The organism is Halomonas gemina, assembly GCF_023554995.1.
Classification (GTDB): domain Bacteria; phylum Pseudomonadota; class Gammaproteobacteria; order Pseudomonadales; family Halomonadaceae; genus Halomonas; species Halomonas gemina.
The window spans coordinates 113,061-226,524 of the sequence record NZ_JAMJPK010000003.1; the positions used below are offsets into that span (position 1 = coordinate 113,061).

101 protein-coding genes, 1 tRNA gene and 2 pseudogenes (2 of these 104 only partly in view) are annotated in these 113,464 nt (G+C 68.2%); 22 read left to right on the forward strand and 82 right to left on the reverse strand.

The window, feature by feature from the left end; translation table 11 throughout:
* The 4 genes in view from parC to pgi are tightly spaced (at most 28 nt apart) and all read right to left on the reverse strand, a layout consistent with a single transcriptional unit that may run on beyond the window.
* Positions 1-89, reverse strand: partial view of a DNA topoisomerase IV subunit A gene (gene parC / locus M8009_RS07220; protein ID WP_250060156.1) — the beginning only. Its footprint begins 2,173 nt before the window's first position; only the first 89 of its 2,262 coding nucleotides appear in the window; it begins with the start codon at positions 87-89; the stop codon falls past the left edge of the window.
* 7 nt (positions 90-96) lie between these two features.
* The gene (gene parE, locus M8009_RS07225; RefSeq protein WP_250060157.1) at positions 97-1,977 is read right to left on the reverse strand and encodes a DNA topoisomerase IV subunit B; all 1,881 of its coding nucleotides are present in this window, start codon (positions 1,975-1,977) and stop codon (positions 97-99) included.
* 3 nt (positions 1,978-1,980) lie between these two features.
* Positions 1,981-2,664: a YqiA/YcfP family alpha/beta fold hydrolase gene (locus tag M8009_RS07230; RefSeq protein WP_250060158.1), complete on the reverse strand. Its 684-nt coding sequence runs from the start codon at positions 2,662-2,664 to the stop codon at positions 1,981-1,983.
* A gap of 28 nt (positions 2,665-2,692) precedes the next feature.
* Entirely contained in the window at positions 2,693-4,375 is a 1,683-nt protein-coding gene (gene pgi / locus M8009_RS07235) for a glucose-6-phosphate isomerase (RefSeq protein WP_250060159.1), read from the reverse strand.
* A gap of 85 nt (positions 4,376-4,460) precedes the next feature.
* Between pgi and cmoA the strand changes: the two genes are divergently transcribed.
* Positions 4,461-5,204, forward strand: a complete 744-nt coding sequence (gene cmoA, locus M8009_RS07240) for a carboxy-S-adenosyl-L-methionine synthase CmoA (protein WP_250060160.1) — start codon at positions 4,461-4,463, stop codon at positions 5,202-5,204.
* A 1-nt stretch (position 5,205) separates the two neighbouring features.
* A complete protein-coding gene (gene cmoB, locus M8009_RS07245) occupies positions 5,206-6,198 on the forward strand; it encodes a tRNA 5-methoxyuridine(34)/uridine 5-oxyacetic acid(34) synthase CmoB (protein ID WP_250060161.1) in 993 nt (330 codons plus the stop codon).
* A gap of 32 nt (positions 6,199-6,230) precedes the next feature.
* On the opposite strand, the gene M8009_RS07250 is transcribed toward cmoB, so the two are convergent.
* The 8 genes from M8009_RS07250 to M8009_RS07285 form a co-directional block, all read right to left on the reverse strand.
* Positions 6,231-7,286 (reverse strand): App1 family protein phosphatidate phosphatase, encoded by a 1,056-nt coding sequence (locus tag M8009_RS07250; protein WP_250060550.1) that lies wholly within the window; start codon positions 7,284-7,286, stop codon positions 6,231-6,233.
* Positions 7,287-7,533: 247 nt separating this feature from the next.
* The gene (locus M8009_RS07255) at positions 7,534-8,208 is read right to left on the reverse strand and encodes a zinc metallopeptidase (protein ID WP_250060551.1); all 675 of its coding nucleotides are present in this window, start codon (positions 8,206-8,208) and stop codon (positions 7,534-7,536) included.
* Positions 8,209-8,466: 258 nt separating this feature from the next.
* A complete protein-coding gene (gene cysN, locus M8009_RS07260) occupies positions 8,467-9,903 on the reverse strand; it encodes a sulfate adenylyltransferase subunit CysN (protein ID WP_250060162.1) in 1,437 nt (478 codons plus the stop codon).
* Positions 9,903-10,874 (reverse strand): sulfate adenylyltransferase subunit CysD, encoded by a 972-nt coding sequence (gene cysD, locus M8009_RS07265; protein ID WP_250060163.1) that lies wholly within the window; start codon positions 10,872-10,874, stop codon positions 9,903-9,905. The genes cysN and cysD overlap by 1 nt, the downstream gene beginning before the upstream one ends.
* Positions 10,875-10,994: 120 nt before the next feature.
* Entirely contained in the window at positions 10,995-11,792 is a 798-nt protein-coding gene (locus M8009_RS07270) for a phosphodiesterase (RefSeq protein WP_347709835.1), read from the reverse strand.
* Entirely contained in the window at positions 11,746-12,192 is a 447-nt protein-coding gene (locus M8009_RS07275; protein ID WP_250060164.1) for a DUF1249 domain-containing protein, read from the reverse strand. The genes M8009_RS07270 and M8009_RS07275 overlap by 47 nt, the downstream gene beginning before the upstream one ends.
* 1 nt (position 12,193) lies before the next feature.
* Entirely contained in the window at positions 12,194-12,829 is a 636-nt protein-coding gene (locus tag M8009_RS07280) for an NUDIX domain-containing protein (protein ID WP_250060165.1), read from the reverse strand.
* 79 nt (positions 12,830-12,908) lie between these two features.
* Positions 12,909-13,556, reverse strand: coding sequence for a tetratricopeptide repeat protein (locus M8009_RS07285; protein WP_250060166.1), 648 nt, complete (start codon positions 13,554-13,556; stop codon positions 12,909-12,911).
* 148 nt (positions 13,557-13,704) lie between these two features.
* Here M8009_RS07285 and greB point away from each other — a divergent pair, with 148 nt between their 5' ends.
* Positions 13,705-14,244, forward strand: a complete 540-nt coding sequence (gene greB / locus M8009_RS07290) for a transcription elongation factor GreB (protein ID WP_250060167.1) — start codon at positions 13,705-13,707, stop codon at positions 14,242-14,244.
* Here greB and M8009_RS07295 read toward each other — a convergent pair whose 3' ends face one another.
* Genes M8009_RS07295 through M8009_RS07305 form a run of 3 tightly spaced genes read right to left on the reverse strand, consistent with a single transcriptional unit; the run spans position 14,245 to position 17,623 of the window.
* Positions 14,245-15,249 carry a methyltransferase gene (locus M8009_RS07295; RefSeq protein ID WP_250060168.1) on the reverse strand — a complete coding sequence of 335 codons (1,005 nt, stop codon included), beginning with the start codon at positions 15,247-15,249 and terminating at the stop codon, positions 14,245-14,247.
* Positions 15,246-16,070, reverse strand: coding sequence for a methyltransferase domain-containing protein (locus M8009_RS07300; RefSeq protein ID WP_250060169.1), 825 nt, complete (start codon positions 16,068-16,070; stop codon positions 15,246-15,248). The genes M8009_RS07295 and M8009_RS07300 overlap by 4 nt, the downstream gene beginning before the upstream one ends.
* 32 nt (positions 16,071-16,102) lie before the next feature.
* The gene (locus tag M8009_RS07305; RefSeq protein WP_250060170.1) at positions 16,103-17,623 is read right to left on the reverse strand and encodes an amidase; all 1,521 of its coding nucleotides are present in this window, start codon (positions 17,621-17,623) and stop codon (positions 16,103-16,105) included.
* Positions 17,624-17,752: 129 nt separating this feature from the next.
* Between M8009_RS07305 and M8009_RS07310 the strand changes: the two genes are divergently transcribed.
* Positions 17,753-17,829: transfer RNA gene (locus tag M8009_RS07310), tRNA-Arg, on the forward strand.
* A gap of 171 nt (positions 17,830-18,000) precedes the next feature.
* Here M8009_RS07310 and M8009_RS07315 read toward each other — a convergent pair.
* The 3 genes and pseudogenes from M8009_RS07315 to M8009_RS19310 all read right to left on the reverse strand — a co-directional run.
* The gene (locus M8009_RS07315) at positions 18,001-19,971 is read right to left on the reverse strand and encodes a diguanylate cyclase (RefSeq protein WP_250060171.1); all 1,971 of its coding nucleotides are present in this window, start codon (positions 19,969-19,971) and stop codon (positions 18,001-18,003) included.
* Positions 19,972-20,149: 178 nt separating this feature from the next.
* Complete coding sequence (locus tag M8009_RS07320) at positions 20,150-22,729, reverse strand: bifunctional diguanylate cyclase/phosphodiesterase (RefSeq protein WP_250060172.1); 2,580 nt, start codon at positions 22,727-22,729, stop codon at positions 20,150-20,152.
* Positions 22,730-23,072: 343 nt separating this feature from the next.
* Positions 23,073-23,204, reverse strand: a pseudogene (locus M8009_RS19310) (IS30 family transposase); the annotation flags it as partial.
* An 18-nt stretch (positions 23,205-23,222) separates the two neighbouring features.
* Between M8009_RS19310 and M8009_RS07325 the strand changes: the two are divergent.
* A pseudogene (locus M8009_RS07325) lies at positions 23,223-23,378 on the forward strand (IS630-like element ISHsp2 family transposase); the annotation flags it as partial.
* 183 nt (positions 23,379-23,561) lie between these two features.
* On the opposite strand, the gene M8009_RS07330 reads toward M8009_RS07325, so the two are convergent.
* The 4 genes from M8009_RS07330 to speB all read right to left on the reverse strand — a co-directional run bounded on the left by M8009_RS07330 (position 23,562) and on the right by speB (position 29,095).
* On the reverse strand, positions 23,562-25,022 hold the full coding sequence (locus tag M8009_RS07330) for an aldehyde dehydrogenase family protein (protein WP_250060173.1): 1,461 nt from the start codon (positions 25,020-25,022) through the stop codon (positions 23,562-23,564).
* A gap of 40 nt (positions 25,023-25,062) precedes the next feature.
* Positions 25,063-26,682 carry a 5-guanidino-2-oxopentanoate decarboxylase gene (locus tag M8009_RS07335; protein WP_250060174.1) on the reverse strand — a complete coding sequence of 540 codons (1,620 nt, stop codon included), beginning with the start codon at positions 26,680-26,682 and terminating at the stop codon, positions 25,063-25,065.
* A gap of 11 nt (positions 26,683-26,693) precedes the next feature.
* Positions 26,694-28,079 carry a YjiH family protein gene (locus M8009_RS07340; RefSeq protein ID WP_250060175.1) on the reverse strand — a complete coding sequence of 462 codons (1,386 nt, stop codon included), beginning with the start codon at positions 28,077-28,079 and terminating at the stop codon, positions 26,694-26,696.
* 65 nt (positions 28,080-28,144) lie between these two features.
* Positions 28,145-29,095: an agmatinase gene (speB, locus tag M8009_RS07345; RefSeq protein WP_250060176.1), complete on the reverse strand. Its 951-nt coding sequence runs from the start codon at positions 29,093-29,095 to the stop codon at positions 28,145-28,147.
* Positions 29,096-29,283: 188 nt separating this feature from the next.
* On the opposite strand from speB, the gene M8009_RS07350 reads away from it, so the two are divergent.
* Positions 29,284-30,714, forward strand: a complete 1,431-nt coding sequence (locus M8009_RS07350) for a sigma-54 interaction domain-containing protein (RefSeq protein WP_250060177.1) — start codon at positions 29,284-29,286, stop codon at positions 30,712-30,714.
* 49 nt (positions 30,715-30,763) lie between these two features.
* Here M8009_RS07350 and M8009_RS07355 read toward each other — a convergent pair whose 3' ends face one another.
* Together M8009_RS07355 and fnr are read right to left on the reverse strand one after the other, a co-directional pair.
* Positions 30,764-32,767, reverse strand: a complete 2,004-nt coding sequence (locus M8009_RS07355; RefSeq protein WP_250060178.1) for a TonB-dependent receptor domain-containing protein — start codon at positions 32,765-32,767, stop codon at positions 30,764-30,766.
* Between the two features lie 127 nt (positions 32,768-32,894).
* Positions 32,895-33,644: a fumarate/nitrate reduction transcriptional regulator Fnr gene (gene fnr, locus M8009_RS07360; protein WP_250060179.1), complete on the reverse strand. Its 750-nt coding sequence runs from the start codon at positions 33,642-33,644 to the stop codon at positions 32,895-32,897.
* A gap of 390 nt (positions 33,645-34,034) precedes the next feature.
* Between fnr and M8009_RS07365 the strand changes: the two genes are divergently transcribed.
* The 3 genes from M8009_RS07365 to M8009_RS07375 all read left to right on the forward strand — a co-directional run bounded on the left by M8009_RS07365 (position 34,035) and on the right by M8009_RS07375 (position 37,222).
* Positions 34,035-35,186 carry a DcaP family trimeric outer membrane transporter gene (locus tag M8009_RS07365; RefSeq protein ID WP_250060180.1) on the forward strand — a complete coding sequence of 384 codons (1,152 nt, stop codon included), beginning with the start codon at positions 34,035-34,037 and terminating at the stop codon, positions 35,184-35,186.
* A gap of 384 nt (positions 35,187-35,570) precedes the next feature.
* A complete protein-coding gene (locus M8009_RS07370; RefSeq protein ID WP_250060181.1) occupies positions 35,571-36,743 on the forward strand; it encodes a hypothetical protein in 1,173 nt (390 codons plus the stop codon).
* A gap of 260 nt (positions 36,744-37,003) precedes the next feature.
* Positions 37,004-37,222, forward strand: a complete 219-nt coding sequence (locus M8009_RS07375; protein ID WP_250060182.1) for a hypothetical protein — start codon at positions 37,004-37,006, stop codon at positions 37,220-37,222.
* Positions 37,223-37,313: 91 nt separating this feature from the next.
* On the opposite strand, the gene M8009_RS07380 is transcribed toward M8009_RS07375, so the two are convergent.
* The 8 genes from M8009_RS07380 to M8009_RS07415 all read right to left on the reverse strand — a co-directional run bounded on the left by M8009_RS07380 (position 37,314) and on the right by M8009_RS07415 (position 45,461).
* Positions 37,314-38,354, reverse strand: coding sequence for a hypothetical protein (locus M8009_RS07380; protein WP_250060183.1), 1,041 nt, complete (start codon positions 38,352-38,354; stop codon positions 37,314-37,316).
* 91 nt (positions 38,355-38,445) lie between these two features.
* Positions 38,446-39,561 (reverse strand): porin, encoded by a 1,116-nt coding sequence (locus M8009_RS07385; RefSeq protein WP_250060184.1) that lies wholly within the window; start codon positions 39,559-39,561, stop codon positions 38,446-38,448.
* A 410-nt stretch (positions 39,562-39,971) separates the two neighbouring features.
* Positions 39,972-41,069 (reverse strand): ProQ/FINO family protein, encoded by a 1,098-nt coding sequence (locus M8009_RS07390; RefSeq protein WP_250060185.1) that lies wholly within the window; start codon positions 41,067-41,069, stop codon positions 39,972-39,974.
* 196 nt (positions 41,070-41,265) lie between these two features.
* Complete coding sequence (locus M8009_RS07395; RefSeq protein WP_430886902.1) at positions 41,266-41,784, reverse strand: dihydrofolate reductase; 519 nt, start codon at positions 41,782-41,784, stop codon at positions 41,266-41,268.
* A gap of 14 nt (positions 41,785-41,798) precedes the next feature.
* Positions 41,799-42,572 (reverse strand): thymidylate synthase, encoded by a 774-nt coding sequence (locus M8009_RS07400; RefSeq protein ID WP_250060553.1) that lies wholly within the window; start codon positions 42,570-42,572, stop codon positions 41,799-41,801.
* Between the two features lie 171 nt (positions 42,573-42,743).
* Positions 42,744-43,532: a prolipoprotein diacylglyceryl transferase gene (gene lgt, locus M8009_RS07405; protein ID WP_250060187.1), complete on the reverse strand. Its 789-nt coding sequence runs from the start codon at positions 43,530-43,532 to the stop codon at positions 42,744-42,746.
* A 25-nt stretch (positions 43,533-43,557) separates the two neighbouring features.
* Positions 43,558-44,352, reverse strand: a complete 795-nt coding sequence (locus M8009_RS07410; protein WP_250060188.1) for a sulfite exporter TauE/SafE family protein — start codon at positions 44,350-44,352, stop codon at positions 43,558-43,560.
* Positions 44,349-45,461, reverse strand: coding sequence for a response regulator (locus M8009_RS07415; protein WP_250060189.1), 1,113 nt, complete (start codon positions 45,459-45,461; stop codon positions 44,349-44,351). Before M8009_RS07415 ends, M8009_RS07410 begins: the two co-directional genes overlap by 4 nt.
* A 123-nt stretch (positions 45,462-45,584) precedes the next feature.
* Here M8009_RS07415 and M8009_RS07420 point away from each other — a divergent pair, with 123 nt between their 5' ends.
* The gene (locus tag M8009_RS07420; protein ID WP_250060190.1) at positions 45,585-46,346 is read left to right on the forward strand and encodes an NRDE family protein; all 762 of its coding nucleotides are present in this window, start codon (positions 45,585-45,587) and stop codon (positions 46,344-46,346) included.
* Here M8009_RS07420 and ptsP read toward each other — a convergent pair.
* Positions 46,336-48,597: a phosphoenolpyruvate--protein phosphotransferase gene (gene ptsP / locus M8009_RS07425; protein WP_250060554.1), complete on the reverse strand. Its 2,262-nt coding sequence runs from the start codon at positions 48,595-48,597 to the stop codon at positions 46,336-46,338. The two genes, M8009_RS07420 and ptsP, sit on opposite strands and share 11 nt — an antisense overlap.
* 69 nt (positions 48,598-48,666) lie before the next feature.
* Positions 48,667-49,158, reverse strand: coding sequence for an RNA pyrophosphohydrolase (locus tag M8009_RS07430; RefSeq protein WP_250060191.1), 492 nt, complete (start codon positions 49,156-49,158; stop codon positions 48,667-48,669).
* Between the two features lie 201 nt (positions 49,159-49,359).
* Here M8009_RS07430 and M8009_RS07435 point away from each other — a divergent pair, with 201 nt between their 5' ends.
* On the forward strand, positions 49,360-50,016 hold the full coding sequence (locus M8009_RS07435) for a histidinol-phosphatase (protein ID WP_250060192.1): 657 nt from the start codon (positions 49,360-49,362) through the stop codon (positions 50,014-50,016).
* Positions 50,017-50,242: 226 nt separating this feature from the next.
* Here M8009_RS07435 and M8009_RS07440 read toward each other — a convergent pair whose 3' ends face one another.
* Entirely contained in the window at positions 50,243-51,217 is a 975-nt protein-coding gene (locus tag M8009_RS07440; RefSeq protein WP_250060193.1) for a malate dehydrogenase, read from the reverse strand.
* A gap of 250 nt (positions 51,218-51,467) precedes the next feature.
* Here M8009_RS07440 and M8009_RS07445 point away from each other — a divergent pair, with 250 nt between their 5' ends.
* Entirely contained in the window at positions 51,468-52,586 is a 1,119-nt protein-coding gene (locus M8009_RS07445; RefSeq protein WP_250060194.1) for an efflux RND transporter periplasmic adaptor subunit, read from the forward strand.
* Between the two features lies 1 nt (position 52,587).
* A complete protein-coding gene (locus M8009_RS07450) occupies positions 52,588-55,650 on the forward strand; it encodes an efflux RND transporter permease subunit (RefSeq protein ID WP_250060195.1) in 3,063 nt (1,020 codons plus the stop codon).
* A 124-nt stretch (positions 55,651-55,774) separates the two neighbouring features.
* Here the strand turns inward: M8009_RS07450 and rsd are convergent, their stop codons facing one another.
* The gene (gene rsd, locus M8009_RS07455; RefSeq protein ID WP_250060196.1) at positions 55,775-56,275 is read right to left on the reverse strand and encodes a sigma D regulator; all 501 of its coding nucleotides are present in this window, start codon (positions 56,273-56,275) and stop codon (positions 55,775-55,777) included.
* 326 nt (positions 56,276-56,601) lie between these two features.
* On the opposite strand from rsd, the gene M8009_RS07460 reads away from it, so the two are divergent.
* The 5 genes from M8009_RS07460 to M8009_RS07480 all read left to right on the forward strand — a co-directional run bounded on the left by M8009_RS07460 (position 56,602) and on the right by M8009_RS07480 (position 61,238).
* Positions 56,602-57,744: an ABC transporter substrate-binding protein gene (locus M8009_RS07460; RefSeq protein WP_250060197.1), complete on the forward strand. Its 1,143-nt coding sequence runs from the start codon at positions 56,602-56,604 to the stop codon at positions 57,742-57,744.
* Positions 57,745-57,875: 131 nt separating this feature from the next.
* Positions 57,876-58,796 (forward strand): branched-chain amino acid ABC transporter permease, encoded by a 921-nt coding sequence (locus M8009_RS07465; protein ID WP_250060198.1) that lies wholly within the window; start codon positions 57,876-57,878, stop codon positions 58,794-58,796.
* Complete coding sequence (locus M8009_RS07470) at positions 58,789-59,820, forward strand: branched-chain amino acid ABC transporter permease (RefSeq protein WP_430886896.1); 1,032 nt, start codon at positions 58,789-58,791, stop codon at positions 59,818-59,820. Before M8009_RS07465 ends, M8009_RS07470 begins: the two co-directional genes overlap by 8 nt.
* On the forward strand, positions 59,813-60,556 hold the full coding sequence (locus M8009_RS07475; protein ID WP_250060199.1) for an ABC transporter ATP-binding protein: 744 nt from the start codon (positions 59,813-59,815) through the stop codon (positions 60,554-60,556). The genes M8009_RS07470 and M8009_RS07475 overlap by 8 nt, the downstream gene beginning before the upstream one ends.
* A gap of 1 nt (position 60,557) precedes the next feature.
* The gene (locus M8009_RS07480) at positions 60,558-61,238 is read left to right on the forward strand and encodes an ABC transporter ATP-binding protein (RefSeq protein WP_250060200.1); all 681 of its coding nucleotides are present in this window, start codon (positions 60,558-60,560) and stop codon (positions 61,236-61,238) included.
* A 16-nt stretch (positions 61,239-61,254) separates the two neighbouring features.
* Here M8009_RS07480 and M8009_RS07485 read toward each other — a convergent pair whose 3' ends face one another.
* From M8009_RS07485 to yrfG, 9 genes are all read right to left on the reverse strand, one after another.
* Entirely contained in the window at positions 61,255-62,127 is an 873-nt protein-coding gene (locus M8009_RS07485; RefSeq protein WP_250060201.1) for an alpha/beta hydrolase, read from the reverse strand.
* Positions 62,128-62,135: 8 nt separating this feature from the next.
* Positions 62,136-62,672: a disulfide bond formation protein B gene (locus M8009_RS07490; protein WP_250060202.1), complete on the reverse strand. Its 537-nt coding sequence runs from the start codon at positions 62,670-62,672 to the stop codon at positions 62,136-62,138.
* Complete coding sequence (gene gshA, locus M8009_RS07495; protein WP_430886897.1) at positions 62,669-64,300, reverse strand: glutamate--cysteine ligase; 1,632 nt, start codon at positions 64,298-64,300, stop codon at positions 62,669-62,671. The genes M8009_RS07490 and gshA overlap by 4 nt, the downstream gene beginning before the upstream one ends.
* A gap of 75 nt (positions 64,301-64,375) precedes the next feature.
* On the reverse strand, positions 64,376-66,745 hold the full coding sequence (locus tag M8009_RS07500) for a Tex family protein (RefSeq protein WP_250060204.1): 2,370 nt from the start codon (positions 66,743-66,745) through the stop codon (positions 64,376-64,378).
* A 56-nt stretch (positions 66,746-66,801) separates the two neighbouring features.
* Positions 66,802-67,299, reverse strand: coding sequence for a peptide-methionine (R)-S-oxide reductase MsrB (gene msrB, locus M8009_RS07505; protein ID WP_250060205.1), 498 nt, complete (start codon positions 67,297-67,299; stop codon positions 66,802-66,804).
* 139 nt (positions 67,300-67,438) lie between these two features.
* A complete protein-coding gene (locus tag M8009_RS07510) occupies positions 67,439-69,007 on the reverse strand; it encodes a phosphoenolpyruvate carboxykinase (protein ID WP_250060206.1) in 1,569 nt (522 codons plus the stop codon).
* Positions 69,008-69,276: 269 nt separating this feature from the next.
* Positions 69,277-70,152, reverse strand: a complete 876-nt coding sequence (gene hslO / locus M8009_RS07515; RefSeq protein ID WP_250060207.1) for an Hsp33 family molecular chaperone HslO — start codon at positions 70,150-70,152, stop codon at positions 69,277-69,279.
* Between the two features lie 12 nt (positions 70,153-70,164).
* Positions 70,165-70,551, reverse strand: coding sequence for an RNA-binding S4 domain-containing protein (locus M8009_RS07520; RefSeq protein WP_250060208.1), 387 nt, complete (start codon positions 70,549-70,551; stop codon positions 70,165-70,167).
* Positions 70,544-71,233 (reverse strand): GMP/IMP nucleotidase, encoded by a 690-nt coding sequence (yrfG, locus tag M8009_RS07525; RefSeq protein ID WP_250060209.1) that lies wholly within the window; start codon positions 71,231-71,233, stop codon positions 70,544-70,546. The genes M8009_RS07520 and yrfG overlap by 8 nt, the downstream gene beginning before the upstream one ends.
* 73 nt (positions 71,234-71,306) lie before the next feature.
* Here yrfG and nudE point away from each other — a divergent pair, with 73 nt between their 5' ends.
* Positions 71,307-71,912, forward strand: a complete 606-nt coding sequence (gene nudE, locus M8009_RS07530) for an ADP compounds hydrolase NudE (RefSeq protein ID WP_250060210.1) — start codon at positions 71,307-71,309, stop codon at positions 71,910-71,912.
* A gap of 40 nt (positions 71,913-71,952) precedes the next feature.
* On the opposite strand, the gene M8009_RS07535 is transcribed toward nudE, so the two are convergent.
* The 14 genes from M8009_RS07535 to nrdR form a co-directional block, all read right to left on the reverse strand.
* The gene (locus M8009_RS07535; RefSeq protein WP_250060211.1) at positions 71,953-73,041 is read right to left on the reverse strand and encodes an oxidoreductase; all 1,089 of its coding nucleotides are present in this window, start codon (positions 73,039-73,041) and stop codon (positions 71,953-71,955) included.
* A gap of 82 nt (positions 73,042-73,123) precedes the next feature.
* Positions 73,124-74,968, reverse strand: a complete 1,845-nt coding sequence (gene ilvD / locus M8009_RS07540; protein WP_250060556.1) for a dihydroxy-acid dehydratase — start codon at positions 74,966-74,968, stop codon at positions 73,124-73,126.
* A gap of 117 nt (positions 74,969-75,085) precedes the next feature.
* Positions 75,086-75,739, reverse strand: coding sequence for a thiamine ABC transporter ATP-binding protein (locus M8009_RS07545; protein ID WP_250060212.1), 654 nt, complete (start codon positions 75,737-75,739; stop codon positions 75,086-75,088).
* Positions 75,723-77,426: a thiamine/thiamine pyrophosphate ABC transporter permease gene (thiP, locus tag M8009_RS07550; protein ID WP_250060213.1), complete on the reverse strand. Its 1,704-nt coding sequence runs from the start codon at positions 77,424-77,426 to the stop codon at positions 75,723-75,725. Before thiP ends, M8009_RS07545 begins: the two co-directional genes overlap by 17 nt.
* Positions 77,402-78,397, reverse strand: a complete 996-nt coding sequence (gene thiB / locus M8009_RS07555) for a thiamine ABC transporter substrate binding subunit (RefSeq protein ID WP_250060214.1) — start codon at positions 78,395-78,397, stop codon at positions 77,402-77,404. Before thiB ends, thiP begins: the two co-directional genes overlap by 25 nt.
* Before the next feature lie 100 nt (positions 78,398-78,497).
* Complete coding sequence (gene lon, locus M8009_RS07560; RefSeq protein WP_250060215.1) at positions 78,498-80,930, reverse strand: endopeptidase La; 2,433 nt, start codon at positions 80,928-80,930, stop codon at positions 78,498-78,500.
* 78 nt (positions 80,931-81,008) lie between these two features.
* Complete coding sequence (locus M8009_RS07565) at positions 81,009-82,271, reverse strand: DUF945 family protein (RefSeq protein WP_250060216.1); 1,263 nt, start codon at positions 82,269-82,271, stop codon at positions 81,009-81,011.
* 78 nt (positions 82,272-82,349) lie between these two features.
* The gene (locus tag M8009_RS07570) at positions 82,350-82,823 is read right to left on the reverse strand and encodes a phosphatidylglycerophosphatase A family protein (protein WP_250060217.1); all 474 of its coding nucleotides are present in this window, start codon (positions 82,821-82,823) and stop codon (positions 82,350-82,352) included.
* Positions 82,820-83,779 (reverse strand): thiamine-phosphate kinase, encoded by a 960-nt coding sequence (thiL, locus tag M8009_RS07575; protein WP_250060218.1) that lies wholly within the window; start codon positions 83,777-83,779, stop codon positions 82,820-82,822. Before thiL ends, M8009_RS07570 begins: the two co-directional genes overlap by 4 nt.
* A gap of 13 nt (positions 83,780-83,792) precedes the next feature.
* Positions 83,793-84,296: a transcription antitermination factor NusB gene (nusB, locus tag M8009_RS07580; RefSeq protein ID WP_250060219.1), complete on the reverse strand. Its 504-nt coding sequence runs from the start codon at positions 84,294-84,296 to the stop codon at positions 83,793-83,795.
* The gene (gene ribH, locus M8009_RS07585) at positions 84,293-84,793 is read right to left on the reverse strand and encodes a 6,7-dimethyl-8-ribityllumazine synthase (RefSeq protein ID WP_250060220.1); all 501 of its coding nucleotides are present in this window, start codon (positions 84,791-84,793) and stop codon (positions 84,293-84,295) included. Before ribH ends, nusB begins: the two co-directional genes overlap by 4 nt.
* 84 nt (positions 84,794-84,877) lie before the next feature.
* A complete protein-coding gene (gene ribBA, locus M8009_RS07590) occupies positions 84,878-86,041 on the reverse strand; it encodes a bifunctional 3,4-dihydroxy-2-butanone-4-phosphate synthase/GTP cyclohydrolase II (protein WP_250060221.1) in 1,164 nt (387 codons plus the stop codon).
* Between the two features lie 217 nt (positions 86,042-86,258).
* Entirely contained in the window at positions 86,259-87,407 is a 1,149-nt protein-coding gene (ribD, locus tag M8009_RS07595) for a bifunctional diaminohydroxyphosphoribosylaminopyrimidine deaminase/5-amino-6-(5-phosphoribosylamino)uracil reductase RibD (RefSeq protein ID WP_250060222.1), read from the reverse strand.
* On the reverse strand, positions 87,407-87,892 hold the full coding sequence (gene nrdR, locus M8009_RS07600) for a transcriptional regulator NrdR (RefSeq protein WP_250060223.1): 486 nt from the start codon (positions 87,890-87,892) through the stop codon (positions 87,407-87,409). Before nrdR ends, ribD begins: the two co-directional genes overlap by 1 nt.
* A gap of 143 nt (positions 87,893-88,035) precedes the next feature.
* On the opposite strand from nrdR, the gene M8009_RS07605 reads away from it, so the two are divergent.
* Complete coding sequence (locus M8009_RS07605; protein WP_250060224.1) at positions 88,036-89,808, forward strand: sugar phosphorylase; 1,773 nt, start codon at positions 88,036-88,038, stop codon at positions 89,806-89,808.
* On the opposite strand, the gene M8009_RS07610 is transcribed toward M8009_RS07605, so the two are convergent.
* Positions 89,809-90,273 (reverse strand): copper chaperone PCu(A)C, encoded by a 465-nt coding sequence (locus M8009_RS07610; RefSeq protein ID WP_250060225.1) that lies wholly within the window; start codon positions 90,271-90,273, stop codon positions 89,809-89,811. It lies immediately after the preceding gene.
* A gap of 194 nt (positions 90,274-90,467) precedes the next feature.
* Between M8009_RS07610 and dsbG the strand changes: the two genes are divergently transcribed.
* On the forward strand, positions 90,468-91,232 hold the full coding sequence (gene dsbG, locus M8009_RS07615; RefSeq protein ID WP_250060226.1) for a thiol:disulfide interchange protein DsbG: 765 nt from the start codon (positions 90,468-90,470) through the stop codon (positions 91,230-91,232).
* 96 nt (positions 91,233-91,328) lie between these two features.
* Here dsbG and M8009_RS07620 read toward each other — a convergent pair whose 3' ends face one another.
* The 14 genes from M8009_RS07620 to M8009_RS07685 all read right to left on the reverse strand — a co-directional run bounded on the left by M8009_RS07620 (position 91,329) and on the right by M8009_RS07685 (position 103,680).
* Positions 91,329-92,342, reverse strand: a complete 1,014-nt coding sequence (locus tag M8009_RS07620) for a c-type cytochrome (RefSeq protein ID WP_250060227.1) — start codon at positions 92,340-92,342, stop codon at positions 91,329-91,331.
* 13 nt (positions 92,343-92,355) lie between these two features.
* Positions 92,356-93,000 carry a c-type cytochrome gene (locus M8009_RS07625; protein WP_250060228.1) on the reverse strand — a complete coding sequence of 215 codons (645 nt, stop codon included), beginning with the start codon at positions 92,998-93,000 and terminating at the stop codon, positions 92,356-92,358.
* Positions 93,001-93,005: 5 nt separating this feature from the next.
* A complete protein-coding gene (locus M8009_RS07630) occupies positions 93,006-94,400 on the reverse strand; it encodes an ATP-binding protein (RefSeq protein ID WP_250060229.1) in 1,395 nt (464 codons plus the stop codon).
* The gene (locus tag M8009_RS07635; protein ID WP_250060230.1) at positions 94,397-95,098 is read right to left on the reverse strand and encodes a response regulator; all 702 of its coding nucleotides are present in this window, start codon (positions 95,096-95,098) and stop codon (positions 94,397-94,399) included. Before M8009_RS07635 ends, M8009_RS07630 begins: the two co-directional genes overlap by 4 nt.
* A gap of 186 nt (positions 95,099-95,284) precedes the next feature.
* Positions 95,285-95,713: a DUF6691 family protein gene (locus tag M8009_RS07640; RefSeq protein ID WP_250060231.1), complete on the reverse strand. Its 429-nt coding sequence runs from the start codon at positions 95,711-95,713 to the stop codon at positions 95,285-95,287.
* A complete protein-coding gene (locus M8009_RS07645) occupies positions 95,710-96,192 on the reverse strand; it encodes a YeeE/YedE family protein (protein ID WP_250060232.1) in 483 nt (160 codons plus the stop codon). Before M8009_RS07645 ends, M8009_RS07640 begins: the two co-directional genes overlap by 4 nt.
* A 14-nt stretch (positions 96,193-96,206) precedes the next feature.
* On the reverse strand, positions 96,207-98,015 hold the full coding sequence (locus M8009_RS07650) for a SulP family inorganic anion transporter (protein WP_250060233.1): 1,809 nt from the start codon (positions 98,013-98,015) through the stop codon (positions 96,207-96,209).
* A 3-nt stretch (positions 98,016-98,018) separates the two neighbouring features.
* On the reverse strand, positions 98,019-98,453 hold the full coding sequence (locus M8009_RS07655) for a protein tyrosine phosphatase family protein (protein WP_250060234.1): 435 nt from the start codon (positions 98,451-98,453) through the stop codon (positions 98,019-98,021).
* Positions 98,454-98,486: 33 nt separating this feature from the next.
* On the reverse strand, positions 98,487-99,353 hold the full coding sequence (locus tag M8009_RS07660; RefSeq protein WP_250060557.1) for an MBL fold metallo-hydrolase: 867 nt from the start codon (positions 99,351-99,353) through the stop codon (positions 98,487-98,489).
* Positions 99,354-99,530: 177 nt separating this feature from the next.
* On the reverse strand, positions 99,531-100,442 hold the full coding sequence (locus tag M8009_RS07665; RefSeq protein WP_250060235.1) for an MBL fold metallo-hydrolase: 912 nt from the start codon (positions 100,440-100,442) through the stop codon (positions 99,531-99,533).
* Positions 100,443-100,658: 216 nt separating this feature from the next.
* A complete protein-coding gene (locus M8009_RS07670) occupies positions 100,659-100,859 on the reverse strand; it encodes a YgaP family membrane protein (RefSeq protein ID WP_250060236.1) in 201 nt (66 codons plus the stop codon).
* 29 nt (positions 100,860-100,888) lie between these two features.
* Positions 100,889-101,362, reverse strand: coding sequence for a DsrE family protein (locus M8009_RS07675; RefSeq protein ID WP_250060237.1), 474 nt, complete (start codon positions 101,360-101,362; stop codon positions 100,889-100,891).
* A gap of 70 nt (positions 101,363-101,432) precedes the next feature.
* Positions 101,433-102,017 carry a rhodanese-like domain-containing protein gene (locus M8009_RS07680; protein ID WP_250060238.1) on the reverse strand — a complete coding sequence of 195 codons (585 nt, stop codon included), beginning with the start codon at positions 102,015-102,017 and terminating at the stop codon, positions 101,433-101,435.
* Positions 102,018-102,270: 253 nt separating this feature from the next.
* Positions 102,271-103,680, reverse strand: a complete 1,410-nt coding sequence (locus M8009_RS07685) for an MBL fold metallo-hydrolase RNA specificity domain-containing protein (protein ID WP_250060239.1) — start codon at positions 103,678-103,680, stop codon at positions 102,271-102,273.
* Between the two features lie 295 nt (positions 103,681-103,975).
* Here M8009_RS07685 and M8009_RS07690 point away from each other — a divergent pair, with 295 nt between their 5' ends.
* Complete coding sequence (locus M8009_RS07690; protein WP_250060240.1) at positions 103,976-104,485, forward strand: gluconokinase; 510 nt, start codon at positions 103,976-103,978, stop codon at positions 104,483-104,485.
* A 101-nt stretch (positions 104,486-104,586) separates the two neighbouring features.
* Here M8009_RS07690 and M8009_RS07695 read toward each other — a convergent pair whose 3' ends face one another.
* From M8009_RS07695 to M8009_RS07730, 8 genes are all read right to left on the reverse strand, one after another.
* Positions 104,587-105,888: a TRAP transporter large permease gene (locus M8009_RS07695; RefSeq protein WP_250060241.1), complete on the reverse strand. Its 1,302-nt coding sequence runs from the start codon at positions 105,886-105,888 to the stop codon at positions 104,587-104,589.
* Entirely contained in the window at positions 105,888-106,475 is a 588-nt protein-coding gene (locus tag M8009_RS07700; RefSeq protein WP_250060242.1) for a TRAP transporter small permease subunit, read from the reverse strand. Before M8009_RS07700 ends, M8009_RS07695 begins: the two co-directional genes overlap by 1 nt.
* Before the next feature lie 75 nt (positions 106,476-106,550).
* Positions 106,551-107,585: a TRAP transporter substrate-binding protein gene (locus tag M8009_RS07705; protein WP_250060243.1), complete on the reverse strand. Its 1,035-nt coding sequence runs from the start codon at positions 107,583-107,585 to the stop codon at positions 106,551-106,553.
* Between the two features lie 71 nt (positions 107,586-107,656).
* Positions 107,657-108,457: a FadR/GntR family transcriptional regulator gene (locus tag M8009_RS07710; RefSeq protein ID WP_250060244.1), complete on the reverse strand. Its 801-nt coding sequence runs from the start codon at positions 108,455-108,457 to the stop codon at positions 107,657-107,659.
* Between the two features lie 96 nt (positions 108,458-108,553).
* The gene (locus tag M8009_RS07715) at positions 108,554-109,771 is read right to left on the reverse strand and encodes a glycosyltransferase family protein (protein WP_250060245.1); all 1,218 of its coding nucleotides are present in this window, start codon (positions 109,769-109,771) and stop codon (positions 108,554-108,556) included.
* On the reverse strand, positions 109,768-110,682 hold the full coding sequence (locus M8009_RS07720; protein WP_250060246.1) for an HAD-IIB family hydrolase: 915 nt from the start codon (positions 110,680-110,682) through the stop codon (positions 109,768-109,770). The genes M8009_RS07715 and M8009_RS07720 overlap by 4 nt, the downstream gene beginning before the upstream one ends.
* A gap of 220 nt (positions 110,683-110,902) precedes the next feature.
* Positions 110,903-112,168 carry a serine hydroxymethyltransferase gene (gene glyA, locus M8009_RS07725; RefSeq protein WP_250060247.1) on the reverse strand — a complete coding sequence of 422 codons (1,266 nt, stop codon included), beginning with the start codon at positions 112,166-112,168 and terminating at the stop codon, positions 110,903-110,905.
* 141 nt (positions 112,169-112,309) lie between these two features.
* Positions 112,310-113,464, reverse strand: the 3' portion of a protein-coding gene (locus tag M8009_RS07730; protein WP_250060248.1) for a hypothetical protein. Its footprint extends 255 nt past the window's final position; 1,155 of the gene's 1,410 nt are visible here — the last part of the coding sequence; the start codon falls outside the window, past its right edge; it ends in the stop codon at positions 112,310-112,312.

Here is a 113,464-nt window from a genome sequence, read left to right on the forward strand (position 1 = left end):
ATCGAGTAGTCGAGGTACGCCTTCTCGGTGTACTCGCGCAGCGAGAGGCGCTCGACGTCGCCCTCCGCCACCTGGATATCCATGGTCATAAGGGGATCAGACCTCTATGTCAGCGAGGTTGCCGTAATCTTCGAGCCAGCTCTTGCGGTCGGCGGCACGCTTCTTGGCCAGCAGCATGTCCATCATCTCCATGGTGCCGTCGCCGACCTCGCGGGTGAGCTGCACCAGGCGGCGGGTGTCCGGCGCCATGGTGGTCTCGCGCAGCTGCAGCGGGCTCATCTCGCCCAGCCCCTTGAAGCGCTGGACGTTGACCGTGCCACGCTTGCCCTCGAGCTTGCGCAGGATGGACGCCTTCTCGCTCTCGTCCAGGGCATAGTGCACCTCCTTGCCCAGGTCGATGCGGTAGAGCGGCGGCATGGCCACGAAGACGTGGCCGGCATCCACCAGCGCCGGGAAGTGGCGCACGAAGAGCGCGCACAGCAGGGTGGCGATATGCAGGCCGTCGGAGTCGGCATCAGCGAGGATACAGATCTTGTGGTAGCGCAGCTTGGAGAGATCATCGCTGCCCGGGTCCATGCCTACCGCCACGGCGATGTCGTGGACCTCCTGGGAGCCGTAGATGTCGTGGCTCTCCACCTCCCAGGTGTTGAGGATCTTGCCGCGCAGCGGCAGGATCGCCTGGGTCTCGCGGTTGCGGGCTTGCTTGGCACTGCCGCCGGCGCTGTCGCCCTCCACCAGGAAGAGCTCGCTGCCGGCCGGGTCCTGGCCCGAGCAGTCGGCCAGCTTGCCGGGCAGCGCCGGCCCCGAGGTGACCTTCTTGCGCGCCACCTTCTTCGAACTCTTCTGGCGGCGCTGGGCGGCACTGATCACCAGCTCGGCCAGGGTCTCGGCCTGGTCCACGTGGTGGTTGAGCCACAGCGAGAAGGCGTCCTTGACCACCCCGGAGACGAAACCGGCCACGGTACGCGAGGAGAGCCGCTCCTTGGTCTGGCCGGCGAACTGCGGGTCGAGCATCTTCACCGAGAGCACGTAGGAGACCCGCTCCCAGAGGTCCTCGGCGCTGAGCTTGACGCCCCGCGGAAGCAGGCTGCGGTATTCGCAGAACTCGCGCAGGGCGTCGAGCAGGCCGGCGCGCAGACCGTTGACGTGGGTGCCGCCCTGGGTCGTGGGGATCAGGTTGACATAGCTCTCGAGCAGCGGCTCGCCGCCCTCGGGGAGCCACTGGATCGCCCAGTCCACGCCGTGTTCATCATCGGCGAAATGGCCGATGAAGGGCGAGGCCGGCAGCACCTCATAGCCGTCGGTGGCCTGGGCCAGGTAGTCGCGCAGGCCATCCGCGTACTGCCAGACGCTCTCGTTGCCGTCGGGCTCGACCAGGGTCACCTTGAGGCCCGGGCAGAGCACCGCCTTGGCGCGCAGCAGGTGCTTGAGCCGCGAGAGCGAGAGTCGGGGGCTGTCGAAGTAGCTCTCCTCGGGCCAGAAGCGCAGCACCGTGCCGCGGGCCCGCTTGGGGGTGCTGCCGATCACCTGCAGGGGGGAGGCCTTGTCGCCGTGCTCGAAGGCCATGCCGTGGCGGCTGCCATCGCGCAGCACCTCGACCTCCAGGCGTTTCGACAGGGCGTTGACCACCGAGACACCGACGCCGTGCAGGCCGCCGGAGAAGCGATAGCTCGACTGGGAGAACTTACCGCCGGCGTGCAGCCGGGTCATGATCAGCTCGACCCCGGAGACCCCGTGCTCGGGATGGAGGTCGATGGGCATGCCGCGGCCATCGTCGGCGACCTCGACGCCGCCATCCTCGAACAGCCGCACGGTGATCTCACCGGCATGGCCGGCCAGTGCCTCGTCCACGCTGTTGTCGATGACCTCCTGGACCAGGTGGTTGGGCCGCGAGGTGTCGGTATACATGCCGGGGCGCTTGCGCACCGGCTCGAGGCCGGAGAGGACCTCGATGGAGCTGGCACTGTATTGCGTCATGCATCACCCAAAGTGGTTGCGATCGTTCGTGTCGCCCGGAATGCCGGCGCCCTCTTTCCCGGGGACCTTCCTGCCGGCCCGCCCTGGCGGCAGGCGGTGGCCGCCATGGGCGAGGATCGCCGGCAGGTAGTCGGCCAGCGCCGCCAGGCCATGATCCCCCTGCGGGTGCAGGATCGTTTTGGCACCACGATACAGGGCGAAGGCCTCGGCCGGGTCCAGGGTCTCGTCGGCGGTCCCCAGCAGCAGCAGATAGCGCTCGGCCGTGACCCGTTCGGGCGTCAGTGCCTCGAGCTCCTCGAGGTGCGCGGCCTCGATGGCGAAGCGCTCGCCGGTATAGGCGTTGTCGAAATGCTCGCCGACCCACTCCGCCACCAGGCCCGCCGGGGCCACCGCCGGGTTGATCAGCACCCCCGCCAGGTCGTGCCGCTCGGCGACCAGGGTCGCCAGGAAGCCGCCCATGGAACTGCCCGCCACCAGCGGCCGCGGCCCCAGCCTGGCCAGCCGCGACTCGGCCAGCGCCAGGGCCGCCGCCGGGCGGTGCGGCAGCTGCGGCGTGGCACAGGGCAGCCCCAGCCACGCGCAGGCCTCACGCACCAGCGCCGCCTTGGGCGAGCCGCCGCCGCTGTTGAACCCGTGCAGGTAGAGGACCCCGCTGGCGGCCGGTGGGTGCCGGGCGGCACTCAGCATACCGCAACCCCTGTACATGCAGCCAGTGTCATCGCGCGCCGCGCTCCGCCGCCCAGACGGCCTCGATCAGCCCCCGGGTCGAGTCGTCCATGTCGGCGATGTCCGCCTGGTGCTCGAGGATCCGCTGGGTCTCGCCGGCGATCTTCTTGCCCAGCTCCACGCCCCACTGGTCGAAGGGATTGATGTCCCAGATGGTCGCCTGGACGAACACCTTGTGCTCGTAGAGCGCGATCAGCGCGCCGAGGGTGGCCGGCGTCAGCCGGTCGAGCAGCAGGGTGCTGGAGGGCTGGTTGCCGCGGTAGCGCTTGTGCACCGGCCGCGGGCCGTCCTCGTCGATGGCCTCGTCGCCGAGCATCAGCACCCGCGACTGGGCGAAGCAGTTGGCGAGCGTCAGGCGGTGCTGGCCCATCAGGTGGTCGCGGGTGGCGGGATCCTCCACGTCGTCGTAGCGCACCTTGGGGGCGATGAAGTCGCACTCCACGGACTGGGTACCCTGGTGAAGCAGCTGGTAGAAGGCATGCTGGGCATTGGGCCCCAGCTGGCCCCACAGCACCGGACAGGTGGAGTAGCCGACCTCGTCCCCGTCGTGGGTCACCGACTTGCCGTTGGACTCCATCTCCAGCTGCTCGAGGTAGGCGGCGAAGAACTCCAGGCGACCGTCGTAGGGCAGGATCGAATGGGCCCGGATGTCGAGGAAGTTGACGTTCCAGATCCCCGCGAGCGCCAGCAGCACCGGCAGGTTGTCGGCAAGCTTTGCCTCGCTGAAGTGGCGATCCATGGCATGGGCCCCGGCGAGCAGCTCGCGGAAGTGCGCCATGCCCACCACCAGGGCGATGGGCAGGCCGATGGCGCCCCACAGCGAGTAGCGGCCGCCGACCCACTCCCAGAACTCCAGCTGGTGCTCCTCGGCGATGCCCCAGTCGTTCATCTTCTCGGGGCTCGCCGAGACGCCGATGAAGTGCTGGCGCATCACCAGCTCGGCATCGACGCCCTCCTCGCGGTTCTCGCCCATCAGCCGGGCGATCAGCCAGTCCCTCGCGGTGCGGGCATTGGAGAGGGTATCGATGGTGGTGAAGGACTTCGACGAGAGCACGAACAGCGTGGTCTCGGGATTGAGCCGTGCCAGGTAGTCGGCCAGCTGGGAGCCGTCCATGGTCGAGGCGAAGTGCACGTCGATGGTGTGCACGCCCTCCGGCCGGTAGTCGGCCAGGGCATGGGTCACCATCAGCGGGCCCAGGTCGGAGCCACCGACCCCCAGGTTGACTACATCGCGGATCGCCCGGCCGGTGGCGCCGCGCCACTGGCCGGCATGGAAGCGCTCGACCATGGCGGCCATGCGCTCCAGGGTGGCGTGCACCGAGGGCACCAGGTCCTCGCCCTCCACCATCAGGCTGGCCTCCGGCGGCAGCCTCAACGCGGTATGCAGGGCCGGCCGGTCCTCGCTGCGGTTGACCCGCTCCCCGGCGAGCAGGGCGCGGATCGCCTCGGGCACCTCGGCCTCGCGGGCCAGGTCGAGCAGCCGGTCGAGGGTCTCGTCGCGCCAGCGCTGCTTGGAGAGATCCAGGGTCAGCCCCGCCGCCCGGCGGGTAAGGGCCGCGTGTCGCCCCGGCGCGCCGGTGAACAGCTCGCTCAGGTGAGTGGTGCGCATCTCGCGGGCGTGCGCGGCCAGGGCCTGCCAGGCATCGCGCTGGTCGATCGTGGGGTGTGTCATGGCTTCCTCCTTGACGTCCTGTCGTGCAGCCAGAGTGGGCGAGGCGTAGAATGGCGCCCCTTTCCCAGGATATCCGGCCAGTTCCATGAGTGACGCATCTTACCGTGACGCGATCTTTTCGACACCCCTGGACCGGGTGGCGCGCTTTTCGTTCGACGAGAAGGTCGTCGCCTGCTTTCCCGACATGATCCGCCGTTCGGTGCCGGGCTACGGACAGATTCTGGGCATGCTGGGCCTGATCGCCGCCCGGCACCTGCGCCATGGAGCCCGGGTCTACGACCTGGGCTGCTCGCTGGGTGCCACCGGCCTGGCGCTGGCCGGGTCGCTGCCGCCGAATGCCTTCCGCTACACCGGGGTGGACCTCTCCCCCGCCATGGTGGCGCGGGCCCGGGAGACCCTGGCCGCGGAGTGCCCCGACCACGCCATGGAGGTACTCGAGGGCGATATCCGCACCCTGGACTACGCCCCCGCCGGCATGATCGTGCTCAACTTCACCCTGCAGTTCCTCGCCCCCGGGGACCGCGAAGCGGTGATCGGCCGGCTCTACCAGGCGCTGGAGCCCGGCGGCGTCCTGGTGCTCTCCGAGAAGGTAAAGGCCGCCGACGAGCAGGAAAACGCCTGGCTGGTGGAGCGCTACCACGACTTCAAGCGCGCCAACGGCTACAGCGAGATGGAGATAAGCCAGAAGCGCACGGCGCTTGAGAACGTGCTGGTGCCGGACACCCTGGCGGGCCACCACGAGCGCCTGGCCGGGGCCGGCTTCTCCCGCGCCCACACCTGGTTCCAGTTCCTCAACTTCGCCTCGCTGATCGCCTTCAAGGACGCCTGACATGCCGATCGCGCCCGAACACCGCGCCCTCTACCAGGCCTTCCTCGACCAGGGGCTGGATGCCTGGCTGGCCCGCCTCCCCGACCAGCTGGCACGCGGCCTGGACCGCCAGCGCTTCGGCGACCTGCCGGCCTGGGAGAAGGCCGTGGCCAAGCTGCCCGCCCTGCCCGACGACAGGCAGGTGAGCCTGGACGCCGACACCGTCAGCGTCGAGGTCGACCTCACCGAGGGCCAGCGCCGCCAGTGCCAAAACCTGCTGGCCAAGCTCGCGCCCTGGCGCAAGGGACCCTACCGACTCAGCGATATCCACATCGACACCGAATGGCGCTCCGACTGGAAGTGGCAGCGCGTGACGCCGCACCTGGCGCCGCTGGCCGGGCGCCGCGTGCTCGACGTCGGCGGCGGCAACGGCTATCACGCCTGGCGCATGGCCGGCGGTGGGGCCGCCTTCGTGCTGGTGATCGACCCCTCGCCGCGCTTCTTCTGGCAGTTCCGGGCGCTGCGCCACTTCGTCGGCGACGCCGACGGCGGCCGCACCCACTTCCTGCCGGTGGGCATCGAGGAGGTGCCCGAGGACCTGGGCTTCTTCGACACGGTGTTCTCCATGGGGGTGCTCTATCACCGCCCCTCGCCCCTGGAGCATATCCAGCAGCTCAAGGACGCCCTGCGCCCGGGCGGCGAGCTGGTGCTGGAGACCCTGGTAGTGGAAGGCGACGCCACCACGGTGCTGCTGCCGGGCGAGCGCTACGCCGCCATGCCCAACGTCTACTTCCTGCCCTCCTCCGCCGCACTCTGCCAGTGGCTCGAGCGCTGCGGCCTAGACAACGTGCGGGTGGTGGACGAGGCGCTGACCACCACGGACGAGCAGCGCGCCACCGAGTGGATGACCTTCCAGTCGCTCGCTGACTTCCTCGACCCCGAGGACCCGACCAAAACCCGCGAGGGCTACCCCGCCCCGCGCCGGGCGGTGGTCATGGCCAACCGGCCGCTCTGAGCCTCGCGGCAGGGTCGATGGACGCCCGGACCTCAGGCGCTATCGTCGGGCATACCGGCCACATCACGGCGCACGGCCGCCAGCCCATGGTCGGAGATGAACCCGCGCGCCTGGGCATGTTCCGCGATCAGCTCGCTGTCGGCCGCCAGTACCAGCTCGCAGCGGGTGTGGCGTATCTGGTCGCGCAACAGCTGGATGTCACGCTGGCGATCCACCCGCCGGTCCACGCGACGGATATAGATCGCCGCGACGCGTCCGGGATGGGCCTTGACGATGCGGGTGTAGACTTCGGGATCATGCTGGCCGCTGTCGCCGATCAGGATGCAGGGCACCCCCTCGAACAGCGCCAGCATGCGGCTGATCAGACGCTGCTTGTGATCCTCGGCCCGACGCGGCCAGGGGTGGCGTGCCGAGATACCCCACTCGCGCAGGAACAGGATCGGCCCGACAGGGATGCGATTGAGCTGAAAGAAGGTCTCCAGCACCTCGTAGATCGCCCAGGGCCCGCGTGACACGTAGAGGATGGGCCGCTCGCCCCGGTCATCCGCGCCGCGGTGCAGTGCCTGGTAGAGCGAGGCCACGCCGGGAAAGGCCGTGCGCTGATGGGGCTTCTCGATGAACAGCCGATAGAGCATCCGCAGCTTGTCGGCCACGCCGGTGTACATCACGGTGTCATCGATGTCGCTGATCACCAGCAGGTCGATCTCGGGGACCGGGATATAGACCTCCACGCTGGCGCGCACCGGCACCTCGTGCTCGGCCGTGACCCACAGCTCGGCGTGGTGCCAGGAACGATCGCCTGGCAGTGATGAGACGAGCGGCAGGTGGGCGTCGAAGTAGCCATCGCGGTCGGTGGTCACCGAGACGTGACTGTCGCCCAGGCGGATATCGACGCTGGCATCGGCCACGCCACGACGGGCGATGCGCCGCACCACATCGGCCAGGTCGCGCATGAAGCCGCGGCGCGGCACCATCCTGGACAGCGGCGTCTGACGAAACACGCGGCCCGTGAGAAAGGCTTCTCGCCTGGAGCCATACCCGCGGTAGGGGGTGACCGTCAGGCCGCCATGGCCATGATCGCGCTTCATCGGGCTGGCCACGAGCCCCACCAGCCGCTTCACGAACAGTGTGAGGTGTAGTAGCGCCCGCTTCACCCCCGCCACCCTGTCCCGTGACCCGGTCGATGCTTGCCGTTCATGGTAGGACGCTCCGGGCCATGTCGATAAACCCCATCCTAGCCCCAACCGGGCAGGTTCCGCATTACCCTCGCCTTCCTTGGCGGTTTTCGGCCCGCCGCCGGCAAGGTCGCGAAGTGTTGTCGCCTGCAGAGCGGGCCTACCGCCGCAGGATCACCAGCCAGCGCCCCAGGTTGAGGATGCTGGCCAACGAGGCCGCCACATAGGTGAAGGCGCAGGCGGTGAGCACATGCCGGGCGCCGGCCAGGTCGCGGGGCGGGAGGTACTCCTTGAGCAGCGGCAGGGCACGCTGGAAGCTGGCGTCGAACTCCACCGGCAGGGTCACCAGGTGCACCAGGGCCGCGGTGCCGAAGCTGATCACCGCGGCGGCCACCACGATGGCCAGGCCGCCCGGCAGGCGAGTCAGCACGAACAGGAAGGGAGCGGCCATCATCAGCAGCGCGCCGACCTTCTCGGCCTTCTGCGCCACCACCACCAGCCTCGAGCGGGCCAGCAGCGGCGCATAGCCCTGCTGGTGCTGGATGGCGTGCCCCACCTCGTGGGCCGCCACCGTCACCGCGGTGAGCGAGCGGCCCTCGTAGTTTTCCCGGGAGAGGCGCACGCGACGCGCCTCGGGGTCGTAGTGGTCGCCCTGGTCGGTCATCTCCACCCTGACCCCCTCCAGCCCCAGCCGCCGGATCAGGTGGTCGGCCAGCTCGCCTCCGGTCCCGGGATACTCGTCGCGCCCGCGGGCGTGGCGCGCCAGCACCCACTTCGCCCAGAGGTTGGGCAGCAGGAAGATAGCCAGCAGCAGGACAATTGCCAGGACGATGATCATCGGGGCAGGCTCCGGGGAAGGGTCAGGTCATTGGACCTAGCCTACCAGAGCCGGTTTCCTCGAGGCCCCGTCTTATCAGAGCTCGTAAAAGGGCGATAGCAGCTGCCTGGAGCGAGGGGCGCCGTGGGCAAGCCGGATAGGAGGTCCTGGTATGGATTGACCTGTCAAGGGTTCGGTAGTCTCTACTGCCTGCATCTCTCCTCAGTGCCTACGGATCAGCCCCAAGCGATAACCAAGGTGGTTCATCCGGCGCTTTTATAACAGCTCGCGCAGGTCCTTCGCCTCCCAGTGCGGGAAGTACTTGCGCACCAGGGCGTTGAGCTCCAGCTCGAAGCCGGCCCAGTCGACCTCGCCCGCCGGCCGGTCACCCGAATCGGCGACGCCGCGGATCATCCCCGCCCCCACCGTGACGTTGGAGAGCCGGTCGATGACGATGAAGCTGCCGGTGCCCGGGCTCGTGCCGTAGTCGTCCAGCGGCACCTCGGCGGTCAGCTCGACCCGGCAGCGGGCGATGGCGTTGAGCTCGAGACGCTCGGCCGGATGGCGCTCCAGGCTGTTGACGTCCACCTGGTGGAGGATCTCGCCGACCCGGCCCGACACGGAGCGCCCGGCCAGGCGGATATCGACCTGGCGACCAGGCGCGAGCGCCTCGTCATGCATCCACACGATATCGGCCTCGAAGGCATCGGCCATGGCCACCTCGGCGTCGGCGGCGACGATCCAGTCGCCCCGGGAGACGTCGATCTCGTCCGCCAGGGTCACGGTGATCGCCTGGCCCGGCCAGGCGGCCTCCAGGTCGCCCTCGAAGGTGACGATGCGCTCCACGGTCGACGTCTTCCCGGAGGGCAGCACCTTGATCGCCTGGCCCGGGCGCAGGATGCCGGCCTCGAGGGTGCCTGCATAGCCCCGGAAGTCCAGGTCGGGCCGGTTGACATACTGCACCGGCAGGCGCAGGTCGGTCAGGTTGCGATCGCGGCTGACCTCGATCCCCTCCAGCAGCTCGAGCAGCGGCAGGCCGGGTTCCCCATCGACCGAGTACCAGGGCATGCGCTCGCTGCGGTTGACGACGTTATCGCCCTCGAGCGCCGAGAGCGGCACAAAGTGGAGGTCCGGCGCGGCCAGCTGCCCGGCGAAGTCGCGGTAGTCGGCGACGATCTCGTCGAAGCGCGCCTGGTCGAAATCCACCAGGTCCATCTTGTTGACCGCGATCACCAGGTGCTGGATGCCCAGCAGGTCGGCGATGAAGCTGTGCCGGCGAGTCTGGGTCTGCACGCCGTAGCGCGCATCGATCAGGATGATCGCCAGGCTCGCCGTGGAGGCGCCGGTCGCCATGTTGCGGGTGTACTGCTCGTGGCCCGGGGTGTCGGCGATGATGAACTTGCGCTTGTCGGTGGAGAAGAAGCGGTAGGCCACGTCGATGGTGATGCCCTGCTCCCGCTCGGACTGCAGGCCATCGACCAGCAGCGCCAGGTCCACCGCCTCGCCGGTGGTGCCGCTCTTCTTCGAGGCCTGGGTGATCGCCGCCAGCTGGTCGTCGAAGATCATCTTGGAGTCGTGCAGCAGCCGGCCGATCAGGGTCGACTTGCCGTCGTCGACGCTGCCGCAGGTGATGAAGCGCAGCAGGTCCTTGTTCTCGTGCTCGTGCAGGTACTGCTCGATGTTGTCGGCGATCAGGGTCGATTGGTGTGACATCAGAAATAGCCCTCGCGCTTCTTCTTCTCCATGGAGCCGGCCTGGTCGTGGTCGATGGCGCGGCCGCTGCGCTCAGAGGTGCGGGTCAGCAGCATCTCCTGGATGATCTCGGGCAGGGTGTCCGCCCGCGACTCCACGGCACCGGTCAACGGGTAGCAGCCCAGGGTGCGGAAGCGCACCCACTTCTCTTCGGGCACCTCGCCCTCGGCCAGCGGCATGCGCTCGTCGTCGACCATGATCAGCATGCCGTCACGCTCGACCACCGGACGCGGCGCGGCGTAATAGAGCGGCACGATGGGAATGCCCTCGAGGTGGATGTACTGCCAGATGTCCAGCTCGGTCCAGTTGGAGAGCGGGAAGGCGCGGATCGATTCGCCCTTGTTGACCCGGGCGTTGTAGAGGTTCCACAGCTCCGGACGCTGGTTCTTGGGGTCCCAGCGGTGGTGCCGGTCGCGGAAGGAGAACACCCGCTCCTTGGCGCGGCTCGCCTCCTCGTCGCGGCGCGCCCCGCCGAAGGCGGCGTCGAAGCCGTATTTGTCCAGCGCCTGCTTGAGGGACTGGGTCTTCATCACGTCGGTATAGCCGCTCGAGCCATGGTCGAAGGGGTTGATGCCGGCGGCACGCCCCTCCTCGTTGATGTGCTCGATCAGCTCCATGCCGGATTCCGCGGCCATGCGGTCGCGGAACGCAATCATCTCGCGGAACTTCCAGGTGGTATTGATGTGCATCAGCGGGAACGGCGGCGGCCCGGGATAGAAGGCCTTGCGCGCCAAATGCAGCATCACCGAGGAGTCCTTGCCGATGGAGTAGAGCATCACCGGGTTGGCGAACTCCGCCACCACCTCACGGATGATGTGGATCGACTCGGCCTCGAGCTGCTGGAGGTGGGTCTGCCGCTGGCGCGACGGCGCCAGGGCGCCGGTGGCCGCCTCGAAGGCGCTCTCGCGTGACGGTGCGTGAAGACTGCTCATGGCCCGGCTACCTCGCATGACGTTGGGCGGGTGAGATCATGCGAGACAGGGTAACGCCGGGCCGATAATAACCCAAAAGAATTAATAACTATCTTTTTATAGCCATATTGGCTATTACACTCAGGGGTCGACGCGCTCCACCCAGGTCTCCAGTTCGCCGTCCCCGAGCTCGATGAGGCGGTAGCCCGGCCGAGAGGCCTCGTCGAGGGCGAAGGTCGCGGAGCCGGGCAGGAACTGGTCAATGGTAGCGGGGCAGCCATAGGCCGGTACCTCGCCGTCGGCCAGGGCATAGGTGCCGTGGAAGGCCTGGTGGACATGGCCGAAGAACACCCCCCGGACCTGAGGATAGGGGGCGACGACCCGCCAGAAGGCCTCGCCGTCGGCCAGGCCGATCTCGTCGAGCCAGGCCGAACCGACGGACAACGGCGGATGGTGCATCACCAGCAGCGTCGGCCGGCCATCGGCCGCGAGACGTTCGTCCAGGGTGGCGAGGGCCGCCTCGCCGAGCTCGCCATAAGGCTGGCCGCTGACGTGGGTATCCAGCAGCAGCGCCCGCCAGTCACCCAGGTCCAGCTCGTCGTGAAATGCATGACACTCGGCCATCAGCGCCGGCCGGTCGTGGTTGCCGGGGAGCCAGAACCAGGGCGCGTCGAGCCGTGACAGCGCCTGCTCCGCCAGCCGGTAGGAGGCCGCCGTCTCGTCCTCGCTGACGTCGCCGGTGACCAGCACCCGCTCCGGCCGCTGCCGGTTCACCGCATCCACCACGGCCTCCAGCTGGCGCAGCGGGAAGCCCGCCCGGGCGCGGGCCGCGGGGTCGGCCTTGAGGTGGAAATCGGTGATCTGGACCAGTCGCATCAGCGCAGCCTTCTCGTCAGGGCAGTTGGGGCAGGTCGAGGGAGTGGCCATGGGCCAGGCCATGGTCCAGCCACTCGCCGAGGAAGCGGTTGAGCTGCAGCTTCTCGTCGGGCTGGTGCATGCGCGAGTTGGGATAGCGGTAGCGGCCGTCGAAGTGGCGCTGGCGCTGAAAGTCGGTGACCTCGGCCATGCGCACGTCGTGGTATAGGTGCACGCGCATGCGCGGGGTGTCGATCAGCGTATCGAGCACCCCACGCTGGGAGACGCGCACGATGCTGGTGTAGGGGGCGCGCTCCTGGAGCTTGAGGCACAGCGCCCCCAGGCGACGGCCATGGTTGTGCAGCTCGACCTCGCGGGTCTCGCCGACCTCCAGGTCGCCCAACAGCCGGGTCAGCCGGATGAAGTTGGCGGTGCACTCGCCCTGCAGGGTCTTCAGGTCGGTGACGTAGGCGTTTCTCGGCACGCTACCTCCTTGCTCGCAACGACGCACGTTCACCGGCCAGCCAGTGGAAGGCGATCAGGCACATGGCATTGTCGAGTCGTCCGGCCTGGAGGAGTTCCCAGGCCCGGGTAAACGGTAGCACATGCACGCGGATGTCCTCGTGCTCCTCGTCGAGCCCGTGCACGCCGCCGAGCCCGCGGCTGTCGATCAGGCCACAGAAGAGGGTGACACGCTCGTCGCAGGCCCCGGGGCTCGGGTAGTAGGTGTGCAGCTCGATCAGCTCGCCCACCTCGCAGCCGGCCTCCTCCATGGCCTCGCGGCGCGCCACCTCGGCGACACTCTCGCCGCGCTCGACAAGCCCGGCCACCACCTCCACCTTCCAGGGGGAATCGGGATCGTCGAGGGCACCGGCACGGAACTGCTCGACCAGCACCACGCTGTCGCGCTCCACATCGTAGAGCAGCACCCCCACGGCATCGTGGCGGTGGTGCACCTCGCGCACCACCCTGCCACTCCAGCCGCCCTCGAAGAGGCGATGGCGCAGGTGGAGCTCCTCCAGCCGGAAGAAGCCCTGGTGCAGGCAGCGCCGCTCGGCCAGGTCCACGTCGGCGGCCGTGAAGGGCACCGCGACGGTCAAGTCCTGATCGGTCTCGCTCATGCCGGTCTCCGGGTCGCGCAAAGGCCCCATTATCGGGACCCGGAGCGGGAATGCCAACCGCCCTGCCCTCCTGCGCGCCTCAGAGACGCTCGAGCAGCGCCCTGGCCTCGCCGCGCAGCGCCTCGTCGGAGGCCCGGCGGGCCTCCCTGGCCTGGCCGTCCATGGCGCGACGGGCATGCTCGCGGGCCTCGTCGCTGCGGCCCTCGTCCTCGAGGAAGGCGGCATAGTAGTAGTTGACGTCGATGCCCTGGGGACGGATCGCCAGGGCGCGACGGAACATCTCCTCTGCGGTCTCGGCATCGCCGAAGGCCACCGGCCAACCTGGCGCCCGATCATAGAGCGCTCCCAACGTCACCCAGGCGGAGCCGTTGTGTCCCTCGGGGTCGAGCTCGACGGCACGCTTCAGCAACCTGCGCGCCTCCTTGGCCGAGCCCAGCGCCGCCAGCCCCCCGGCCTCGCGGGCATGCGAGGCGAGGATGATCCCCCGCCAGACCAGCACCCGGCTCTGCCGAGGATGGGATTCGGCGAGATTCGCGCCCTCCTTCGCCAGCGACTCGAGCGCGGCCTCGCGGCGCTCCGGTGCCATCTCGGTGGTGACCCGCTCCCAGCGATGGCGCAGCGAGAAGAGCTCGTCCTCCCATTCCATGGTCTCGGCCAGGAGCTGGGACAGCGGGGCGGCGGCCAGTAGCAGGCAGAGGGCGGCAGCGAACGGTGGGCGTCGCAGCATGGGGCATCTCCTTGTCGCGATGTTGTTATGGTCGATGGATACCAACAATGTAACGAACGTTTGAATGAACGGCCAGCCATGCACCGACTTGGCCACACCGCTCGGGTGGCGTATGTTCGCCGCCAGAGACAAGACCGCGAGGAACGCCATGAAAGGCCGCAACATGACGCGCTGGCGCGATCCCGCCAAGGACCCGCGCCAGGAACCCAAGAGCAACCTGATCACCGGCGAGGGAGCCGAGCGGCTGCGCGGCATCCTCGACCACCTCGCGCGGGTCAAGCGCCCGGCCCTCTCGGCCAAGGTGGGCGAGGCAGCGGCGCTGGGCGACCGCAGCGAGAACGCCGACTACACCTACAACAAGAAGGAGCTCAACCGGGTCATCGCGCGCATCCGCTACCTGACCAAGCGCCTCGACGAGCTCACCGTGGTGGACCGCCTGCCGGCGGACACCGGCAAGGTCTTCTTCGGCGCCTTCGTCACCCTGGAGGACGAGGAAGGCGAAGAGATGCACATCCGCCTCGTCGGCCACGACGAGACCGATACCACGAAGCACTGGATCAGCGTCGACGCGCCCTTGGCGAAGGCGCTGCTCGGCCGGGCGCTGGACGATGAGGTGACGGTGGCCGCCCCGGGCGGCGAGACCACCTACCTCATCACCGAGATCGCCTACCGCGACCCGCAGACCTGATCAGCCCTTCACCGCCCGATAGACCCGGAAGCGCCGGTCGTCGGCCAGCACCTCGAAGCCGCCGAAGGCCCGCTCGAGCAGGTCCGGATAGGGCAGGAAGGCGTTGGCCACCAGCAGCAACTGGCCGCCGGGGCGCAGATGGTCGGGCGCCTCGAGGATCAGCCGCCCCGCCGGGCCATAGTCGATCGCCCGCTCCTGATGGAAGGGCGGGTTGCTGACGATGGCATCGAAGCAGCGCTCCCCCAGCGCCGAGTAGACGTCGCTCGCCAGGACCTCGCCCTCGAGGCCATTGGCCGCCAGGGTGCGCCGGGTCGCCTCCACCGCGAAGTGGCCCACATCCACCGCCGTGACCCGCGCCCCGCGCATCGCCAGCCAGGCCGCCAGGATGCCGTCGCCGCAGCCCATATCGAGGACGTCACCTGCCGTCGCCGGGAGAACAGCGGGCAGCGTCTCCAGCAGCAGTCGGGTGCCGTCATCCAGCTTGCCGTGGCCGAACACGCCGGGGTGGCTGACCAGGCGCAGCTGCTCATTCCCCAGGCCGGCCTCGAAGGTGGTCCAGGCGGCGTCCGGGTTGATGTCCACCCGGTCCAGGCGGGTCGCATAGAGGCCGCAGCGCCGGGCGCTGTCCAGCTTGCGACAGCCCAGTCCCAGGGCCGCCAGCGCCTTGAGGACCCGCTTGATGCCGCCCTGGTTCTCGCCCACCAGCTGCAGTGGCGTCCCCGGCGGCAGGTAGGCACAGAGCCACAGCAGCCACCATTCCCCGAGGGCGTGGCTCTTGGGCCAGAACAGCACCGCCCCCCGTGGGGCCAGGTCGACGCCATCGAAGGGCGAGTGCGCCGGCTGCCCACGGGCCCGAAAGGCCGAGAGCACGCCCTCATCGGCGGAGAGCAGGCTCCCCTCCCCCGTCTCCAGCCAGGCGTCCCGGGGGGGCGCGACCCACAGCCAGCCGCAATAGTCGTCCTGCTGACGCGCCAGCAGCTGGCAGACGGGGGTCTCGGCACTCATGCGGTGGCCTCCTCAGGGGGTCGAGTCGGTCGCTCCAGGGTATAGAGCAGGTAGCGGCCCAGCCGCCAGTGGGGGTCGACGCGGCAGTAGCGCTGCTCCAGCGCCAGCAGCCGTTCCCGGTCGGCATCGCTCTGCGGCGGTTCGCGCAGGTAGTCGGCAAAGACCCGGATACCCGCCACCTCACGGATCGCCAGGCCGTTCTCGGCGCTCCAGGCCTCGATCTGGCCATGGGTCAGCGGCGAGATCGGCGTCAACCGCTTGCGCAGCCCCTTGCCCTCGAGCCGGTCGGCCAGGGCCTTCTCCAGGTTGCCCTTGACCACGTTGGAGAGCCGCAGCGCATCGCGGTTGAACACCATCAGCGAGAGCTGCCCGCCCGGCGTCAGCAGGCTGGCCAGGGTGGCCAGGGCGCTCCGCGGATCCGCCAGCCACTCCAGCACGGCATGGCAGGCGATCAGCGACCAGGGGCCGGGCGCCACCTCGGGCAGTTCCTGGAGCGGCGTCTGCAGCACGCTCACCTCATGCCCCGCCAGCGACTCCCGGGCTCGAGCCAGCATCTCCCCGGAGGGCTCGGCCAGGGTCACCGCGTGGTCGCGCTCGGCGAACCAGCCGGCCAGCTGGCCCAGGCCGCCACCCACGTCGAGAACAGGCTGGCCATGAAGGGCGAGCATCTCGGGCAGCAGGCGGTCGAGCAGTGCCAGGCGCAGCTCGCCGCGGGGGCCGCCATAGAGGCTCGCGGCAAACTTGTCGGCGAGTCCATCGAAATGACGATCGCCCTGCGCGGAAAGGGGAGAGGCGTGGGGGGCCGGGGGCTGTCGCGTCATGGTCGCTTCATCGGCTGGGGACGCGCAGCATTTTACCTGGACACCTCCGCCTGTGCGATCGGTCGCGGCAGGTGAGCGGCCCAGTTCACCTCGGCCTCGAGCTGGGCAGCCAACGCCAGCAGGCATCGCTCTCCCCCCATGGGTGCCAGCAGCTGCACCCCCACCGGCGAGCCATCCGGCGTGACGTGGAGAGGCACCGACATGGCCGGCTGGCCGGTGAGATTGGCCAGCTGGGTAAAGGGCGTCATGCGCAGCGAGTCGGCAGCCAGGCGCTTGAGCAGGCCGGCCTTGAGCGCCAGGTGCGAGGCACCGGGAATTGCCAGCAGCGCCATCAGCCGCTCCCGGGCACGGGCCGGGTACAAGGCACCGCGCAGCGGCGCCGGGGTGGCCGCCACCGGCATCAGCAGCAGGTCGAAGCGGCGGTGAAAGGCCGCCATATCCCATGCCACGCGATTCCAGTAACGTTTGGCGGTCTCGTAGTCCCGCGCCGGCAGGCAGCGCCCCAGGCGACCGATGGCCCGGGTGGACGGCTCGAGTTCGAGACGCGAGACCGGCACGCCGGTCTGGTCGCTGATCCACACCAGATCCGCCGCCAGATGCCCCAGATAGAGGGTCAGGTAGCTGTCGGCCAGGGCACCGCCCTCGACGGTCGGGTCGACCCACTCGAGGTGATGGCCCAGCGCCTCGAGGCGCCGAGCAGACTGCTCGACGGCCCGTCGCACCTCGGGGTCGAGATGAGTGCCCAACGGCGCTCCCAGCGGCTCACCGAACGACACGGCCACCCGTAGCTTCTCCGGCGGGCGCGACAGCGCCGCCAGGAAGCCCTGTTCCCGCGGCAGTGGCCAGGGGCTGCCCGCATCCATCCCGTTGATGGCATCCAGCAGGGCGGCACTGTCACGTACGCTGCGTGTCAGGGCGTGCTCCACCACCGCACCCTGCCACACCTCCCCGAACATGGGCCCCAGCGGCACCCGCCCGCGCGACGGCTTGAGCCCGAAGAGCCCGCAATGACTGGCTGGAATGCGGATCGAGCCGCCACCATCACCGGCCAGGGCTAACGGCACCAGGCCGCCGGCCACCGCCGCCGCGGCACCACCGCTGGAGCCGCCCGGGGAATGCGCGGGCTGCCAGGGATTGACCGGGTGCGGAAAGGCCCGGGGTTCGGTAATGCCCATCAACCCCAGCTCCGGGGTGGTTGTCTGACCCAGGATAGTCAAGCCCGCCTCGCGCAGGCGACGCACCAGGGTCGAATCTTCCGATGCTCGCCAGTCGGCCATGGCAGCACTGCCGAAGGCCAGCGGCTCACCGCGGATGGCCATCAGCAGATCCTTGGTCAGGGTTGGGACGCCGGCAAAGGGAGCCTCCGACTCGACGGCTCGACCCTCAACGGCGGCCTTTGCGAAGCGGGTGCGGACCACCGCCCCCAGAGCAGGATTATCGGCCTCGATGGCGGCCCGGGCCGCAGCAGACACCTCCTCGCGGCTCACCTCACCACGGCGTATCAGCGCCGCCAGCCCCAGCCCGTCATAGGCGCGATACTCTCGTACTTCCATGCACGTTCCTCTCGCGGCATATCAGGCCCCAGCCTACTCGGCCGGCCTTGACGCCACCAGGCAACGCCACGACAGTCAGGCGCCGCGGTTTATCTCGGCAGCGACTTTCCCTATAATGCGGCGCACAAAGCCCCCATAGCTCAGCTGGATAGAGCGTCCCCCTCCTAAGGGGAAGGTCTCAGGTTCGAATCCTGATGGGGGCACCAGATCCCCTCCTACGCCCCCACACGCTGCAATAGACAGCCCAAGAGCCGGGCAGCTGCGGCCTTCAGCAAGCGGGATAGCTGACGCTTTTCATTATGCAGGATCACGGAGCGCCCCCGAAATCCTGCCCAAGCGCCAATTCATGATCGAACTGCCATCCCCGTCATTCTCGGTCAGGTCTTCTGCCAGTGCACCCGATTGCGCCCTTGTTCCTTGGCGGCGTACAGTCCCTGATCGGCACGTTTGATGGCGGGCTTCAGGGAGGTTTCCCCAGCACTGACCAGCGTCACGCCCAGTGAGGCCGTGTAGGGTAGCCAGCCGTCCACGGTGACGTCGCCACCGACGTTCACCGGTGATGCCTCCAGCGCCGTGCGCAACCGTTCAGCCACCTGCATGGCCTGGGCCTTCGAGGTGCCGGGCAGCAGCACGGCAAATTCCTCGCCGCCCATCCTGCAAAGCACATCGCCCTCGCGCAGTAGCTTCCCAACTTTCTTGGCGAAGGCCTGAAGCACCAGATCGCCCACGTCGTGGCCGTAGCTGTCATTGATGTACTTGAAGTGATCCAGGTCGATGGCGATCAGGCTGAGCGGCTCGCCGCTGCGCTTGGCGCGAGCAATTTCCATGGCCGCCTGGTCCTGCAGGTAACGCCGATTGCCGAGTCCCGTCAGCGGGTCGGTCATGGCCTGGCGAGCCAGGGTGTCTTCCAGCTGCTTGCGTTCACTCAGGTCGAAGACCATGGCACGGGAGTGCACGAAACCGCGGTGCGTGGTGTAGGCCGTGGCCTGGATGACGACAGGGAACTTCTCCCCGTGACGGGTGAGCAGCTCGCACTCGGCCGAGCCTTCCTGGTCCGGCCCCAAGACCCCCTGAAAGGCGGCCTCGAAGGCCTCACGAGTCTCGGATGTGACGAAGTCCTGATAGTGCACCTTGCCGATTACCTCGTCGGCACGATAGCCCAGCCAGTCGAGCTCGGTGCGGTTCATCTTCACGATGCGACCTTCGGCATCCAGCGAGTGATAGCCACAGGGGGCATGCTCATAGAGATCACGCACCTCTCTGGCATGCTGTTGGGCTTCTCGCTTCAGGCCCGCCTGGCGATGGCTGCTCAGGGCCCAGAACACGCTGAAGGCGATGGACAGGCCATACAGCAGGGACATGATCAGCAGCGGGGCACGGTCCTTTGACAGCAGTGATCCCAGGCTGGGCTTGGGGAGCATGATGCCCAGCCGCCAGGGATGATAGTCCGGCAGGCTATGCACCATCCCCGCCTGGCTGCGGTAGTGCTGGGTGCGGATGTCTGCTGCCTGGAACAGTAGCAGGTCATCCCCGAGATCCGCCTGACCGCGGTTGCGCCGCGACAGCGCTTCCCAGGCATCAGGGGAGGCGGCCGAGAAGCGTCTCCCGAAGCGCATTGGTCCCTCCGTATCGGCCAGCAACCAGGTGCCCTGGGCATCTACCAGCAGGGGCTGTGCGTCTTCGACGATGGCCATGGCATGGCGCAGGCCGGCGGTCAGGTACTGCCAGTCCAAGCTGAGCAGCAGCACACCCTTGCGCTCCCCCCGGGCATCGAACACCGGGGTTGCAATGTCGACCACCGGCACCACGCCGTCGCTGGCATTCTCATAGCGCAAGTTACGACCCGGGGGCGAGACGTAGAGGTCGCGGGGAAACAGCGTCATGGCTTCTCGAAAATACTCGGCATCGGCATGCGTGACGGCGGGGGATCGCTGCTGTCGCTGCTGGCCATGGCTGACATGCAGCAGCTCGCGACCTTGCGGGTCGAGCAGGACCAGCTTGGTGTAGCGCCCATAGTGGGTCAGCAGGGTATCGAACAGCGAAGCGAGCCGCTCCGCAGTGAGCTGCCTGGTATCGGCCTGATAGGGGGAGTGGGCTTCGCCCACCTGGCCGAGATAGCGCTTGAGCAGCGGCATCTCGGCCGTGGCCAGGGCATGGTTGAGGCTTTCGTTCATGCCGCGCTGAAGCGACTCGTGCCCCGCTTCCAGCATGGCCTGGGCACCGGCCTGGGCGCCCTGGAGCCGGGCGTCGAGGTGCGCCCGAAAGATCGGGTACAGGGTGGCCGTCACCAGCACGACAGGCACGACGACGGCCAGGGCCAGGCGGGTGCAGAGGACTTTCAGCGTCACTGAAGGATCTCCAGGAAGAATGACACGGGGAAGCGGGGCCGAGGCATTCCAGGGGAAGTCGCCAAGGATAAGACACGCTGTTCACCTTGGGGGAGAGGCGTGAGGGCATGCTCTCCATGCCCCTCACGCGCTGGGGAGAGGCCTCTCGAGGGTCTCGAGAGGCCTGACGGCCGGGCGACTATGGCGGCACGGTCACTGCCGGCAGGGTATCAGGCAGCGTCAGGAGTGCTTCCAGCGGCATGGGCCTGGCGAAGAGGAAGCCCTGCAGCAGGTCACAGCCGCGACGGACCAGATCCTCTTGCTGCGCTCGCGTCTCGATGCCCTCGGCGACCACCACCAGGTCCATATGATGCGCCATGGTGATGATGCCCTGGACGATGGCGGCATTGCGGTGGTTAGTAAGGATGTCGCGGATGAAGGCGCGGTCCAGCTTGATCTTGTGGATGGGCAAGTCGCGCAGGTAGCTGAGGCTGGAGAAGCCGGTGCCAAAGTCGTCGATGGCGACCGTGATGTGCATCCCGCGCAGGGTGTCGATCATCTCGATGGCCTGTTCGGCGCCGCCCAGCAGGATGCTCTCGGTCATCTCCAGCTCGAGGAGCTCGGGCGGCAAGCCGGTCTCATCGAGAATCGCTTGCACCTCATCGAGAAAGCCATCGCGGCGGAACTGCAGTGACGAGATGTTCACCGCCACCGGGCACACCCGCTCGCCCTTGGCGCGCAGCTCGGCCAGGCGCTGGCAGGCCTGTCGCAGCACCCAGCGTCCCAGCGGGATGATCTGGCCGGTCTGCTCGGCAATGGGAATGAAGTCCCCGGGCGAGACCAGCCCCTGTGTCGGATGGTGCCAGCGGACCAGCGCCTCGACGCTGCGGATACGGCCATTGACGGCCTCGACCACCGGTTGGTAGTAGAGCTCGAACTGATTGTCGCGCAGCGCAGCATGGAGGTCATGGCGCATCAACACCTGCTCGCTGGTGTCCTCCGTTCCTTTCCCCTGGTACCACTGCCAGGTATTGCGCCCCTGGAGTTTCGCCGCTTCCAGGGCCAGGTCGGCATGCTGCAGCAGTTCGTGGGCCTGCTGGACCGGCTCGTCGCTACAGGCGACTCCGATGCTGGCACTGATGTGCAAGGCGTGACCGTCGATCTCGAACGCGTGCTCGAAGGTCGCGAGGATGCGCTCGGCGGCGCGGACCACCTCTTCGCGGGTCGTAACGTCCCGCAACAGGAAGGCGAACTCATCACCGGTGAGGCGGGCCAGGGTGTCGCGGGGACCGAGCAGTGGATGCAATCGGTCGGCGATGGCCACCAGCAACCGGTTGCCTATGGGGTGCCCCAGGCCTTCATTGATCGCCTTGAAGCCGTCAAGGTCAAGGTACAGTACCGCGATCAAGCGTTGGTGTTGCCGGCTCCAGTGGAGAGCGTGCTCGAGACGGTCATCCAGGGCCGTGCGATTGGGCAGGCCGGTGAGCAGGTCGTGGGTGGCCTGATAGGCGATCTGGGCCTCCTGGTCGCGCTCGCGGGTGATGTCCTGTTGGGTGCCGATGAAGTGGGTGCAGCGACCGGCCTCGTCGACGACCGGGCTGATCGCCAGGCGATTCCAGAAAGGCGTGCCATCCTTACAGTAATTGCGCAGCGTGACCTGAACCTCGGACCGCGTCGCCAGGGCGTGGCGAAGCGTATCGACGGCCGCGAGGTCGGTCTCCGGGCCTTGCAGGAAGCGACAGTTTCGGCCGAGCACTTCGCACGAGGCATAGCCCGTCAGGCGACAGAAGGCCTCATTGGCATAGACGATCGGCATGTCGGGCTGGCTGGCATCGGCCATGACAATCCCATTGGGGCTGGCCTCGATGCCCCGCTGCAATAGACGCAGCTCGGCCTCCTGACGCTTGCGCTGGGTGATGTCGTGGCAGATGCCGTAGACGCCGACGATCTCGCCCTCGACGGTCACCGGGAAGTTGGTGATCTCCAGGTGGGAGGTGTGACCATCGGCATGCAGTCCCTGCGTCTCGTAGTGGCGCGAGGCCCCGGCCCTGGCGGCATCGAAGGCGGCCTGGGTCAGCTCGCGATAGTCGGGCACGACGAACTCGTTGAAATGGCGACCGACGAGATCCTGCACCGGGTAGCCGGTGATCCGTTCCAGTGCGGCATTGCCTCGCTGGAACCGACCCTCTAGGTCGAATTCGTAGACCCCGTCGGGGTGATTCACGAACAGCGAACGATGCCATTCGGCCAGCGTGCGGTGATGGCGGCTGTCACGGTCCTTGATGATCGCCAGGGCGATCAGGGCGGCAGCCTGGCGAAGCCGTCGCTTGCTCACCTCGCTGGGCGCGGAGGGCTGACGATAATAAATGCCGAACGTGCCCAGTAACTCGCCCTGGGCGGTGATTACCGGGCTCGACCAGCAGGCACGCAGCCCTTCGGTCAGGGCGGCACTGCGAAACACCGCCCAGCGTGGGTCCGTCTTAATGTCTTCGGTGATGACCTGCCGGCGCAGGTAGGCGGCCGCCCCGAAGGAGGCCACCGCCATGCCGACGGGGACATCCTGAAGCCGCTCGAAGTAGTCACGAGAGAAGCGTTGGCTGGGAACCAGGCTAAGCGAGCAGCGTGCCGGGTCGAAGCGCATGAAGGCCACCACGGCACCGGGGAGCTGGAGGCCGATCCAGTGGGCAATGGCATCCAGTGTCTTCTCCAGCGGCGCCTGCTGGGCGATCAATTGGTGGATACCCTGCTGGGCCTCCAGCAGGATGAGATCATCGGTCACACACCTGCCCCTGTGTTGCCCCCCGAATTTATTAGGTGACTAAAGAATTCAGCGAATAGTGGATGAGGAGTTTCACCCTATGCCTACTACTCGCCAGCCACAAGAGGTAAGACCACTATTTTCATTTACCAAATTTCAGCGTGGCGACATCAAGGAATAAAGGGTGGAGTTTTCATCGTCCGAAGGGAAAGGAAAGAGAGAGCTGTAGTAAATCATGGTCACGCCATGACGGTGACGAACGAGCCAAACGAGCCATCAGGCGAATTCACACTTTGCATGTCAGTGATGTCTTACGCTTCCGTAAGAGATATTGCACGCTGGCTGTCTACTCTGCCCCCTGAATTCAAGCAATAAGCGAGGCACCTACGGTATCCAGGGCCCCTGAGTATTCCCCCAGGAACACCTGCGCCGGTGTCCGATAGCCGAGCCGTTTTCGGGGGCGATCATTCAGCTTCCTGACCACCTTGCGCAGATCCTGGATTCATAGAATAACCGCAACACTCGGGGCCTCCTCAAGGCGCTTCATCAACGGGAAGACCAGGGTGAGCATGAGCTCTATTACTGTGATGAATCGGGCTTTTCCCAATCATCACCGGTGCCCTGTGCATGGAGTCCTGTCGGCAAGCCCTGTGAGGTAAGTGCTTATACAGCAATAAAACAGCAAAAAGCCTTCATAAAATATTGATTCTATTAAATGATTGATACGTGACAATTTCTGCAAAGCCACTTAAGTGGAAGGTCCCAGGTTCGTATCCTGGTGGGGGCGCCAGCACAATCAAGCTTTTACCCCCTCTTCAGATCCCGCCTTTGGGAACAGGCCGGAACAGCCTGCTCAGGCGGACTGCCCCCCTTCGGGCCCGATCAGGTGCTTGACCTGCAGATACTCCGCCAGCCCCCAGGGGCCCAGCTCACGGCCGATGCCGCTGATCCCGAAGCCGCCCCAGCTGGCTTCCGGCATCACCACCTGCTCGCTGTTATACCAGATGCTGCCGGCACGCAGGTGGCGACCCACCCTTCGCGCGCGCTCGAGATCACTGGCGACCACTGTGGCCGCCAGGCCGAAGGGGCTGGCATTGGCGAGTTCGATGGCTTCCTGGTCGCTGGTGACGCTGCGCCCGCAGAGCACCGGCCCGAAGATCTCTTCCTGCCACAGGCGGCTCTCGACCGGCACATCGCGATAGAGCGTCGGGGCGACGAACTCGCCGCGCTCGGGCAGCTGGCGATGCCGGCCATCACGCACCGCCACAAGCCCCTCCTCCCGAGCCACCGCCAGGTAGCGCTCGACCGCTTCGCGCTGGCGGGCGCTGGTCATGGGGCCCATGTCGGTGTCGTCGGCCAGGGGGTCGCCCAGGCGAATCGCGTCCATGCGCTGAGCCAGTGCGTCGTAAAGGCCATCGGCTAGGGCCGCGTGCACGATCAGCCGCGAGGTGGCGGAGCAGACCTGCCCGGAGTTGAAGTAGATGCCGGCCATCACCCAGTCGGCGGCCTGTTCGATCTCGGCATCGTCCAGCACCAGGATGGGGGACTTGCCGCCCAGTTCCAGGGAGACGTTTCGCACGCCCTTCGCCGCCGCGTGCATGACCTTCTCACCCACCATATTGCTGCCGGTGAAGGAGAGCTTGTCGACGCCGGGGTGGGCAGTCAGCGGCGCCCCGATGCCCTCGCCGTCGCCGTGTACCAGGTTGAGCACGCCGGCGGGCAGGTCGATGGCTTCGGCGATCTCGGCCACCGCCTGTTCGGGCAGCGGGGTAACCTCGGAGGGCTTGAGCACCACGGTGCAGCCCGCCGCCAGGGCCGGGGCAATCTTCCAGGCGCTGGTCACCAGCGGAAAGTTCCAGGGGGTGATCAGCCCCGCCACGCCAACGGGGTCTTCGTAGGTCTGGGCCCGGATGCCGTCTAGGCCGTGCTCGACGATGCGCCCCTGGCGCGCCTCCAGCTCGGCGGCCTGACCGGCGTAGTAGCGGTAACAGGCGATGGCATCGTCCAGGTCGATTCCCGCCTCGGCCAGGGCCTTGCCGTTGTTGCGGGAGGAGAGGTGTATCAACGCATCCCGGCGCGCCTCCAGCGCGTCGGCGAAGGCCGCCAGGTAGGCGCCTCGCCGCTCACCGCTCAGCGACTGCCAGGCCGGCAGGGCACGGCGGGCGGCGGCCACTGCGGCGTCCACATCGGCGGCATCGCCGGCGGTGAGCTCGGCGATGGTCTCCTGGCGGTAGGGGTCGGTGACGGGCAGGCGACGCTTGCCTGCACTCTCGACCCAGCGATTGTCGATGAACTGTCGTGTCAGCTGTTGCATGGGTGACTCTCTCGCAGTGGGGTTCCGGGTCAGTGGAAGGCTATTCCTGCACCGCGGCATTCCAGGCGGCCGCGTCGATCTCGATCAGCACTGGCCCCTGCCTGGGGCGCCCGCGGATTGCCGCGGCCAGGGCCTGCGGGTCGCCAACGCGACGGGCAACGCAGCCGAATCCGGCGGCCAGCATCTGGAAGTCCGGCGCCTGGATATCCACCCCCAGTCGCGGCACATTCGCGCCATCCATGAAGCGGCGGATCTCTTCATAGCCGTGGTTGTGCCACAGCAGCACCACCACCGGCAGGCCCTCTTCCACCGCACAGGCCAGCTCGGTCAGCGTGAACATGATGCCGCCGTCACCCACCAGCGCCACGACCGGCAGCTCGGGCTGCCCCAGGCTGGCGCCCATGGCGGCGGGCAGGCCGTAGCCGAGCGTGCCGTAGCCGGTCGAGGCGTTGAAGAAACGCCGCGGCGCCGGCTGGGCCACCAGGTGGTTGGCGGCATAGGTGGTGGCACAGGAGTCACCGACCAGGATCGCCTCCGGCAGGGTGTCACGCAGGGTATCGAACAGCGGCACATAGGGTGCGAAGGCCGGGTCCTGGGCCAACCCCAGCGCCTCCCGGGTCGCCCGGGCCCGTTCCACGCCGCCTCGCTGGAGGGGCGTCTTGGCAAAACGCCTGGCCAGGGCCTTGAGGGTGAGCCCGGCATCCGCCACCAGCGCCAGGTCCGCCGAGTGGTTTCTGGCCAGCTGCTCGGGATCGATGTCCACGCGGATCAGCCGCCCGGTCAGGCTAAAGCCATCATCGAAGACGACGTCGTAATCGGTCTCGCCCAGCTCGGTGCCGATGGCCAGCACCACGTCGGCCTCCCTGGCCAGCTCACGCACGGCGGGCAGGGAGGCATTGGCGCCCATGTCCAGGGGATGGTCGCGGCCCAGCAGCCCCTTGGCATTGATCGTGGTGACCGTCGGGGCGTCCAGGGCCTCCACCAGCGCCCGCGCCGCCTCAGGCGCCTTGACGCAGCCGCCGCCCAGCAGCACCAGGGGGCGCCCCGCCTGATCCAGCCAGTCAGCGGCCCTCTCCAGGGCGTCGGGGTCCGGCGCCGCACCGGCCAGTGCCGTGCGTCGCCAGCTGGCCGGTTCCTCGACCGGGGCATCGAAGAGGTCGATGGGGATCTGGATATGCACCGGCCCCGGGCGCCCTCCCTCGAACACCGCAAAGGCCCTGGCCAGCACCTCGGGCAGCGCCTGGGGTTCCAGCAGGGTATGGCTGAACCGCGAGAGGCCCGCCATCAGCTGCTGCTGGCTCGGCAGTTCATGCAGGCGCCCCTGGCCGCGTCCCAGGGTGTCGCGACGATTGACGCTGGAGATCACCAGCATCGGCACGGAGTCGGCCAGCGCCTGGCCCATGGCCGTGGCGATATTGGTCATGCCGGGGCCGGTGATGATGAAGCACACCCCGGGCCGGCCGGTGGCGCGGGCATAGCCGTCGGCCATGAAGCCCGCGCCCTGTTCGTGGCGCGGGGTGACATGCCGGATGCCGCTGGCTTTCTCACCGCCGTCCAGCCCGCGATAGAGCTCGACGGTATGGACCCCAGGGATACCGAAGACGGTATCCACGCCGTAGGTGTCTCGCAGCAGGCGAATGAGCAGTTCTGCACAGGTCATTGGGCGGTCCCTCATCCCACCAGCCAGTGGGCCATGACGACGATGATCGGCAGGGTGATGGCGGTACGGATCAGGAAGATCGCCACCAGCTCCCACAGCTTGAGGGGAATCTTCGATTTCAGCAGCAGGGCGCCGATCTCGGACATGTAGACCAGCTGGGTCAACGACAGGCAGGCGATCACGAAACGCGTCAGCTCGCTCTCGATGTTGCTGCCCAGCACCGCCGGCAGGAACATGTCGGCGAAGCCCACCAGGGTGGCAGGTGCCGCGGCTTCGGCTTCCGGCAGACCCATCCACTCCAGCACCGGCACCATGGGCATCGACAGCCAGGTGAACAGCGGCGTGAACTCGGCCAGGATCAGCGCCACGGTGCCGATGGCGATGACCAGCGGCAGCAGGCCGAAGAAGATATCGGCGACGTTGAACAGCGCGATGCGCATCAGCTGCCGCGGACCGGGTGCCTTCTCGGCACGGGCCACGGCCATGCCCAGGCTATAGCGCAGCAGCCCCTGATCACCGGTGCGCTCCTCCTGCAGCTGGCAGCCCACCGGCTCGTAGTAGGTATTGGGCTTGAGCGACAGCGGCGGCAGGCGCGGCACGATCACCGCAGCCACCAGCCCGGCCACCACCACCGTCAGGTAGAAGGGTACGAAGAGGTGATTGATGCCGATGAAGCTGGTCACCAGGATCGCGAAGGCGATGGAGACGATGGAGAAGTTGGTGGCGATGGCCGCCGCCTCGCGGCAGTTGTAGAAGCCCTTCTCGTACTGCTGGGTGGTGATCAGGACGCCGACGGTACCGGAGCCCATCCAGGAGGCGGTGGCATCGATGGCGCTGCGGCCGGGCAGGCCGAAGATCCAGCGGAAGGGGGTGCGCAGCAGACTGCCGATGAACTCCATGAAGCCGAAGTCGACCAGGAACGGCAGCAGGATGGCGGCGAAGAAGAAGAAGGTCAGCAGCACCGGCGCCAGGTCGTTGAGCATCACGCCACCGGTGAAGGCGGCAGTGACGAACTCCGGCCCGACCTGGAAGTAGGTCATCAGCGCGAACAGCGCCCCGAGCCCGCGCATCACCGTCCACAGCGGGGCCACGTCGAACAGCTCCCCCAGCGCACTGCCCTGCGCCCAGGAGGGCCTGGCGGCCTTCACGTAGAGGGTCAGCACAAACGACAGGCAGAGGACCAGGGTGGCGATGGCGGGCAGCGCCTCACCCAACAGGGCCTTGAGACCATCGGCGGCGAAGCCCATGCCGATATTGATGGTATCGCCTACCGAGAAGGGCACCAGGAACAGCAGCACGCCGATCAGCGACGGCACGAGGAACTTGATCAGGCCGTGCCGCGAGAGCGGCGCGCCTTCGAGGGCAATGTTGTCGGAGCTATCGAGAGAGGATGACATGGAGGACCTCGGCTTGTGTTGTCATTGTCTGAATCTAGGGCTGGCCCGGATGTAGGCCAGAGACTTCAATCGCGACGCTTCACGCCCGGCAGCACGCAGAGCATTTCATAGAGCAGCGAGGCACCCACCAGGGCGGTATTGCCGCTTGTATCGTAGGGGGGTGAGACCTCGACCAGGTCGCCTCCCACCACGTTCAGGCCCCAGGCACCGCGGACGATCTCCAGGGCCTGCTGGGCGGTCAGGCCACCCATCTCGACGGTACCGGTGCCCGGGGCGATGGAGGGGTCGAGGCCATCGATATCGAAGGTGATGTAGACCGGCGTGTCGCCCATCTGCTCGCGCACCTCGGCCATCAGCGGCTCGAGCGACTTGTACCAGCACTCTTCGGCGGTCACCACGCGAAAGCCCTGCTCACGGCACCAGTCGAAATCTTCCGCGGCATAGCCGGTGCCGCGCAGGCCGATCTGCACCACCTTGTTCTTGGCCAGCAGCCCCTCCTCCTGGGCGCGGCGGAAGGGGGTGCCATGGGCGATGGGCTCGCCGAACATGTGGTCGTTGATGTCGGCATGGGCATCGATCTGGATCAGCCCCACCGGGCCATGCTTCTTGGCCATGGCGCGCAGGATCGGCAAGGCGATGACGTGGTCACCGCCCAGGGTCAGCGGTTTGCAGTCATGACGCAGCACCTCATCGTAGAAACCGGTGATGATGTCCACCGTCTTGAGCAGGTTGAAGGTGTTGATCGGCACATCGCCGATGTCCGCCACCTGGAGGCTGTCGTAGGGCGCCGCGCGGGTAGCCATGTTATAGGGACGCAGCATGCGCGACTCATCGCGGATCTGGCGCGGCCCGAGGCGGGTACCCGGCCGGTTGGAGGTGGCGATATCCAGGGGGATGCCGATGAAGGCGGCATCCAGCCCTTCGGCCGTCGTCTGGGTCGGCAGGCGCATCATGGTCGCGGGCCCACCGAAGCGCGGCATCTCGTTGCCACCCAGTGGCTGGTTGAACTCACTCATGTGAACGTCCTTCGGTCTTGTGGTCAGTGATGAAAGCGCCAAGCGCTCTACCTACTGAATTGCATAAACCATGCCACACGCGTTCATGGGGTCTGTTGCGGGCCATTGATTCATAACTGGATCGCTCACGGCCCGGGAATGATGCAATAATGAATCATTGATGCATTAATGAATCGCAGGCCGCCCAGATGAGCACCATCGACAGCCTTATCCTCAGGACCATCGTCGACACCGCCCATGACCACTTCTTCGTGGTCGATGCCGACGGCAAGGTGCGCTATGTGAGTCCCAGTGCCGCCGCGGTCTATGGCATCTCCTGCGAGGACCTCCGTGCCAGCAGCGTGCAACGCCTGGAAGCCGAGGGCGTGCTGAAGCCGTCGATCAGCATGGAAGTGATGCGCACCGGCCAACCGGCGCAACTCGTTCAGCGCACCGCCACCGGCCGTCGCGTGATCGCCCAGGCGCACCCGGTCTTCGAGGAGGGCAAGCTGGTCGCCGTGGTCAGCCGTTCCATGGACCTCACCGACCTTCAGTTGCTGCAGCAGGAATACACCCTGCTGCAGCAGCGCTTCAGCGACCACCTGAAGCGCAGCCAGGCACTCGAGCAGGAGGACGCGGCACTGGAGAGTGAGCTCGACGAGCTGGAGGTGAAGAGCCCGCTGATGCGGGAGGTGGCCCTGCTGCTCCGCCGGGTGGCTCCCACGGACGCGAACGTGATGATGCTCGGCGAGTCCGGCGTCGGCAAGACGGCCTTCGCCCGCCAGCTGCATCGCTGGAGCTCACGCCGCGATGGCCCCTTCGTCGACGTCAACTGTGCCGCCATCCCGGAGAGCCTGTTCGAGGCGGAGATGTTCGGCTATCGCGCCGGGGCCTTCAGCGGCGCCGCGCCTGGGGGGCGCATCGGGCTGATCGAGCAGGCCGCCGGTGGCACGCTCTTTCTCGACGAGATCGGCGAACTGCCCCTGGGGGTGCAGACGAAGCTGCTGAAGGCCATCCAGGATGGGCGCATCTCTCGGCTGGGCGACAACCAGTCCCGTCGCGTCGACTTCCGCCTGGTGGTCGCCACCAACCAGGACCTCAGCCGGCGCGTGGAGGAAGGCGCGTTCCGCCTGGACCTCTACTACCGGCTGAACGTCATCCCGGTCACCCTGCCGCCACTGCGTGAACGCCGCGAGGATATACCCGGCCTGGTGGAGCGCCAGCTGAAGCGGCTCAATCGCCGCTATGGCCAGGAGAAACTGCTCGCCCGGAGCAGCTGGCAGTCGTTGATGCGCCAGGAGTGGCCCGGCAACGTGCGGGAGCTGGAGAACTGGCTGGAGCGGGCCTGGCTATCCAGCGATGACGTCATTCATGATGACACGCCTCACCCGGCCCACCCTGCCGCAGCGACCCCGCACGCCGACGCCGCTGACGCAGGTTTTCCAGGCTCCACCTCCTCGGTTCTCCACGAGGAAGAAGGCCTCAAGGAGGCCCTGAGCCGCACTGAGCGCTCCATCCTGGCCGAGCTCTGCGCGTCTCTCCCCTCGACCTATGCCATCGCCGAACGGCTCGGCATCAGCCAGCCCAGCGTCGTCAGGAAGCTCAAGCAGCATGGCCTGCGCATCCAGCGAGGATCATGACAACAGCGAGACAGCCCCCGCGGAAGCTGGCGCCACCCTCCTTTCCTCCTCAGAAGGTATAGTCGACACCCACCCAGAGGCTGCGGCCCGGCTCGTTCAGGGGCAGGTCCAGGCTCTGCGGGTCCTCGGCAAGGAAGGGATCGCTGGCGCTGCGGTTGCGGTTGAGGAAGTCGCTGTAGGTCTTGTCGAGCAGGTTGCTGACCCCGGCGCGCAGGGTCATGGCCTGCCAGTGCCAGGCCGCCTCGGCATCCAGCACCACATAGCCCGAGGTGGCCACCTCGTCCGGCCCCAGACGGTCCTGGGCGTCGGAGAAACGGGCCGTCAGCCCGGCCTCCCAGGCCTCGCGCACATGGAACTGCGAGAGCTGGCCGCGAAGCGGGGCAATATCCGCCAGGGCCCCGCCGTCATCCAGGTTGTCGCCGCGCACCCAGCTCAGCTGGCCGCGCGTCTCCCAATGATGGGCCCAGCGCAGGTCGCCGGAGAGCTCCACGCCGTAGAGGGTGGCGTCGATATTGCGGTAGACGCTGACGCCATCCAGCGTGTCGCGGAAGATATAGTCGTCGACGCGGTCGGCGAAGGCCGCCACCTCGAAGCCGCCACTGGCCAGTCGCCGCTCCAGCCCCAGGTCCAGCTGATGGTGGACCTCGGGGTCGAGGCGGGGGTTGCCCACCCAGTCGCCCTTGGCGAAGTAGCGCTCGGTGGCGTCGGCATCGCGCTCGGCACGGCTCAGGCTGGCGTAGAGGGTGTCGGTGTCGTTGAGGCGCTGCTCGCCGCGCAGGAAGCCGCCCACCAGCCAGGCCTCATGGTCCAGGTCGCCCGCCACGCCATACTCGCGGCGGTAGAGGTCGGCCGCTACCACACCGGTGTCGCTGGCCTGGTCGGCGGCAGTGGCGCTGGCCTCGGAGTAATCCAGGCGCAGGCCACCGCTCAGGGTGGTGCGCTCGCCCAGGTAGTGATCCAGTTCGGCGAACACCCCGGACTGGCGGGTGGTCACGTCCGGCCAGGAGAGGAAGGCCACCTTGTCGGCGGTGTCGTTGATGATCCGCGCGTCGCGCACGTTCTGCAGCACATTGACCCCGAAGCGCAGGTCGCTATTGGCCAACTGCTGCACGGCCATGCTCTTCCAGGTGAGGGTGTCGGACTCGGTGGGCGAGCGCATCTTCATCATCGGCGCGTCGCGCAGCGAGGTGTTGTCCATCACATGGTCGATGGTGGTGAACTGCAGGCGGTTCTCCACCCGCAGGGTGTCGGAGAAGGCGTGGTCGAGGCGGGCCCGCAGGGTATCGTTGTCGCTCTCCGGGGAGTCCATGCCGGCCCCGGCGAACTTGACGTCGCGTTCACGCACGCCCTCGTAGCCGAACGCCAGCTCGGTGTCGGCCGTTGGCGTGAAGCCCAGGGTGAGGCCACCGCTGGTGGTCTCGAAGCCGCTGTGGATGCGCCTGCCGTCGCCATCCTCGTAGTCGTTGGCCTGCTGGCGCTCGCCGAACAGCCGCCAGTAGCCGTTCTCGTTACCGGCCACCAGGTTGGCGTAGAGGCCAGCGCGCTCGCCGTTGTCGTCGTAGCTCGCCCCAACGCTGCCCTGCTGCTGGACGTCGCGGCCATCGAAGTCCGGCGCGGTGCGCTCGAAGAGCACGGTGCCCCCACTGCCGCCGGCACCGTGCTGCAGGGTGGTCACGCCCTTGCTCACCGTCACCCGGTCGAAGCTGTGCAGCGGCGCATAGGCGGTGGGTGGATCCATGCGGTTGGGACAACCGCCGAAGACGTAACCCCCGTCCACCAGGATATTCAGCGCATTGCCTTGCTGGCCACGAATCACCGGGTCGAGGCCGTGCCCGCCCATGCGCACCGCCTCGATACCGTTGATCCGGCGCAACCATTCGCCGGCATCGGCCGCCGGCGCGGGAGACTGCCGGGGCGTGATCGAGAGCTCACCGGGCACGCCGGCGCTCCCCTCGATGATCATGGTGGCGAGGATCTCGGTTTCGGCCTGGGCGGTACCGGCCCAGGCGGCGGCAATGCAGGCCACCACCGGCAGGCGACGAAGGATTGGCATGGTCATGGTCCCGTGCTCTTTCGAATCAGTTTATAAGGCACGGGAATATTAAATCGGGATGAAATGACCAGGAATGGGTCAGGATGCCGCATGGGCCATGAACACCCCCGAGGCGAATTCCCCTCGTTCAGCGCCGGCTCTCGCCCTGCTCGGCCAGGGCCTCCAGGGCCGGCAGGTCCAGCAGGGTCATCTCGCGCCCGCTCACCTGGAGCAGGCCATGCCGCTGGAAGCGGCTCATCAGGCGGCTGACGGTCTCCAATGCCAGCCCCAGGAAGCTACCGATATCGGCCCGCGACATGGCCAGCTGGAAACCATAGGGCGAATAACCCCGGGCGGCATGGCGCTCGGACATCCCGAGCAGGAAGCTTGCCATGCGCCGCTCCGCGGTGGCGAAGGCGAGCAGGCAGTGTAGGCGCTGGTCGCGATGCAGCTCCTGGCTCATGCAGCGGTAGAGCGCGCCGCGCAGGGCCGGCAGCCGATCACCCAGCGCCTCCAGCGAGCCGAACGGCAGCTCGCAGACGAAGCTGCTCTCCAGCGCCACCACGCTGGTCGGGTGGACCGCCTCGCCGACCGCGTCCAGCCCCACCACCTCACTGGGCAGCAGGAAATGGGTCACGTGCTCGCGGTGCCCAGCATCGGCCACCACCTGCTTGAAGCTGCCCGAGCGCACCACGTAAAGACTGGTGAAGGGTTCCCCTTGACGCACCAGCGGCGCCCCACGCTTGAGCGGTCGGGGCCGGAGGATGATGGCATCGAAGCGCTCGAGATCCTCGTAAGCCAGCCCCAGCGGCAGGCAGTGCGAACAGAGGCTGCAGCCCTGACAGTGCGACACCTGGCCCGACGGCATCGCCGAATGGCCAGTGAGATGGTGGGTCATGGCGAACTCCCTGTTCCTTGCCGTCCGGATCGTTCAATGCTCGGCACGACCCCGCGGTGCCGAAGTGGCCTTGAGTCTCGTCAAGCGTAGTTCAGGAAGCGGTGGCACAAAATGACGAGGTCCGTTCCGGTATCTCCCTCGGGGGTGCAGGAACACCAGCGATGCCGCCAGAGCGCCGGAAAGCATGACCTCAGCGGACCTTACAGAAAGGTTCCTCATCCTTTTGTCGTAAAAATGACATGTCCGATTGTCAGCCCCGGGTAAGGTCGTTATGTTTGACCTGACGTTAACGTCAACTTACATGCACAAAAAGATTACGTTTACGTCAAGGTCACTACAATAAACGAGCTGCCCACCTGCAGGGGCAGGAACGCATCGAAGGAACCGCAAGTGACAATTCAAACACGCCTCAAGCAGACCGCCATCTTCTCCGCCAGCGCCCTGGCCCTCGCCGTGGCCAGCGCTTCCCATGCCGTCGATTTCGAAGTAGCTGACACCAAGGCCAGCGTCTATGGCTACGCCAAGCTCGATATCATCTACGACGTGGATGCCGATCTGGGCAACTCCATCGGCCACGGCAAGATCGCCCTGGACGATGAGCCGAGCCAGGATGGCCACTTCAATATGCACGCCTACCAGAGCCGTATCGGCTTCAAGACCAGCACCCCGGTCTCGGGCAGCGATCTGGTGACCCAGATCGAGGGCGACTTCTATGGCAGCGGCGGGGGTTCTTTCCGTCTACGTCATGCCTATGGCTCCTGGAACGGCATTCTGGCCGGCCAGTACTGGACCAACTTCTACGGCTTCGTGGCCGGCACCCCGACCATCGACTTCACCGGCCCTCCCGGCGTTGGTAACCAGGCCCGTCAGCCGCAGCTGCGCTATACCGCCGGCAACTTCTCCATGGCCATCGAGGATCCGGATACGCTGGGCGGTTCTGAAGACACCATCAACGCCACTCAGGTGAGCGAGGATGTGGCCAAGAGCAGCATGCCAGACCTGACTGCCCGCTATACCGACACCTCTGGCCCCTTCAAGTACTCCGCCTCCGCCGTGCTGCGCCGGCTCGAATACGATGCCGAAGGCGACCCCACTGCCACCGTTGACGACGACTCCACCTTCGGCTGGGGCATGGCACTTGAGGCGGCCATGGCAGTAAGCCCGGCGCTGACCCTGCGTGCCGGTGTGACCCACGGCGATGGCATCGGCGGCTACCAGAACGTCAGCCCCCAGAGCTCTCCGGCCTACCTGGCAAGTAATGGCGACCTCGAGACCCTGGAGAGCACCGGCGGCACCATCGGCGCCAGCCTCAAGGCCGGCCCGGGTGCCATCAACGCTTCCTATAACGTCGCCACCGTCGACCTGGACGACGAGGAAATTTCTGGCACTGACACTCACGAAACAGCCTATCTGAACTACATCTGGTCGCCGGCTGAGCGCATCAGCTACGGCATCGAGGCCAGCTGGGCCAGCAAAGAGACCTCAGACGATAAAGAGGGCGATGCCACTCGCATCCAGGGCATGGTGATGTACAGCTTCTAAGCCGACCCGATGGCGGGGACCGCCCCGCCATCATTGCGATAGCGCTTTACGACACAAGCAACTGAATATTCGATCCTTGCGCCCCGGCCACTCGGCCGGGGCTTTTTTGTGAGCAGTGGCCATTCCCTGACATGGCACAGGGCATTAATGCCTGCTTAATCGAACAAGTTGATCGATCATGCTGATTACGTACGCCAAAAAGACAGATCTTTCCATTCATTGATCGAAATCAAGCTTTTTCTTCCATAACCGCATGGGCCGGGAGTGCCGAGATAGTTAGCATGGCACCCATCGGCGCCACCGGGATCACCAGGGAACCAGGGAACCAGGGGCGCCGCCGCACCTCCTCCGCTACGGCGGCGAACCCGCAGAAGGAAAAGCCCCATGACACCTCACGCCACCCTCAAGCCTGCCTCACTCGTCCTGGCCGGCGGCCTCGCGATGGCCGTTGCCGGCGCCTCCCATGCCATCGATTTCAAGGCGGGAGACACCACCGCAAGCGTCTACGGCTACGCCAAGCTGGACATGATCTACGATGTCGACAACGAACTCGGCGACCTGGCCGCGCGCCCGCGGACCCTGATCGATGGCCAGTCCGGCAGCGAGGGGCACACTACCCTGCATGCCTACCAGAGCCGCATCGGCTTCATGACCACCACGCCCGCAGGCGGAAGCCAGCTCAAGACCCAGGTCGAGGTGGACTGGTTTGACAATGCCCCGGAGGGCGGCGACCTGCGCCTGCGCCACGCCTATGGCAGCTGGAACGGGATCACGGCAGGCAAGACCTGGATCAACTTCGGCAGCCTGCTGGGCAAGATACCCACCATCGACTTCGCCCCCCAGCCGGGCCAGAGCAAGGCGGGTCGCAAGGCGCAGCTGCGCTACTCCCGGGCCAACTGGCATGTCGCCCTGGAGAACCCCGACCCCGAGGACTACAGGGACGGCGTCGCCACGAGCTTCAACCCCAAGCGGGGCATCTACAACGAGCATGAAGACGCCAAGAGCGGCCTGCCCGACCTGACCCTGCGCTACCAGCACCAGGCAGGCGGCCTGCACTACTCCGCCTCGGGCATGGCTCGCCAGCTGGAGGTCGAGGGGCAAGGCGTGGACGACAGCGCCACCGGCTGGGGGCTCAACCTGGCCGCCCGCTACCCGGCCACGGAGCGCCTGACCCTGCGTGGTGCAGTGACCTGGGGCGACGGCATCGGCGAATACCTGCAGAACAATCCCTCGGCCCCCGGCTATCTGGAGGACGGCGGCATCGAGACCATCGAGGCCTGGGGCGTCAACCTCGGCATGAGCCTGGCCGCAGGCCCGGGTGCCATCAACCTGGGCTACGGCATCTCGAAGGCCGACCTGGACGATGCCCGGGAGGCAGGCATTGCCGGCGTGGAAGGCGCCAACGAGCAGTTCGAGGCGGTGCACCTGAACTACATCTGGTCGCCCATCGAGCGCATCAGCTACGGCGTGGAGGCTGGCTACCACACCCGCCAGGTGGTCGACGGCCGCGACGGCGACGCCCTGCGCCTGCAGGGCATGGCGATGGTTAGCTTCTAGCCGCCAGTCAGTGCAAAGCCCCGGCTAATTGGCCGGGGCTTTCGCGTCGCAATGCCGGACATCTTGCTGTACGCCATTCCACGTCGGCCTCAGGACTCACCCTGCAAGCGCTTGACGAAAGCCGTTTTGTCCACAAGCCTAATGAAGGGAAGAGAAACAAAGGACGCCAACACGGCATGTAAGATTTTCTTGCCCCGTTACACCAATCCCTAGACCTGACGGCAGGTCTCTTCCAACCCACAAGACCATGAGGTGTCACCATGAAGATGAAGCTGCTGATTGCCGGCCTGTTCGCCAGCCTGATGATGGCCGGCTCTGCCCTGGCCATGGATTCCGAGGCCATCGAAGAGCATATGGCCAAGATCAACGACAACTACGTCAAGGCCGTCGAGGAAGAGGGCAAGGTCAAGGCGCTCGAGGAGAAGGTCGAGGAACTCGAGGCGATGATCCAGATGATCATCGACGAGCAGGATTCCTGACAACGACCAGGGCCCTGAGGCCTGACGGCGAGGCCCCCGGCGCAAACGCGCTGGGGGTCTCGTCATTTCACGGAGCTCAACACCGAGCTGCTCAGCGGCGATCCAGTTGCTGCACCTTGAGCTCGTAGTTGTTCACTCCCGTCATGGATGAGCCGAACTTCTGGCCTTGCACGCGAATGCGATAGCGGCCGGGGGCCAGCTCGGTGGTCATGTCGACGTCGCCATCGAAGCCCTGGCCGGCGCCCTCGGCCACCACGCGGCCGGCCTCGTCGAGCACCTCGAGCTCGATGCGATAGGTGTCCTCGTAGCCGCTGGGGTAGGTCGAGGTGGCGATGGCGACAGAGCCGCGCTCGGCCACCTCGAAGGTCAGCACCTCGCCGCTGGCGCGGATCTTGACGTCGGTGACGATGGTCTCGAAGCTGCGAGGTGACGCATCGGCTTCTTGCGTCAGGGGCTCCTGCCCCGCCTGGGTACCGGCTTCCTGTGCCGCGAACGCATCGCCGGTGGTTGTCGCAGCGGCTGCCGCCGTACCGGTCGCCGCCGCCTGGCCAGGCGCGGCAATGGTCACCACGTCGTCCTGGCCGCGCACGAAGACGCTGCGACGGCCCTCTCGGCCGTTACCGGTGAAGGCAAACCCCTGGCCATCGCTGACGCCATCCTCCAGGCGCCGGCCGCGGTCGTCCAGGCCGGCGACGGTGATATAGAAGCTGTTACCCGCCTTGCCACGGGTGCCGAACTTCTGCCCCTCCACTCGGAGCGTATAGTCGCCCGGCTGCAGGCGCTGCCGCATGGCCAGGCCGCCGTTCTGCCCCAGCGCCTCACCGCGGGCGATCTCTTGCCCCTGGTCATCCAGCAGCACGGCCGCCACGCGGTAATCCTCGGAGAACCCGCCCGGCACGCGACTCTCGAACAGATACTGGCCGGCCTCGTTGACCGTGAAGTCATGCTCGTGCGGGCGGCCGTAGAGGAAGCTGCGGCTGCGAGCGTCGTTGTCGGACTGCAGGAAGCCGGTCAGGTCGAGCTGCCGGCCCTCCTCGCGGAACCGCTCCTCCATCTCGCTGGCCAGCGCCGTGGCACTCGCGAGGGAGAGACCCAGCGCCAGCAGGCTGGCGGTGATAATCGGCTGTTTCATGGAACCTCGCATCAGACAATGAAAAAAGCCGACCCCTGAGGATCGGCTTTCGGTGTTCCACCCTTCAGGCAGGAATGCCCTGCGAGAGGATTTAGAACAGGTAGGTCACGCCAACGCCGACGCCGTCGCCTGCATCGTTTTCACGATCGTACATGGCGTACTCGGACCAGACATACATGGCATCGGAGATGTTGTAGCTGGCGCCGAGGATGACCTCGTTGTAGGTCTCGTCGCGATCCTGCTCGTCCTGGACGGTCTCGTCCAGCTCGCTCAGGAGGGTGCCGGCGCCCACGTCGACGTACTGGTAGGCGGCATAGATGTCGCCATTGCCATAGCCGTAGCGCGCACCCAGACCGTAGAAGTTGGTGTCGTCGACGACATCGTTATCCGACTGGAAGCGCTCGACCTTCAGGGCGACGCGCAGGGTATCGACGGTGTACTGGGCAGTGATGCCGTACTGTTCGCCCAGATCGAAGTCTGTGCCAACTGCCTCAGGAAAATCATCAGCGGCAGCAATGGTGCCATCGTAGTTGTCGAGGTTGTCGTAGACAGCCGCGATAGAGAAGGCGCCGGCCGTGTACTTGGCACCACCGAAGAAGGAGGCGTTGGAGTCGGCTTCGACAGAGTGAGTGACACTTTCACCCAGGGTACCGGTGAACTCGTTCTCTTCGGCGTCGCCCTTGTACTGGGTACCCACGGCAAACTGCAGGCCGCTGAAGGACGGTGAGGTGTAGGTCACCTTGTCGCCTTCACGATCGTTGGTGCCGACGTTGAGGATACGGCTGCTGGAATCGGAGACGTCGAAGCCTTCGTTATTGGTGATGGGGTCCTGAATCCAGTCGTCGATCAGCGGGTCATAGGAACCCAAACGAACGTCACCGAAGTTGCCCTTCAGGCCGACATAGGCGGTGTCACCGGCATCACGGCCGGCAATTTTCATCTCATCGGCCTTGAAGTCGTCGAACTCAAGCTTCAGGTAGCCGGTGAGGCCCTGAGTGATGACATGCTCGGCGGCAAAGCCGAAGGTAGAGCCGTTATCGGCGATCTCGTCTGTAGTCTCGTCACCACCATCGGTGTTGTAGTAGGCAATCTGGATGTTGCCGTACAGGTCCAGCTTGGTGCCGTCCTGGTTGTAGACGGTGGCAGCCTGGGCGCCGGAAGCGGCCAGGGCACCGGCGATAGCAGTCGCTAACAGTGTCTTTTTCATTGCGATAGTTCCTTTTTGACTAGCTTGCTGTTTCGATCGTGGCTGCCCGTTCTTGGTGAGCGGGTCAGCGGGCTTGGCCGGTCTTGGTGCCGGTTCTCGTGCCTGCGGGCTCCCTCCCGGGAGGTGGCAGGTCGCGAGCCAGACCTCGGCAAAGCCTTAGTTATAGTCCAATGCTCGCAAGGGGAACTCTATACCGGGATATACGGGAACGCAACAAGAAAAAAACACTGTTTTCCTTCGCTGCGAATCGCCCTGCCCGGCGCGTCCCCCTGCCCTTGCGATTCGGGCGCCATCCCGGCGAGCCCGGTGCCCGTTCGACCTGCCTTGTCGATCCGGCAAGCGAATCAGGCACCTGGCGCGATGAGCGGGTTTATCATGCCCCGCGAATATGACAAGGGCAAGTCAGTGGATCAACGCTGGTTGTGCTTGGCGAGCAGCGCGGAGAGCTTCTCTTCCAGGGTGGCGGGCTCACGGCCCGGCGCGGTGCCATGCCCGGCACCCTCGGCCGCGGCGGGATCCCGGTTCGGGGTGGGGGCGGCTGCCCTGGCAGCGTCGGGCCGGGCCGCATCGGCCGGGGGCTTGCCGCCCCTGGCGGCATCGCCCTTATTTGCGCCGCGCTGCCGGGCCGGGCGGCCCTTCTGGCGGCGGTCGGCCTGCAGCCGCTCGAGCTTCTTGTGGGCATGCTCGGCGGCGGCGGCGTCCACCCGTCCCGCCGGCTCGCCGGCCAGGTCGAGGCGCTCGGCGCCCTCGCGAACGGACTTGAGGTAGCGCGGCAGGTTGACGTAGCAGGCCAGCGCCCGGCGCACAAGCTTCTCGGGCCAGGGCTCGCGCGCGGTCAGCTCCTCGTGGATGCCGACCTTGAGCGGCCGGGTGTGGCCCTTGAAGAAGGTCGAGGAGTAACGCTGGTACCACTGGTCGAGGAGCGCCTGCGGCGATGGCGCGTCCTCGGGGAGCGCCTCACCCGGGGCTTGCGGTTCCGCGGCGGGCTCGGGGGCAGCCGGTGCCGGTTCCGGTGCCGGCGGGCTGGTCTTCTCAGGAATGACAGGCGGTTCGCCAGTGGTCTCGCCGGCGTCAGGCTGCCGCGGGCGATGACCGATCAGCGCGGAGAGCCCCTGGGCGCGGCGCGCCTGGCGATGGAAGAGCGACGCCGGGGCCTCGGCAGGCTCGCGCTCGAGCAGCCGGCGGTTGTGCGCCTCGAGTTCGCGATTCTGCTCGTCGAGCTCGCGGTTCTCCTCGGCGAGCTCCAGGCGGGTGGCCTCCAGCTCGGCGAGACGCGCCTCCAGTTGGCCGCAGCGCTGCGCCAAGGCCTCGCGGCCTGCCTGCTCCTCGCGGACCTCGGCGGCCAACTCGGCATTGCTCGCCTCCAGCTCGACGCGACGGCGTTCCAGCTCGGCCAGCCGGCTGTGCAGGGCATCCTGCTGGACGCGGGATTCCCGCAAGACGCCCAGCAATGCCGCGGCGCGGCGCTCCAGCTGTTCCAGCAGGCGGGTTGAGCGTTCCTCGATCAAGTCCTGGTCCTCCAGCAGTGCGCTTTCCCGGTGATGGCTAGGCTCTGTCCGACAACTGGCTACGCTCGCCGACTTTTCAGACGAAGCCTAGGGCCGCTGCCAATGTGGCCGGTCACGGCACCTGCTGCTCAGTCTGTGCCAGGCGTGGCGTGGTGACAAATGTCGCCGGCCGGCGACGTCGTCAACGTCGCTGCCCTTAACATCGTTGGTACTGCACGAAATGGTAGGCCGGCTGGCCCTCGGCGGGCTCGCCGGGCACGCGCTGCACCTCCTCCCACTCGGCCATGTCGAGCGCGGGGAAGCGGGCATCGCCCTCCACCTCGATATCCACCTCGGTGAGGTAGAGCCGGCTGGCGAAGGGCAGCGCCTGGGCGTAGATCTCGGCCCCGCCCATCACCATGATCTCCTCGACGCCGTCGATGGTGGCCTGCTGGTCGGCGAGCCGCAGCGCGGATGTGAGGTCATGGCAGACCCGCACGCCCTCGGGCGCGAAATCCGGATCGCGGGTTACCACGATGTTGAGCCGCCCGGGCAGCGGCCTGCCGATGGACTGATACGTCTTGCGGCCCATCACCAGCGGCTTGGCCTGAGTCATGCGCTTGAAGAACCTGAGGTCCTCCGGCAGGTACCAGGGCAGCTGGTTGTCCACGCCGATCACCCGGTTCTTGGCCATGGCGGCGATCATCGCCACGGGAATCAGCGTCTCGTCGGTCATGTCACCGGCTTCGCTCATACCGCCACCTCGGCCTTGATATGGGGGTGCGGGTCGTAGCCCTCGATGGCGATATGCTCGAAGCGGAAGTCGAAGAGGTCGTCGACGCCGGGGTCGAGCACCAGGCGCGGTGCCGCGCGCGGGGTGCGCGAGAGCTGCTCCTCGGCCTGCTCGAGATGGTTCAGGTAGAGGTGGGCATCGCCCAGGGTGTGCACGAAGTCGCCGGGCGCAAGCCCCGAGACCCGGGCGATCATCTGCGTCAGCAGCGCATAGCTGGCGATATTGAAGGGCACGCCCAGGAAGATGTCGGCGCTGCGCTGGTAGAGCTGGCAGGAGAGCCGCCCCTCGGCCACGTAGAACTGGAACAGGCAGTGGCACGGCGGCAGGGCCATCTCGTCCACCAGTGCCGGGTTCCAGGCCGAGACGATCAGCCGCCGCGAGCGCGGGTTGGTGCGGATCTGCTCGATAAGTTTCGCGATCTGATCGACGTGGCCGCCGCGGGGATCGGGCCAGCTGCGCCACTGGTAGCCGTAGACCGGACCGAGATCGCCGTTCTCGTCGGCCCACGCGTCCCAGATGCGCACCCCGTTTTCCTTGAGGTAGGCGATGTTGGTATCGCCGGCCAGGAACCACAGCAGCTCATGGATGATCGAGCGCAGGTGCAGCTTCTTGGTGGTCACCAGCGGGAAGCCGCGGGCGAGATCGAAGCGCATCTGGTGGCCGAACAGTGAGCGGGTGCCGACGCCGGTGCGGTCGTCGCGCTCCACGCCGCGGTCGAGCACCTGGCGCATCAGGTCGAGATAGGGCTGTTCCAGTGCGGGAAGGATCGAATCGGTCACGGGGGCATCAAGGCTGGAAAATGGGCCATCCATTCTACACAGCGCCCTCTCCTCCCTGAAGCGCTGAACGACCAACCCTTCGCCTCGGGAGAAACCGGGCCCCTTGTCCCTTGCCCTTTGCCCTCACACTTCCGCATCCACCGGCTGGCGGCGCGACCAGGCGATCAGCGCGAGTCCGACGGCGATCATCGGCAGGGTCAGCAGCATGCCCATGGTCACCCAGCCGAAGGCCAGGTAGCCGATATGGGCATCCGGCAGGCGCACGAACTCCACCAGGAAGCGGAAGGCGCCATAGAGCGCGAGGAAGAGCCCTGAGAGCAGCCCGCGGCGCCGGGGCGTGGCCGAGACCCACCACAGCACCACGAAGAGCACGGCACCCTCCAGCAGGGCCTCGTACAGCGATGAGGGGTGGCGTGGCTCGGGGCCCATGCCGGGAAAGGGCATGCCCCAGGGCAGCCCGGTGACGCGGCCGGGCAGCTCGTGGTTGATGAAGTTGCCGATGCGCCCCGCGCCCAGGCCGATGGGTACCAGGGGAGCGACGAAGTCGGTCAGGGTGAAGAGGGCCAGCCGCTTCTTCCTGGCGAACCACAGCGCGGCAAGCAGCACGCCGATGAGGCCACCGTGGAAGCTCATGCCACCGTCCCAGACGCGCAATATCCACAGCGGGTCGGCGAGCCACTGGGAGAGGCCATAGAAGAGTGCGTAGCCGAGCCGGCCGCCGACCACCACGCCGATGGCGGCATAGAACAGCAGGTCGCCCACGTCGTCGCGGGTCAGGCCGATGCGCGCGGCCCGCCGGCGTCCCAGGAACCAGGCGGCAACGAAGCCGATGACGTACATCAGGCCATACCAGTGGACCTGGAAGGGACCGAGGGAGATGGCCACGGGGTCGATATCGGGATAGTTCAGCATGCAAGGCCCTTGCGTGGATAACGGATCAGAGGAGGAACTTGAGGCCCACCGCCGTGAGCAGGACGGCGAAGGAGAGGCGCAGCGTGCGGGCGGAGAGGCGATGGGCCAGCAGCACGCCGAGACGCGCGAAGGGCACGCTGGCCAGCACGATGCCCAGCAAGGCGGGCAGCATCACGAAGCCGATGGCCCCGGCGGGCAGCAGCGGGTTGCCCCACCCTACTACCACGAAGGAGGCCGCGCCGAACAGCGCGATGGGCAGCCCGCAGGCCGAGGAGGTGCCCACGGCCTGGGTCATGGTGGCCCCGCAGCGCGACAGCCAGGGCACGCTGAGGGTGCCGCCGCCGATACCGAACAGCGCCGAGACGCCGCCGATCACCGCGCCTGCCAGGCCCATCGCGGCACGGCCGGGCGCCACGCTGCCGGGCTTGGGGCCACGCCCCAGCGCCATCTTGAGGGCGACCAGCAGCACGAAGAGGCCGAACAGGGTCCCCAGCCGCCCACCGGAGAGGCTGCCGGCGACGAAGACCCCGGCGACCGCGCCAAGCATCAGGCCCGGCAGCAGGGCCAGGAACCAGTCGTTACGGATGCTGCCGCGACGGTAGTGCCCCCAGGCCGAGGAGGCCCCGGTGACCACGATGGTGGCGAGCGAGGTGCCTACCGCCAGGTGCATGGTCACCTCCGGCGCCACGCCCTGCCAACCGAAGGCCAGCGTCAGCGCGGGCACGATGATCAGGCCACCGCCCACGCCATAGAGGCCGGCCATGGTGCCGGCCAGCGTACCCAGGACCAGGTAGCCTGCCAGGCTTGCCAGCAGGCTCATGCCGGGCCTGGCGCCAGGGCGCCGGGCAGCCAGCGCCGCACCAGGTCGACCAGCGCCTGGGGGCGATAGGGCTTGGCCAGGAAGTCGTCCATGCCGGCCTGGAAAAAGCGCCGGCGATCCTCGTCGCTGGCGTTGGCGGTCAGCGCCACCAGGATGCTGCGCTGGCAAGCTGCTACTTCGGCCTCCCGGTCGCGCCAGTGTCGGCTGGTCTCCACGCCGTCCATGCCGGGCATGAAGATGTCCATCAGCACCAGGTCGAAGGGAGGTCCCGCCACCCGGGAAAGGGCCTCCTCGCCGCTGGTGGCGGTCTCCACCTCGAGCCCCTGGCGCTCCAGCACCTGGCGAGCCAGGGTCAGGTTCACCGGGCCATCATCGACGATCAGCACCCGCCCCTTGCCATGGGAGAGCGGCCGGGAAGACGCTGCAGTCGTGTCGGTGGACTCGTCGAGGTTCTCCAGCAGCACCACGGCATCGGCCAGCCGTTCGCGCAGCGCCAGCAGCGCAGCCTGATCGCTGTCGTCGCCGCACTGGCGCAGGGCATCGCCCTCGAGCACCTCGGACAGCGACCCCATCAGCGGCGCCAGCGACTGCTGCAGGTGGGAGAGATAGTCGGACTTGAGGCGCGACTCCTCGCGGGCCCGCACCCGGCCAGCCTCCAGCCGCTCGAGCTGGCCGCGGCGGGCCTGGAGGTCGCCGACCAGCTGCCGTTCGGCGGCGCGGCTCTCCTCGAGCTCGCGCTGCCAACCCTCGACCAGCGCCTCGCAGGCACGCGACAGGGCCTCGAGACGCCTCGGGAGGGGCAGCTCGTCGCCGGGCTGGGGACGCTGGTGGCGGGCCAGCCAGGCCTCGATGCCGGCCAGGGCGTCGTTGACATCACGCTGGATGCCGCGGAGGCGATGTCGCAACAGCGTCAGGAAGACCGCCACGTTCAGGCTGCTGCCCAGCAACAGGGCCAGCAGCAACCAGAAGGTGGCGCCCCAGGAGGCGTGGGCGGGCATCATCAACCACAGCATGAGCCCGACCACCAGGCAGAGCACCACCAGAATAGCCTGGGCGAGCAGCACCGGCCAGAGGATCGGCCAGACCAGGCGCGACCAGAGGCGGTCCATGCGTATTGCGTCCTGCATTGTCATCCCTGGGCAAGCACATTGGACGAAAGAGTGTACGCGGCCAGGCCGAGAGTGTCATGACGGCACCTTCCCCCCCGCCGGCCGTCCGGCTAAGCTGGCCCCATGTGCCTGATCGCCTTCGACCATCGCCCCGGCAGCGCCTGCCCGCTGCGCCTGGTGGCCAACCGTGACGAGTTCCATGCCCGCCCCGCCGCCCCGCTGGGCGCCTGGGAGGATGCGCCCGAGATCCTCGGCGGCCGCGACCTGGAGGCCGGCGGCACCTGGCTGGCGGTGCACCGCCGCGGCCGCTTCGCCGCCGTCACCAACGTGCGCGACCCACGCCTCAAGGTACCGCCAGGGGCCCCCAGCCGCGGCGCCCTGGTGCGCGAGGCCCTGGAACGCGACGACCTGCCGAACTGGCTGGACCGGCTGGCGGGCGGAGCCGCTCGCCACTATGCGGGCTTCAACCTGCTGGTCGGTGATGGCGCGACGCTCTGGCACCTCCACCGCGGGCTCGACGGCATCCGGCTGAGGCGCGTCCCGCCGGGCCTGCACGGCCTTTCCAACGCCAGCCTGGACACCCCCTGGCCCAAGCTGATCGCCGCCCGCCAGGGCCTCGCCGCCAGCCTGCGCCACGGCCGCTGGCCCGAGGATGCCCTGGCGGTGCTCGGCAACCCCCACCCCGCCGATGACGACCAGCTGCCGGAAACCGGCGTGGGACTCGAGATGGAGCGCCGGCTCTCGTCGCCCTTCATCGTCGGGCGCGACTACGGCACCCGCGCTTCCACCTGGCTGGCCTGGCACGCTGACGGGCGCATCGAGATCGGCGAACGGCGCTTCGGGCCGGAGGGAGTCAGGCTGGGGGAAACCCGGCTCAGTCTCTAGGCGGCAGCAGGTGGGCGAGATCCCAGCCGGTGAGGCGCTCCGCGAGGTGGCGGCGCACCTCACCGGGCGCGTCGAGCGCGAGGGTCTCGGCGACCAGCTCGCAGGCGCTCTCCAGGGGCACCCGGCGAATCGCCGCCCTCACCCGCGGCAGGCTGGGCGCATTCATCGACAGGGCATCGAAGCCCATTCCCATCAGCAACAGCGCCCCGGCGGGGTCGCCGGCCATCTCGCCGCACACCGAGGTGGGCATGTCCAGACGCCTGGCATCCTCGGCGAGACGCGCCATGGCCGAGAGCACGGCGGGGTGGCAGGCATCGTAGAGGTCGGCGACCCGCGGGTTGTTGCGATCCACCGCCAGCAGGTACTGGGTGAGGTCATTGCTGCCCACCGAGAAGAAATCGACCCGCCGGGCCAGGGCATCGAGCTGGTAGAGGGTCGCCGGCACTTCCAGCATCACTCCCACCCGAGGCCGGTTCACCGGAACGCCCTCCTCGCCGAGCTCGAGGATGGCGCGGTCGAGCAGGCGCATCGCATCGTCGACCTCGTCGACGTTGGTGATCATCGGCAGCAGCACCTGCAGGTTATCAAGCCCCTGGGAGGCCCGCAGCATGGCGCGCAGCTGCACCATCAATACCTCAGGGTGGTCGAGGGTGACCCGAATGCCGCGCCAGCCCAGGAAGGGATTGGCCTCCTCGATGGGGAAGTAGGGCAGGTCCTTGTCGCCGCCGATGTCCAGGGTGCGCATCACCACCGGCAAGGGCGCGAAGCTCTCGAGCTGGTCGCGATAGAGCCGGGTCTGCTCCTGCTCGCCGGGGAAGCGCTCGGTGATCATGAAGGGCACTTCGGTGCGGTAGAGCCCCACCCCGCCGATCCGCGACTTTAGCGAGGCCACCGCGTCCACCGCCAGGCCGGTATTGACCATCAGCGACACGTCGTGGCCATCCGGGGTGCGGCTGGGCAGGTCCTGCTCGTGCTCGAGCACCTCCATCAGCGCCCGTTCCTCGTCGATCAGGCTCTGGTAGTGGCTCTCGAGCTCTGGCCCCGGGCGCACGAAGAGGCGCCCGCGGTGGCCATCCAGCACCACCCGGTTGCCGCCGAGGCGCGGCAGCGGCAGGTCGACCATCCCCGAGACCGTGGGGATCCCCATGGCCCGGGCGACGATGGCCACATGGGAGGTGCTGGAGCCGCGCACCGAGACCAGGCCGGCGAGCTTCTCGCGGGGCACCTCGCCGAGCATCGCCACGCTGATCTCCTCGCCCACCAGGATGGTGCTCTCGGGATAGACCGCCGGGGTCTGGGGGGTCTCCTCCTGCAGGTGGGCCAGCACCCGCCGCCCCAGATCGCGAACGTCGGCGGCGCGCTCGCGCAGGTAGTCGTCGTCGACCCGCTCCAGGTACTGGACGTGGCGGCGTACCACGTCGGCCAGGGCGCCGGGCGCCCACTGGCCTTCGCGGATGCGCTTCTCGACCTCCTGGGAGAGCGCCGCCTCGCCGAGCATCTGCTGGTAGACATCGAACAGCGCCAGCTCCTGGGCGGAGATGCGGCTGGCCAGGCGCTCGCCAGCGGCGCGGATTTCGTCGCGCACCCGACCGATGGCCTCCTTGAGCCGGACGATCTCGTACTCCACGTCGGTAGGAACCAGGTCCGGCACGCTGTTGAGGTCCGCCGGGGCGGCGATCACCACCGCCTCGCCGATGGCCATGCCGGGCGAGGCCGCCACCCCGGTGAAACGCGCCTGCTCTCCCGTCATGCTCAACCGGTTGAGCCCGCCCGTCGCCAGGGCGTGGGCCAGCACGCCCGCCAGCTGGGCGGCCATGGTAACCAGGAAGGCCTCGTCCTCCTCGTCGAAGCGGCGCTTCTCGGACTGCTGCACCACCAGCACCCCCAGCATGCGGCGCTGGTGGATGATCGGCACGCCGAGGAAACTCGAGTAACGCTCCTCGCCGGTGGCCTCGAAGTAGAGGAACTGGGGGTGGGCCTGGGCATCCTCGAGGTTCAGCGGCTCCTCGCGCTTGGCCACCAGGCCCACCAGGCCCTCGCCCACCTGCAGGCTGACCCGTCCCACGGCCTGGGCGCGCAGGCCGATGGTTTCCATCAGCACCAGTCGGTCGATGGTCCTGTCGAAGAGGTAGAAGGAGCAAACGTCGGTGCGCATCGCCTTGCGGATGCGCCGCACCATGGTAGCCAGGGCCGCTTCCAGGTTGCGGGCCCCATTGACCTCCTGGATGATGCGTCGCAATACCTCGAGCATCGGCGTCTTCTTTTCCATTGTGGTTGTCTCTGCCTCGCTGAGGAATGGCGCGGCCGTCAGGCCCTCGGCTTATCCATGGCCAAGGGCCAGCCGCTGTGCCCGGGGGGAAAGCTCGCGCAGGGCGCGGCGGTAGACCTCCCGCTTGAAAGGCACGACCTGCCCCAGAGGGTACCAGTAACTGACCCATCGCCAGCCGTCGAATTCCGGCTTGCCGGACATGTCCATGCAGATCCGGCTCTCCTGGCAGCAGATCCTCAGCAGGAACCACTTCTGTTTCTGGCCGATGCACACCGGCCTCGAGTGGGTACGAACCATGCGTCGCGGCAGGCGGTAGCGCAGCCAGCCCCGGGTGCAGGCAAGGATCTCGACGTCGTCGGCGGTCAGGCCGATCTCCTCGTGCAGCTCACGAAAAAGTGCCTGTTGCGGAGTCTCGCTAGCCTTGATGCCTCCCTGGGGAAACTGCCACGCATTCTGTCCTACCCGACGCGCCCAAAGCAGCTGCCCCTGCTCGTTGGCGATGATGATGCCAACATTGGGGCGAAAGCCGTCAGCGTCGATCACGGACTTCACCTTATGAATCCAGTATTGCCGCCATTCTTCCACAAGGCCGCAAAGGGCATCAATACGACCATGCTGTAAGCCGTGAATGCGTCGTCATCGGCGCCGGCCCGGCGCTCGAAGCGCGACGCCGCTTCTGCCATAATCGCCGACCTTGTCACGACCGTGACACGCTCTTGATCATCACCACCAGAGGGGAATGCAGTGAGCCTGGCCATCTTCGACCTGGACAACACCCTGCTGTCGACCGACAGCGACCATGCCTGGGGCGAGTTCCTGCTGGAGCAGGGCGCCGTGGACCCGGTGGCCTACCGTGAGGCCAACGACCGCTTCCTGGCCGACTACGAGGCCGGCACCCTGGATATCCAGGCCTTCCTGGCGGTGGCGCTGCGCCCGCTCGCCGAGCACAGCCCCGAGCAGCTCGCCGCCTGGCATCAGCAGTTCATGGCCAGCAAGATCGAGCCGCATATCCTGCCCAGGGGCGAGGAGCTGGTGGCCCGCCACCGCTCACGCGGCGACACCCTGCTGATCGTCACCGCCACCAACCGCTTCATCACCGGCCCCATCGCCGAGCGCCTGGGCATCGACGAGCTGATCGCCGTGGAGCCCGAGGTGGTCGACGGCCGCTACACCGGCCGCGCCACCGGCATCCCCAGCTACCGGGAGGGCAAGGTCAAGCGCCTGGAGGCATGGCTCGCCGACAAGGACCTGACCCTGGACGGCAGCTGGTTCTACAGCGACTCCCACAACGACCTGGCGCTACTGGAGCAGGTCGAGCATCCTGTGGCGGTGGACCCCGACCCCAGCCTGCGCGAGGTCGCCGAGACCCGCGGCTGGAAGATCATCAGTCTAAGGGATTGACAGCGCCAAGCGGCCAAGCGGCCAAGCGGCCAAGCGGCCAAGCGGCCAAGCGGCCAAGCGGCCAAGCGGCCAAGCGGCCAAGCGGCCAAGCGGCCAAGCGGCCAAGCGGCCAAGCGGCCAAGCGGCCAAGCCAGTCTCTCGTGCCCCCAACAAAAGTAAACCCCGGGACCTAAGTCTCCGGGGTTTGCTTTTAGCTCGGCGCTTGTAGCTCGGCGCTTGGCGCTGCTTAGCCCAGCAGATGCTCGACGGCGGCGCGCTCCTCGCGCAACTCGTCCTCGGTGGCCTTCATGCGGCCTTGGCTGAACTCGTCGACCTCGAGGCCCTGGACGATCTCGTACTTGCCGTTCTTGCAGACGACCGGATAGGAATACATGATCCCGGGCTCGACGCCGTAGCTGCCGTCGGCGGGAATGCCCATGCTCACCACCTCGTCGGTGCCCAGCGCCCAGTCGCGCATATGGTCGATGGCCGCGGAGGCCGCGGAAGCCGCGGAGGAGGCACCGCGCGCCTTGATGATGGCGGCACCGCGCTGCTGCACGGTGGGGATGAAGTCGTTCTCGTACCAGTCACGCTCGACCAGCTCGAAGGCCGGGGTACCGGCCACCTTGCAGTGGGCCAGGTCGGGATACTGGGTCGCGCTGTGGTTGCCCCAGACGATCATCTGCTCGACGTCAGTGACGTGCTTGCCGGCCTTCTGGGCCAGCTGGGTCTTGGCACGGTTATGGTCCAGACGCATCATCGCGGTGAACTGGCCGGCGTCCAGGTCCGGCGCGTTGCAGGAAGCGATCAGGGCGTTGGTGTTGGCTGGGTTGCCCACCACCAGCACGCGCACGTCGCGGCTGGCGTTGTCGTTGAGCGCCTTGCCCTGCACGGAGAAGATCGCCGCGTTGGCTTCCAGCAGGTCCTTGCGCTCCATGCCCGGACCGCGCGGACGGGCACCGACCAGCAGGGCGAAGTCGGCGTCCTTGAAGGCCACATTGGCATCGTCGGTGGCGACGATGTCCTGAAGCAGCGGGAAGGCGCAGTCGTTGAGCTCCATCACCACGCCGTTGAGGGCGTCCATGGCCGGCGGGATCTCCAGCAGCTGCAGGATGACCGGCTGGTCCTTGCCCAGCATGTCGCCGGAAGCGATACGGAAGGCGAGCGAATAGCTGATATTGCCGGCGGCGCCGGTGATGGCAATACGGACGGGATCTTTCATGGTGGCTCCTTGGGTTTTCAACGCGCGGGTTGTCGCCGTGAGGATGAGCCGGGCCGGCATGCCGCCTGCCCAGGCAGGAATTCGAACCGCCAAGATGGTATGCCTGCAGTGCACAAAACTCAATTCGACCTGCGGCTAGGTCCGCACCCGCCGGCGACACCCCGCCTCCCGCTGCGCTATGCTGGCCGCCTGATGACCCGGGCCGCCAGGCCCCGCTCTCGAACGTCGTGCCGCACCAGGGAAGGTCCGAATGCCTCGTCGTCTCCCTCCGCTCTCCGTCCTGCTCGCCATCGGGCTGGCCTGCCTGCTGCTGGTCTGGCTGGCGCTCGGTGACATCGAGGGCTTCCGCGACACCCCGCCGGAGGGCGAGGCGGCCGAAGGGACGGCGCCGACCCGGGTCGAGGTGGCCAAGCGCCAGGCGCAGGCCCACTCGCCCCGGCTAGTGCTGCAGGGCCAGCTCGAGGCCCACCGCGAGGTAGCGTTGCGCGCCCGCCAGGCGGGCCGGGTAGAGGCGCTGCCCGTCGCCCTGGGCGAGCGGGTCAGCCGCGGCGAGACGCTGCTGGCCCTGGCCCGGGAGGAGCTCCCCGCCCGGCTCGAGCAGGCCGAGGCCGAACTGGCCCTGGCGCGGGCCGAGCTGGCCGGTGCCGAGGAACTGCGCCGTCGCGAGCTGATCTCCAACCCCGACTACCTGCGCCTGCAGAGTGGCGTCAGCCGGGCACTGGCCGAGGTCGCCGCCCTGCGCCGCCAGCTCGACGACACCCGCCCCGAGGCACCCTTCGACGGGGTCCTCGACCGCCTCGACGTGGAACTAGGCGATCTGGTCCAGGCCGGCGAGGCCTGGGGCCGGCTGGTCGATGACTCGCGCCTCACCGCCCTCGCCGCGGCCCCCCAGCGGGATGCCCTGTCGCTCTCTCCCGGGCTACCCGTCGAGATCCAATTGCTCGACGGCAACCGCCTTCCCGGCGAGCTGAGCCACGTGGCCAGCCGCGCCGAGGACAGCACCCGCAGCTTTCCCGTCGAGGCCACGCTGGCCAATCCCGAGGGGCGCCGCCTGGCCGGCGCCAGCGCCACCCTGGTGATCCGCCTGCCCGAACGCCGGGTGCATCGGCTCTCCCCTGCCCTGCTCGAGCTCGACGGCGAGGGCCGGCTGGCGGTCAAGCACCTGGACGATGACGACCGGGTGCGGCTCACCCCGGTCGAGCTGGTCGACGCCGATGCCGAGACCGCCCGGGTGGCCGGGCTGCCCGAGCGTATCCGGCTGATCACCCTGGGGGGCGGCTTCGTCGACGCCGGCGAGCGGGTGGAGGCCGTCCCCGTCGAGACGGCCACCCCGCAGGCCGGCACGGACGCGACCGGGGACGACCCCTGACATGCGCAGCCTGATCGAGGCGGCGCTGGATCGCTCGCGCACCACCCTGCTGCTGCTGGTCGCGCTGCTGCTGGCGGGGGTGGGCGCCTGGCAGGCGATTCCCAAGGAGGCCAACCCCGACGTCACCATCCCCATCATCTATGTCTCGATGTCGCTGGAGGGCGTCAGCCCCGAGGATGGCGAACGGCTGCTGGTGCGCCCCATGGAGCAGGAGCTGCGCAGCATCGAGGGACTGCGCAAGATGACCGCCCAGGCAAGCGAAGGCCACGCCGCCGTCACCCTGGAGTTCGATGCCGGCTTCGACCCCGACCAGGCGTTGACCGACGTGCGCGAGAAGGTCGACATCGCCCGCGCCGAGCTGCCCGCCGAAGCCGACGAGCCGCGGGTCACGGAGGTCAACGTGGCGCTCTTTCCGGTGCTCTCCATCGGCCTCTCGGGGCCACTGGAGGAGCGCCAGCGGCTGGCCGTGGCGCGCCGCCTGCAGCAGGAGATCGAGGGCATCCCGGAGGTACTCGAGGTGGACATCGGCGGCGACCGCGAGGACCTGCTGGAGATCGTCGTCGACCCCCTGGTGCTCGACAGCTACGGAGTCGACTTCGCCACCCTGTTCAACCTGGTCAGCCGCAACAACCGTCTGGTGGCGGCGGGCAGCCTGGACACCGGGGCCGGACGCCAGGCGCTCAAGGTGCCGGGGATCATCGAGCGCCTCGAGGACGTCATGGCGATGCCGGTGAAGATCGACGGCGACCGGGTGGTGACCTTCGGCGACGTGGCCTGGATCCGGCCTACCTTCAAGGACCCCGAGGGCTTCGCGCGCATCGACGACCAGCCGGCCCTGGTGCTGGAGATCTCCAAGCGCGCCGGCGCCAACATCATCGCCACCGTGGGCCAGGTGCAGGGGCTGCTCGACGAGGCGGCCGGCCTGATCCCCGACGAACTGGAGATCACCACCATCCTCGACCAGTCCGAGACCGTGCGCGATATCCTCTCGGAGCTGCTCAACAACGTGGTCACCGCCGTGGTGCTGGTGCTGGTGCTGATCCTGGCCGCCATGGGCCTGCGCTCGGCGCTGATGGTGGGCCTGACCATTCCCGGGGCCTTCCTCACCGGCATCCTGCTGATCTGGGCACTGGGCTACACCCTCAACATCGTGGTGATGTTCGCGCTGATCCTGGTCGCCGGCATGCTGGTGGACGGCGCCATCGTGGTCAGCGAGCTTGCCGACCGCCACCTGCGCCAGGGAGAGCCGCCGCGGGAGGCCTGGATCCAGGCCGCCACGCGCATGAGCTGGCCGGTGATCGCCTCTACCGCCACCACCCTGGCGGTCTTCGTGCCGCTGCTGTTCTGGCCCGGCGTGGTGGGCCAGTTCATGAAGTACCTGCCGATCACGGTGATCCTCTGCCTGCTGGCGTCGCTGGCCATGGCGCTGCTGTTCCTGCCCACCCTGGGCGGGGTGTTGAGCGTGCGCAGCGCCGCCGCCACCCGCGACAACCGGCTAGTCACCGCCGGCGGACGGCTCTACCGGGGCTTGCTGGCGCGCCTGCTGGCCTGGCCAGGGCTGACGCTGCTGATCGCACTGCTGCTGATGGCGCTGATCTATACCGCCTACGCCCGCTTCAACCACGGCGTCGAGTTCTTCCCCAGCGTCGAGCCCGACACCGCCCAGGTGCTGGTACGCTCGCGGGGCGACTTCTCCGCGGCGGAGACCGATGCCGTGGTGCGACGGGTCGAGGCGCGACTCGCCGGCATGAGCGAGGTCCAGGCGCTCTATGCGCGCTCCTTCGCCGTGCCCGACCAGCAGCTCGGTGGCGACGTGGTGGGGGTACTGCAGTTCCAGCTGATCGACTGGCAGCGGCGCCGCCCGGCCTCGGCAATACTCGCCGAGATGGCCGAGCGCACCCGCGACCTGCCGGGCATCGAGCTGGAGTTCCGCGAGCAGGAGATGGGGCCGGCCGGCGGCAAGCCCATCGTGCTGGAGGTGAGCGCCGAGGAGCCGGCCCTGGCCGACCGGGCCGTGACCGCGCTGCGCCAGACCATGGCCGAGCTGGGCGGCTTCCGCGACATCGAGGACAACCGCAGCCTGCCGGGCGTGGAGTGGCGGGTGAAGGTGGACCGCGAGGCCGCCGCCCGCTTCGGCACCGACGTGGCCAGCGTAGGCAGTGCCGTGCAGCTGATCACCACCGGGCTGCAGGTGGCGAGCTACCGCCCCGCCGGCGTCAACGACGAGGTGGATATCCGGGTGCGGCTGCCGCAGGGCGCCCGCTCGCTGGACCAGCTGGGCCGCCTGAGCCTCAATACCCACCGCGGCCAGGTACCGATCTCGCACTTCGTCTCGCTGGAACCCGCCCCCAAGGTGGGCACCCTGCACCGCATCGACGGGCGCCGGGCCATCACCCTGGAGGCCGACGTGGAACCGGGCCAGAGCGCCGACGAGCGGCTGCGGGCGCTGCTCGAGGCCGCGGATTCGCCGCCCGAGGGGGTGAGGGTGAACGTGGCCGGCGAACAGGAGGACCAGCAGCAGGCGATGCGCTTCCTGGCCACCGCCTTCCTGGTGGCGATCTGCCTGATGACGCTGATCCTGGTCACCCAGTTCAACAGCCTCTACCAGGCGGCGCTGGTGCTCTCCGCCATCGTCTTCTCCACCGCCGGCGTGCTGCTCGGCCTGCTCGCCAATGCCCAGCCCTTCGGTATCGTCATGGTGGGCATGGGCATCATCGCCCTGGCGGGCATCGTGGTGAACAACAACATCGTGCTGATCGACACCTACAACCAGCTGCGCGGCGAGGGGCTCGCCCCCGGCGAGGCGGCCCTCGAGGCCGGCGGCCTGCGCCTGCGCCCGGTGCTGCTCACCGCCGTGACCACGGTGCTGGGCCTCGCGCCCATGGTGCTGGGCGTCAACGTCGACCTGTTCACCCCGAGCCTGGGGATCGGCGCGCCCTCGACCCAGTGGTGGACCCAGCTCTCCAGCGCCATCGCCGGCGGCCTGACCTTCGCCACCGGCCTGACCCTGCTGCTCACGCCCTGCATGCTGGTGCTCGGCGCGCGGCTCGACCGAAGGCTGTAACCAGCCTCTTGCCAGGCGCCCGACGGATCAGGCGCCCGCAACGAGAACGCCCCATCGACCGCGGGGGCCGAGGGGGCGAGTTGTGACGGAGCAGACGTGACGTCGTATCGAGAGCGCGAAACGCTCAGGCGCGGGTGTCGGCCTCGGTGCGAGCGGCATCCGGCGAATGGGCCGCGTGCAGGCGGGCGATCAGCTGGTCCTCGAGGCGAAAGCGTTCGCTGAGCCCCCGGCTCAGGCGGTCGAGCCAGGCGGGGAGACGACGCATATGGTGCTGGGCACGGGCGGGACTGTCATAGTCGCGATCGAAGGAGAGCACCAGCTCGGTGGACATCTCCAGGCGCTCGAGCAGGCGGTCGGCGAGTTCCAGGGCCTGGTGGTCGTCGAAGGCCTTGGCCTCCTCGCGCAGCTGCGGATAGACCTCGAAGTGGCCGGCGCTGATGTAGTCCATCAGCAGCTCGCTGAAGGTATCGACGCGCTCCGCGCTCACCGCCTCGAGCTCGGCGTCACAGGCCTGCTTCAGTGCGGCAAAATGGATCAGCAGCTCACGGCGCTCATGGAGCCAGCGATCGATCAGCTCGTGAACGCCGCCCCAGCGCTCCAGGGCATTCTTGCAGTCTTCCAGCATGGGTGCCTCCCTTGCCCGATGCGGCCAGCCACTCGGGGCATTCGACCCGCGAGTTGACAGACTCGCGCCTGCCGGGCCCGCTGTCAATCCCGTTGCCGCCTCGGCGCGACGCGGCGCTTGAGTCGCCGCGGCCGGACCGCGAGGATGGTCAGGGCGAGCGGTCGTCGAATACCGCGAGGGGAGCGTGGAGAGGCCCGCCCGGCATTCGTAGTACCTTGTACAGGTACCATGTATCAGCAACTTGTACCGGTACCTTAGTATCGGAGCCAGCCGCCGCGCTGCCGCCATCACAACGTCACCACATCAGGACTCTGGAGGGGATTCCCATGAACACGCTGACCCGCGCCGGCCTCGGCCTGCTGATGACGACCGCCGTGGCCTCGGCCCAGGCCGATGAGGTCAGGATCGGAATGATCACCACCCTCTCGGGGGGTGGCTCCCATCTCGGCGTCGATGTGCGCGACGGCTTCATGCTCGCCATCGACCAGGCGGGACGCGACGACATCGAGGTGCTGATCCAGGACGACGCGCGCCGTCCCGACCTGGCCAAGTCGCTCTCCAACGAGTTCATGCAGCGCGACGAGGTCGACATCATGACCGGCATCATCTGGTCCAACCTGGCCATGGCCGTGGTGCCCTCCGTGGTCCGCCAGGGGACCTTCTACCTCTCGCCCAATGCCGGCCCCTCGGCGCTGGCCGGGAAGATGTGCCACGAGAACTACTTCAACGTGGCCTATCAGAACGACAACCTGCACGGCGCGATGGGCGCCTACATGCGCGAGCAGGGCTTCGAGAATCCCATCCTGATGGCGCCCAACTATCCCGCCGGCACCGATGCCCTGGGGGGCTTCAAGCACCTCTTTGATGACGAGGTGGCCGACGAGATCTACACCCAGCTGGGCCAGACCGACTATGCCGCCGAGATCGCCAGGATCCGCGCCAGCGACGCCGACAGCCTGTTCTTCTTCCTGCCCGGCGGCATGGGCATCTCCTTCATGAAGCAGTGGGAGAACTCGGGGGTGGAGATGCCGGTGTTCGGGGCGGCCTTCTCGTTCGACGAGACGATCATCAAGGCGGTGGGCAGCGCCGCGATCGGCGCCATGAACACCTCGCAGTGGGCCTACGACCTGGAGAACGCGGCCAACCAGGCCTTCGTCGAGGGCTTCCGCGAGGCCTACGAGCGAACCCCGACCCTCTATGCGGCCCAGGGCTACGATACCGCCCGCCTGATCCTGAGCGCCCTGGAGAAGGCCCACCCCGACGACCAGGACGCCTTCCGCGAGGCCCTGCGCGCGGCCGACTTCGACTCGGTGCGCGGCAAGTTCCGCTTCGGCCCTAACCACCACCCGATCCAGGACATCCATGTCCGCGAGGTGGTCGAGGGCGAGGACGGCGAGCCGACCAATCGCCTGGTCGGCCTGGCCGTCGAGGACATCCAGGACATCTACCACGTGGACTGCAAGATGTGAGGTGTTCGCCGCTGCGCGGCCTGTAAGGGGTGAGGGGTGAACACTTCGCTTGTGAGGGGGACCCCCTCACCACTGACCATTCACTCCTCACTGATCACTATTTACCCCTCACTACCCACGGATTTCAGAGCTTGTCGTCAACCCTGCTTCTCGAACAACTGATCAACGGCCTGCAGCTGGGCACCATGCTCTTCCTGATGGCCAGCGGCCTGACCCTGGTGTTCGGGGTCATGGGGCTGATCAACCTGGCCCATGGCTCCTTCTACATGGTCGGGGCCTATGTCACCGCCCTGGCCACCGCCTCGAGCGGCTCCTTCCTGCTGGGGCTGGCCGCCGGCGTGCTGGCGGCCGCCGCGGCGGGCGCCATCGTCGAACTCTTGGTGATACGCCGCCTCTACCAGCGCCAGCACCTCGACCAGGTACTCGCCACCTTCGCGCTGATCCTGGTCTTCTCCGAGGGCACCCGCTGGCTGTTCGGCTCCTCGCCGCTGTGGCTCAGCCCGCCCGAGGCGCTGGCCGGGTCGGTGGCCCTGCCCGGCGGCTCCCGCTATCCCGTCTACCGGCTGGTGATCATCGCCGTGGGCATGGTCGTGGCCGCCGGCCTCTACCTGCTGATCGCGCATACCCGGCTGGGCATGCGCATCCGCGCCGGCGAGAGCGACCGCGAGATGATCGGCGCCCTGGGGGTCAACATCCGGCGGCTCTATACCCTGGTGTTTGCACTGGGCGCCGCCCTGGCGGGGCTGGCCGGCTCCCTGGTGGGTGCCCTGCAGTCGGTGCAGGTGGGCATGGGCGAGCCGGTGCTGATACTCGCCTTCGTGGTGATCGTGATCGGCGGCATCGGCTCGATCAAGGGCGCCCTGCTGGGTGCCCTGCTGGTCGGCCTGGTGGATACCCTGGGCCGGGTCTTCCTGCCCGCGCTGTTCGGCCAGTTCATGGCGCCGTCGGACGCCGCCGGCGCGGGGACCGCCCTGGCCGCCATGCTGATCTACATCCTCATGGCGGTGATACTGGCCTTCAAGCCGAAGGGACTCTTTGCCGCCCATGACTAGGCTCCATCCCACGACCACGCCCGCCGCACAGCACCCGACCGGCACGCAGCGCTGGCTGGACCGCCGACGCCTGGTGCACGGCGGGCTGCTGGCGCTGATGCTGCTGGCCCCCGTCGCCGCCCACCTGCTGGGCGAGGTCTACTACGTCAACCTCGCCTCGCGCATTGCCCTGGTGGCCATGGCCGCCGTGGGGCTGAACCTGGCCATCGGCTACGGCGGCATGATCAGCTTCGGCCATGCCGCCTACTTCGGCCTGGGCGGCTACGTGAGCGGCATCAGCGCCTACCACGCCTTCGACGGCAGCCTGGTGATGGGCCTGCCCGGCAGCGACGACATGCTGGTGATCTGGCTGGCCGCCGTGCTGCTCTGCGGCCTGCTCGCCCTGGTGATCGGCGCCATCTCGCTGCGCACCACCGGGGTCTACTTCATCATGATCACCCTGGCCTTCGCCCAGATGGCCTACTATTTCGCCACCTCCTGGCCCGACTACGGGGGCGAGGATGGCCTGCCGATCTACCTGCGCAATACCCTGCCCGGGGTCGACACCAACCACGCCCTGAGCTTCTACCTGATCTGCTTCACGGGCCTGGTGCTCTCCCTGGCGCTCACCTCGCGATTGATGAGGTCACGTTTCGGTGCCGCCCTGACCATGGCGCGGCTCAACGAGACCCGCCTGGCCACCGCCGGCATCTCGCCCTTCCCCATCCGCCTGGTGGCCTTCGTCATCTCGGCGATGATCACCGGCCTTGCCGGGGCCCTCTACGCCGACCTCAACGGCTTCGTCAGCCCCTCCATGCTGAGCTGGCACCTCTCCGGCGAGCTGATGGTGATCGTCATCCTGGGCGGAGTCGGGCGCCTCTACGGGCCGCTCGCCGGGGCCATCCTCTTCGTGCTGATGGAGACCCTGCTGGGAGGGCTGACCGAATACTGGAAGTTCTTCCTCGGCCTGGTGCTGCTGGGCGTGGTGCTGTTCGCCAGGCAGGGCGTGATCGGCTGGCTGGCCGGGAGGGAGCGCCATGCGTGAGCCCGTGCTGTCGATCTCCGGCCTTCACAAGCGCTTCGGTGCCCTGCAGGCCACCCACGACGTGTCGCTGGATCTCAGGGCCGGCGAGATCCATGCCCTGATCGGGCCCAACGGCGCCGGCAAGTCGACGCTGATCGCCCAGATCGCCGGCAGCCTGAGGCCCGATACCGGCCAGATCCGCCTGGGGGAGCGCGACATCACCGCCCTGGGGGTCGCCCGGCGGGCCCGCCTCGGCCTGGGACGCAGCTTCCAGGTCTCGTGCCTGGCCGAACCGCTCAGCGTGCTGCGCAACGTGATGATCGGGGCCCAGGCGCTGCAGGGGCACAGCTTCCGCTTCTGGCGGCCGGTGGACAGCGACCCGCGCCTGCTGGCCCCCGCCCGCGCGGCACTCGCGCGCATGCACCTCGCCCACCGGGCCGACACCCCGGTGGCGGCGCTCTCCCATGGCGAGCGCCGCCAGGTAGAGGTGGCCTGCGCGCTGGTCCTCGAGCCCCGGGCCCTGCTGCTGGACGAGCCCATGGCGGGCCTCGGCCCCGAGGGGTCGGCACGGCTCACCGAACTGCTCGAGACCCTGAAACAGGAGGTCCCCATCCTGCTGATCGAACATGACATGGACGCGGTATTCCGGCTGGCGGATCGCATCTCCGTGCTGGTGGCGGGCAGCGTCATCGCCCATGGTGACAGCGCGACCATCCGCCGGGACCCGCGCGTCCGCGACGCCTACCTGGGAGACTGAGATGCTCGAGATCACCGACATAGAGACCTTCTACGGGCCCTCCCAGGCGCTGTTCGGCGTCAGCCTGCATGTCGAGGTGGGTGAGATGGTGGCACTCATGGGGCGTAACGGCATGGGCAAGACCACCACCATCCGCTCACTGTTCGGGCTGACGCCGGCCCGTCACGGACGCATCGTGTTCGAAGCGCGAAACCTGCACCGCCTGCCGGCCTACCGCATCGCCCGGTGCGGCCTGGGGCTGGTGCCGGAGGGCCGGCGCTGCTTTCCCAACCTCTCGGTGCGCGAGAACCTGGTGGTCACCGCCCGCCCCGGCCCCTGGACCCGGGAGCGAGTGGAGGACCTTTTCCCCAAGCTCGCCGAGCGGCGCCGACAGATGGCGGCCACCCTCTCCGGCGGCGAGCAGCAGATGCTCGCCATCGGCCGTGCCCTGATGACCAACCCGCGGCTGCTGGTGCTCGACGAGGCGACCGAGGGCCTGGCACCGGTGATCCGCCAGGAGATCTGGTCGGCCCTGCGCCTGCTCAAGGCCCAGGGCCAGTCGACGCTGATCGTCGACAAGTCGCTGGGCGAGCTGCTGCCGGTCGTCGACCGCTGCACCATCCTGGAGAAGGGACGCACGGCCTGGACGGGACCGCCCGAGGCGCTGGACAGCAGCGTCCGCGACCGCTACTTGGGCGTATAGCCCCCGTACGCCGGACTCAGGGGTGGAAGGCGGTGATCCCCTCGACGAAGCGCCCGCCGGGGCGATAGTGCTCGAGAAGCGAGAAGTGGTCATCGCCTTCCAGCACGGCCGACTCGACGCCGATGCCCTGCCCGCGCAAGTGCTCGGCGTAGGCCTGCATCTGGCGCGCGAACTCGCTGGACTCCTCGCCGCCGGCGACCAGCCGCACCTCGGCCGGGACGCGGCAGGGCAATCCCACGGGGCTGTAGTCGATCACGTCGCGACCGGTGAGCTGCAACTTGGGCTGCAGCCATGACCAGGGAAACGGCGCCAGATCGTAGAGACCGCTGATCGAGAGGGCGCCACGGATCAGGTCCTCGCGCAGGCCATATTCCCCTGCCCAATCGGTGTCCAGCAGCATGGCACAGAGGTGCCCGCCGGCGGAGTGTCCCGAGATGCTCAGCTGGTGCGGGTCGACACCCAGTGACGCCGCATTGCGATGGACCCACGCCAGCGCCGCCCGGCTCTGACGCACCACCTCGCCGAACGCCACCGAGGGGCAGAGGGCGTAGTTGACCACCGCCACCGTGATCCCCGAGGCCACCAGGCCATCGACGACGAAGCTGAATTCCTTGTGGCTGAGCGAGCGCCAGTAGCCGCCATGAAAGAACAAGTGGCAGGGGGCAGGCTCGCCCTCAGCTCCCTCCTCCCCCATGCCCTCGGCATGGAAGAGATCCAGGCACTCGGCAAGCGTCGGGCCGTAAGGCAGGTCGAGCGTCACGCGATGGCGTTCACGCGATGCCGCACTCCGCGCACGCCAGTCGGCGAGCAGTGCCGCCGGATCGCGCCCCCGCATGGGGTCGTAGGCGCGGTCGATCGCCTCCTGGGTGGCCAGGTCGCGATAGAGCATGGCCGAGCCTACCCCTGCCAGCGATAGCCGCGACGCGGGCGGTTGGCCGCCAGCAGCAGGCCCAGCGGGGCCAGCGCGAGCAGCACGAAGCCGGCCAGGGTCCAGCCGGGCAGCGAGATACCGAGCAGCAGGAAGTCGATCTCGGCGCACTCTCCCGAGCCGGAGAGCACCTGGGCCAGCACCTGCTGCAGGGGCAGAATCTCCATCATGTAGTCGAGCCCCGGGCCGCAGCTCGGCACCTCGTCGGCCGGCAGCGACTGCAGCCATAGGTGGCGCCCCGCCACGGCGATGCCGCCGCTCACGGCGGCCAGCGACAGCAGGCCGTAGATCACCGCCCCCGCGCGGCCCACGGGGTCGTGGATCGCGGCGACGAGGAACACGGCGGCGGCGGCCAGCACCGCCACCCGCTGGAAGATGCACAGCGGGCAGGGTTCCAGCCCGACGAGATGCTCGAGCCCCAGGGCCACGGCCATCATCAGCACACAGAAGGCGAGGCCCGCGAGGCTCCACTCGCGGACCGAGAGGCGCCGAAGGTCGTCGATCATGACGTCTCTCCCGTCTGCAGCGGCGTGACGGCCCGCACCTCGCGGGCGCGCTCGAAGTAGCGGGCCAGGAAGGCGTCGAAGCCCTCGGTGTCCGCCGCCTCGATATCCTTCTGCTGCGCGTGGGAGGTCGCCACCAGCTCGTCGAACAGCACCTCCCGGGACGGGTCCATGGGGGTGTCGCGGAACGCCTGTGCCTGTTCTCGGGCGAGGCCCAGCATGGCCTCGACGAAGGATTCTCCGGTCGACTCGAGACGCGCCAGCAGGCGCGCGGAGGGCGTCAGGGCGGGGTCATCGAGGCGCGGCGACAGGGCGGCCAGCGCCTCGCCGTGGGGCTCGCCCTCCTCCAGGCGGTCGAGCAGCTCCGCCACCGCCACCATCTCGGCGAGGATCTCGCCGCCCCAGTCGGCGATCGAGCGGTGCCGGCCATCCTGCAGCAGGCGCAGCTCGGGGTCCCGGCCACGCTCGACCACCAGGCGGCGGTTGTCGTCCAGCCGGTCGCACTCGTCGTCGGGGATCCAGGGGCTCTCGCTGAGCAGGCACCACATCAGGAAGGTGTCGATGAAGCGGATCTGCGGCTCATCCACGCCCAGCGGCAGGAAGGGGTTGAGGTCCAGACAGCGTACCTCGATGTACTCCACGCCGCGGGCCTCCAGCGCCTGGCTGGGGGTCTCGTCGTGGCGCGCCACCCGCTTGGGGCGGATGTCGCTGTAGTACTCGTTCTCGATCTGCAGGATGTTGGCATTGAGCTGGCACCACTCGTCGCCCTCCTTCACCCCCAGCTTCTGGTAGTCCTGCCAGGGCGTGGCGATGGCGTGGCGCAGGGTATTGACGTAGTTGGAGAGCGAGTTGAAGCAGATCTTCAGCTGCTCCTGGACCTTGTTCTGGTAGCCCAGGTCCGACATGCGCAGACTGGTGGCATGGCGCGACACCAGGGTCTGTTCGCCATGCCGCTGGAGCTTCTCGGGCAGCTCACCGTTCGGCAGGAAGCTGCGATCCAGCGCCGGCGAGGCGCCGAACAGGTAGAGCAGCAGCCAGCTGTGGCGACGGAAGTTGCGGATCAGGCCGAAGTAGCGCGAAGAACGGTAGTCGCGCAGGGGGGTGTCGAGGTCGCCCTCGAGCTCGCGCAGCAGCTGCCAGAGGTCATCGGGCAGCGAGACGTTGTAGTGCACCCCGGCGATGGACTGCATGATCCGTCCGTAGCGCAGGTCCAGCCCCTTGCGGTAGACGTGCTTCATGGTACCCACGTTGGAGCGGCCATAGTCGGCGATGGGCACGCTGTCGTTGCCGTCGAGCCGCGACGGCATGCTGGCCGGCCAGATCAACTCGTCGCCCAGGTGGCGATAGCTGAAGCGGTGAAGGTCGGCGAGGAAGGCCATGGCATCGCCCGGCCGGCTGTAGACCGGGGTGATGTACTCCAGCAGCGCCTCGGAGTAGTCGGTGGTGATGTGCGGGTGGGTCAGCTTGGAGCCCAGCGCGGCGGGATGTGGGGTAGCGGCGATGCGCCCCTCGCCGTCGACCCGCAACCCCTCCTTCTCGATGCCGCGGCGCAGGCGCCCGACCCGCCCCTGGTCGGCCAGGGACTTGAGTCGATCGACGCGGCTGGTGAACGATTCGGACAAGATGGTCACCCCATATGTGGAAAGGCGGGCGCCATGGCGCCCGGCAAACGTCAGATTATGGTGCCGCCAGGCGGCGCTTCAAGGTCAGCGGCCCTTCTTTGCCTGGAGCAGGGCCGCCCCCAGGGCGCCCATCTGGCCGGCCGGCTCGGGTGGCTTGCCGCCGCGGCCAGCCTTGCCGGGCCCGCGGCCCCGGGCATTGCCGCTCCCGCGGTGCGGCGTCCCGCCGCCCTTGTCGCCAGCCTGGTCGTCCGGCTGGTCATCGAGGCGCATGGTCAGGCCGATGCGCGAGCGCGGAAGGTCCACGCTCATCACCTTGACCCGCACGATGTCGCCGGCCTTGACCACCGTGCGCGGGTCCTCGATGAACTTCTCGGAGAGCGCCGAGATGTGCACCAGGCCATCCTGGTGGACGCCGATGTCGACGAAGGCCCCGAAGTGGGTAACGTTGGTCACGCTGCCCTCGAGAATCATGCCCGGCTCGAGGTCCTTGAGGGTCTCGACCCCCTCGCGGAACTCGGCCGCCTTGAACTCGGGGCGCGGGTCACGGCCCGGCTTGTCGAGCTCGGCGAGGATATCGGTGACCGTGGGCACGCCGAAACGCTCGTCGGCGAAGTCGGCAGGCCTGAGGGCCTTGAGAGTGGCGCTGTCACCGATCAGCCCGGCCAGCGGACGCCCGCTGCGCTGGGCGATGCGCTCCACCAGCGGATAGGCCTCGGGGTGCACGGCGCTGGCGTCCAGCGGATTGTCCCCGTTCATGATGCGCAGGAAACCGGCGCACTGCTCGAAGGTCTTGGGCCCGAGCCGGCTGACCTCGAGCAGCGCCCGGCGGCTGGCGAAGGCGCCCTCGGTGTTGCGACGGGCGACGATGTTGTCGGCCAGGGCGGGATTGAGGCCGGCGACCCGCGAGAGCAGCGCGCTCGAGGCCGTATTGAGGTCCACCCCCACGGCGTTGACGCAGTCCTCGATCACCGCCTCCAGGCTCCGCGAGAGCTGCAGCTGGGAGACGTCATGCTGGTACTGGCCCACGCCGATGGACTTGGGCTCGATCTTGACCAGCTCGGCCAGCGGATCCTGCAGCCGGCGGGCGATGGAGACCGCGCCGCGGATGGTGACATCGAGGTCGGGCAGCTCCCGGGAGGCGTACTCCGAGGCGGAGTAGACCGAGGCGCCGGCCTCGCTGACCATCACCTTGGAAAGTGGACGCTTCCCCGCAAACCGTTTCACCAGGTCGCCGGCGAGCTTGTCGGTCTCACGGCTGGCGGTGCCGTTGCCTACCGCGATCAGCGCGACCTCGTGCTTCTCCACCAGCCCGGCCAGCTCGCCGAGCGCGGCGTCCCAGCGCTTCTGCGGGGCATGGGGATAGATGGTGGCATGCTCGAGGAACTGGCCGGTGGCATCCACCACCGCTACCTTGCAGCCGGTGCGCAGGCCCGGGTCGATGGCCAGCGTGGCCTTGTGGCCCGCGGGAGCGGCCAGCAGCAGGTCCTTGAGGTTGGCGGCGAACACCTCGATGGCCTCGAGCTCCGCGCGCTCGCGCAGCCGCCCCATGAGCTCGGTCTCCAGGTGGGTATAGAGCTTGACCCGCCAGGTCCAGCGCACCACCTCGGCCAGCCACTTGTCGGCGGGCCGGCCCTGGTCGCCGCTCCCGTTGAAAATATCGAAGTGCCGGGCGATGGCCACCTGGGCCGGATGGATCGGCGCTTCGTCTTCGCCGGGCAGGCGCAGGGCCAGCGCCAGCACGCCCTCGTTGCGACCACGGAACATGGCCAGGGCACGGTGCGAGGGCACCTTGGCGAGCCGCTCATCGTGCTCGAAGTAGTCGGAGAACTTGGCGCCCTCCTGCTCCTTGCCGGCGATCACCCGGGCGCTGAGTTCGCCCTCGCTCCATAGCCGCTCACGCAGACGGCCCACCAGCTCCGGATCCTCGGCGAAACGCTCCATGAGGATCTGCTTGGCCCCGTCCAGGGCTGCCTTGGCGTCCTCGATGGCGGGGATGTCACCTTCCGCGGGACGAAGATAGCGGGCCGCCTCGGCCTCGGGCGCCAGGCTCGGGTCGGCCAGCAGGGCATCGGCCAGCGGCTCGAGCCCCGCCTCGCGGGCGATCTGCGCCTTGGTGCGCCGCTTCTTCTTGTAGGGCAGGTAGAGGTCTTCGAGGCGCTGCTTGGTCTCTGCGGCGCGGATGCTGGCGGCCAGCGTGTCGGTGAGCTTGCCCTGCTCGTCGATGGCGGCCAGCACCGTCGCACGGCGCTCCTCCAGCTCGCGCAGGTAGGCGAGGCGCTCGTGCAGCTGGCGCAGCTGGATATCATCGAGCCCGCCGGTGACTTCCTTGCGGTAGCGGGCGATGAAGGGCACGGTGGCCCCGCCGTCGAGCAGTTCCACCGTGGCCTTGACCTGCGGCGGGCGTACGGCGAGCTCCTCGGCGAGGCGGCGGATGATCTTGTCGTGTGCGTCCATGAAATCCTTGGCAATCAAACGTCCAGACGATCACGACAAGGTATCACAATCGGGGTTCAGGCGGGGACGAATCGCAGCGCCAGGCCGTTGTTGCACCAGCGCAGGCCGGTGGGCTCGGGGCCATCGTCGAAGACGTGGCCCTGGTGCCCGCCGCAGCGCGCGCAGTGGTATTCGGTGCGCGGGAAGACCAGGAAGTAGTCGACGCTGGTCAGCAGGTGCCCCTCGACGTGTTCGAAGAAGCTCGGCCAGCCGGTCCCGGAGTCGTACTTCATGGCACTGGAGAACAGCAGCAGGTCACAGCCGGCACAGCGGTACTCGCCCTCGCGGGTCTCCTTGTCCAGGGGGCTGGAGAAGGCCGGCTCGGTGCCCTCCTCGCGCAGGATCTCGAACTGCTCGTCGCTGAGGCGTTCACGCCACTCGGCCTCCGAGAGCTCCAGCACCTCGAGCCCCTCGGCGCGCGCCAGGTCGGGCTTGGGCCGCGCCGCGGCCAGTCCCGGCAGCAGGCCGACGAGGCTGCCGGCTCCCAGCACGCCGAGAAAATGCCGTCGTTTCATGGTCTCTCTCCATTGATGAACTGATCCGAGCGCCCTTCCTCACCCTCGCGGTGACGCCATAACGCGACCGGGGGAAGGACTTGCGCCCTTCCCCCGGTCAGACCGTCGATACCCGCGACGGTTCGCCTTGCTGTCAGCCTCAGGTCAGGCTGGGGCCCGCCTTGACGATCGCCTCGTTGACGCCCTCGAACTTCTTGAAGTTGTCGACGAACTTGGCGGCCAGTTCCTGGCGCTTGCGGTCGTAGGCGGTCTTGTCCTCCCAGGTCTCGCGGGGGTCGAGCAGGCGGGAGTCGACGCCCGGCACGGCGGTAGGCACGGCCAGGTTCAGGCCCTCGACATGGCGCGTCTCGACGTCGCGCAGCACGCCGGACTGGATGGCGCTGATGATGGCGCGAGTTGTGGGGATCGAGAAGCGCGCGCCACCCTCGCCGTAGGCGCCACCGGTCCAGCCGGTGTTGACCAGGTAGACCTGGGCATCCTTCTCGGCCACGCGCTTGATCAGCAGGTCGGCGTATTCCCGGGCCGGACGCGGGAAGAAGGGAGCGCCGAAGCAGGTGGAGAAGGTCGCCTCGAGGCCGGCGGAGGAGCCCACCTCGGTGGAGCCTACCTTGGCCGTGTAGCCGGAGAGGAAGTGGTAGGCGGCGGCTTCCTTGGAGAGCACAGCGACCGGGGGCAGCACGCCGGACATGTCGCAGGTCAGGAAGACGATGGCATTGGGCTCGCCGGCGCGGTTCTCGGGCACGCGCTTCTCGACGTGTTCCAGCGGATAGGCGGCACGCGAGTTCTGGGTCAGGCTGTCGTCGGCATAGTCCGGCTCCCGGCGGTCGTCGAGGACCACGTTCTCCAGCACGGTGCCGAACTTGATGGCCTGCCAGATGATCGGCTCGTTCTTCTCGGAGAGGTCGATGCACTTGGCGTAGCAGCCGCCCTCGATGTTGAAGACGGTGCCGGGCCCCCAGCCGTGCTCGTCGTCACCGATCAGGTAGCGGGCCGGGTCGGCGGAGAGGGTGGTCTTGCCGGTGCCGGAGAGGCCGAAGAACAGCGTGGTCTCGCCATCCTCGCCGACGTTGGCAGAGCAGTGCATGGGCAGCACGTCGGCGGCCGGCAGCAGGAAGTTCTGCACCGAGAACATCGCCTTCTTCATCTCGCCGGCATAGCGCATGCCGGCGATCAGCACCTTCTTCTGGGCGAAGTTGAGGATCACGCAGCCGTCGGCGTTGGTGCCGTCGCGAGCCGGGTCGCACTCGAAGAAGGGGGCGTTGAGGACGGTCCACTCGTCCTTCACGGACGGGTTGTAGGCCTCGGGACGCACGAACATGGTGCGGCCGAAGAGGCCATGCCAGGCGGTCTCGGTGGTGACGCGCACCGGCAGGTAGTGCTCCGGGTCACTGCCCACGTGGAGTTCGGACACATAGTGCTCGCCGCCGGCCAGGTAGGCATCGACGCGGGCCCAGAGGGCATCGAACTTCTCGGCGTCGAACGGCTGGTTGACGCTGCCCCAGTCGATCTGGCCGCTGCTGCTCGGCTCGTCGACGATGAAGCGATCCTTGGGCGAACGGCCGGTGCGCACGCCGGTGTTCACCACCAGGGCGCCGTTGGCGGCCAGGCGCCCTTCCCCGTTGGCCACTGCCCGCTCGATCAGCTCGGCGCTGCAGAGGTTGACGTGGGAAATGGCGGTTTGCTGCGGGGCGGCTTGAGTCGTGGTCATGTCGTGTCCTGGGCCTTGCGGCCGCTTCTCTCTCGTGTGCCGGGCGTCGGTGACGCAACGTGGGTCATGCCATGATCGCCGTGCGCGGGTCATTGCCGTCTTGTGCTGGGCGATCGACCGGAAAAAACGGCGCCATTATGGCAAAAACCCGGCCGCCGGGAAACGCCGTTCTTGGGCGAAGTTCATGTAGTTTTACTACTACATCGGCGCCGTTCACTACAGCTCACTTGAACACACATGCTGCTATGCAGCACCGAAGTATGACGTCCTTAATGCAGAGTCGGGGGAGTTCCCTCGGGGTCGTCGAGCATCGCCTCGACCTCGGACATCGTGAAGTGGTAGCGGGTATGACAGAAGTGGCACTGGGTGTCGATGCTGCCCTGCTCGGCCAGCACCTCGCGCAGCTCCTGAGCGCCGAGGGTCATCAAGGCGGAGGCGATGCGCTCGCGCGAGCAGGTGCAGCCGAAGCGCAGCGCCTTGGGATCGAAGACCCGCACGGTCTCCTCATGGTAGAGCCGGCGCAGCACCTCGAGCGGCTCGAGGCCGAGCAGCTCCTCGTCCTTGACGGTGTCGGCCAGCTGCACGGTGCGCTCCCAGGCGTCGGCGTCCTGGTTCTGCGACTCGTCGGGCAGGCGCTGCAGCAGCAGGCCACCGGCACGCTGCCCTTCCGCGGCCAGCCACAGCCGCGTCGGCAGCTGCTCGGACTGGGCGAAGTAGGCGGCGAGGCAGCCGGCCAGGCTGTCGTGCTCGAGGGCCACGATGCCCTGATAGCGGTGGCCATCGGTGGGGTCCAGGGTGATCGTGATCTGCCCCTTACCCACCAGTTCGTGGAAGCCGGCCTCCTCGCCGGGAATCGCCGCGTCCTCGGCCAGGCGAGCAATGGCGCGCAGCTCGCCGCCGGGATTGGACTCGGCCATCAGCAGGGCGAGCGCGCCCTGGCCGCGCACCTCGATGCTCAGGGTGCCGTCGAGCTTGACGGTGTCGGTGAGCAGCGCCACCGCGGCGAGCAGCTCGCCGAGCAGGTGGTTCACCGCAGGCGGGTAGTCGTGGCGGTCGAGCACCTCGCCGTAGGCACGCTCGAGGGTGACGATCTCGCCACGCACGTTGGTCTTGTCGAAGAGGAAACGCTGAATCTGGTCGGTCATGAGGCTCTCTGTCTAGTCATCCTGCTGGCGCTGGAAGCGCTGGATCTCCCGACGCTGCTTCTTGTCGGGGCGCTTGAGCGGGTGCTGCATGACCTGGTTGGTGAGGCGACGGGCCTCGGCCTCGCGCTCGCGGCGCACGACGCTCCCCTCGGTCTCGCGGTAGAGCGTGCGGGCCTCGGGGGCGCCGCGGCGCTGGTCGGAGAGCGCCAGCACCTCCACCTCCAGGATGTCCCAGCCCTGGGGGACACGGATCAGGGCGCCGACCTCGACGGCCTTGCTGGTCTTGGCCCGCCCACCCTCGTAGTGGACCTTGCCGCCCTCGATGGCCTTCTTGGCCAGGGCCCGGGTCTTGAAGAAACGCGCCGCCCACAGCCACTTGTCGAGCCTGACGCTATCCATGGACACCTCCCTCGCCCGCCGCAGGCGGGAGGCTGTCGGGCAGGATGCTGGCGAAGCGGTCCAGGGCGATGAACTCCTCGAGCTCCTTCTCCGGCCGGCGGCTGTTGGGCTGCTTGATGCCCAGCAGATGGCGGATGCCGAACTCCCGGGCACTCTCCAGCACCGAGGGGTTGTCATCGATGAACAGGGTACGCTGCGGGTCGAAGGGCTCGACCTCCTGCAGGGCAAACCAGAAGGCCTGCTCCTCCTTGGGGACACCGAGGTCCGCCGAGGAGACGATGGCATCCAGGTACGCCTCCAGGCCGGTCAGCGGCAGCTTGAGCTCCAGGCTCGCCCGGTCGGCATTGGTGGCCAGCACCACCCGGGGATGGGCCGCCTTCAGCCAGCGGAGGAAGTCCAGGGCGTCGCTGCGCAGGCCGATCAGGTGCTGCACCTCACGCTTGAGCGCCACCACGTCGACCCCCAGCTCGCGACTCCAGTAGGCCAGGCTGTACCAGTTGAGGGTGCCCTGCTCGCGGATGATCCGTGCGCGCACCTCCTCCTGGGTCGCCTCGTCGAGGCGATGCAGTTCCACGTAGCGCCGCGGCAGGTGCTCGAGCCAGAAGTGGCTGTCGAAATGCAGGTCCAGCAGGGTGCCGTCCATGTCCAGCAGGACGGTGTCGATGGCGCGCCAGTCGATCATCGCTACTCCGGGAGTGAGTCGGGGGCCGTTGGGACGTAGTATTGTAGCGAATCGCCAACAAGGAATCCCACCCATGTCCGACCCCCACGACGCCTCCCGGCCCTGGCCCGTCAAGCCGCACATCCTCGACCGGCGCAGCGTGGCAAAAAGCCGCCTCTTCCACGTCGAGGAGCTGGACCTGCGCTTCTCCAACGGCGCCGAGCGCACCTTCGAGCGGCTCACCGGCACCGGCCAGGGCATCGGCGCGGTGATGATCGTGGCCATGCCCGACCCCGAACATGTGCTGCTCATCCGCGAGTATGCCGCCGGCTTCGAGGACTACGTGCTGACCCTGCCCAAGGGGCTCGTGGACCCGGGCGAGGACATCGTCACCGCGGCCAATCGCGAGCTGATGGAGGAGTGCGGCTTCGGCGCCAACCGCATCGAGCCCCTGGTGGAGCTGTCGCTGGCCCCCAACTACATGCGCCACCGCATGCAGGTACTGCTCGCCAGCGACCTCTACCCGAGGCGCCTACCCGGTGACGAGCCGGAGCCGCTGATCGTCGAGACCCACGCCATCGACGAGCTCTCGGCCCTGCTGGCCCGGGAGGACTTCCACGAGGCCCGCGCGATCGCCGCGCTGTTCATCGCCCGGGACAAGCTGCGCAGCGAGGCGCCCGTCGATGCCGGGCTCTGGTGAGCCCGGCAACCAAGGCGACCGGCAGCGATGCCAATACCCGCTACCGCGAGTGCAGTCGGCGCATCGCGCTCTTGCCGTCCTTGAGCTTCACCCAGCGGCCCTGGCGGTAGCTGTCGAGCCCGGTCTCCAGCAGGGTCATCACCTCCAGCGCCGAGTCGCTGGTCACCGGCGGCGGTGCGCCTCTGAGCAGAGACTCGGCGATGCCACTATAGAAGGCGCAGTAGTCTCCCGGCACGACCGGCGCCTCGCGGCTCGCCAGGGGCGTCGACTCGCCCTCTCCCTCGTCGAGGGTCAGGGTGCCGGGCGCGGCATCCACGCCCCAGCCCGGTGACGGGGTCTGCCCCGCCTTGAGCCAGGCCTCCTGGGGGTCGAGCCCGTACTTGACGAAGCTGCCCCGGGTGCCGTGGACCCGGAAGCGCGGGGTCGGCTCGGCCACCAGGGAACTGGCCTGCAGGCTCACCCGCAGGCGGTCGTACTCCAGCAGCGCCAGGAAATCGTCGTCCACCTCGGCCCCATCGCGCGACGTGGCGAGCTCCAGCAGGATCGCCTTGGGCATGCCGAAGAGCTGCCGGGCCTGGTCGAGCAGGTGCGGGCCGAGGTCGTACCAGATGCCACCGCCCGGCCTGTGGTGGTCGCGCCAGCGGTCGGTGACCCGGGGGCGGAAGCGGTCGAAGCGCGACTCCAGCGCCACCACCCGCCCCAGGGCCCCTTCGTCGAGCAGCGACTTGAGGGTCAGGAAGTCGCTGTCCCAGCGACGGTTGTGGAAGACGCTCAGCAGGCGCTCGGCGCCATCGGCCTGGGCCTTGAGCTGGCGGGCCTCGGAGGCGCTGACGCTGAAGGGCTTGTCGATCACTACATGCTTGCCGGCCGTCAGCGCCGCCTTGGCCAGCGGGAAGTGGGTGTCGTTGGGGGTGGCGATCACCACCAGGTCGATGTCGCGTCGTGCGAACAGCTGTGCCGCCTTGGGCAGCACCTGGATCTCGGGGTGGTCGGCCTGGACCCGCTCGGCATTGCCGCTGACCACGGCAGTCAGCTCCAGGCCGAGGGCAGCCTGGATCAGCGGGGCGTGGAAGGTGCGCCCGGCCATGCCGTAGCCGACCAGGCCGACGTTGAGGGTCTGTGTCTTCATCGTGCGGGCTTCCCTGCAGGGGTCATGGGGCCCGGCCTTCGGTCAAGGCTCGTGTGGCCTGGCGTCCGGCCGGGTCTCGGGCTCAGTCGAGCCGGGTCAGGTCGCGCACCGCGCCCTTGTCGGCGGAGGTCGCCAGCAGCGCATAGGCCTTGAGCGCCGCCGAGACCTTGCGGTCGCGCGTGATGCTCGGCTTCCAGGCCTGGGCGCCCTTCGCCTCCTGGGCCTCGCGACGGCGGGCGAGCTCCTCGTCGGGGAGCTTCACGTCGATGCGCCGACCGGGGATGTCGATGCGGATGATATCGCCACTCTCCACCAGGCCGATGGCGCCCCCGGCGGCGGCCTCCGGCGAGGCGTGGCCGATGGAGAGTCCCGAGGTGCCGCCGGAGAAGCGCCCGTCGGTGAGCAGCGCGCAGGCCTTGCCCAGCCCCTTGGACTTGAGGTAGCTGGTCGGGTAGAGCATCTCCTGCATGCCGGGGCCGCCCTTGGGGCCCTCGTAGCGGATGACCACGACCTCGCCCTCCTTCACCTGGCCACCGAGGATATGCTCCAACGCCTGGTCCTGGGACTCGACCACGTGGGCCGGGCCCTCGAAGACCAGGATCGCGTCGTCGACGCCGGCGGTCTTCACCACGCAGCCGTCCTCGGCGATGTTGCCCTTGAGCACCGCGAGGCCACCCTCTCTCGAGAAGGCGTGCGCAAGATCGCGGATGCAGCCGCCGGCACGGTCGCCGTCGAGGCTCGGCCAGCGGGCGGCCTGGGAGAAGGCCTCCTGGGTGGGGATGCCGCCGGGACCGGCCTTGTAGAACTCCACCACCTCGGGGCTCGGCGAGCGCATGATGTCCCAGGCGTCCAGGGCGTCCTTGAGAGTATCGCCGTAGACGGTGGGCACCCGGGTATCCAGCACCCCGGCGCGGTCCAGCTCGCCGAGAATGGCCATGATGCCGCCGGCGCGGTGGCAGTCCTCGATATGGTACTGCTGGGTGTTGGGCGCCAGCTTGCACAGCTGCGGCACCTCCCGGGAGAGCCGGTCGATGTCGGCCATGGTGAACTCCACCTCGCCCTCCTGAGCGGCGGCCAGCAGGTGCAGGATGGTGTTGGTGGAGCCGCCCATGGCGATGTCCAGGGTCATGGCGTTCCTGAACGCCGCCTTCGAGCCGATGGCCCGCGGCAGCAGGTGCGCCTCGTTGCCCACGTAGACGCGCTTGGCCAGTTCGACGATGCGGCTACCCGCCTCCTCGAAGAGCCGGCGGCGGTCGGCGTGGGTGGCCAGCACCGTGCCGTTGCCCGGCAGCGCCAGGCCCAGGGCCTCCATCAGGCAGTTCATGGAGTTGGCGGTGAACATGCCCGAGCAGCTGCCGCAGGTCGGGCAGGCGCTGCGCTCGATCTCCTCGATCTCCGCGTCGCTGTACTGGTCGTCGGCGGCGGAGATCATCGCATCGATCAGGTCGATATTGTGGTCCAGGAGCTTGGTCTTGCCGGCCTCCATGGGGCCGCCGGAGACGAAGATCACCGGGATGTTCAGGCGCATGGCGGCGTTGAGCATGCCCGGGGTGATCTTGTCGCAGTTGGAGATGCACACCAGGGCGTCGGCGCAGTGGGCGTTGACCATGTACTCGACGCTGTCGGCGATGAGGTCGCGACTCGGCAACGAGTAGAGCATGCCGTCGTGGCCCATGGCGATGCCGTCGTCCACGGCGATGGTGTTGAACTCCTTGGCCACCCCGCCGGCCTTCTCGATCTCGCGCGCCACCAGCTGGCCCATGTCCTTGAGGTGCACGTGGCCCGGCACGAACTGGGTAAAGGAGTTCGCCACCGCGATGATCGGCTTGTGGAAATCGTCGTCCTTCATGCCGGTGGCGCGCCACAGGGCGCGGGCACCGGCCATGTTGCGGCCGGCGGTGGTGGTGCGGGAGCGATACTCGGGCATGGTGTCCTCTTCGTCATGCATGCCGCCCCTCGCCTCCTCGAGCGCTGGAGGAGCCTGGGGCGGTTCTGGTGTCATTGGCGCCGATTCTGTCACGCGGCCGGCCGTCAGGCCAGTCGCTCAGTCGACGGGCCACAGCCGGCCGCCCTCCAGCCGACAGCGCCGGTCGGCCAGTGCCTCGATGTCGTCGCGGTCGTGGCTGACCAGCACCACCGCCGCCCCCGCGGCCTTCTGGCGACGCACCAGAGCCCAGAGCCCGTCGCGGGTGGTCTCGTCCAGGCCGGAGAAGGGCTCGTCGAGCAGCAGGACACGCGAGCCCCGCAACAGCGCCCGCAGCAGCGCCACGCGCTGTCGCTGGCCGCCGGAGAGCTCCCCGGGCAGGCGGTCCTGCAATCCCTCGAGCCCCACCTCGGCCAGCCCCTCGCGGATCCGGACGCGCTGTTCGCGGGTGAGTTTCATGTCCGGCGCCAGCCCCAGCCCCACGTTGAGCCAGACCGGCAGCTGGTCGAAGAGGTTGTGCTCCTGGAAGACGGTGGTGATACCGCGCTCCCAGGGCGGCAGCGCCAGCAGGTCCTGCCCCTGCCAGGCGAGCGTGCCGCCAGCCGGCTCGAGGAACCCCGCCAGCAGCCCCAGCAGGGTGCTCTTGCCGGACCCCGAGGGCCCCTCCACCGACAGGCACTCCCCCGGAGCGAGCCGGAAGCTGAAGTGGAAGTCCGGCGTCTCCCCGGGATCATGGCGGTCGTAGTGGAAGCTCAGGTCACGACACTCGAGCATGGGGCTCCTCGCGGGCGTAGCGGGTCCAGGGATAGCGGGGCGGGCGACGGGTCAGCCACCCCAGCAGCACAAACACCAGCACCACCAGCGCCAGCAGCAACAGCGCCGTGGCGGCGGCGCCCTGCCAGCGATAGCCACCCAGCTGCTGGTAGAGCAGCATCGGCAAGGTCGGGGCCGAGGGACTGCCGAACAGGGCGATGACGCTGAAGTCCCCCAGCGACAGGGTCATGGCGTAGGCCAGCGCCAGGGCCAGGGGACGGCGCAGCCGCGGCCAGACCAGCCAGCGCAGCCGGGCCCGTCCGCGGATGCCGAACTGGTCGGCCAGGCGCTCCTCGGGCGCCGAGAGCCCCGGCAGCGCCCCGCGCACCACCTGCATGGCGAAGGGCAGCGCCATGAAGGCATTGACCAGCACCACCAGGGCGTAGCCCTGCCAGCCGCTGCCCAGGGTCGGGCGCAGCAGCAGGAAGAGCCCGGTTCCCAGCACCAGGGAGGGAATCACCAGGATCAGCTGACCGCCCCCCTCCATCAGCAGCGCCGCCCAGGCATGTCGCCGGGCCTGCAGCCAGCGGCTGCCCACCAGCAGGGCCATGGCCAGCGACAGCGCCCCGACCCCCGCGCCCAGGGCCATCACCAGGCTGCGCGCCGCCGCCGGCCAGAGGCTCGCGCTGCGCGGCAGCTCGGGCAGCCCGCTGAGCCCTGCCAGCACCACCGCGAGCAGCGGCGGCAGCAGCAGCGCCGCCAGGGCGGTAAGCCAGGCGGCATCGGTGAGCCGCGAGGCGCCGACGGCGTCGCGCCGGTGCCAGCGCCCGCCGGCCGGCAGGGCGGCGCTGCCGACCACCAGCGAGGGTGCCCCGCCCCGAGAGAGGGCCAGCAGCCACAGCGACAGGCAGATGACCAGCTGGGTCAGCGCCAGCAGGGCCGCCAGTGCCAGGTCATGGTCGAACTTCAGCGCCTGGTAGAGCGCCACCTCCAGGGTCGAGGAGCGCGGTCCACCGCCCAGGGTCATGACGATGGCGAAGCTGGTAAAGCAGAGGGTGAAGACCAGCGCCGCCAGGCGCGGCAGCAGCGGTTTGAGCCGCGGCCACTCCAGGGTGCGCCAGAGCGTCGCCCGCGTCAGCCCCAGTTGGGAGGCCAGCCGCCAGTACGCCGCGGGGGCCGTCTCCAGGGCCTGAAGCATCAGCCGGGCCGAGAGCGGCAGGTTGTAGAAGACATGGGCCAGCACGATGCCGGAGAGGCCGTAGAGGTAGCCCGAGTCCGCACCGACCAGCCACTCCCAGAACGGCGCCGCCCAGCCGCGGCGACCGTGCACCGCCACCAGGCCGAAGAGCCCGATCAGCGTCGGCAGCACCAGCGAGAGCTCCATGGCCCGCAGCAGCAGGGCGCGCCCCGGGAAGCGCGGGCGCCGCGCCAGGGCCAGCGCCACCGGCACGGCGAGCCCCACCGCCAGCAGGGTCGAGAGGGTCGCCTGCCAGAGCGTGAAGCGCAGCACGGCGGCCAGCCACGGCTCCTGCCAGAGCATGGCCGGATGCAAGGCCCGGGCCTGCCACAGCAGCGCCCCGAGGCTGCCGAGCCCCAGCCCCGCCACCGCCGTCAGGGCGGCGAGGCCGAGCCCCGGCGGCCAGCGCGACAGCGTGGCCCAGCGCGACGGAGTCGACACCTCGCTCAACGTACGCTGGCGTTGAGCCACTCGCGGATCCAGGCGCGGCGGTTGTTGCGCACCTCCTCCGGCGTGAAGGTCAGGCTCTGCGGCTGGATCAGCCGCTCGAACACCGCGGGCAGCTCATCGCCGAGGTCGATGGCCGGGTTCATCACGTTGCCCAGCGGGATATGGCGCTGGAAGTCCGGCGTCAGCATGAAGGCCAGGAAGTCGCGGGCCAGCGCCGGCTCGTCGGTGGCGCGTAGCATGGCCGCGGTCTCCACCTGCAGGTAGTGGCCCTCCTCGAACTCGGCGGCCTGGTAGCGGTCGGTCTCCTCCACCGCCATATGGTAGGCCGGCGAGGTGGCATAGGAGAGCACCATGGGCGCCTCGCCGTTCATGAACAGCGAGAAGTAGGCCTGGCTCCAGCCGTTGGTGACGGTCAGCACCCGCTCGTTGAGCTTCCTCCAGACGGCCGGGGCCTCCTCGCCGTAGACGTGCTTGATCCACAGCAGCAGGCCCTGGCCGGTGACGCTGGTGCGCGGGTCCTGAAGGATCAGCTGGACGTCGTCCGGGGCCTCGAGAAGTTCGCGGAAGCTGCCCGGCGGCTCACTGAGCTGCTCGGTGTCGTAGACGAAGGCGAAATGGCCCCAGTCATAGGGCAGGAAGGTGTCATCGGACCAGTCGATGGGCAGCGCCAGCGGTGCGGTATCGACCCGATGGGGCGCCAGCAGGTCGAGCTCGCGGGCCTCGGCCATCAGGTTCATGTCCAGGCCCAGCACCAGGTCCGCCGCGGTGCCCTGCCCCTCCAGGCGAAGCCGCTGGAGGATGTCGACGCCACCGTCCAGCGCCACGAAACGCAGGTCGCAGTCGCCGCAACGCTCCTCGAAGGCGGCCTCGATGCCGGGTCCCGGCCCCCATTCGGAGACGAAGGAGTCGTAGGTGTAGACGGTAAGCTGGCGCTCGGCGGCGGCGCTGCCCGCCGCCGCCAGGGTCAGGATCAAGGCTGCCAGTCTTTTCATGGGAGGTCCCCTTGTCATGGATAACCCCGGAAGGGGTTCGGCACCGATCCGGGGTTGTCTTTCAGCTTACCGCTTATGGCTTACGGCTTACGACGCCGGCTCAGCCGAACACCACCCTGGCCACGTCACGGTAGCGGCCGGCAAAGTGCACCGTCATGCCCTCCCTGAGGTAGTCGGGCAGCTCGTCGTAGTCGCGCCGGTTGGCCTCGGGCAGGATCAGCTCGAAGATCTCGCTGCGCCGGGCGGCGATCACCTTCTCGCGAATGCCGCCCACCGGCAGCACCTGACCGGTCAGGGTCAGCTCGCCGGTCATCGCCAGCGGTCGGTCGATGGCCCGGTGCCGGGCCAGCGACAGCAGCGCGGTGGCCATGGTCACCCCGGCGGAGGGGCCATCCTTGGGCGTGGCCCCTTCCGGCACGTGCAGGTGGACGAAGGCCGAATCGAAGAAGTCCGCATCGGCGCCGTACTCGCTCAGATGGCCGAGCACGTAGCTGTAGGCGATGTTGGCCGATTCCTTCATGACGTCGCCGAGCTGGCCGGTGAGCTTGAAGCCGCGGTCCAGGGCGTGCACCTTGCCGGCCTCGACGGAGAGCGTGGCGCCGCCCATGGCGGTCCAGGCCAGGCCGGTGACCACCCCCTCGCCCTTCATCACCTGCTCCTTGCGGAAGATCGGCGGCCCCAGGTACTCCTCGAGGTTGTTCACCGAGACCCGTACCGACTGCTGGTCGTTCTCCAGCAGCTTCACCGCCGCCTTGCGCACGATGCGGTGCAGCTGCTTCTCGAGTTGGCGCACCCCGGCCTCGCGGGCGTAGCCCTCGATCACCTGGCGCAGCGCCGCCTCGGTGAGGTTGATGCGCTTCTTGGGCATGCGGTCGCGCTTGAGCAGCTTGGGCCACAGATGGTGCTTGGCGATGGCCACCTTCTCCTCGGCGATATAGCCGGAGAGGCGGATCTGCTCCATGCGATCCAGCAGCGCCGGGGGGATCGCATCCAGGGTATTGGCGGTGCACACGAAGAGCACCTTGGAGAGGTCCAGGCGCACGTCGAGGTAGTGGTCGAGGAAGTCGACATTCTGCTCCGGGTCGAGCACCTCGAGCAGCGCCGAGGCCGGGTCGCCCTGGAATGACTGCCCCATCTTGTCGATCTCGTCGAGCATGATCACCGGGTTCTCGACCTCCACCTCCTTGAGGGCCTGGGCGAGCTTGCCGGGCATGGCCCCGATGTAGGTGCGGCGATGCCCCTTGATCTCGGCCTCGTCGCGCATGCCGCCCACCGAGAAGCGGTAGAACTCGCGGCCCAGGGCATCGGCGATGGAGCGCCCCACCGAGGTCTTGCCGACCCCGGGGGGGCCGACCAGCAGCAGGATGGAGCCCCCCACGTCGCCCTTGAAGGTACCCTCGGCGAGGAACTCGACGATGCGCTCCTTGACGTCCTTGAGGCCGTCATGGTCGCGGTCGAGCACCTGGCGCGCATGGGCCAGGTCGAGCTGGTCCTGGCTGCGCACTCCCCAGGGCATGGCGGTGAGCCAGTCCAGATAGTTGCGGGTGGTGCCGTATTCCGGCGAGCCGGTCTCCAGCACCGACAGCTTATCGAGCTCGTCGTCGATGCGCTCCATGACCCGCTCCGGCACCACGCGGCCCTCGAGCCGGGCACGGAAGGTGTCGACATCGTTCTCGCGGTCGTCCTTGGAGATGCCCAGCTCGCGCTGGATCACCTTGAGCTGCTCGCGCAGGAAGAACTCCCGCTGGCGCTCCTGCATCTGGGCATTGACCTGGTCGCTGATCTCGCTCTGCAGCTGGGCGACCTCGATCTCCTTGCGCAGCAGTGGCAGCACCTTCTGCATGCGGGCCATCACCGGCAGGGTCTCCAGCACGTCCTGCAGCTCGGGGCCCTTGGCGGAGGTAATGGCCGCGGCGAAGTCGGTCAGCGGGCCCGGCTCGTGGGGGCTGAAGCGGTTCAGGTAGTGCTTGAGCTCCTCGCCGTAGAGCGGGTTGATCGGCAGCAGCTCCTTGATGCCGTTGATCAGCGCCATGGCATAGGCGCGGGTCTCGTCCTCCTCGACGTCCACCGGCTCGCGGGGATAGCTCACCTCCACCAGGTAGGGCGGCTTGCGGGAGAGCCAGCGCTGGATGCGGAAGCGGCGCACGCCCTGGGCGATGAACTGGATCTGCTGCTCCTCGCCCTGCAGCTTGTGTACCTTCACGGCGGTACCGATCTCGGGAAAGTCCTCGCCGCCGAGCTCCTCGACCCCGGTCTCGCCGACGAAGGCCAGCCCCACGGTGTGGTGCGGCGTGTTGCCGACGCGGCGGATGGTCTCCTCCCAGCGCTCGCGGTTGACCACCAGCGGCTGGACCTGGGCGGGAAAGAAGGGCCGGTTGTGGATCGGCAGCAGGTAGATGCGCTCGGGCAGGGAGTCGCTGGCGGGCACCACCGCGTGGTGGCTCGCCTCGTCCGGCCGCTCGTCGAAGGGGGAATCGTCGCCGTTGGCCTGGATCCAGTCCAGGCCATCCTGCGCTTCGTGATCGTCGCTCATGCATTCCTCGTGCTGGATCGTCGGGATGGGTTCCCGGGGCTGCCCTCAGGAATGCGGGCACCGGCGCCCGACTTCAAGTCACTGCAGTCGCTCGAGGACCGGCGGCAGGGGGCGACCGTTGATCCGCACCCGGCCACGCACCACGTCGATCTCCAGGTCCTGGGTATCCAGCGGCAGGCCAAGCCACAGCGCCACCACCTTGGGCACCTGGTGCCAGATGAGGTCACCGTAGAGCCGCGCCCGCCAGCGGGCCTGCTCGTGGGGCTCATCCAGCGCGACCAGGCTGAGCTCCGCGAACTGGCGAGAATCGAAGAACAGCGCCCCGTCGCCACGCGCGTCCAGCCCCAGCATCGGGCTGTCGAGGGCGATGGCATGAAGGTCCAGCCGTGGCGAATCCTGGAGCATGGCCAGCAGCTGGGGCTCCAGACGTGCGAGAAGGTCGCGGCCTTCCAGGGCGGCATCGCCTCGGGCCGCCTCGTCGCGCAGCATGGCCAGCACGCTGCGCAGGGCATCGGCGTTGATCCGCGACAGCTCAAGGGCGATGCGGCCGGTGAGCAGCACCTGCTCCGCCGTCACCAGCCGGTCCAGGGTCAGCTCGCTCTCGACACGCAGCTCCTGCTCGTCGAGGACCGTGCGGCTGTGCAGGACCAGCTCATGGGCATCCAATTCAAGGTCCGGCTGATGCCAGGCCAGCCGCTCCACCTTGAGCAGGTCCTGCTGGGTGAAGTGGTAGGCACCCTCGGTATAGGCATAGCGGCTCTCCAGGGTGGTCGGCCCCGCCTCCAGGGTGGCCGGGCCATCGCTGAGCCGCCAGGGCGCGAGCCTGGCCTGCAGCCGCCAGTCGCCGTAGACCCCGCCGAAGGTGATCCGTCCACCCTGGAAGTCGAGTTCACGGCCCGCTTGTTCGCCCCCCTTCTGGCTGACGATGAAGGGTGCCAGCGTCAGGTGTCCCTCCAGGGTGGCGCCGAGAGTGCGGTAGCGGGCCTGCCAGGTGGGTGGGGGCGAGGGCAGGGCGTCACCGAACAGGCGCCGGTCGCCGGGCCCGAGATGCAGCCTCAGCTCGCCGTCGATGCGCGTGCTGATCACCCCGTGTCGCGCCACGAAGGGCAGCTCGAGATGCCAGGCCTGGCCGAAGCGGGGCGTCAGGTGGAGGGTACCTCGCGACTCGAGCCAGCCGCGGTCGACATCGCTGCGCTTCACCGCGAGCTCCCCCCGGGCGGCGAGATCATCCAGGGCCCGGGCGAGTTCGCGCTCGAAGAGCACGCCGGAGAGGTACTGGGCGATGCCCCAGAGCAGCGCCAGCCCCACCACCAGCGGGACGATCAGTCGTTCCTTGCGCATCATGGCATTCCTTACCCGCGCCTTGCCCGGACCACCCTTGTTCCGCCGAGACGATGGAGAACGTTCAATGAAGCCGGATCAGTGGAGCCAGAACCACAGGTGCATGGTACTCCATGCATAGACGGCCGCGAGGACATCGTCGATCATGATGCCGAAGCCGCCGGCCACCCGCCGATCCGCCCAGCGAATCGGCCAGGGCTTGAAGACATCGAAGATGCGGAAGACCACGAACCCCCAGAGGGCGGCCTCCCAGGAGAAGGGCACCGCCGCCATGGTCAGCCAGTAGCCGACGAACTCGTCCCAGACGATGCCCGAGTGGTCGTGGACCCCCAGGTCGCGGGAGGTCTTGTCGCACAGCCAGATGCCCCAGAAGAAGGTCACCGCCACCAGGCCCAGGTACCAGCCCAGCGGCAGCTCGGAGATCAGCCAGTAGAAGGGGATCGCGGCCAGGGTACCGAAGGTGCCGGGCGCGAAGGGCACGGTACCACTGCCCAGCCCGAAGGCCAGGAAGTGCACGGGGCGTCGCCAGACGCTGGCGGGAGACTGATTCATGGTACACCCTCTCCCGGGAAGTGCTGCCAGCCTCGCTCGCCGGTAACCGCCACCCCCTGCACGCCGGGCTGGTCGTTGACACGACCGATCACCGTGAGGGGCAGCGCCAGAGCGGCCAGTCGGGCGCGGGCCTCATCGAGGTGTTCGGGGGGCAGGCCGAGCAGCAGTTCGTAGTCGTCACCGCCGTGGAGCCCCGCCTGCCGGGCCCCCTCCTCGCCCAGCGCCGTCACCAGGCCCGCGGCCATGGGCAGCCTGTCGGGCATAAGCTCCGCCCCGACGCCCGAGGCCTCGAGGACATGCCCGAGGTCGGCCAGCAGGCCGTCGGAGATATCGATGGCGGCGCTGGCCAGGCCACGCAGGGCCAGACCCGCCTCGAGGCGCGGCAGCGGATGCAGATAGCGCTTGAGCAGCGGATGGCCGGTATCCCGCTCGCCACGCCGCCACAGGGCCAGCCCCCCGGCCCCGCCTCCCAGCGCACCGGTCACCGCCAGCAGGTCGCCCGGCCGGGCCCCGCGGCGGACCATTGCCTGCCCGGGGGGCACCTCGCCCATCACCGTCACGCCGATGGAAAGCGTCCCGCGGGTCACGTCGCCGCCCACCAGGGCCGTGCCGGTGGTATCGCAGAGGGCATGGAAGCCGCGGGCGAAATCCGCCAGCCAGGCATCGTCATCGGCCGCCGGTAGGGTCAGCGACATCAGGCACCAGCGGGCACGGGCGCCCATGGCGGCGAGATCGCTCAGGCTGACCGCCAGCGCCCGGTGGCCGACCGCCGCGGCCGGGGCATCCTCGGGAAAGTGGATGCCGGCCACCGAGGTATCCACGCTGACCGCCAGCCGCTGCCCGGGGGTGGGGACCAGCAAAGTGCAGTCGTCCCCCACGCCCAGGGTCACGCCGGCCTCCGCCCCGGGCGGGTCGGGCGTGAAGAAGCGGGTGATGAGCTCGAATTCGCTGTGCATCAGGGGCTGGCCTTCAGCGGCGGCGCGCGGTGACCTCGGCGGAACGCAGTCGCCCGGCAAGCTTGTCGAGGATGCCGTTGACGTACTTGTGCCCGTCGGTGGCACCGAAGGACTTGGCCAGCTCGACCCCCTCGTTGATCACTGCGCGATAGGGCACCTCGAGGCGACGGGAGAGCTCGTAGGCACCCAGGCGCAGGATCGCCAGCTCGATGGGATCGAGGTCCTCCAGGCGCCGGTCGAGCAGCGGCGCGATGGCGGCGTCGAGCTCCCGGCGCTGGTCCGCCACGTTGTGCAGCAGCTCGTGGAAGAGCGCCAGGTCGGCGATCTCCATGACCTTGTGCCAGTTCTCGTGGTCCTCGAGATCGTCATCGGCCACCTGGCTGCGGAACTCGGCCTCCACGGCGCTGATCGACTTGCCGGTCATCTGCCACTGGTAGAGGCCCTGCACCGCCAGTTCCCGGGCCGCATGGCGGGACTGCTGGGCCTTCGACGGGGCCCGCGGGCGCTCGCCGCTCATGCCTCACCCCCGTCATCGACATCGTCGCCGAAGCAGCGCAGCAGCGAGACCATCTCCATCGCCGCCATGGCCGCCTCGGCGCCCTTGTTGCCGGCCTTGGTACCGGCACGCTCGATGGCCTGCTCGATGGACTCGACGGTCAGCACGCCGTTGGCCACCGGGGTGTCGAACTCCAGCTGCAGGCTGCCCATGGCGGTGTTGCAGCCACCGGCGACGTATTCGAAGTGCGGGGTGCCACCGCGGATCACCGCGCCCAGGGCGATCACCGCCTCGGGGCGTGCCACCTGCAGCACACGCTTGATGGCCAGCGGCAGTTCCCAGGCGCCGGGCACGTGGACGATATCGATGCCCTGCGGGTCGACGCCATGGCGCACAAGGCTGTCCACGGCGCCCTCCACCAGGCTGTCCACCACATGGTGATTGAAGCGGCCGACCACGATCACGTAGCGGCCATCGACGTCGACGAAGCTGCCTTCGACTTGGGAAATCGGTTGCATGGTTCTGTGTCCTGAGAGGTCCGGGGCTTGAGGGTCCGGAAGGCATGGCCCGGGGGCCATGCCGTGGTGTGAAAGACGGCGGCGCTAGTCGTCGTCCTGCTCGCCGGTCGGCTGTTCGCCGGGTTCGAGACGCTCCACCACCTCGAGGTCGAAGCCGGAGAGGGCCGAAAACTTCCAGGGCGAGCTCAGCAGGCGCATCCTGCCCACCCCCAGGTGGCGCAGGATCTGCGAGCCGGTACCGATGGTCAGGTAGTTGCCCGCGCCGTCGGAGTCGCTGGTACGCGGTGGCCGCCGGCGCTCGAGGAACACCTCGAGCAGGTCATGGAGGTCCTGGCGCGGACGCCCGTCGTCGAGCAGCACGAAGACCCCGTGCTCGGCGCGTGCCACCTCGGCAACCGCCTGCTGGGAGGTCCAGCTCGGCTTGTCACTCTTCTGCAGGGCGAGCAGGTCGCGCATCACGTTGGCCAGGTGCACGCGCACCGTGGTCAGCGCCTCGGGGTGCGGATGGCCCTTGACCAGCGCCAGGTGATGGGCGCCCTGGATGCTGTCACGGAAGACGTGCAGGCTGAGCTCGCCGAAGGCGGTCTGGACCGGCGTCGACTCCACCGGCTGCACGGTCTGCTCGTTATGGATGCGGTAGTGGATCAGGTCGGCGATGGTGCCCATCTTCAGGCCATGCTCGACGGCGAAGCGCTCGAGCTCCGCCCGGCGGGCCATGCTGCCGTCCTCGTTCATGACCTCGCAGATCACGCCGCTGGGATCGAGGCCGGCCAGGGCGGAGAGGTCGCAGGCCGCCTCGGTATGGCCGGCACGACGCAGCACGCCGCCGGGCTCGGCCATCAAGGGGAAGATGTGGCCGGGCTGGACGATGTCGGAGGCATCCGCGTCGCGGGCGACGGCGGCGCGCACGGTGCGCGCCCGGTCGGCGGCGGAGATGCCGGTGGTCACGCCCTCGGCGGCCTCGATGGAGAGGGTGAACTTGGTCCCGAAGCCGGAACCGTTGTCACGCACCATCAGCGGCAGCTGGAGACGCTCGCAGCGCTCGCGGGTCATCGGCAGGCAGATCAGGCCCCTGGCATGGCGTGCCATGAAGTTGATGTGCTCGGCCTCGACCTTCTCGGCGGCCATGATGATGTCGCCTTCGTTCTCGCGATCCTCGTCATCCATCAGGATCACCATCCTGCCCTGACGAATGTCCTCGACCAGTTCTTCGATGGGGGCCAGGCCCCCGGATGAGGAGTGCACCATGGAGTCTCCATTGATTCAGCGTGGTGGCTGTCGCGATCCGACGACGAGCGGGTCGCCATCGGGCGTCGCCACCTCGAAACCGCGTCAGGGTACCGTGGCGCAGCGTCGGGCGCCAGTAAACAGCCACGTCGCCGAGCGCCGAGCGCCGAGCGCCGAGCGCCGAGCGCCGAGCGCCGAGCGCCGAGCGCCGAGCGCCGGCAGGATGATGACGCAGCGTTCAGCTTTCGGCCACCATGCGCCGCCGGGGCCGGGCGGTGATGCGCCAGTCGTTGCCCACGGCGCGGATATCGAGGATCTCCAGGCCCTTCTGCTGGGCCATCAGGGTCAGGCCCGGCAGCTCGAAGAGCGGACGCGCCTCGCCACCGAGCAGGGTCGGCGCCACGAACAGCTGCATCTCGTCGATCAGGCCGGCCTCGAGCATGGCACCGGCCAGCGTCGCCCCGGTCTCGAGCAGCACCTCGTTGGCCTGCTCCGCCTCGGCCAGGTGGTGCAGCAGGGCGTCGAGGTCGACGCGGCCATCGGGGCCCGCGGGCATCGCCACCACCTCGGCACCGGCGGCCTGGAGCCTCTCGCGACGCTCGGGCTCGTGGTCCGCCAGGGTGGCCACCAGGGTGCGGCCGGGTTCGCGCAGGCAGGCCGCGGCCAGGGGCAGGCGCAGCCGGGAGTCGACCACCACGCGCAACGGCTGGCGGGCGGCGAGCGCCTCGCCCCCGGGCAACTCGAGCTGCTCGGGGCGCACGGTGAGCCGGGCGTTGTCGAAGATGATCGACTCGACCCCGGTGAGGATGGCGCTGGAACGGGCGCGCAGGCGCTGCACCTCGCGGCGAGCGTGGGGCCCGGTGATCCACTGGGACTCGCCGGAGCGCATGGCGGTGCGGCCATCTAGGCTCATGGCCATCTTGAGGCGCACGAAGGGACGGCCGTGGGACATGCGCATCACGAAGCCGGGATTGAGCGCCAGCGCCTCCTCCTCGAGCAGGCCCACCGCCACCTCGATACCGGCCTCGCGCAGCCGGGCGATGCCCCGGCCAGCGACCCGCGGATTGGGGTCCTGCATGGCCACCTCCACCCGCGCCACGCCGGCCTCGGCCAGCGCCAGGGCACAGGGGCCGGTGCGCCCCTGGTGGGCGCAGGGCTCCAGGGTCACGTAGGCGGTGGCGCCGCGGGCCTGCTCCCCCGCCGCCGCCAGGGCATGGATCTCGGCATGGGGCTCGCCGGCCCGCTCGTGCCAACCCTCGCCGACCACCCGGCGCTCCTTGACCAGCACGCAGCCCACCCGGGGGTTGGGGTCGGTGGTATAGCACCCGCGGCGCGCCAGCGTCAGGGCGCGTGCCATCCAGGCCTCGGGGAAGGCGTGCTGGGCCATCAGGACGCTCCCGACGGGTCCGAGGGGAAACCGGGCTCCTGGGCCAGGCGATCGATCTCGGCCCGGAACTCGTCGATATCCTGGAAGCTGCGGTAGACCGAGGCGAAACGGATATAGGCCACCTGGTCGAGGCGCTTGAGGGCCTGCATGACCTCCTCGCCGATGTCCCGGGCGTGGATCTCGCGTTCACCCCGGGCGCGCAGGTTCTGGCGAATGCGCTCCACCGCCGCCTCGATGGACTCGGCGCTGACCGGGCGCTTCTCCAGCGCGCGCAGCATGCCGGCGCGCAGCTTGACCTCGTCGAACACCTCCCGCGTGCCATCGGACTTGATCACTCGCGGCATCACCAGCTCGGCGGTCTCGTAGGTGGTGAAGCGCTCGCCACAGGCCGCGCACTGGCGCCGCCGCCGGACCTGGTCGCCATCCGCCACCAGGCGGGAGTCGGTCACGCGCGTGTCGTTGGCGCCACAGAAGGGGCAATGCATAGGGATAACCCGAGGTCGATGGAAAAGCTGTCGCCACATTGTAACGGTTCGCGAGGAGAGCGCCCAGCGACGGGGAAGCCACGCCGCCATGGCACGGGACATGCAAGGGGGTGGCATTCCCAGGCCGACCAGCGAATACCACCATGCCCCTACCCCCTTCCCTCGCCCATCCCCTGGACGAGGCCGCCTTCAGCGCCCGCGCCCGCGAGCACCTCGACGTCCTCTACGGCCCCCGCCGGGAGGAGGTGCTGCGACGGCTGCTGATGCTGCTCTCGCACCATCGCGGTGCCATGCCCCCCGCCGCAAGACCCGGTCCCGCCCCCTTGTGGAGCGAGCGGGACCAGTGGCTGATCACCTACGGAGACAGCCTGCTCGACGGCGACACCCCGCCCCTGGCGGTGCTTCGAGACTTCCTCGAGGCACGCCTGCCCGACACCTTCAGCGGGGTACATGTGCTGCCCTTCTTTCCCTGGAGCAGCGACGACGGCTTCTCGGTAATCCACTACCGAGAGGTGGACCCGGCCCTGGGCGACTGGTGCCACCTGCGCCGGCTGGCCGAGCGCGGCGACCTGATCGTCGACCTGGTGCTAAACCACGTCTCCCGGGAGTCGCTGTGGTTCGTCGACTATCTTTCCGGCTGCCTGCCGGGGCGCGACTACTTCATCGAGATGGACCCGGAAAGCGACCTCTCGGCGGTGGTGCGGCCGCGCAGCTCTCCGCTGCTGGTGCCGGTGCCTACCCGCCGCGGCACGCGCCACCTCTGGGCGACCTTCTCCGAGGACCAGATCGACCTGAACTTCGCCAATCCCGACGTGCTGCTGGAGTTCATCGGCATCCTGCTCTTCTACCTGGCACAGGGGGCGAGGGTGATCCGCCTGGACGCCATCGCCTACCTCTGGAAGGCGCCCGGCACGCCCTGCATCCACCTGCCCGAGACCCATGAGGTGGTGCGCCTGCTGCGGGCCGTGGTCGACCACATGGCGCCCGGCACCCTGCTGCTGACCGAGACCAACGTGCCCCACCGGGAGAACCTCAGCTACTTCGGTCTAGATCGCCTTGCAGACGGCCAGGCGCCCGACGAGGCCCACCTGGTCTACCAGTTCCCCCTGCCGCCGCTGCTGCTGCATGCCCTGACCAGCGGCGAGGCGGACACCCTGGGCCGCTGGCTGGAGAGCCTGCCCGCCCTGCCGCCGGGCTGCAGCTACCTCAACTTCACCGCCAGCCATGACGGCATCGGCGTCCGCCCGCTGGAGGGCTGGCTGCCGGACCATGAGGTCGAGGCCCTGCTGGAGCTGATGCATCGCTTCGGCGGGTTCGTCAGCATGCGCACCGACCCCCAGGGGCGGGACATCCCCTACGAGATCAACATCACCTGGTTCGAGGCCATGAAGGGGACCCGCCGGGGAGCGGACCCCTGGCAGGTGGAGCGTTTCCTGTGCAGCCAGCACCTGATCCTGGCCCTGCAGGGCATTCCCGCCCTCTACGTGCATTCGCTGACCGCCACCCTCAACGACCTGGAAGGCGTCGAGCGCAGCGGCCGCCTGAGGGCGATCAACCGCCACCGCTGGCAGCTAAGCGAGCTCGAGGAACTGCTCGACAGCCGCAACACGCCGACCCGCGAGGTATTCCTGGCCCTGGCGCGTCGCCTGGCGGTGCGGCGTCGGGAGCCCTGCTTCCACCCGGACGCGCCCCAGCGGGTGATGCCCGCCCCGCCTGCGCTGCTGGTGCTGGAGCGAGGACCGCTGCCCGATGGCCGACGCCTGCTGGCGATCCACAACGTCTCCGACCGACGTCAGCCCCTCGAGCTGGACGCACTCGACGGCCCCGGCTGGATCGACCTGCTGGAGGATGTTCCCTGGACGCGGGAGTCGAGCCTGGCCCCCTACCGCAGCCTGTGGCTGCTGGCCCCGGGCTGATCAGTGCCCCGCGTGCTGGCCATCGCCCTGCATCTCCATCGGCTGCACCCGCCTCACCGGGGCCTCGACGGTCAGGGTCTCGCCATTGTCGAGGCTCAGGGTGAGCGCGATGCTCTCGCCCTCGGCCGGGATCCTGGTCAGTTCGAAGAGCATCAGGTGCCAGCCGCCGGGCGCCAGCCGCACGGTCTCGCCGGCCGGGATCGGGATCGTCTCGACCTGACGCATCTGCATCACGCCATCCATCATCACGTGGTTGTGCAGCTCCAGGCTGCCGGCCAGGGGCGAGGTGCCGCCGACCAGCGCCAGGTCCGTCTCGCCCGGGTTGGTCAGGTCCATGAAGGCGGCGGTGGTGGGCGACCCCGGCGGCACCGCCCGCACCCGAGCCTCCTCGACGGTGAGGGACTGGGCCAGCGCGGTAGCGCTGAACAGCGAGAACAGGACCAGCGGTAGGGCAGCGATGCGCATGTCGGTCGACTCCAGTGGTTCAAGGGGAGGAGTCGAGCTTACCCTGCCTGGACGTTGATCGGGAGCGGGCTGCGACATTGCGTCCCGCCGGCGGAGGCAGGGATTAATTCACGGCTAATGGGTGCGTGGCAGGATGGGAACTTGCGGGCCCCCGGCGGGTCCCCACGACACTCCCTCAGCGACAGGACACCCCGATGCGACCCCTTCCCCTCTCCCTGACGGCCGGCCTGGTCTCGCTCACGCTCACCGCGACGCTCGCCGCCGACGACCACTGGCCGGCACCGCTCCAGGCGCTGGTGGATCAGGGCCTGGAGGTCCACGGCGAATTCGACGCGCCCGGCGGCCTCAGCGGCTTCGCCGCCAGCCACCGGGGGCGCGAGATGGCCGTCTACCTCACCGCGGACGGCGACCATGCGCTGGTCGGCACCCTGCTCGATGCCGAGGGCAACGACCTCTCCGCGGCGCCGCTGGACGAGCATGTGCGCAGCGGCCAGGAGGCCGAGGTGTGGCAGCGGCTCGAGGAGAGCCACTGGATCCAGGACGGCGACCCCGAGGCCGAGCGCGTGATCTACACCTTCACCGACCCCAACTGCCCCTACTGCGAGCGCTTCCATGAGCAGAGCCGCCCCTGGGTCGAGGCCGGCGAGGTACAGCTGCGCCACATCATGGTCGGCATCCTGCGCAACGACAGCCCGGCCAAGGCGGCGGCCCTGCTGGGGGCCGAGGACCCCGCCGCGGCGCTGCAGGAGCACCAGGCCAGCGACAGCGGCATCGCCGCCTCCGCCCAGCCCCGCGAGGTCGAGGAGCAGGTCTACGCCAACAACCAGCTCTTCGAGGGCCTGGGGCTGATGGCCACCCCCACCAGCTACTACCGCAACGACGAGGGCCGCCTGGAGCAGGTCGAGGGGGCCCCCGACGCGGCGCGCCTCGAGACGGTGATGGGCGCGCCGCGCCCCTGATGCCGAGGCCATGACGCGCCGCCTTGCCCCCACTGACGAAACGGGCCCCGCTGCCGATCGCCGCGGGGCCCGTTTCGCGCGAAGCGACAGGTAGGGTCAGTCCTCCAGGTCCTCGAAGCGCGGCACGCCGACGTTCCAGGGCACGATATCGCCCTTCTCGCCCCAGTTGGCGTGATCGGCGAGGCGATGGTCATCTTGCTCGCGCACCTGGCCGTAGCTGGAGTGCTTGTGGAAGGTCGGGCCGAACTGCTCGAGTACCTGATCGACGCTCTCGGTGTAGCGCGGGTCCTGCGGGCGCTCCTGCTGGGTCATGTAGTAGGCGATGTCCCAGGCCTGTTGATCACTGAGCGACAGCGGCTGGCCCAGCGGCATGTTGTTCTTGATGAACCCGGCCGCGGTATGCGTGCGCACGATGCCGGCCCCCCAGTTGTTGGAGCCGTCCCCCCAGGGGGCGGGAAACACATACTCACCGTCCACGTAGAGACCGGAACCGTCCTCACTGTGACAGACCGAGCACTGCTCCATGTAGAGCGCCTCACCGTTTTCATAGCTCAGCGTCTCGGGGCGCTCAGGTGGCGGAAAGCCACGGCCGTAGATCGGCTGGTCGGGGTACATGGGCGCCCCCGTGGCGAGCCACTGATGGTAGGCCGACAATGCCAGCATGTCGTCACTGCCATACTCGGGCGGGGTGCCGTTCATGGAGTAGGCAAAGCAACCCGCGATGCGCTCCTCGAGATTGTTGACGTGCTGGTTCTTGCCGCGGAAGTCCGGCAGCGTCACCGCGGCGGGCCAGACCGGCGCGCTGAACGGCTGACGGCCCTCGCCCAGGTGGCAGCTTGAGCAGTTCATGTCGTTGAAGACATTCTCGCCGCGCAGCTGCTGAGTGTTGGTGAAGAGGTCGTAGCCACGACGAATGACCTTCTTCAACTCCGGGTTGATATCGGCCTCCTCGAGGTCCGCCATGGTCGGCGGCACATGCACCAGTTCGCCCTCCTCGGGGGCGGGATAGCCCATCTCGACGAGTTGTTCGTATTCTGCCCAGGCGGCCATGCTGATGCCAGCGGCCAGGGTCGCACTGGCCACGGCCAGGGTTGTCCTGTGAAGTTTCATGCTCTGCTCCCCCTTATTCGGACGCCACGGACTGATTGGCCAGCCAGGCCGACACCGCCTGGATATCCTCGTCGCTCATGCGCTGGGCGATGGCCCCCATCAGGTTCTGGGGATCATTGCTGCGCTCCCCTTCCTGCCAGGCCTGCAGCTGAGCCTCGATATAGCCGGCATGCTGGCTGGCGATGCCGGGAAAGGTACTGCCGGCACCCGCGTTACCCGGGCCATGGCAGCTCTTGCAGGAGACGATGTAGGCATCCCAGTCGCCGCGCAGGGCCAGCTGTTCGCCGCGCGCCAGCAGCGCCTCCTCGGCCTCCTCGCCACCCTGGGCCTCGGTCACCGGCATCTGGCTGTAGTAGGCCGCCACATCGGCGATCTGCTGGTCGTCCAGCATGTTGGCGAAGGGCATCATGCTGGCATTCTCGCGGCGACCCGCCTTGAAGTCATGCAACTGCTTGGCGATGTAGCCGGCATCCTGGCCGGCCAGGCGGGGCCAGGACTCGCCCCCGGACACATTCATCCCGCTACCGTCGGCCTGGTGGCAGGCCACGCAGGTACCGGCCGCCTGTTGGCCGCGCTCGGCATCGCCCTCCAGGGCCTGGGCCTGACCGGCGGCCAGGCCCAGGCCCAGCAGCAGGCCGAGCCCACTCACGATCCTCATGCTCGTCATTTCGGGTCACCCTCGTCGTTGTCATCGATCCCTTGCGGGGTTCCTTCCCGGGCCGGCCGTGCCGGTCCCGTCGACCGCGGCGTCAGCGGCAGCGTCAGCCGGGCCTCAAGCCCACCCCCCTCGGGGCGGGAAAACGCCAGCCCTCCGCCGAAGCGCTCGGCGATGGCGGCGACGATGGCCAGCCCCAGGCCACTGCCCTGCCGGCGGCTGGCCCGCCAGAACCGGCGCGTCAACTGCTCGAGCTGGGCCTCCTCGACCCCGGGGCCATGATCCCTGACCCCGTAGGTCAGCGTCTGGCCATCCGCGTCGATGCGGGCCGCGACCTCCACGGGACTCTCCCCGGGCCCGTGGCGCAGGGCGTTGTCCACCAGGTTGCGCAGCGCAGTGATTGCCAGCTCCCGAGGCACCGCCAGCTCCACCTTGGGCCATTCCTCGGGCAGTGCGAAGCGTTGCCGGTCGCTGGTCGAGGCGTCGCGCAGCGCCAGCTCAACGACGTCGGCGGCTCGGCTGGCCTCGCCGTCCTCGAAGTGTAGCCGTCCTTCCACCCGCGCCAGCATCAACAGCTGGTCCAGGGTCCGCGACAGTCGTGCCACGCCCTCCTCGGCATGGTCCAGTGACTGGCGTGCCGCCTCACCCTCGACCCGACTGGCCACCTGCAGGTGGGTCTTGATGGCCGTCAGCGGCGTGCGCAGCTCGTGGGCGGCGTCGTTGGTGAAGCGCTGCTCGCGCACGATGGTCTGCTGGATGCGCGCCAGCAGGCCATTGAGCGTCTCCACCAGCGGGCGGATCTCCACCGGCACGCCATGGGTCGCCACCGGCGCCAGGGCATCGGGGTGACGGCGGGCCAGGGCGGCACGCAGCCGACCCAGCGGCCGCAGCCCCCTCACCACGCCGAGCCATAGCGCCAGCAGGCTGCCGGCCAGCGCCACCACGAAGGGCACCACCGCCACCTGCAGCACGTTGCGCATCAGCAGGTCGCGCTCGTCCATGCGGTCGGCGGTGGTGATGGTCAACCCGCCACGCTCGTAGGTGAACACCCGCCAGGTCATGCCGCCCTCCTCGCGGTAGGCATGGCCCGGCTCCCGGGCCTGCAGGATGTGCTCCATATCGGTATGGGTGCGCGCCATGATCTCGCCACGCGGCGAGTGCACCTGGCAGGCCAGCCCCTCGATGGGCGGAATGGAGAGCGCGCGAGTGTCCGCCTGCTCCCACACCTCCACCGGCAGCTGGGCCATCAACCCGGCCACCATGCGGGCCGACTGGGCGAGCCGCTGGTCCAGGGTCTCCTCCACTTGCTGGTGCAGGTCGCGCATCAGCCAGGCGGCGGCCAGGCCCCAGAACAGCAGCAGGGTCAGCCCCAGGGTCAGCACCAGCCGCGTGCGCAGGCTCATGCCCGACCGGCACCGTGGCGACGCATCACCTCCACCGCAGAGGGCTTGCCCAGCCGGTAGCCCAGGCCGCGCACCGTCTCGATCACCCGGCTGCCGAGCTTGCGCCGCAGGTGATGGAGGTGCACGTTGAGCGCATTGCTTTCCACCTCCTCGTTCATGCCGTAGAGGCTATCCTTGAGCTGGCCGGCGGTCAGCACGCTGCGCGGCGCCTGGAGGAAGGCCTCCAGCAGCACCAGCTCACGGCGCGAGAGGCTCACCGGCCGCCCCGCCACGCTGACCTCGCGGGAGACCGGATCCAGGCACAGCGGGCCATGCTCGATCAGGGCCCGGGAGCGCCCGGCGGCCCGGCGCAGCAGGGCCTGCAGGCGGGCCACCAGCTCGTCCAGGTCGAAGGGCTTCACCAGGTAGTCATCGGCACCCACGTGCAGCCCCTCGATGCGGTCGCTCACCGCATCGCGGGCGGTGAGGATCAGCACTGGGGTATCGACCCCGGCCCGGCGCCACTCCTCGAGGAGCAGCATGCCGTCGCCGTCGGGCAGGCCCCGGTCGAGGATGACCAGGTCGCTCGACACCGTTTGCATGGCCGAGCGCGCCTCGGCCATGGTGGTCACAGGGTCGACGACGAAGTCATAGACGGCGAGTCCGGCCTGGATGCCCGACGCCACCAGGGCATCATCCTCGATGAGCAGTACGTGCATGACAGGGAATCCTCGTAATGTGCGACATCGTGTCACCCGACCATTAAGACGGCGTTAAGCCGTCATAAGGCTAGAACGATTCGTGCTCGTCTATTGGTCTCAAGCTCAGGGTCGAAAATTCAGGGTCGCAAAAAGCGATCCCCCGCCGGCAGGGCCGACGGGGGACTGGCGGGTGTCGAGACGGCTTCATCCCCTGGCAGGGATCGCTCGGGCCAGGAACCAACCGACCACCATGGTCACCAGCATGGCCAGCAGCGGACCGGTGAGCCCGGCGATGGAGGCGAAGGCCGGTCCTGGGCAGTAGCCGGAGAGCCCCCAGCCGATGCCGAACAGCGCCGAGCCGCCGATCAGGCGGGCGTCCAGGTCCTGACGGGTGGGCAGTTGGAAGCGCTCGCCGAACACCGGGTTGGGGCGCCTCAGCACCAGGCGGTAGCCGATGAAGTTGGTGATCACGGCGCCGCCCAGCACGAACATCAGGGTCGGGTCCCAGGCCCCGGCGACATCCAGGAAACCGAGCACCCGGGCCGGGTCGGTCATGCCGGAGACGGCCAGGCCAAGGCCGAAGATCAGCCCCGCGATATAGCCCATGATCGTCTTCAGGGTCTCGGTCTTCATGCGCCACCTCCGATCACGTGCCGGACCACGAAGACGGTGATGATCGCCGCCACCAGGAAGGTCAGGGTGGCCACCATCGAGCGCACCGACAACCGGGAGAGGCCGCAGACGCCGTGGCCACTGGTGCAGCCGCTGCCCAGCCCCGTGCCCAGGCCCACCAGCAGGCCGGCCACCAGCATCAGCGGCACACCCCCCGCGGGCTCGCCGATCACCTCGCCCGGGGCGCCGGCCACGTTGCCGAGGCTGAACGTCGAATCGCCGAGCCCGCTCCCGGCGAGCAGCAGCAGCACGGGGCCGCTGACCAGCCCCAACAGGAAGGCCAGGCGCCAGGCGCTGTCCCCCTCGGGCCGGGCGGTGATCAGGGTGCCGATGATCCCGCTGATGCCGGCAATGCGGCCCAGGGTGGCCATCAGCCAGGTGGCGGACAGGCCGATCAGGATACCGCCGGCCAGCCCCTGCAGGGATGAACTCCAGTCCACTCTCTCGCTCTCCTTCAATGCATCCGCGGATGCGGTTGTGTCGTGTCGTCGATGGGGTCGGGGCGCGTGACGAGCCGCTGCATCTCGGCGCAGCGCCGCGACAGGGTCCCGTCGCTCTCGCCGCGCAGCTCGCGCCAGGCGTCGTAGGTGCTGAGGAACACGTGCCCGGTAAGCTCGTGGCAGAACTCGGTGTTGTGAAGCCGATCCATGACCGGGCCCTTGACCTCGGCCAGGTGCAGGGCGACACCGGAGTCCTTGAGCCGCGCATTGATCGCCTCCAGGCTCTCCAGCGCCGAGGCGTCGATGACGTTGACCGCCTGACAGGCCAGCACGATGTGTGCCAGGCCCGGCTGGCGGGCGGCCAGCTCCATCACGGTGTCTTCCAGGTAGCGGGCATTGGCGAAGTAGAGGCTCTCGTCGACCCGCAGGATCGCCAGGCGCTCGTCGGTCTCCACGTCGTGGCGCTGCACGTTGCGGAAATGCTCACTACCCGGAACACGGCCTACCACGGCGCTGTGGGGGCGGCTGGTGCGGTAGAGGTGCAGGGCCAGCGACAGCCCGACGCCCACCATGATGCCGCTCTCGACCCCACTGCCCAGGGTCACCAGGATAGTCGCCAGCATGGCCGCGAAGTCGCTGCGAGAATAGTCCCAGGTGCGCTTGATGGCCGGGAAGTCGACCAGCGAGAGCACCGCCACGATGATCGTCGCCGCCAGGGTGGCGATGGGCAGGTAGGCGATCAGCGGGGTGAGCAGCAGCGCTGCCACGGCGATACCCACCGCGGTGAAGGCCCCCGCCGCCGGGGTCTCGGCGCCGGCGTCGAAGTTCACCACCGAGCGGGCGAAGCCGCCGGTCACCGGCATGCCGCCGGTGAACGACGCGGCGATGTTGGAGGCCCCTAGGCCGACCAGTTCCTGGTCGGGGTCGATGCGCTGGCGCCGCTTGGCGGCCAGGGTCTGGCCCACCGAGACCGACTCCACGAAGCCGACGATGCTGATCAACAGCGCCGCCACGAAGAGATGGCTCCACAGGCCGCTGTCGAAGCCGGGCAGGGTCAGCGGCGGCAGGCCTGCCGGCACGCTACCGACCACGGCCACGCCGCGCTCATCGAGGCCCAGCCCCCAACTGGCAAGCGTCGTCACCGCCACAGCGAGAATCGGCGCCGCCTTGGTCAGCATGCCTGCAGGCCTCGCCGGCACGCCCACCCGGCGCAGCCCCGAGTTGAGCCAGCGCCGGGCAACGTAGAGAAAGGCCAGCACGGACAGGCCGATCGTTAGGGTGGGACCGTTCACGCCGCCCAGGTTGGCCGTCAGACCGATCAGCAGTTCCAGCAAGTTGTGGCCGCTGGCGTCAATGCCCAGCACATGCTTGAGCTGGCTGGCCGCGATGATCAACCCGGAGGCGGTGATGAACCCGGAGATCACCGGATGGCTGAGGAAGTTGGCCAAAAAGCCCAACCGCGCCACCCCCATCAGGGTGAGGATCAGCCCCGACATCAGCGCCAGCACCAGGGCCGCGCCGAGGTACTCCGGGCTACCCGGGGGGGCGATCTGCCCCACCGCTGCCGCGGTCATCAGCGACACCACCGCCACCGGCCCCACCGCCAGGGTGCGGCTGGTGCCGAACAGCGCGTAGACCACCAGCGGCACGATGCTCGCGTAGAGCCCCACCTCCGGGGGCAGCCCGGCCAGCATGGCGTAGGCCAGCGACTGCGGGATCAGCATGATGGTGACGATCACCGCCGCCAGCAGGTCGCTGCCCAGGGTGGCGCGATCGTAGCCGGGCAGCCACTGCAGGATCGGCAGGTAGCGCTTGGGGTTCATCGTTCAGCGCTGCCCCGCGGCGGCTTCCAGCAGCGGGCGACGCTCCTCCAGGTCATGCCCGGCGGCGCGGGCCGCGGCCAGCAGCGCCGGGATATCGCAGCTCTCGCCCTGGCTGCGGGCATGGGCCCAGAGATGCACGGCCCGCTTGCCGGTCCTGCAGAAGGCAAGGATGGGCGCGGGCAGCGCCTCGAGGGCCTGGCCGAAGGCCGCGATGTCGGCCTCGCCATACTCGCCCGGAGTGACCGGGATACAGCGCCACTCCAGGCCCAGCTCGGCGGCCCGAGCACTCAGGTCGCGGTCGTCGGGGTGGTCCTCGGCCTCGCCGGGGCGACGATTGCAGATCACCGCGCGAAAACCGCGGCGCGCCACCTCGTCCAAATCCTGCGGTTTGATGGCCTCGCAGATGGCGAAGCCGGGTTCCAGTTCATGGATCTGCATCAGGGGAGTACTCCTCTTTGAGTCGACGTTGGCTCAGAACTTGTTGATGGGCACCTTGAGGTAGACCTGGCCGTTGTCCTCGGCCGGCGGCATGTGGCCGGCGCGCATGTTGACCTGCACCGAGGGCAGGATCAGCCGGGGCATGTCCAGGGTGGCATCGCGCTCGGTGCGCATCTTCACGAACTCCTCCTCGCTGACCCCTTCGTGGACGTGCACGTTGTGGGCGCGCTGCTCCGCCACGCTGGTCTCGTGCTGGTACTCCTCGCGATCGGGCGCCTTGTAGTCATGGCACAGGAAGAGGCGCGTCTCGGCCGGCAGCGCCAGCACCTTCTGGATGGAGCGGTAAAGGGTGCGTGCATCACCGCCCGGGAAGTCGCAGCGAGCGGTGCCATAGTCGGGCATGAACAGGGTGTCGCCGACGAAGGCGGCATCGCCGACCACGTAGGTCAGGCAGGCCGGGGTGTGCCCCGGGGTATGCAGCACATGCCCTTCCAGGTTGCCGATGGTGAAGGTGTCGCCCTCCTCGAAGAGGCGGTCGAACTGACTACCGTCCCGGGCGAACTCGGTCCCGGCGTTGAAGGCCTTGCCGAAGACATCCTGCACCACGGTGATATTGGCGCCGATGCCGGTCTTGCCGCCCAGCTTCTCGTGCAGATAGGGGGCGGCGGAGAGATGGTCGGCGTGGACGTGGGTCTCGAGGATCCACTCCACCTCGAGGCCGTTGTCGCGCACGAAGGCGATGATCTCGTCGGCGGAGCGCACATCGGTACGCCCGGCGGCGTAATCGAAGTCGAGAACCGAGTCGAGGATCGCACACGCCTTGCTGTCGGGATCCCGCACTACATAGCTGAAGGTGTTGGTGGGCTCGTCGAAGAAGTGGGTCACGCTTGGCCGGGCCACGGTGGGCTGCTGGGACATGGGGAAAAGACCTCCATCAGGTGTCATTGGCCAGGTAATGAGGTCATCTTAGCGCAATACACGTTCTAACAATAGATTATTTAGCTATAAAAGCCCGAAGATGGATGACCCTCGCCAGCCAGGGGCCCGTCGCCGCGGCAACGAGCCTCCTGCCGGCCGTCACTCCCAGGCGGCGCCCTCCAGGGCGTCCAGCGGGATCTTCAGATAGCGCTTGCCATTGGCCTCGGGCGCCGGCAGCCGGCCACCGCGAGTATTGATCTGCAAGGAGTGCAGAATCAGCTTGGGCATCGGCAGCTCGCTGTCGCGCGCTTCGCGCATGGCCGCATAGTCATCCTCGGTGACCCCGCCGGCGAGATGCTTGTTGGTCTCGCGCTGTTCGCACACCGTGCTCTCCCACTCCGGCTCGCGGCCGTCGGGCATGTAGTCGTGGCCGGTGAACAGGCGAGTCTCGTCGGGCAGCGCCAGGATCGCCTGGATGGACTGCCAGAGCTGATGGGCGTCGCCTCCCGGGAAGTCGGCCCGGGCGGTGCCGAAGTCCGGCTGGAAGATGGTGTCGTGGATGAAGGCGGCATCACCGATCACATAGGTGATGGACGCCAGGGTATGCCCCGGCGAGAACATCACCCTCGCTTCCAGCTCGCCGATGCGGAAGGTATCGCCCTCGGCGAACAACCGATCCCACTGGGAACCGTCAGCGGAGAAGTCGGGCCAGTGGTAGAGCTCCTTCCAGAGTTTCTGGACGTCCACCACCTTTTCACCGATGGCGGTGGGGGCGCCGGTCCTCTCGCTCAGGTATTGCGCCGCCGAGAAGTGGTCGGCGTGGGGGTGCGTATCAAGCACCCACTCCACCTCGAGTTTATGCTCCTTCACATAGGCGAGCAGTTCGTCGGCATGGTGGGTCTCAGTGGCCCCGGACTTCTCGTCGAAGTCGTAGACCGGATCGATGATCGCGCACTTGCCGGTGGTCGGGTCGCTGACCACGTACTGCACCGAAAAGGTGCGCGGGTCGAAGAAACCGGCCACGTCGGGAGTGCCGGCACCGCTATTAGGAGAGAGGGCGAAGGTCTGCATGGATTACCTCCTGCTGGTGCCCGGCCTTGACCGGGTAGCAATTTAAGAATTAGGAATAACCTTAGCATATTATGCTCTATATGCCGATTGAGGCCGTCCATGGTTGCGATAGTTAAAGACTGCCCTGGCCCGGCCTGGCTCGACCTCAATGCAAGGCGCCCGCGACTCGGGAGTCGCGGGCGCCTTATGGAACACGAATGCGCTGGGCCGGATCGCCTACTGGTTCGGCCGGCGGGTATTAATGCCCAGCAGTTTCCAGGCCGGACAGAAGTTGAACAGGCCGGTGGCCAGCGGCACCACGCCAATCCAGCCCCAGACGCCGATGGTGCCGGTCAGGGCCAGCAGGATCAGCAGGATCAGCACGGCACCGACGACGATACGGGCTATCTTGTCGATACCGCCCACGTTGCTCTTCATGACGGACTCCTTCGGTTGGCTTCGGACGCTCAGAAGCTGTAAACGGGAATGGACGGGTCGCGCATCATCTCGGCCATCGGCCCGGGAGCGGCCACCCCGACGCCCTCGCGCAGGTTGTCCTCGCCCAGGTCGCTGTTGGGCAGGTAGATGGCACAGACATCCACCTGCGCCCCGTTGCCCATCAGCATCTGCAGGATGCCTTCCGGCTTGACCTGGCCGGCCGGGTTGCTCGGCGGCGTTTTGATCGCCTCGGCACTTTCGTAACCGTCGACGGCCAGGTCACCGGCGGCGTCACAGAGCAGGATATGCAGGTCGGTGCCCTGCTGCTGCATGGCGTTGGAGAGGATCATCGCCATGCCCTGGGTCTGCAGCGAGTCGCTGGTGAGGATCACCAGCGCCTTGTCGCCGCTTTCCTCGCCACCGTGATTGTCGGCCAGGGCGGCAACGGAGAGGCCGATGGTGGCTGCGGCGGCGGCCAGGGTCAGTGTCTTCGTGATGGTCATGCGCTCACCTCGTTGGTTCGTTCGTGATGGTGGGCCTTCGCCCCGCGGGCGGCAGGCCGTCGGTTGACGCTCACTCGGCCGGGCGCCAGGCGATGTCGGGGTCGATCTCGTAGCTCCAGGGCAGCCCGGAGTTGCGCCAGCCGTTGACCGCACGCACGCCCTTGGAGTCGCCCTCCTCGAGCTTGCTGCCCTCGAAGCCATCGGTCATGGAGTAGACTTCGCTGAAGCCCATTTCGGTGATGATGTCGGCCCCCGGTGCGCTGCGAGTGGCGCCGGAGCGGCACATGACGATGATCGGGTCGTCCTCGGCCACCTCCAGGGCCTCAAGCTCGGCGCGCACCTGGGCCCCGAAGTCGGCATTCCTGACCATCGGCCAGGTCTTCGCTTCCTCGTCGAAGTTCTCGCGATCGGCCAGCACCCAGGGCACGTGGATATCGGTGGGCTCGGCGAAGCCGGTGAACTTGATCTCGATGGGGTCACGCACGTCGATCAGCACGGCCCGCTCGTTGTCCTGCATCAGCTCATAGGCCTCGCTCGCCGTGACGTAGAGCCCCAGCTGTGTCTCGCGGTAGGCGGCGACGTCTTCCTCGGCCAGTACCGGGCCGGCAGCCAGTGTCACCAGCAGCGAACCAGCCAGATGCTGCATCGTTTTCATAACGAAACCCTCTAAGGAAATAACTTTAATCGCCTCCTTGAAAGCCTAGTGCATTGCCGCATCTTCCGCCTGAGGCAAGTGGACGCACCTTGATGCAGGTCAATCCGTCGAGTGCAACGCGTTCCCCGGGACAACTTGTAACTGGGCGAGGGAGAACGGCCACCGGGAGATCACAGTCCGCCTCGAGGCAGCCATGCAGGCACACTAGGCGGGATGGCAAGCCGTTTAGCGCTGGGTCGCGGGGGCGGCCTGCTCAGAGCTCGATACGGTCGCCGTAGGCGGGAATCTCGGCCTCGATGCCGCTCCGGGCGAGGGCCGCCTGCAGCGCCTGCTGGGCGCCGGGCTCGCCATGCACCAGATAGAAGCGGGGGCGGTCGCGGAAGGCCCCGGCCCAGCCCAGCAGCTGGGTCTGGCCGGCATGGGCGGAGAAGCCGCCGATGGTGTGGACCCTCGCCTTGACCGCCAGGTCCCGGCCCAGCACGCGGATCCGCTCGGCGCCGTCGACGATCTGGCGCCCCACCGTGCCCGCGGCCTGGAAGCCGACGATCACCAGCCGGGTATCGGGCCGCTCCAGGTTGTAGCGGAAGTGGTGGATGATGCGTCCGCCGTTGCACATCCCGGCCCCGGCGATGATGATCGCCCCGCCGTGGATGCGATTGATGGCCATGGACTCCTCCACCGTGCGGGTCATGCGCAGGATCGGCAGGTACTGGCGGGTGTCGCCGCTGGCGGCAATGTTGAGCACCTTGAGGTCTTCGGGGTCAAGCGACTTGCGTGCCCGGTGGTAGAGCTCGGTGACCTTGATGGCCATGGGGCTGTCGAGGAACACCATCTGCTGGCGCAGCCGTCCCTCGTGGTAGAGCACGCTCAGGTGGTAGAGGATCTCCTGGGTACGCCCCACGGCGAAGGCGGGAATCAGCACATTGCCGCCCGCCGCATGGGCTTGCTCCAGCACGCTGGCGAACTCCTCGAGGGTCTCCTCCAGCGGCCGATGGTCGCGGTTGCCGTAGGTGCTCTCCATCAGCACCAGGTCGGCGTCATAGAGCTTCTCGGGATCCTTCATCAGCACCGAGCTGGGGTTGCCCAGGTCGCCCGAAAACACCAGCCGTTTCGTCTGTCCACCGGAGGGCAGGCCCAGCTCGACGATGGCCGAGCCGAGGATGTGCCCGGCGTCGCGGAATACCAGGCTGGCCCCGCCGGGCAGGGAGACCGGCTGGCCGAAGGGGTGGGACTCGCACAGCGACAGGGTCTGCGCCACGTCCTCCAGCGCGTAGAGCGGCTCGACCAGCGGCTTGTCGTTGCGCCTGCGCCACTTGTTCTCCCACTCGACGTCCTTGGCCATGATGAAGGCGGCGTCCTGCAGCATGATCTCCAACAGGTCGCGGGTACCCCGGGTGCAGTGGATCGGCCCGCGATACCCCTCCCGCACCAGCTTGGGCAGCAGCCCAGAGTGGTCGAGATGGCCATGGGAGAGCACCACCGCCTCGAGCTCGCCGGCCAGGGCGCCGAAGGGCCTGGCGTTGGCTTCGTCCGCTTCACTGCCGCCCTGGTGCAGGCCGCACTCCAGCAGCAGCTTGTGCGAGCGGCCATTGCCATCCAGCTCGATGAGATAGCGCGAGCCGGTGACCTCCTTGACCGCGCCCTGGAAGGTGAGTGTCGACATGGTCTCGCTCCTTGTGGCGAAGAACAGCTTGCTAGCCGGGAAACAGGACGGCGTCACGGCCCCGGCCTGCCCCTTGACCTCAGCATAACGGATTACCGACCGGCCGGCGCCATCCATGCCCCTCACCTTGACGAGGATCATCCTGCACAGGGCGGGCCATCGACTAACCCTCAAGCGGCACCGAAACAGGGGCAGAGATATGCCGGAGAAGACGGCCTATATTCACTAGCCATTCATCGCATCTTTTCGCTATGATGAACGTCAGTAATCCCACCGATACAATGGAAGAAGACAGATGCAATCCACGCCGACACTCGTGCTGGTCATGGGGGTTTCAGGATCAGGAAAGTCCCACATCGGCAAGCGCCTTGCCGAGGCCATCGATGCCGACTTCATCGATGCCGACGACCATCACAGTGCCAGCAGCATCGCCAAGATGTCGCGCGGCGAACCGCTCAATGATGGCGACCGGGAGGGCTGGCTCGAAACCCTGGCCGGCTTCTTCCGTGACCATGCTCGTCGGGGGCGTTCGCTGGTGATCGGCTGCTCGGCACTCAAGCGCCGCTACCGCGACCTGCTGCGCAGGGGAGCGCCGGCACTGCGGATCCTCTATCTGCACGGCAGCCGAGAGCTTCTGCTGACACGACTGCACGCCCGCCAGGGGCATTTCTTCCAGGGCGATCACATGCTCGACAGTCAGCTTCACGACCTGGAACCCCCGGGCGATGACGAGGCGATTCGCGTGGACATCTCCCTCACACCGGAGGAGATCGTCTCGACCTTCCTCGAGCGTATCGACACCTGATCGCCGCCCTTTCCGGGCAGGTAAAGCCAGCGAAAGGGTAAAGGAAAGGGAGGCCATTCGGCCTCCCTTTTTTCATGCCTTATCCTGCCTTATTTCCACGGCTATAGCGGCCAGATGGCCAGCTGCGGCCAGGTGAGAAGGGCCGCCAGCACCAACAGCTGGATCGCCATGAAGGGCAGCACCGAGACGTAGATGTCCTTGAGGCTGATCTCCGGCGGCGCCACGCTCTTAAGGTAGAAAGCCGCGGGGCCGAACGGCGGCGACAGGAACGACACCTGCATGTTCACGGCGAACAGGATGCCGAACCAGATCGGGTCATAGCCCAGCTGGGTGACGATGGGCAGGAAGATCGGCAGGGCCAGCATGGCGATGCCGATCCAGTCCAGGAACAGCCCCAGCACCAGCATGATCGCCATCATCACCAGGATGATCACGATGGGTGCCACCTCCATGCCCAGGATCAAGCCTGAGACGAAGCGGTTGCCGCCCATCAGGTTGTAGACCCCCACCAGGGCCGCGGCGCCGATGCCGATCCAGATGATCATGCCGCAGGTGAAGAGCGTCTGGCCCAGGCTGTGGTGCAGCATCGCCACGCTGAACTCGCCGCGCAGCACGATGGCCAGCATCACCCCGAACACCCCCATGGCCGCCGCCTCGGTCACCGAGGCGATGCCGCCATAGATGGTGCCCAGCACCAGGAAGGCGATCATCCCCGGCAACAGGATCGCCTTCACCGCATCCAGCTTGCTGGCGAAGGGGTTGTCCTGGGTCTCGGTGGTGAGCGGCGGGCCCATCGCCGGGTTCTTCAGGCAGCGCACCAGCACGTAGGCGATGTAGGAGCCCATCAGGATCACCGCCGGGGTGATCGCCGCGGTGAACAGCTCGGCGATGGAGACGCTGGCGATCAGGCCGTAGATGATCAGCACGATCGACGGCGGCATCATGGTGCCCAGCGCCCCGCCGGCGCACACCACGCCGATGGAGAGCCGCTTGTCGTAGCCCAGGCGCAGCATCTGCGGCAGTGCCAGGATGCCCAGCAGCACGATCTCGCCGCCGATGATTCCCGACAGCGCGGCGAGGAAGAAGGCCACCACGATGGTCTGCACCGCCACCCCGCCGGGCAGCCGCCCGGCGAACACCCGCATGGCGTTGAACAGGTCCTTGGCGATGCCCGAGCGGTCGAGCAGCGAGGCCATCAGCACGAACATCGGCACCGCCACCAGGGAGTACTCGGTGATGAAGCTGAACACCCGGCTGGTGACCAGCGGCAGCGCCGTCTCGCCGAACCAGCCGAAAGTGAAGACCATCGCCACCAGGCCGGTGATGAAGGCCAGCGGCAGGCCGGTGACCAGCAGGCCGAAGATGGCGGCGATCATCAGGATCGTGGCCGTCCCGATATCCATCAGCGCACCTCCTGGTCAGCGGCGGGACGGGCGCGAATCGACTGCACCAGGTGCAGTAGCGCCTGCAGGGTCATCAGCGCCAGGGCGAACAGGATCATACCCTTGACCAGCGCCGGAAAGGGCGGGTTCCAGGAGGTCCCGGAGCGCTCCAGCTGCCACTCGCCGAGCGGGTTGTGCGAGGCGCGCCAGAACATGTGGAAGGCGGCGTAGCTCATGGCCAGGCAGAAGCCCAGGGTCACCAGGTCGTTGAAGCGGTCCATCCAGCACTTGAGCCGCGGGCCAGCACTGTCATAAAGCACGCGTACGCGGATATGGCTGTTGCGGGCCAACGCCGCGGGGCCGCCCAGGGCGAAGGTCACGGCGACCAGGAAGACCACCGACTCGTGCACCCAGGAGGTGGGGTTGTTGAAGCCGTAGCGCAGGAACACCTCGACCACGCTGATGCCCATGGCGATCAGCACCAGCCAGGCGGCGCCGCGGCCACCCCGGGCCACCAGGCGGTCCAGGGCGGTGCGTTCGGGGCCGAGCTCCTCGACCTGCTCGACCAGCTCGGCCGGGTCGCGGTTATCGGGGGAAGGTTGAGTCATGACGGGTCTCTTCACGCATCGTCCGGGCCTGGCCCGGACGATGATCGGCTTGCCAAAGGGTGGATGTCGGCCGGCTTACATCAGGTTGCGGGCTTCGAGGAACTCGACCACGGAGTCGTAGACCTTCTGGTTCATCTCGCTCTTCTCGGCCCACTCGGCCCACTCTTCCTTGGCGATGGAGCGGAACTTGGCGCGCTCCGCGGGGGCCATGTCGATCAGCTCGATCTCCGGGTCCTGGCGCGCCTCGGCCACCGCCTCGAGGTCCAGCTTCTTGAGCTCGAAGACCATCTCGTAGGCCAGCTTGTCCACGGAGGTCTCCAGTATCGCCTTGAGGTCCTCCGGCAGGCCGTCCCAGATCTCCTTGTTGAGCGACACGGAGACCATGGGCAGCGAGTGGAAGCCCGGATAGTTGGGGTAGTTGGCGAAGCTGTGCAGCCCCTGGCTGTGGTTGGTGGAGAACACCGTGTAGTCGGCGGCATCGATCACGCCCTTCTCCAGCGAGGTGTAGACCTCGGAGCCCGGCAGGTTCACCGGGGCGGCGCCGGCCTTCTCGAAGATGTTATAGACCATGCCCTCCGGGGCGCGGACCTTGAGGCCCTCGAGGTCCTCCACGGTGCGGATCGGGCGCTTGGAGGGGAAGGACTCCAGGCCGGTGGCGGCGGCGCCGATCAGCTGCACGCCGTAGGGGTTGACCAGCTCGTTGTAGAGCGCCTCGCCACCGCCGTGGTTCATGTACTCCAGAAACTCGAGCGGATCGCCCCAGGCGCCCACCAGGTTGCCGAGCATGCCGAAGGCCGGATCGCGGCCGGAGAAGTAGCTGGGGTCGGTGAGGTGACCCTGCAGGATCCCGGACTGGACGGCATCCAGGGTCTGGTTGGCCTGGACCACCGCATTGACCGGCAGAATCTCGATCTCGATGCGCCCGTCGGACATGGTGTTGACGTTCTCGGCCCAGGCCTTCTTGAGCTCGAATTGCGGCTCGCCGGAGGTCTCGGAGGTCTGGAAGGTCCACTCGTACTCGGCGGCCTGGGCGGAGAAGGCCAGCGTGCCGAGCACGGCGGCGGTCAGGCCCTTGAGGGCAAAGGCGGAGCGTGGCGTGGTCTGTTTCATGGTGCGTTTCCTTCTATGGCGCATGAGGGTTGTTGTTGTCGGTGCGGGACACCGGGTGCGAGACGAACCGGTCACCCCGGTTCGGGAACGTCTGCGCCCGGCAGGCGCAGGCGCAGGCGTGGCGGAGGATGGTCGAACAGGCTCTCGAACCCCAGATCCAGCCCGGTGCGCTCGAGCACCGAGAGGGCCGCCTGCTCGGCCTCGTCGGGCTGTCGCAGGCGAATCGCCTCCATCAGCCGGCGATGGCGCTCCATGCTGTCGCTTAGCTCGTCCGCGCTGTGGTTGGAGGTCTCAACCAGCAGGCCGATGGCCGGCTTGAGCATGTGGCTGAGCTGGGCCCACAGCAGGTTGTGGGTGGCCGCGAAGATCGCCTCGTGGAAGGCCACGTCGTGCTCGTCGTGGCTGCGTCCCTCGCAGCGACGATCGGGCGCCTCCAGGGCACGGATCATGCTTTGCCAGGCCGTCTCGATGGCCAGCAGGTCGGCGGCGGTGGCATGCGCCGCCGCCAGCCGCGCCATGAAGGGCTCCACGGCCACACGGAAGGCGAAGATGTCGCGCTGGATGCGCGGGTTGGGCTGGGCGAAACGCGCCATCCAGTCGCTGACCCTGGGGTCCAGCAGGTGCCAGTCGCTGAGCTCGCGCACCCGGCTGCCCTGCCCCGAGATGCGCGTCAGCATGCCCGCCGAGACCAGCTGCTGCAGGGCACTGCGCACGGTGCTGCGGCTGACCCCATAACGCGCGCAGAGGTCCAGTTCCCGGGGCAGGAAGCCGCCCGGCGCATGTTCGCCGGCGAAGATCGCCCGGGCCAGGTCCTCGGCGATATCGGGTTTGTGGGCGGGCTTGCGCCCGGCCGGGGGCTGATGCGATGGCATGGGGATCTCGGCGGCTCCTGTACGACTTGGGTCAATCTATGTCGGACATAGGGTCGCCCAGATGCCGGGATCGTGCCTTTAGACTTTGGTCACGGGTTAGTCCGCGGCGTTGTCCTGTTCCACCGCCTGGACCATGCGCTCGGGCAGGTCGGGGATCGCCGCCCGGACCCGATTCCAGCTGGGGATGAAGGGCCGCTCGCCGGGATTGTCGAGAAAGGCGCTGCCGGCCTCGAGCAGGTTGGCGGCGAACAGCTCCACCGCCTGCTCCTCGGCATGCCGATCCAGCGTCAGGCCGTTCATCACGGCATCGTGGTCATAGGCCTCGATCAGGTCCAGGGCCAGGCGGTAGTAGGTGGCCTTGAGGGTGCGGAAGCCCTCGGCGCTGAAGGTCACGCCCTGGGTAGCGAGCTTGCGGTAGAGCGCCTTGGCGATATCCAGGCTCATGCGGTTGAGCCCGCCGGCAGCATCCTCGGCGGAAACCGGCTGGTGCTTGTGGTCGTAGGCGTCGGCCAGGTCCACCTGGCAGAGCCGCTTGGTGGAGTAGTTGCGATGCACCTCGGAGAGCACACCGATCTCCAGGCCCCAGTCGGCGGGGATGCGGATGCCGTCGAGCACCTCGCTGCGCATGGAGAACTCGCCGGAAAGGGGATAGCGGTAGCTGTCCAGGTACTCGAGATAGGGCAGCGGGCCGTGCATCTGCTTGAGGGCCCGCAGCAGCGGCGTGACCATCAACCGAGAGACCCGCCCGTTGAGCCGTCCCTCGGCGATGCGCGGGTAGTAGCCCTTGCAGAACTCGTAGTTGAAGTGCGGATGGACCACCGGGAAGAAGAGACGCGCCAGCAGGCCGCGGTCGTAGGTGAGGATATCGCAGTCATGCAGCGCCACCACCCGCCCACGGTTGGAGGCCTGGACGTAGCCGGCGCAGTACCAGACGTTGCGGCCCTTGCCGGGCTGCTGGGGCGCCAGGCCCTGCGCCTCGAGCTCGGCATCCAGCGCCTGCAGCCGGGGACCATCGTTCCACAGGATGCGGTGGTGCTGAGGCAGGCGGTCAAAGAACGCGCGAGCATGCAGGAACTGTTCACGGTCGGCGCGATCGAGCCCGATCACTACCTCGGCGAGGTAGGGCACCCGGCTGAGCTCCTCGATGATATGGGCCAGCGCCGGCCCCTCCAGCTCGGCGTAGAGCGACGGCAGGATCAGGCTCATGGGGCGGCGGGCGGAGAAGTCGACCAGTTCCGCCTCGAGGGCCGCCAGCGGCCGGCGGGTCAGGTTGTGGAAGTCGGTGATGATGCCGTTCTGGTGGAAGTCGCTCATGCCGTCGCCCTCCCCGCCCCGTCACTGCTGGCGTGGCTCACCGCCGGCCCTGGCCGGCGGTCGGCTCGCCCCCACCAGTGGGCCACCCCCTCGGCCCAGCCGGCGGGGCCGACGGCCTCGCTGCGATAGAGCGCCAGCTGGTGGGGCGACACCGGAAGGCCGTGACAGCCGCGAATCACCACCGCCTGGTCCACCCTCTCGAGCATGGGCATGTCGTTGGGGCCATCGCCCAGTGCCAGGGTCAGCGGCCGCTGGCCGCGCAGCGCCTCGAAGCGCTCGATCAGCCAGGCCACGGCACTGCCCTTGTGGCAGTCACCGGTGACGTGCCAGAAACGCCCGCCGCGCACCAGGCGCAGGCCATCGCCCTCCAGCCCCGCGCGGAAGGCGTCCAGCCGCGCCGGCGAATCCTCCCAGAGCAGCGGCTCGCTGCCCTCGCGCAGCCGCGCCAGCCGCGCCTCTGGCTCCGAGAGGCCGGTGAAGGCGACCAGGTCGTCGAGGGGCATCTCGCTCATGGTGGTGAAATCCGCCCCCAGCCGTGCCCGCCAGACCGAGAGACGCTGGCGGATGAGGCCGATATCGACCCCCAGCGTGCGGATCACCAGCCCATCGGCGGCGGGGCCGCGCTCCAGCCGGGCGTGGCACCAGGCCGGCGGCAGACCGGCCACGGCGCCGTTCTCGGCGATGAAGGGGGCATTCTCGATGCCGAGCTCGCGGCGCAGCGGCACGATCTCGCTGCGGGTCTTGCTGGTCACCGGGATCACCGGCACCCCGAGTTCCTTCAGTCGGGCGAGCCAGTCACGGGCCGGGGCCCAGTCGTAGCTGTGGTGGTCGAGCAGCGAGCCGTCCAGGTCGGTGAAGAGCAGGCGCGGACGCCGGGCGGGGTCAGGGGGCGAGGCGGGGATCGAGGGCATGGCGTGTTCGGTTCCGGGTCATGGACTCGCCATGCCCCATGCAGGGCGCGTGCCAGCGCGGGCCAGAACCCCCGCCCCTCAGGGCCCCACGGCGAGGCATGCCCTGGCGTCGGCGCGACTGCACCAGCCGCAGGCACAAAAACGCCCCGCCATGGTGCATCCTGGCGGGGCGCTCGGGGTCCCCTGGCCTCAGCCGGGGGTCAATCAGCGTCAGGGCATCTCAGCGATAGACCTGCAGGCGGGCGCAGACGCCCTCGACCTTCGCCTTGACCTCGGCCTCGATGGCGGCGGTATCGTCCCCCGCTGCCATGACGTCGAGGATGTCGCAGATCCAGCCGGCGAGCGCCTTGCACTCGGCCTCGCCGAAGCCGCGGGTGGTCACCGCCGGGGTGCCGATGCGCAGGCCCGAGGTGACGAAGGGGCTCTGGGGATCGCCGGGCACGGCGTTCTTGTTGACGGTGATGTGGGCGCGCCCCAGGGCGGCGTCCGCGTCCTTGCCGGTCAGGCCCTGCCTGATCAGCGAGAGCAGGAAGAGGTGATCCTCGGTGCCCCCCGAGACGACTTCATAGCCGCGCTCGATGAACACCCCGGCCATGGTCTGGGCGTTCTTGACCACCAGCTGCTGGTAGCTCTTGAACTCGGGCTCCATGGCCTCCTTGAAGCAGATCGCCTTGGCGGCGATGACGTGCTCCAGCGGGCCACCCTGCCCGCCCGGGAAGACCGCGGACTGCAGCTTCTTCTCGATGGTCTCGTCACCCTCGGCGGAGAGGATCAGGCCGCCACGCGGGCCGCGCAGGGTCTTGTGGGTGGTGGTGGTGACCACATGGGCGTGGGGCAGCGGGGTCGGATAGACGCCGGCGGCCACCAGGCCGGCCACGTGGGCCATGTCGACCAGCAGGTAGGCGCCCACCTCATCGGCGATCTCGCGGAACTTCGCCCAGTCGATGATCTGGGAGTAGGCGGAGAAGCCGGCGATGATCATCTTGGGCCGGTGCTCGCGGGCCAGGGCCGCCACCTCGTCATAGTCGATCAGGCCGCCCTCGCCCAGGCCGTACTGCACGGCGTGGTAGTGCTTGCCGGAGAAGTTGGGCTTGGCGCCGTGGGTCAGGTGGCCGCCGGCATCGAGGCTCATGCCCAGGATGGTGTCGCCCGGCTTGACCAGCGCCTGGAACACCGCGCCGTTGGCCTGGGAGCCGGAGTGGGGCTGGACGTTGGCATAGCTCGCGCCGAACAGCTCCTTGGCGTAGTCGATGGCGAGCTGCTCGACGATGTCCACGTATTCGCAGCCGCCGTAGTAGCGCTTGCCGGGATAGCCTTCCGCGTACTTGTTGGTCAGCTGGCTGCCCTGGGCTTCCATCACCCTTGGGCTTGCGTAGTTCTCGGAGGCGATCAGCTCGATGTGCGCTTCCTGGCGTGCGACCTCCTTCTGCATCGCATCGAAGAGGACGTCATCGAAACCGGCAATCTGCATGTCACGGCTGAACATCGGCGGGAAACCTCGCAAAACGGGGGAATCTGGGGAGCACATGATACCCCAGCCCCCGGCGGCTTTCACATGAAAGGCGGTCAAGGGCCACCGCCGGATCCTTCATGGGCGCACGGCGACGCGGCCGATCCACCGATCGCCTCAACGGCTCTCGACGCGCATCTCGAGCCGCTCGGGCAGCGCCAGGGGATCGGCGGAGAGCGCCTCCAGTTCGCTGTCGGCGGGCAGGGTCAGCTGGAGGGAGAGCTCGCGTGCCTCGCCCGCCATCATCGCCACCAGGCCGGTGAGGATGGCCTCGACCTCGGGACCGAGCATCATGCCGAAGCCCCGGGCCTGGGTCCGCGCCTGCTCCAGGAAGACCGCCTCGCTGATGCCCTGGCTGGCCGCCATGACCGCCGGCAGGCGGCCGAAGAGCCCCAGGTCCGAGAGGGTCGCGTCGACCCGCCCACCCAGCAGGGTCACGCCCTCCAGGCCCTCCATCTCGGCCAGGAAGGCGGCCGGCTCCACCCCCTCGGGCAGGCGCACCGGCAGGTCGGCATCCAGCACCCAGCCGAAGGCCTCCTCGGCGGTGACGTCCAGTTCCCCGAGCAGCCGGGTAGCACCGTCTTCCGCCTCCCAGCGCCCGGTGGAGACCGCATCGAGCCTGAGCTGCCCGCTGCCGCCGGTAAGCACGTTGCTGGCCATGCGCAGCTGCGTGCGCTCCTCCTCCGGCGCCAGGGCGATCATGCGGGCCAGGTCGAGATCCAGCGCCTCGAGGCGCAAGCCGCCCTCGCCGTCCTGCAGGTTGCCATCGACCTCGAGCCCCGCCAGGCTCGCCACCAGCCGGTCGGAATCGATCGCCAGGTCGCGCAGTTCGAGGCGCTCCAGCTGCTGCTCGCCCTCGTCCTTGTCGAGGCCGCGCAGGCCCTCGGCCCGTGCGAAGGCCAGGGAGAAGGTGCCGCTGCCGAACTCGCCATCGCCCTCGGCCTGCCCCTCGAGTCCGCTGACCTCCAGGCTGTCGATGGCCTCGCGTGACAGACCGGTGACCTGCAGGCGCTCGAGGACGATCCGCCCCTGCCCCTCGCCGAACTCCTCCCCCAGGTGCTGGCCGGCGAACTCGGCGGCCAGTGTCTCGACCTCGAGCCCGGCGATCCGCAGGCCTTGGGGCCAGCGCTCCTCGTGGAGGGGCAACACCGCTCGGGAAGGCTCATCGAGGACCAGTGTCCCGGCGGTCAGCTGCGAATGCTCGCGGCCGGGGGTCGCCAGGCGGATGCCCTCGATGCGCACCTCGTCGGGGCGGTCATAGTCGCCGCTGAC

Excerpts from the sequence above, each read along its gene's own strand:
- cysD (WP_250060163.1), bottom strand. The coding sequence starts at position 10,874 with ATGAGCAGTCTTCACGCACCGTCACGCGAGAGCGCCTTCGAGGCGGCC.
- hslO (WP_250060207.1), bottom strand. The coding sequence starts at position 70,152 with ATGACCGACCAGATTCAGCGTTTCCTCTTCGACAAGACCAACGTGCGT.
- M8009_RS07340 (WP_250060175.1), bottom strand. The coding sequence starts at position 28,079 with ATGTCATCCTCTCTCGATAGCTCCGACAACATTGCCCTCGAAGGCGCG.
- M8009_RS07710 (WP_250060244.1), bottom strand. The coding sequence starts at position 108,457 with ATGCCATCGCATCAGCCCCCGGCCGGGCGCAAGCCCGCCCACAAACCC.
- M8009_RS07350 (WP_250060177.1), top strand. The coding sequence starts at position 29,284 with ATGAGCACCATCGACAGCCTTATCCTCAGGACCATCGTCGACACCGCC.
- M8009_RS07690 (WP_250060240.1), top strand. The coding sequence starts at position 103,976 with ATGCAATCCACGCCGACACTCGTGCTGGTCATGGGGGTTTCAGGATCA.
- M8009_RS07475 (WP_250060199.1), top strand. The coding sequence starts at position 59,813 with ATGCGTGAGCCCGTGCTGTCGATCTCCGGCCTTCACAAGCGCTTCGGT.
- M8009_RS07280 (WP_250060165.1), bottom strand. The coding sequence starts at position 12,829 with ATGAGCGAGACCGATCAGGACTTGACCGTCGCGGTGCCCTTCACGGCC.
- M8009_RS07565 (WP_250060216.1), bottom strand. The coding sequence starts at position 82,271 with ATGCGCAAGGAACGACTGATCGTCCCGCTGGTGGTGGGGCTGGCGCTG.
- M8009_RS07410 (WP_250060188.1), bottom strand. The coding sequence starts at position 44,352 with ATGAGCCTGCTGGCAAGCCTGGCAGGCTACCTGGTCCTGGGTACGCTG.
- ptsP (WP_250060554.1), bottom strand. The coding sequence starts at position 48,597 with ATGCTCGAGGTATTGCGACGCATCATCCAGGAGGTCAATGGGGCCCGC.
- glyA (WP_250060247.1), bottom strand. The coding sequence starts at position 112,168 with ATGTTCAGCCGTGACATGCAGATTGCCGGTTTCGATGACGTCCTCTTC.
- M8009_RS07570 (WP_250060217.1), bottom strand. The coding sequence starts at position 82,823 with ATGAATCAGTCTCCCGCCAGCGTCTGGCGACGCCCCGTGCACTTCCTG.
- pgi (WP_250060159.1), bottom strand. The coding sequence starts at position 4,375 with ATGACACACCCCACGATCGACCAGCGCGATGCCTGGCAGGCCCTGGCC.
- M8009_RS07630 (WP_250060229.1), bottom strand. The coding sequence starts at position 94,400 with ATGAGCCTGCGCACGCGGCTGGTGCTGACCCTGGGGCTGACCCTGCTG.
- M8009_RS07490 (WP_250060202.1), bottom strand. The coding sequence starts at position 62,672 with ATGATCGACGACCTTCGGCGCCTCTCGGTCCGCGAGTGGAGCCTCGCG.
- rsd (WP_250060196.1), bottom strand. The coding sequence starts at position 56,275 with ATGCTGGAAGACTGCAAGAATGCCCTGGAGCGCTGGGGCGGCGTTCAC.
- M8009_RS07450 (WP_250060195.1), top strand. The coding sequence starts at position 52,588 with ATGCGCAGCCTGATCGAGGCGGCGCTGGATCGCTCGCGCACCACCCTG.
- cmoB (WP_250060161.1), top strand. The coding sequence starts at position 5,206 with ATGCCGATCGCGCCCGAACACCGCGCCCTCTACCAGGCCTTCCTCGAC.
- M8009_RS07680 (WP_250060238.1), bottom strand. The coding sequence starts at position 102,017 with ATGAAAACGATGCAGCATCTGGCTGGTTCGCTGCTGGTGACACTGGCT.
- M8009_RS07655 (WP_250060234.1), bottom strand. The coding sequence starts at position 98,453 with ATGCAGATCCATGAACTGGAACCCGGCTTCGCCATCTGCGAGGCCATC.
- M8009_RS07415 (WP_250060189.1), bottom strand. The coding sequence starts at position 45,461 with ATGGACCGCCTCTGGTCGCGCCTGGTCTGGCCGATCCTCTGGCCGGTG.
- M8009_RS07665 (WP_250060235.1), bottom strand. The coding sequence starts at position 100,442 with ATGCAGACCTTCGCCCTCTCTCCTAATAGCGGTGCCGGCACTCCCGAC.
- M8009_RS07705 (WP_250060243.1), bottom strand. The coding sequence starts at position 107,585 with ATGAAACAGACCACGCCACGCTCCGCCTTTGCCCTCAAGGGCCTGACC.
- M8009_RS07640 (WP_250060231.1), bottom strand. The coding sequence starts at position 95,713 with ATGAAGACCGAGACCCTGAAGACGATCATGGGCTATATCGCGGGGCTG.
- M8009_RS07485 (WP_250060201.1), bottom strand. The coding sequence starts at position 62,127 with ATGCTCTATCGCGACCTGGCCACCCAGGAGGCGATCGACCGCGCCTAC.
- M8009_RS07270 (WP_347709835.1), bottom strand. The coding sequence starts at position 11,792 with ATGGCCTGGCCCATGGCCACTCCCTCGACCTGCCCCAACTGCCCTGAC.
- M8009_RS07395 (WP_430886902.1), bottom strand. The coding sequence starts at position 41,784 with ATGACCGACGAGACGCTGATTCCCGTGGCGATGATCGCCGCCATGGCC.
- M8009_RS07300 (WP_250060169.1), bottom strand. The coding sequence starts at position 16,070 with ATGACGCGACAGCCCCCGGCCCCCCACGCCTCTCCCCTTTCCGCGCAG.
- ribH (WP_250060220.1), bottom strand. The coding sequence starts at position 84,793 with ATGCAACCGATTTCCCAAGTCGAAGGCAGCTTCGTCGACGTCGATGGC.
- M8009_RS07230 (WP_250060158.1), bottom strand. The coding sequence starts at position 2,664 with ATGCTGAGTGCCGCCCGGCACCCACCGGCCGCCAGCGGGGTCCTCTAC.
- M8009_RS07720 (WP_250060246.1), bottom strand. The coding sequence starts at position 110,682 with ATGCCCTCGATCCCCGCCTCGCCCCCTGACCCCGCCCGGCGTCCGCGC.
- M8009_RS07420 (WP_250060190.1), top strand. The coding sequence starts at position 45,585 with ATGTGCCTGATCGCCTTCGACCATCGCCCCGGCAGCGCCTGCCCGCTG.
- M8009_RS07650 (WP_250060233.1), bottom strand. The coding sequence starts at position 98,015 with ATGAACCCCAAGCGCTACCTGCCGATCCTGCAGTGGCTGCCCGGCTAC.
- ribD (WP_250060222.1), bottom strand. The coding sequence starts at position 87,407 with ATGGCCCAGCACGCCTTCCCCGAGGCCTGGATGGCACGCGCCCTGACG.
- M8009_RS07440 (WP_250060193.1), bottom strand. The coding sequence starts at position 51,217 with ATGAAAGATCCCGTCCGTATTGCCATCACCGGCGCCGCCGGCAATATC.
- M8009_RS07510 (WP_250060206.1), bottom strand. The coding sequence starts at position 69,007 with ATGACCACGACTCAAGCCGCCCCGCAGCAAACCGCCATTTCCCACGTC.
- M8009_RS07675 (WP_250060237.1), bottom strand. The coding sequence starts at position 101,362 with ATGACCATCACGAAGACACTGACCCTGGCCGCCGCCGCAGCCACCATC.
- cmoA (WP_250060160.1), top strand. The coding sequence starts at position 4,461 with ATGAGTGACGCATCTTACCGTGACGCGATCTTTTCGACACCCCTGGAC.
- ribBA (WP_250060221.1), bottom strand. The coding sequence starts at position 86,041 with ATGGTGCACTCCTCATCCGGGGGCCTGGCCCCCATCGAAGAACTGGTC.
- thiB (WP_250060214.1), bottom strand. The coding sequence starts at position 78,397 with ATGAAAAGACTGGCAGCCTTGATCCTGACCCTGGCGGCGGCGGGCAGC.
- M8009_RS07500 (WP_250060204.1), bottom strand. The coding sequence starts at position 66,745 with ATGGACGCACACGACAAGATCATCCGCCGCCTCGCCGAGGAGCTCGCC.
- nudE (WP_250060210.1), top strand. The coding sequence starts at position 71,307 with ATGTCCGACCCCCACGACGCCTCCCGGCCCTGGCCCGTCAAGCCGCAC.
- M8009_RS07295 (WP_250060168.1), bottom strand. The coding sequence starts at position 15,249 with ATGAGTGCCGAGACCCCCGTCTGCCAGCTGCTGGCGCGTCAGCAGGAC.
- M8009_RS07685 (WP_250060239.1), bottom strand. The coding sequence starts at position 103,680 with ATGTCGACACTCACCTTCCAGGGCGCGGTCAAGGAGGTCACCGGCTCG.
- greB (WP_250060167.1), top strand. The coding sequence starts at position 13,705 with ATGAAAGGCCGCAACATGACGCGCTGGCGCGATCCCGCCAAGGACCCG.
- lon (WP_250060215.1), bottom strand. The coding sequence starts at position 80,930 with ATGAGCGACGATCACGAAGCGCAGGATGGCCTGGACTGGATCCAGGCC.
- M8009_RS07335 (WP_250060174.1), bottom strand. The coding sequence starts at position 26,682 with ATGACCTGTGCAGAACTGCTCATTCGCCTGCTGCGAGACACCTACGGC.
- dsbG (WP_250060226.1), top strand. The coding sequence starts at position 90,468 with ATGCGACCCCTTCCCCTCTCCCTGACGGCCGGCCTGGTCTCGCTCACG.
- M8009_RS07635 (WP_250060230.1), bottom strand. The coding sequence starts at position 95,098 with ATGCACGTACTGCTCATCGAGGATGATGCCCTGGTGGCGTCGGGCATC.
- M8009_RS07610 (WP_250060225.1), bottom strand. The coding sequence starts at position 90,273 with ATGCGCATCGCTGCCCTACCGCTGGTCCTGTTCTCGCTGTTCAGCGCT.
- M8009_RS07285 (WP_250060166.1), bottom strand. The coding sequence starts at position 13,556 with ATGCTGCGACGCCCACCGTTCGCTGCCGCCCTCTGCCTGCTACTGGCC.
- M8009_RS07375 (WP_250060182.1), top strand. The coding sequence starts at position 37,004 with ATGAAGATGAAGCTGCTGATTGCCGGCCTGTTCGCCAGCCTGATGATG.
- M8009_RS07480 (WP_250060200.1), top strand. The coding sequence starts at position 60,558 with ATGCTCGAGATCACCGACATAGAGACCTTCTACGGGCCCTCCCAGGCG.
- M8009_RS07605 (WP_250060224.1), top strand. The coding sequence starts at position 88,036 with ATGCCCCTACCCCCTTCCCTCGCCCATCCCCTGGACGAGGCCGCCTTC.
- M8009_RS07520 (WP_250060208.1), bottom strand. The coding sequence starts at position 70,551 with ATGGATAGCGTCAGGCTCGACAAGTGGCTGTGGGCGGCGCGTTTCTTC.
- msrB (WP_250060205.1), bottom strand. The coding sequence starts at position 67,299 with ATGAAACGACGGCATTTTCTCGGCGTGCTGGGAGCCGGCAGCCTCGTC.
- M8009_RS07620 (WP_250060227.1), bottom strand. The coding sequence starts at position 92,342 with ATGAAACTTCACAGGACAACCCTGGCCGTGGCCAGTGCGACCCTGGCC.
- M8009_RS07625 (WP_250060228.1), bottom strand. The coding sequence starts at position 93,000 with ATGAGGATCGTGAGTGGGCTCGGCCTGCTGCTGGGCCTGGGCCTGGCC.
- parE (WP_250060157.1), bottom strand. The coding sequence starts at position 1,977 with ATGACGCAATACAGTGCCAGCTCCATCGAGGTCCTCTCCGGCCTCGAG.
- M8009_RS07305 (WP_250060170.1), bottom strand. The coding sequence starts at position 17,623 with ATGGAAGTACGAGAGTATCGCGCCTATGACGGGCTGGGGCTGGCGGCG.
- lgt (WP_250060187.1), bottom strand. The coding sequence starts at position 43,532 with ATGCTGAACTATCCCGATATCGACCCCGTGGCCATCTCCCTCGGTCCC.
- nrdR (WP_250060223.1), bottom strand. The coding sequence starts at position 87,892 with ATGCATTGCCCCTTCTGTGGCGCCAACGACACGCGCGTGACCGACTCC.
- M8009_RS07460 (WP_250060197.1), top strand. The coding sequence starts at position 56,602 with ATGAACACGCTGACCCGCGCCGGCCTCGGCCTGCTGATGACGACCGCC.
- cysN (WP_250060162.1), bottom strand. The coding sequence starts at position 9,903 with ATGTCACACCAATCGACCCTGATCGCCGACAACATCGAGCAGTACCTG.
- yrfG (WP_250060209.1), bottom strand. The coding sequence starts at position 71,233 with ATGATCGACTGGCGCGCCATCGACACCGTCCTGCTGGACATGGACGGC.
- M8009_RS07715 (WP_250060245.1), bottom strand. The coding sequence starts at position 109,771 with ATGAGCGACTTCCACCAGAACGGCATCATCACCGACTTCCACAACCTG.
- speB (WP_250060176.1), bottom strand. The coding sequence starts at position 29,095 with ATGAGTGAGTTCAACCAGCCACTGGGTGGCAACGAGATGCCGCGCTTC.
- fnr (WP_250060179.1), bottom strand. The coding sequence starts at position 33,644 with ATGACCCACCATCTCACTGGCCATTCGGCGATGCCGTCGGGCCAGGTG.
- M8009_RS07380 (WP_250060183.1), bottom strand. The coding sequence starts at position 38,354 with ATGAAACAGCCGATTATCACCGCCAGCCTGCTGGCGCTGGGTCTCTCC.
- M8009_RS07700 (WP_250060242.1), bottom strand. The coding sequence starts at position 106,475 with ATGACTCAACCTTCCCCCGATAACCGCGACCCGGCCGAGCTGGTCGAG.
- M8009_RS07445 (WP_250060194.1), top strand. The coding sequence starts at position 51,468 with ATGCCTCGTCGTCTCCCTCCGCTCTCCGTCCTGCTCGCCATCGGGCTG.
- M8009_RS07355 (WP_250060178.1), bottom strand. The coding sequence starts at position 32,767 with ATGCCAATCCTTCGTCGCCTGCCGGTGGTGGCCTGCATTGCCGCCGCC.
- M8009_RS07330 (WP_250060173.1), bottom strand. The coding sequence starts at position 25,022 with ATGCAACAGCTGACACGACAGTTCATCGACAATCGCTGGGTCGAGAGT.
- thiL (WP_250060218.1), bottom strand. The coding sequence starts at position 83,779 with ATGCACAGCGAATTCGAGCTCATCACCCGCTTCTTCACGCCCGACCCG.
- M8009_RS07385 (WP_250060184.1), bottom strand. The coding sequence starts at position 39,561 with ATGAAAAAGACACTGTTAGCGACTGCTATCGCCGGTGCCCTGGCCGCT.
- M8009_RS07250 (WP_250060550.1), bottom strand. The coding sequence starts at position 7,286 with ATGAAGCGCGATCATGGCCATGGCGGCCTGACGGTCACCCCCTACCGC.
- M8009_RS07670 (WP_250060236.1), bottom strand. The coding sequence starts at position 100,859 with ATGAAGAGCAACGTGGGCGGTATCGACAAGATAGCCCGTATCGTCGTC.
- M8009_RS07470 (WP_430886896.1), top strand. The coding sequence starts at position 58,789 with ATGACTAGGCTCCATCCCACGACCACGCCCGCCGCACAGCACCCGACC.
- nusB (WP_250060219.1), bottom strand. The coding sequence starts at position 84,296 with ATGAGCGGCGAGCGCCCGCGGGCCCCGTCGAAGGCCCAGCAGTCCCGC.
- M8009_RS07400 (WP_250060553.1), bottom strand. The coding sequence starts at position 42,572 with ATGCGCCAGGTGCTCGACCGCGGCGTGGAGCGCGACGACCGCACCGGC.
- M8009_RS07545 (WP_250060212.1), bottom strand. The coding sequence starts at position 75,739 with ATGCTCGAGTGTCGTGACCTGAGCTTCCACTACGACCGCCATGATCCC.
- M8009_RS07535 (WP_250060211.1), bottom strand. The coding sequence starts at position 73,041 with ATGAAGACACAGACCCTCAACGTCGGCCTGGTCGGCTACGGCATGGCC.
- ilvD (WP_250060556.1), bottom strand. The coding sequence starts at position 74,968 with ATGCCCGAGTATCGCTCCCGCACCACCACCGCCGGCCGCAACATGGCC.
- M8009_RS07695 (WP_250060241.1), bottom strand. The coding sequence starts at position 105,888 with ATGGATATCGGGACGGCCACGATCCTGATGATCGCCGCCATCTTCGGC.
- M8009_RS07370 (WP_250060181.1), top strand. The coding sequence starts at position 35,571 with ATGACACCTCACGCCACCCTCAAGCCTGCCTCACTCGTCCTGGCCGGC.